Below are 86,300 nucleotides of genomic sequence, written 5' to 3'. Positions count from 1 at the left end.
ATCAACGGGGACAGTGATACCAGCACGGATATTCTATACAGGAGCAGGCAATAATGACATCTCTCGTACTTACAGTGATCGCCCCGGATAAGCCCGGTCTGGTTGAGCAACTGTCCCAAACAATCGTTAGCCACGGCGGTAACTGGCTGGAAAGCAGCATGTCACGCCTGGCAGGTAAATTTGCCGGTATACTGATTGTCTCAGTACCGACAAACAAAACTGAAGCATTACAGGACGCCCTGCAGGCACTCGAATCTCAAGGTCTTAAGGTCGTGGTTGAGCGTAGCCAGGAGCTGGCCGACGAGCCTGTAGGCAGCAGCATCTCCCTGGAACTAATCGGCCACGATAAGCCAGGCATCGTGCGGGATATTTCCCACGCACTGAATCGCTTCAACATCAATGTAGAGCGACTATCAACTGAACTGGTCAGCGGATCAATGTCAGCAGAAGAGTTGTTCAAAGCTGAAGCGGACCTTACCGTGCCAGCCAATGTCGATCTGGATGACCTACAACAATCCCTGGAAGATATTGCCAGTGATCTGATGGTTGATATCACCCTTAATTGATTGAGGGTTAAAAAGAACAAATACAAAAAAACCCGCATATTGCGGGTTTTTTTCTTTCTGAATGCTCTACGGTATTAACTGGTTGAGAACTTCGAGAGCAACTCCTGCTGCCGACGAGCCACTTCAAGCAGCTCATGACTACTGGACGCGGCACTCTGCGCCCCCTTCGATGTTTCAGCAGCCGCGGTGCTAATAGACACCAGCGTCTGGCTCACCTCAGCTACGGCATCAGTCTGTTCACTGGCAGCCGTTTCGATAAAGGTATTCAGATCCCGGATATGGGCTACCGCATCATTCATCGCGCCTAGAACCTCCTGAGAGCGTCCCGCCTGCTCAACGCAGTTCTGGGTTTGCTGATAACTCTGATCCATGACCTCCGATACCCGAGTAATAGCATTCTGCATATTTCCCACCATGCTCTGAATATCCTGCACCGAATCCCGGGTACGCCCGGCAAGCGCCCTCACCTCGTCAGCAACCACGGCAAATCCGCGTCCCTGCTCTCCGGCACGGGCTGCTTCGATTGCGGCATTCAGAGCCAACAGGTTGGTTTTATCAGCGATATCCTGAATCGTTGTCAGTATCATAACGATCTGCTTGCCAAACGCCGACATCTCCTGACTTACCCCCATCGCCTGATCAATCCCCTGCGCCTGGGTTTCAATGCTGGTGACCGTTTCCAGCATCTGCTGACTAACATCGGAGCTCAACGACTCAAATTCATGTACGGCGTTCAGGGTGGTTTTACTATGCCCGGCCACCTCAGCCACGCTGTGCTCCATTTCAACAGCGGCCGAAGAGGTCTGCTCCAATTGCATACTCTGCATACTCATCGACAGGGTAGTCTGCTCACTAATGGCAGCATTTGTATTGGCAACATTGGACAACCGTTCAGCACCCTCTGCAACCTGCTGGAGAATATCTTTAAGGCCGCTCACCACTTCATTCAGATAGGTACTCAGATCGCCAAATTCATCCTGCCGACTCACTTCAAAGGTCACATTAAGATCACCCTGACGAACCGCACTCAAACGTTGATGAATATGCGCCAGCGGGATTCGAATGGTTTGCACCAACAGAGCAGCAACGAGCAATGCAAAGATTACGGCACCTATCGACAACCCAACAATCAACCAGCGACCGAGAGACACTTCCTGTCGAGCCTGGTCCTGTGCCTGATTAAGAATCTCATTATTCTCATCAACAAAACTTTCGACCGCAGAACGAGTCTCAGCAATCAACTTGTAAGTCTGCTGCAGACGCAAAGCCTGAGCGCTCTCAGCGACACTCATCGCACGCAGATGAGCTATCAGCCCTTCATCTCCGTAAAACTGCTGTTCAATAGCATTGATATCATCCTCATAGGTACGGAACGAACCTCCTAATCGAATAATATCCTCATACCCTTTGCGAATATCTCCCTGCTTGGTTTTCAGGAGCTTCTCCAGTCGAGAGAGGCTTTTAGTACGACTGAAATTCATCAGACGAGAACGGAAGATACCCAGCGTTTTAGCTAACTTTTTACCCGCCTTTGCAACCGGTGTACCGGCATGATCAACCTGCAATTTACTCAACGCGCCTGAGAGTGTGTTATCCAACTTTCGAACTTTAATATCCGCATCAATAATATACCGCTCATTGTCGAGTATATTTTTTCGTTCCGTCAGCACCGCATCTGCCTGAGAAAAATACTGGTCGACTAACGAGCTAATTTTATTCAAGGAGGTCATCAGCACAGGATTATCAGAGACCCGTTTCGCTAATAGCTGCTGATCCGCCTTGAACTGTTCAAGCTGCTGGTCAAAGGACTTACGTTGCAGGTTCAATTCTCTAACCTGTCGTTGTGACAAGGCAGCAAACAGCTCCTGATTAGCGCCCTCCAATCGGACTAACTGCCCCAGACCATCGGTCAACGAAGGCACAACATTCTGGGTAACATTCTCAAATTTCTGGGAAATCAGTTGGATGACACTAAAGCCGCCCGCACCCACTACGATGATAAAAACCACCATCAGGGCGAAACCAACGATCATTTTGTGGGTGATATTCAGTCTCATCAGTACTCCAAAAGTCCGTTTCTAATCAAAAACTTGCTACTAGGTCATCGCTTTGGGCCATCGCCCTTTACCCGACCAAGTTACTCCGTTATTCAACTAAGGTCTCACCCACGCCCCTCAACTTGGGTAATAAAATTACAAAAAAACCCGCCTGGGTAATCCCAGGCGGGTTTCAATAAATCGTTTAGAGCCTTAGCCGCGCTGTAACAGCATCTGCTCAGCACGGTCACAGGCTTTACGCACCTGATTCGGAGCAGTACCACCGATATGATCACGGGCACTAACGGAACCATCCAGGGTCAGTACATCAAATACATCACCGGTGATCTGATCAGAGAATTGTTGCAACTCTTCTAATGTCATCTCACCCAGGTCTTTACCCTGCTCGATGCCATAAGCAACCGCTTTACCCACGATCTCATGTGCATCACGGAATGGAATCCCTTTGCGCACCACATAGTCAGCCAGATCGGTTGCCGTTGAGAAACCACGCAGAGCGGCTTCACGCATATTCTCACGCTTAGCTTCAATAGCCGGCACCATATCGGCAAACGCCCGCAGGCAACCTTTTATCGTGTCGATCGCATCAAACAGCGGCTCTTTATCTTCCTGATTGTCTTTGTTGTAAGCCAGCGGCTGAGACTTCATCAGCGTCAGCAGTGACATCAGATGGCCATAGACCCGGCCACTTTTGCCTCGCACCAGTTCAGGCACATCCGGGTTTTTCTTCTGCGGCATAATAGAAGAGCCGGTGCAGAAACGGTCTGGCAGGTTGATAAAGTTAAACTGCGCTGATGCCCACATTACCAACTCTTCAGAGTAACGGGTCATATGCATCATCATAATGCTGGAAGCCGCACAAAACTCAATGGCGAAATCCCGGTCGGAGACAGAGTCCAGTGAGTTTTCGGTCGGTGCCGTAAAGCCCAACAGCTCGGTGGTCATATGACGGTCAATCGGATAGGTCGTTCCAGCCAGAGCCGCAGCGCCTAAAGGCAGAATATTCACCCGCTTGCGACAATCAACAAAACGTTCGTAATCCCGGCTCAGCATCTCAAACCAGGCCATCAGGTGATGCCCGAAAGTAACCGGTTGTGCCGTTTGCAGGTGAGTAAAGCCCGGCATCACTGTCTCAGCTTCAAGACGGGCAAGGCCCATAATACCCTGCTGAAGGCGAGTAATCTCGGCCAGAACATAGTCGATCTCTTCGCGAACATAGAGACGAATATCGGTTGCTACCTGATCATTACGTGAACGGCCGGTATGCAGTTTTTTACCGGTGATACCTATCTTTTTGGTCAGTGCTGCCTCGATATTCATATGAACATCTTCCAGTTCAATCGACCATTCAAAGTTACCACTTTCGATATCTGACTGAATTTCACTCAGCCCCTGCAAAATATCGCTACACTCAGACTCAGTCAGAACGCCAATTTTAGTCAGCATCTTCGCATGAGCAACGGAGCCCTCGATGTCCTGCTTATACATCCGCTGATCAAATTGTACTGATGCGGTAAAACGAGCAACGAAGGCATCTGTGGGCTCATTAAAACGGCCGCCCCATTGCTGGTTGGTTTGTTCTTCACTCATGCTGAAACCTCAAATCTTTCATCCGGGCATTTTGCTGCCGGATCTTGTCCTGAATCAATGGCGGGCATTATACAGCAACCCACCCCCCTACCGCATGTCCGATCAGCTGTTCCCAGCCTACTTATCTGCTAAAATCGATAATTATTTTGCATAGTTGACCGGGCAACCGCCCTCCAGGATCCTGTATGACCGATAAAGTAGTCCGTATTGCCACCCGTCAAAGCCCTCTCGCCCTTTGGCAGGCCGAGTATGTTAAAGCTGAGTTAGAAAAGTTTCATCCAGGCATAAAAGTCGAACTGTTGGGCATGACCACCAAAGGCGACGTATTGCTGGACTCCCCACTCTCGAAAATTGGCGGCAAGGGCCTTTTTGTAAAAGAGCTAGAAGTCGCCATGCTGGCAAACGAAGCGGATATCGCCGTGCACTCAATGAAAGATGTGCCGATGGATTTCCCGGAAGGTCTCGGACTGGCGGTTATCTGCCCACGGGAAAAGCCCACCGATGCCTTTGTCTCAAACAACTATAAAACATTAGATGAACTCCCCCAGGGCGCGGTCGTTGGCACCTCATCCCTGCGCCGAGAAGCTCAAATACGCGCAAAACGCCCCGATCTACAGGTCAGGACCCTGCGCGGTAACGTCAATACCCGACTGCGCAAGCTGGATGAAGGTCAGTACGACGCCATCATTCTCGCTACCGCTGGCCTGGTACGCCTTAAAATGGCTGATCGAATCGCCAGCGAGATCACCCCGGAAGAGAGCCTACCCGCCGGTGGACAGGGCGCTGTGGGTATCGAATGCCGCCTGGATGACGCAACCACACTTGAATTGCTGAAGCCGTTACACGATCCGCAAACCGCTTACCGGGTAGTTGCAGAACGCGCCATGAATCGCCGTTTAGAAGGCGGCTGTCAGGTGCCTATCGCCTGCTTCGCCACCCTCAATGAGGCCGGCGATGAACTCTACTTACGCGGGCTGGTTGCCAGCACCGATGGCACCGAAATTCTGCGGGATGAGCTGCGCAACAGCCCGGATAATGCTGAAGCGATGGGTATCGAACTGGCTGAACGTCTGCTGGATGCCGGCGCTGCTAAAATATTGGCGGCAGTTTATCAGCAGAATGCCTAAACCGCGGATACTGGTCACCCGGCCCTCTCACCAGGCCGCCGGGCAAGCCGCATTACTGGAAAGCCTCGGTGCCGAGCCGGTGTTATTGCCACTACTGGAAATTAAGCCGGTAGAGGCATCTGATGAGGGCTTTAACCTGTTAAAAAGTCGGGTGATGGATCTCGACCTTTATCACAAGGTCATTTTCATCAGCGGCAACGCCGTCACCTACGGCATAGACCTGATTGATCAGTACTGGCCGCAACTACCGGTCGGCGTCGAATGGCTGGCGATTGGTCGTCAAACCGCGGCTCAACTGGACAGCCTTGGCATCACCGCCACGCAATCTCCGAATGGCTACGATTCTGAAGCGCTACTCGCCCTGCCTCAATTGCAGCAGATTACGACGGATAGAATCCTTATCATGCGCGGCGTGGGCGGGCGGGAAACTCTCGCAGAGCAGCTGAGTCAACGCGGTGCCAGAGTCGATTACGCCGACCTTTATCGACGTACCGCACCCCACTATACCTCTGAACAGATCAGCAGTATTATCAGTAATACAAGCATCAACAGCGCTGGCACTAGAGCCGAACCACTTTCCGCGGTGTTAATTACCAGCGGAGAAGCGCTCAACAACCTGACGCAACTGATTACAGAGCACAATTTTAAGCAGTTTCTGCATACAACATTGGTTGTACCCAGTGAGCGAGTGGCACGAATCGCAGCCGAGTTAGGCTATACTCGAGTTATTACCGCCAGCGGACCAGACAATCAGGCAATGGCAGAAACAGTTTTATCGACTATCGATATGGATGACAGAACATGAAAAAAAGCGGGAATAACAATCCAGCCACTTCCGACAAACAAGACGAAGTGATTGAGGGAGAGCTGATCGAAAAGGAGAGCGCCCCCGCCGATACCGAAGATAAATCGGCCAAAAAACCCGTTGAAAAGCCGGTAGAGAAGCCGGCCGAAAAAGAAAAAGCCGCTAATAAGTCAAAAAAAGCGCCGCCTAAAGAGCCACCGGCGAAGCAAGAGCCTGCCCAGAAACCAAGCTGGGCCGGTAGAATCGCGCTATTACTGGCGTTGATCGCACTGCTAGGCGTTGGGTATCTGTATTGGTTACAGCTTCAGGCAGGCTCCGTCATGGAACAGCGCCAGCAAGCCGCGGCAACTAAACTGAATAGCTCGATGGCAAGCGGTCAGCAGCAGCTAAAACAGCAACTCAGCGCACTGAATCAGAAACTCGCTACGCTGCAAGGCAACGCGACAAAAGAGCAGAGCAACATCGCCGAACTGCAAAATCGTTTGACCCGCAGCATCCAGCAGGTCACCGCAGAGCAGAAAAATACCCGTGAAGACTGGCTACTGGCTGAGGTTGAATACCTGCTGCGACTCGCCAATCAACGAGTACTGATGGAACAAACCCCTAAAGGCGCGCTGCAGCTGCTGCGCTCTGCCGATAAAATCCTCAGCGAAACCGACGATGTCACCCTCTACGAAATTCGTAAAGCGGTAGCCGCCGATATCGCTGCCCTTGAAGCGGTACCCGAGTTAGATACCGAGGGTGTCTTCCTACGACTGGGTGCACTTAACGCCCAGGTCGATCAGCTTCAGGTTGTGCCTCTGACCGAGCAACATAAACTGCCGGAACTGGTTAGCGAAGTCACCAGCGACGAGTTCGCCTCCACCTGGGGTGCGGATATGAAGCAGGCCTGGGCTACCGTCGCCAGCAAATTCGATCAGCTGGTCGTGATTCAGGATCGCAGCGAGCCGGTAGAGCCTCTGCTCTCCCCTCAGCAAAGCTACTACCTGCAGCAGAACCTGCACCTGATGCTGGAACAGGCGCAACTTTCTCTGCTGCAGCATAAGCCAAAGAGCTACCTTAACAGCCTGACTAAAGCGCAGCAGTGGGTCGCTACTTACTTCGAGCAGAACCACAACAATACCCAGGCTCTACTAAAAGCACTTAAGAATCTGGAACAGGTTCAGGTTGCACCCCAGATGCCGGATATCTCCGGTTCACTGGGCACCCTGAAAAACCACCTCAAACAGATGCGTAAGCTGAAAGAGGGGGCTGCCTGATGAAACGCATATTTATCCTGCTGCTGGTCCTCATGTTTGCCGGCACCTGGCTCGGCCAGAAGATGATCCAGGACTCAGGCTACACCCTGCTTGCCTACGGTCAGACCACGATTGAAATGAGCCTCTGGGTATTTATGGTAATGGCCGTCGTGCTGTTCTTTGCCCTTCACTGGGGCTTAAACCTGCTCAGCCGCTCGCTCAAGTCCGGTGCTAAACTGAGACTTTGGAGTGGCAGCCGCAAAAGCCGGATCGCCCATAATAAAACCCTCAAAGGTTTAATCGCGCTGTCTGAAGGCAATTGGTGGAAAGCCCAGCGCCTGCTGACCCTGTCAGCCGACAACGCCGATCTACCACTGATCAACTACCTGGCCGCCGCTCGTGCAGCACAGGAACAGGGTGAAGACGACGTCTGCGATGAACTATTGCAGAAAGCCAGAGCCTCAGCCCCTGAAGCCGAGATCGCTATCGGTATTTTTCAGGCAGAGACCCAACTCTCCCGGGGACAACTGGAACCTTGTCTGGCAACCCTGCTGAATCTGCGCAAGCGCTCGCCTAAACATAGCTATGTGTTGAAATTACTGCGTGAGGCTTATATCCAGCTGGAAGACTGGCAAGCACTGAAGACACTGATTCCGGAACTGCGTAAGCAGAAAGCGCTGAAGCCTGAAAAACTGACCCAGACCGAACAACTCTGCTTCCAGAAGTTACTGGAACATAGTATCGCCCTGCCCGAAGGCACTGCGATTGAAGACAAACGCAAAGCGCTGGGTGAAACCTGGCACAACATGCCATCCCAGCTAACCAGCGATGACGTACTGGCCCGCCACTACACCACACTGCTGGTCGGCATCGGCGCTGAAGCCAAAGCCGAACCGGTACTCAAAGGCCTGATTAAAAGCCACTGGGATGACGAACTGGTTAATCTGTATGGCCGCATCGAAGGCGACAACCTGAAGAAGCAGCTCGATACCGCCCGCAGCTGGCTGAAAGACTACCCACTCAACCCCGACCTGCTGCTCACTCTGGGCCGCCTGTCACAGCGCAACGAGCACTGGGGTAAAGCGATCACCTACTTCGAACAAAGCCTGGAACTAAGCCCCAGGGCAGAGACGCTAAGCGAATTAGCGCGACTATTAAACAACCTCGGTGAAACAGACAAAATGCGCGCCCTGATGGAAAGGCACCTCGGCGTAATCGGAGGGGGCTTGCCAGCTCTACCGTTGCCACAAAAAGGCACACGCTTGGCTTCGCCAACCGCTTAGCCTTTTTGAGTGGCTCGACGTCGCTTCGCGACTTGCTCGTAGCTCGTTGTTCGAAAAAGCGGAAAGAAAAAGCATGAAGAGAAGAGAGCCTAAGGCTCTCTTTTTTGTTTTAGAGCGTTATTTTCAGGGAAAGAATTAACCCTTTGATTTAATTGAACCTGAGACTTATGCTGAAGGAAGATCAAGGCAGGGAAGCGACCTCTACAGCTCACTCTTACTCTGTAAAACACTTCGCCTTTGGACTGCCTACGCTTCGTAGCCGCTTAACCCAGTGTTAGTTTTACTTAGCATCGACAAGGATAGATTATGGCAATTAATACACAAAAAACATTCTTAGAATTAGTAACTTCCTATCATGCTAATCAGGGAAAGTTTGTGTTCTTTGTCGGTGCCGGACTTTCACAACCGCTTTTCCCATCATGGGAGAGCTTACTAAAAGACTTCCTTGAACAAGCAAAAGAAGGTGAGTTCCCTCATGAAGAAGACGAAATTATAGATTTTATTCAAAACGGGGAAAATTATTTAGATATCGCTGAGGCTTGTGTCAATGCAATGGGGCCGTCTCGGTACAGAGATATCATGGAGAAAATTTTTGATAAGGATTTTTCTGAAAGCGAAGTACCCGAAAGCTACAAGGCTCTAATGAAGCTGTGCCCAAAAACAATAATTACAACAAACTATGATAGGCTTCCTGAAGTAGCCGGAAGGGGAAAATATAGAATAAACACGCATAAAAATGCCCCCGAAGCCTCCCGTTTTTTTGCAGATGGAAAAAGTTCTGTTTATAAAATGCACGGGGATATAACTGACCAGTCTAGTATTGTGCTAACTACTAGTGATTACCAAGAAATAATCAATAACAACTCTAGTGCCAGAACGCTGCTTACCAGCATGCTATCGACAAAGATTCTTATTTTTGTAGGTTTTTCCCTTTCCGATCCTCATGTAGATGTCATTCTAGACAATATAAAATCAATAAATAACGGGATGCCTTTGTCTCATTACGTATTACTTAATGAAGACTCAAGTTTTAAAATCTCATCATTCGAAAGAAAATATGGAGTGAAGGTTATTTCCTATACACCTTCAGACCCTAGTCATCCTGAAGTTGTTGAGTTTCTCAGAGCGTTGTATCACGAAGTTGGAAATCAGCGCGAACAAATACACAATTCGGAACAAGTACAAATAACCTCACCTGAAAAACTTATTAGTCATATTAGTGATGCTGCTGAGAAAATAATACTAGGGTCTGGGTTTTCAGCATTCTACTCTAATAGCGATATCTATTTGTCCTTCACTACATCCGGTGAAACTAAGAGTGAAACGCAAAAAGAAATATTATCCATAATTAAACTAATGAACTTCAACAGCTCAATTATTCAGAACATACATGTATATGTAATGGCACAAACACCACCAAGCGCTAATTTTGATGAATCACAACCAATTTTAATAAAGGCCGAAACTAGTTTTTTGAATGCACGAAAATATGCGGTAAAAGAAATATCAACATCCACTATCTGGGAACTAATGAGTTTCTTTACGCCTGCTGGATTATCCAATGTTTTTCAACAAGAAGAGAAAGTCGTGTTTCCAATGAGCACAGGAATTATAGGAGAGCAGTCGTGAGTGAAGTTAAGCATAAGACTCGCTTTGAGCTAATTCGCAGCGGCACCATCATATGTACAGTTGAGCCAAAAATGGATTTCGGCACTAATAACCTAAAGATATCGACAAGCAGCTCAATTAATACATTTCCAACGTTGTCACTTCAGTCATTTGATTCTGAGTTAAATCATGCCTTTATAAGTTACTCAGAGAGAGATGTTGTTCGTTTGTCTGTATCCAATGAAGTTGACGAGAAATATTTTACGATGTTCGAAGGCGTATTTCATCGAATGAATACCAAATTCACTTCTGATCCACCTAGCTTAACTCTGGATATTGAAGCTATCCACTCATTCTTCATGCTTTCATTATTTGAGCTTTCAGCAACAAAAGAATTTAACAGTATTTCTTTTGAAGAATTTGTTCAGGACCTTATGAAAGTGGCTGAAATTAACGTTGAGGTCGTCATAGAACCTAAAATCGCAGCGTTTATCGTGAAAGGAATGTCTAGAAACACAAATGCATTCAGACTCTTCAAGGAAGTTTGTATGCTAGCTGATGCATCAGTATCTTTTAATTCAAATAATACTGTAAATATCGAATCACGATCGTCGAAGATATGTAGCATTAACGCCCGCGAAATGACGACTCTCACAGATAAAGATATAATTTCTCTTGAGACTAAGGACAAAATTTAATAATCAACAACGATAAATCAACTCTACACCTTAGATTAAATCTAAAGTGTAGAGTTTGGATCAATGATGTCAGAGTCATTGATTTTCTAGCAGTGTAGCGACAGATTTTTCTAGCAAGGGCGTAGCCCGTCGAGCAAGTCGCGAAGCGACGTTCTAGCGAGCAACGTGCTCTTCGTTGCGGTCTGCTCTAAATCCCTTTCTGTGCAGCCGAGCATTGGAGTTTTTCAATGAAAAGCATGGGGAACTGTCTGAGGGCGCGAAGCAACCGAGTTTTTCCCATGTCATTGGAAAACGAAACGCGCAGGGCAGTCGGCGAAGCCGACCAAACAGTGGGCGCGGTTTTAGATTGTTAAGACTTTTGGCCGCCCAAAAGTCTTGGCCCGCTCAGCAGAGCGGAACAAATGAAACGAATCACTGCGGCAATCTTATAAACTAAGACACCCGCAGGCGAAGCGAACAAAAAGCAGTGCTCCACTGCGGCAAGCAAATATGTAATCATAACTACAATCGCCGTGAAGGCACGCCTCCTACACAAACGGCTGTTCTAGCTAAGCTAAAAACTCCTATTCAGGATAAAACTACATGAAACCCACCGATATCGGCAAAGCCTACAACCAGATCACCCATCTTTGGGAACGCGAGGAGTTCAACCGAGAAAACGGAATTGAGCAGCATCGCCGTGCGATCGCTTTTGTTAAAAACAGAGGGGCTGCACTGGATGTGGGTTGCGGTTGTACCGGGCGGTTTATGGATTTGCTACAGGCAGAGGGGTTTGAGCCTGAGGGTGTAGATGTATCGGATGAGATGGTCCGACTGGCGAAGCTAAAGCATCCACAGATCAACTTTTATCAACAGGATATCTGCCAGTGGGAACTACCCCGCACCTATGACTTTATCACCGCCTGGGACAGTATCTGGCATATACCGCTGGACCAGCAGAAGGCTGTTTTAACCAAGCTGATAGAGGGCCTTAACAGCGGTGGAGTGTTGATTTTCTCCTTCGGCGGGACCGATGAAGTGGGCGATCATACCGATGACACGATGGGGCCTGAGGTGTATTACTCAACCTTAGGCGTGGCAGGATTTCTTGAGCTTTTTGCCGGATTAAACTGCAACGTCAGGCATCTGGAATATGATCAATACCCCGAGCTACACACCTACTTTATTGTGCAGAAGAATTAACCTCTGAGTGACTCATGCTACATCGCCGTGAGGGCACGGCTCCTACAGCAAAAAAGAGAGCCAACGGCTCTCTTTCTTTTTCTATGCTTTTTCTAACAAGGGCGCAGCCCGTCGAGCAAGTCGCGCAGCGACGTTCTAGCGAGCAACGCGCTTTTATTTGCGTGGCGCGTAAGCAAAAACATCGGCATGCATCTGTACTTCGTTAAGCCCTTTAAGTTCGCAGGCATCGAGTAACGCATAAACCATTCCCGGTGAACCACTGGTAAAGATCTCAACATTCTCAAAGTGGTCAAAATCAGCAACGATGGCATCCGGCAATAGTGCGCTGCGACCGGACCAACCGGGGCTGTTACCCGGCTCGCTGACAACCAGATGAACATGGACGTTGGTGTGTTCGCTGGCCCATTGCAGAGGCAGTTTTTCCAGATAGAAATCTGCTTCTACCCGTGCGCCCCAATAGATGTGAATCGGATTGGAGACCTGATTCGCCAGCAGATGTTCTGCGATACTCTTAATCTGCGAAAATCCGGTACTGGCAGCCGCCAGAACGATTACTTTATCAGAGGCCAGCTGACTGGCTTCCAGATAGCATTCGCCTTTGGGCAGTTCAATTTTCACGCTGGGACTGTTCTTCAGGTGATCCATAATCGCCACTGAAAGCTCGCCTTCAGGCGTACAGCGGATATGCAGTTCGATATCGCTGCTGAAGTCCGGTGCACTACCGATCGAAAATGCGGCACGACGCTCATCAGGAAGTATCAGTTCCAGGTACTGTCCCGCATGAAACTCTGTGGCCTGACGGCCGGTTACCGGCAGATGCAGACGCACCCGGTAAACCTCTTCATTCAGTTGTTCTACCGACGCAATATCACAAACCAGTTCTTTCACTTGTATCTCTCCAGGGCGTAACAACCCTTTAATTCTCACCTGAATATCACTGCAGGGTACGGCTGTACACGCAAATATCTGCGAGGACGGCTGCCCCGCCTCTAACTGTAGCGCCAATTCAGGGTAGCGCTGCCGAATACTGCCAGCTAGCAGTGTTGTTTTACAAATTTCACACACCCCGTTACGACAACTGAAACGCATCGTAAATCCGGCATTTCGCAGACTGTCCAGAATCGGCAAACCCGGTTCTGCACTGACTTCATGGGTATCGTTAACGGTGATGGTAAAACGATCACTCAAGCGGTATACCTAATTGATCCCAGATGTCGTCCACCCGCTGTTTCACTTCAGGGGACATCACAATCGGCTCACCCCACTCTCGGGTTGTCTCACCGGGCCACTTATTGGTGGCATCCATACCCATCTTGGAGCCCAGACCGGAGACCGGTGAGGCAAAATCCAGGTAGTCGATCGGTGTGTTGTCGATCATGGTGGTATCGCGAATCGGGTCCATCCGGGTGGTAATCGCCCAGATAACATCGTTCCAGTCCCGGGCATTGATATCATCATCACAGACGATAACAAATTTGGTGTACATAAACTGTCGCAGGAAGGACCAGACACCCAACATCACCCGCTTAGCGTGACCCGGATACTGCTTCTTCATCGTCACTATTGCCATCCGGTAGGAGCAACCTTCCGGTGGCAGATAGAAATCGGTAATTTCTGGAAACTGCTTCTGCAGAATCGGTACAAAAACCTCATTCAGCGCGACACCCAACACAGCAGGTTCATCCGGTGGCCGGCCCGTATAGGTGCTGTGATAGATAGGGTCGGGACGATGGGTGATACGCTCGACGGTAAACACCGGGAAGCTATCCACCTCGTTGTAGTAACCTGTATGGTCTCCAAAAGGCCCTTCATCCGCCATCTCTTCAGGGGCGATATAGCCTTCGAGGATAAACTCTGCACTGGCAGGCACTTGCAGGTCGCTGCCGATGCATTTAGTGATTTCGGTCTTGCCGCCGCGCAACAACCCAGCAAATGCATACTCTGACAGGCTATCGGGTACCGGCGTCACCGCCCCTAAAATAGTCGCGGGATCAGCCCCCAGTGCCACGGCTACCGGGAAGTTTTCCCCTGGATGCTGCTCTTTCCACTCACGGAAATCCAGCGCGCCACCACGGTGGGACAGCCAACGCATAATCAGCTTATTCTTACCGATTACCTGCTGCCGATAGATACCCAGATTTTGGCGCTCTTTGTAAGGCCCTTTAGTAATAACCAGAGGCCAGGTTACCAGAGGCCCCGCATCACCGGGCCAGCAACGCTGTACCGGAAGAGTACCCAGATCAACATCATCACCCTCAATCACATGGGTCTGGCAGGCGGCATTACGGACCTTTTTTGGCCCCATATTCAGCACCTGCTTAAAGATCGGTAGCTTCTCCCAGGCATCTTTCATCCCTTTGGGCGGCTCGGGTTCTTTCAGCATCGCCAGCAACTTACCGACCTTTCGCAGGCTGGCGACATCTTCCTGGCCCATTCCCAAGGCAACACGTTTAGGCGTGCCGAACAGGTTCGCCAGTACCGGGTAATCGTAGCCTTTGGGATTTTCAAACAGCAGTGCCGGACCACCGGCACGCAAGGTACGGTCGCAGATCTCGGTCATTTCCAGATCGGGGTCAACTTCCGCTGTAATACGTACCAACTCACCCTTTTGTTCCAGGCTGTTGATAAAGTCGCGCAGGTCTTTGTATTTTAGATTTGACATAGTTTTCAGCAATAAAAAAGGGCAAGCCGTAAGCTTACCCTTTCAGAACAGAGATATGAATCAGGAACGTCGCATGGAGAGGAAGAATTCGTCGTTCGTTTTGAAGTCTTTCAGCTTATCCAGTACAAACTCGATCGCAGAAGAATCTTCCATCGGATCCAGCAACTTACGCAGAATCCACATCCGCTGCAGCTCTTCTTCAGAGGTCAGCAGATCTTCACGACGCGTACCTGATCGACGGATATTGAAAGCAGGATAAACCCGCTTCTCAGCCACTTTACGATCCAGATGTACTTCAGAGTTACCCGTACCTTTGAATTCCTCAAAGATAACTTCATCCATCTTCGAACCGGTATCAACCAGTGCCGTCGCGATGATTGTCAGGCTGCCACCCTCTTCGATATTACGAGCTGCACCGAAGAAACGCTTAGGACGTTCCAGCGCGTGGGCATCCACACCACCGGTCAGTACTTTACCGGATGATGGAATCACAGTGTTGTAAGCACGGGCCAGACGAGTGATAGAGTCCAGCAGAATCACAACATCTTTCTTATGCTCAGTCAGACGCTTAGCCTTCTCAAGCACCATTTCAGCAACCTGTACGTGGCGGGAAGGCGGTTCATCGAAGGTCGATGCTACCACTTCACCACGGACAGTCCGCTGCATTTCGGTTACTTCCTCAGGACGCTCATCAATCAGTAGTACGATCAGGTGAACTTCTGGGTTATTACGGGTAATCGAGTTAGCGATGTTCTGCAGCATCAGCGTCTTACCCGCTTTAGGCGGAGACACCAGCAATGCACGCTGGCCTTTACCCATAGGGCAAACCAGATCGATAACACGAGCAGTCAGATCTTCTGTACTGCCGTTACCCAGTTCCATCTTCAACCGCTCCTGCGCAAACAGCGGAGTCAGGTTTTCAAACAGAATCTTATTCTTGGCATTTTCCGGCTTATCAAAGTTGATCTGATCAACTTTCAACAGGGCGAAGTAGCGCTCGCTGTCTTTCGGCGGACGAATCTTGCCGGAGATAGTGTCACCGGTACGCAGGTTAAACCGGCGAATCTGGCTCGGCGATACGTAAATATCATCTGGACCAGCAAGGTATGAACCTTCGGCAGACCGCAGGAAGCCAAAGCCATCCTGCAAAATTTCCAATACGCCATCACCAGAAATATCTTCACCACCTTTAGCATGACGCTTAAGAATAGAGAAAATTGCATCTTGTTTGCGGGAGCGACCGAGGTTATCAAGTCCCATTTCTTTCGCTATCTCTAGCAATTCAGGAACGCTTTTCTTTTTAAGTTCAGTAAGATTCATAGGTATATGTGTAGGGAGACGGGTCAATGCCTTGAGCGAAATAGCTAAAGCCATTCAGGTCAGATTGATTTGAATAAGGAAGCCAGAGTTCTGGCACAGAAATAAATATTTGGAAAAGACACTATAATGCGTTGATCAAAAAGAGTCCAGTAAATCAGGGAGCAAACCATGATCTCGGTCACTCCCTACTATTTTAGTACCTTTTAGATACTATCTTCGATAAATGCAGCCAGTTGAGACTTAGACAACGCCCCTACTTTAGTTGCTTCAACTGCGCCATCTTTAAACAGCATCAGCGTTGGAATACCACGGATACCAAATTTTGGCGGAGTTTCATTGTTCTCGTCGATATTCAGCTTACAGACTTTCAGCTTACCATCGTAATCTTTAGCGATCTCTTCCAGAACCGGCGCAATCATTTTGCACGGACCACACCATTCTGCCCAGTAATCAACCAGTACTGGCCCTTCCGCTTTCAATACATCCTCTTCGAAGGAGCTATCAGTCACGTTAACGATATTTTCACTCATATAAAGCCTCTGCCGTGAGATTCACTCAAATTTAATAACCACCGATCATACCACTGTCTCTAAACGCTTGTGAATACCGGGGAACCCTTCTCAAGTAAAAGCTTGTTATAACAAGGCTATACTCTAAACAGTCACCGTTATCTGATAAGCTAAACCCAACATCATCTCGAAGTTAATTCTATATGAACCAAGAAACCGCCAGTATTAGTCCTCCAGAGTCATCCCTACTAGCCGCGATCGATCTGGGCTCTAACAGCTTCCATATCGTCGTTGCTAAGCTGGTTCAGGGCGAACTTCAGCCCATCGATCTGCTGTCAGACAAAGTTCAGCTGGCCGCTGGCCTCGATGAAAACCGCATGCTGACCCCCGAAGCACGACAACGAGGGCTGGATTGTCTGGAGCGATTCGCTCAAAGAGTCCGCGATATTCCAAGCCAACAGATCCGGATCGTAGGCACTAACGCACTACGGGAAGCGGCCAACAGTCATGAGTTTATCCGTGACGCTGAAAAGCTTATGGGCTGCTCGATAGAAGTCATTGCAGGCATAGAGGAAGCCCGGCTGATCTATCTTGGTGTGTCCCATACAATGGCCGGTGAGAATGGCCGTCGACTAGTTATCGACATTGGCGGTGGTAGTACTGAGTTCATTATCGGAGATCGCTTCGAACCCCTTGAACTGGAAAGCCTTGAGATGGGCTGCGTTAGTTTCAATAAGCGCTATTTCGCCGATGGCGTTATCAGTGAAAAGAGATTCCAACTAGCCGTATTTGGTGCCCTGCGGGAACTGCTCAGCATTAAACGTAAATATCGTCGGCTTGGCTGGGAAGATTGCGTCGGCTCTTCTGGCACCATAAAAGCGGTCCGCCAGGCCTGTATAGCACTGGGCTATTCCACTGACAAAATCACCACCGCTGCGCTGCGGCAACTGAAAGAGAAAATTCTCAGCTACAACCACGTCGACGAGATCGATATAGACGGTCTGAAAGAGCAACGCCGCGCGGTCTTTCCAGCGGGTCTCGCTATTGTATCTGCGGTGTTTGAATCCCTGGGCATCAAGGAGATGAGCATCTCTGAAGGCGCCCTGCGAGAGGGCCTACTTTACGATATGGCAGGCCGTCTGCGCCATGAAGATGTGCGCGAGCGCAGTATCAACGCGATGATGCAGCGCTACCATGTTGATCAGGAACAGGCGATGCGGATCGAACAAACCGCACTGATCGCACTGACCCAGGTACGGGAGAGCTGGCACCTGGATAATAACGAGTACCATAATATGCTCAGCTGGGCGGCACGCTGCTGCGAATGCGGCCTGACCATCGCCCACAGCCAATACCATAAACATAGCGCTTACCTGCTACTGAATTCAGACCTGCCCGGCTTTACCAAGCAGCAACAGATTCAGCTCGCAGCGATGGTTCAGGATCACCGACGTAAATTTTCTCAATCGGGCTTTGAGCGGATGCAACCCCGGGAGAGCAAGCACTTTAGTCGCCTGACCATACTCCTCAGACTCGCCTTCGTCCTGCACCGAAACCGAAGCCGCGAGCGCCTGCCGGCATTCCATCTGACCGCCGAGAAAAACGCGCTTTCACTCAGCTTCCCGGATAACTGGCTCAGCCACCAACCCCTGACCCAAACAGATCTGGAACATGAAGCGGTGTATCTCGCGAATGCAGGGTATGAATTAAGTTTTAAGTAGCTAGACGCGGCTACGCCGCTTGTTAGAACGGCGCTACGCGCCTGCTAGTTACTAGGAAGAGCAAATGCAGAGTGATTCGGGCCTTTGGTTTTTTGAACTTATGCTTTTGAAACAATCGCTTACGAAGTTTAAACCAAGGCCAAAGCAATCAAATGATTAAGGGCGTTTTTTCTAGCCACTAGCAAGTCATGCTTTTTGTGACGACTAGCGACTACATTAATGCAAAAAGGCTCCCGAAGGAGCCTTTTTTTATGCGAATCGCGTTTAGGCTTGTGGGCCTGCGGCGATGATAGTTTCTGCGACACCTTCAAACTTTGTGAAGTTGGCGGTGAACTGACCGACTAGGTCTTTAGCAGTGGTATCGTACGCACCTTTGTCTGCCCAGGTATCACGCGGATTCAGCAGTGCAGAATCAACACCCGGTACAGAGGTAGGAACTGTCAGGTTGATACCTTCCAGATACTGAGTCGGAACATCGATCAATGCACCGCTCTGAATGGCTGCGATGATGCCACGAGTCGTTGGAATATTGAAACGCGAGCCAGTACCGTAAGAACCGCCTGTCCAGCCGGTGTTAACCAGATATACCTGGCTATCAAACTCTTCAATCCGCTTGATCAGTAGGTCAGCGTATTCGCTAGCAGGACGCGGGAAGAAAGGCGCACCGAAACAAGTTGAGAAGGTAGACTTAATGCCACCACCAGAACCCATCTCTGTAGAACCCACCAACGCGGTGTAACCGGACAAGAAGTGATATGCCGCTGCTTCTTTAGACAGAATAGAAACAGGAGGCAGAACACCGGTCAGGTCACAGGTAAGGAATACAATCGCCTTAGGCTCGCCACCTTTGTTCTCCTCGGTACGCTTTTCAACGTGCTCCAGAGGGTATGCGCAACGACCATTTTCGGTCAGCGTAGTATCGCAGTAATCAGCCGTACGGGTTTCGTTCAGGGTAACGTTCTCTACGATCGCACCGAAACGGATAGCATCCCAGATAATCGGCTCGTTCTTCTGACTCAGGTCGATGGTCTTAGCGTAGCAACCACCTTCCAGGTTAAAGACTACACCTTTACCCCAACCGTGCTCGTCATCACCGATCAGGTAACGATCCGGGTCAGCTGACAGCGTCGTTTTACCGGTACCAGACAGACCAAAGAACAACGTAGTATCGCCATCCTCGCCAACGTTAGCCGAGCAATGCATCGGCAGAACATCTTTCTCAGGCAGCAGGAAGTTCTGAACAGAGAACATCGCTTTTTTCATTTCACCGGCATAACGCATGCCTGCCAGCAGTACTTTGCGCTTAGCAAAGTTGATGATCACACAGCCATCGCTGTTAGTACCATCACGCTCAGGCTCGCATTCAAAGCCTGCAGCGTTAATAATCTGCCACTCTTCTTTCGCCTTCGGATTAAACTCTTCCGGGCGGATAAACAGGTTCTGACCAAACAGGTTCTGCCATGCAGTTTCTGTCGTCATCTCTACCGGCAGGTATTGATTAGTATCAGAACCAACGTGAACATTAGATACAAAGTGCTCGCGAGCAGCCAAATATTCTTCAACCCGTCCCCAGAGCGCATCAAACTTATCTGCGTCGAATGGGCGGTTGATAGGACCCCAATGAATGGCATCAGAGGTGCTGGCTTCATCAACGATGTAACGATCCATCGGAGAACGACCTGTACGCTTACCGGTTATAACAACCAGTGCACCAGTATCAGCCAGAGTTCCTTCACCACGCTGAATGGCTTTTTCAACTAGTTGAGCCGGGCTCAAATTTACGTGTACAGAGTTCACGGTTTCTTTGCTCATTGCTTGATTCCCTTGGCTTCTGCCAAAAAAAAATTATTTACCTGATTTATGCAGCATGACCCCTGTTTTTTTTTGACTTTCCTGCCGGAGAGTCAACGGGGCCGTTATTATAAGGAGGCGTATTATGTCAAAAAATCGTGCAAAACACCATCAATTGAGAACGTTTCCTAACTAGCCTGAAAACGCACAAAAAACGTTCTAATATTAATGACTTAAATCAGTTTTCGTACTCAACCTGATTTTCATTGATTGATTTTAGTGGGCGTCAATGTAGCTGATCTGACCCGGCAATATTGGCACTATCAGAGAACATCAGGGTGATATCAGCCTGGTCAAAGCTATATTTTTCATTGCAGAACTGGCAATTAACATCGATGCTGCCCTCTTCCTGAATAATCTCTTCCAACTCCTGTTGAGTCAGGTAGCGCAGAGCATCGGCGGTTCGTTTACGGGAACAATCACAGTTGAACTGTAATGCATCAGCATCATACAAACGGCAATCTTCTTCATGAAACAAACGACGCAAAATAGTGGCATTATCCAGTTCCAGTAACTCTTCATCGGTCAGTGTGGACGCGAGAAAGCTGAAATGTTCCCAGTCCGTCTGAGAATCACCTTTAGCCGGCATCACCTGCAATAGAAAACCCGCTGCACGCTGCTCATCGGCAACCAGATGAATCTGCGTGGGCAACTGCTCAGAGAGACTGAAATAAGCTTCCAGACAGTTACTCAGGCGCTCACCTTCAAGGGGAACAACTCCCTGATACCGTTTACCCTGATCCGGTTCAATCGTAATAACCAATTGGCCGCCGCGTAACAGTTCGCAGAATTCAGCCTGCTCAGGCAGTTCACCTTCAAAACGGGCAATCGCTCGCAGGTCCCGCTGATGGTTACACTCGGCCATCAGCACTTTCACCTGATTTTCACTCTGGGCCTGAAGCAGTAAACGGCCATCAAACTTAAGCGTGGCACTCAGCAAACTAACAGCCGCCATCATCTCACCCAGTAACTTATTAATCAGTGCGGGGTAATTATGCTGTTCTATCGCTTGTTGATAGCTCTGTTCCAATCCGGTCAGGACACTGCGGATGTCCGCATGTTCGAAAAGAACCCTTTGAAGCTTGTCGGAACTGCTCATATCGATCTCTGAAACTCTATCTTAAAGTGGCTTACCGAAGCGATAACTCGAGGTTATAAACGCGCCTTCGGAAAACTGAAATTTTATCACAACGCCTATTCGGCTAGCGATCCTTAAACTGCATAATCTTACGCCGTTCTTTCTTATTGGGCCGATGATCTGGCCCAACGTTTCCACGCATCGCTTTACGCTGCGCAGCCCCTTCTTCCCGCAACTTTATACTCTCTTCAGTTTCCTGATACAGCAACTGCGCCTCCGGTGCTCCGCGTCGCTGATCCGATATCGCCCTGATCACCACTTTTTTCTCTTCGTAACCCTGCCGAATAATCAGCTGCGCACCGATTTCAACATTACGACTACATTTGCCCCGCTGGCCTTCATAATGGACCTTGCCACCCTCAACCGCCTGCTTAGCAGCTCCACGGGTTTTGAAGAAACGGGCCGCCCATAACCATTTATCCAGGCGAACTTTCTTATCCTGCTGCGATTCTTTCTGATGCTGAGTATTCATCTATTTTTTAATAATCTCATCAAAGTGCTCTATCGCGTTGAAATCAGTGATCTCCCGCCCCGGTTTTTCGCTGTCGGGCTGAATAATGCTCAACAGATAAGCGATGCCATACTCCTGAGCTGAACCCAGTACCGCCAGACTATCATCTACCAGCAATGTTCGCGCCGGATCAAAAGGTTCCTCTTCCTGAAGTCGGTGCCAAAAGCCCTGATGTTCCTTCGCTACCTGATAATCATGGGAGCTGATAATTCGGTCGACCAGCTGATCCAACCCGGTCTCTTCCAACTTCAAGGTCAGACTATCCCGGTGAGCATTAGTGACAATTACCCGCCGAACACCTTCCCCTTTCAGGTGTTCAAGAAAATCGTGAACATGCGGACGAAAGGCTATACGCTCACGAATTTCGGTTTTCAAGGCTTTAATATCAACATTAAGCTCCCGGGACCAATAATCCAGGCAGTACCAGTTCAGAGTACCCTGTTCCTGCATGATTCGTTCATGTAGCCATCGGGTCGCCTCTTCTCTGTCAATGCTGTGTAGCTCGGCATAACGAACCGGCAGATGCTCCAGCCAGAAGAAAGTATCAAAATGAAGATCAAGCAGGGTGCCATCCATATCCAGAAGCACCGTATCGATATTTTGCCAATCCATATAAAAAGTCAGCGCCTCAGGTTAAGATTAAGAAACCTGCTCGCAGGCTCTTTAACGACATTGAATGCCGAGGAACGGTCCAGTATGCCTGTAAAACCGGATATTTTGAAGACAACACCCGCCGCTAAAAGCCGACTGTTTCATGTTGAAGAGATAGAGCTGCGCTTTTCTAACGGTGTAGAACGTACTTACGAGCGCCTGGCTAATCGGGGACGAGGGGCGGTAATGATCGCCGCCATCGATGATGAACAAAACGTACTGTTGATAAAAGAGTACGCCGTTGGCCTCGAAGACTATCTGATAACCCTGCCTAAAGGACTGATCGACCCGGGTGAAGATGCTTTTGAAGCCGCCAACAGAGAACTCAAAGAGGAAGCAGGGTTCGGTGCCGAGCAGCTAACCTTTATCAAAGAGATGACCTCAGCACCCAATTACATGGGCCATAAAATCACCGCAGTGATGGCACAGGGCTTATTTCCCTGTCGTTTACAAGGCGATGAACCGGAAGAGATGGAGGTAATTCGCTGGCCCCTGAGCCAACTGGATGAACTATTCCTCCGCGACGACTTTTCTGAAGCCAGAGCCATTGCCGCCCTTTTCATGGTGAGAGAGCTACTACAGAAAGCAGAGTAAGAAACTGTGCAATCCAATCAGAAAATAATGATTTCATTGCTTCTGAGATTCGTCCAGCGCCGGCCAATTAAATTAGCGTTATAGTGTCGGCCTCAGGGAAAGCCTGCAAATCAGTATTCAGATAAGCAGACTCAGGCACAACGGCCAGTCTCATTACTATGGCGCTTTACACGCCTTGGCACCAACACGAACCGTTTCTTCAACTTTTCGCCGTATCGCAGGGTCTGTGATTGTACCCTGCATAATTTTCTCGACTTCGTTATCACTGAAGTTCTTATGCACATAATTAGACAGACAAACGCATTGCGCCTCTGTAGCCGTTCCACCAGCCATACATCCCTCTTTAAAGGGCGTCCAGGTTTTTGATGTCAGATATTGGGTCTTCACTGTAAAAACTATCAGCAACACCGCTGCAATCCAAAGAAAAACTTTACCCATAGCCAGTATTCGCCTGCATTGTAGTTATGATCGGGAGATCGATTCTAACAGCTCTTTTCTCTCTGTCAGCTAACTTTAGTCTGATAATGCTCTACCGGGAAAACCCTTTCCCACTTGAAAAGAGGGGTTTTACAGGCAATGAAAAGCTCTATTAAGGATGCTATGATTCTGCACAAACAGGCGAGGGAAGGTCTCCAGCGCTTGAAATATTGCTATACAGACCCTATCTATACTACAGATTCACTATCTATGCTGAACCTGACACTAAAAGGTAACTATTTATGAGCTTTGAACTACCAGCACTGCCATTCGCCAAAGATGCACTGGAACCTCACATCTCTGCGGAAACTCTGGACTTTCACCACGGCAAACACCACAACACTTATGTTGTGAAGCTGAATGGACTAGTACCAGGTACTGAATACGAAGGTAAGTCTCTTGAAGAGATCATCGTGTCAGCTCCAGCTGGCGGCGTATTCAACAACGCAGCTCAAATTTGGAACCACACTTTCTACTGGAACTGCCTGTCTCCAAACGGTGGCGGTGAGCCAACTGGCGCGGTTGCTGATGCAATCAACGCTAAATGGGGCTCTTTCGCAGCTTTCCAGGAAGAACTAAACGACAAAGCGGTTAACAACTTTGGAGCTAGCTGGACCTGGTTGGTTAAAAACGCTGACGGTTCTCTGGAAATCGTTAACACCAGCAATGCTGGCACTCCGATGACCAATGGCCAGACAGCTATGCTGACTGTCGACCTGTGGGAACACGCTTACTACATCGATTATCGCAACGTTCGCCCTGACTACCTGAAAGGTTTCTGGGCACTGGTTAACTGGGACTTTGTTAACCAGAACCTTGCTGCATAATAACTGAGATATCAGACTAAAAAGACACCTTAGGGTGTCTTTTTTTTTGCTCTGGGGGAAAATGGTTTACACTAGACGGATGATAAGGATTTCATAAGACAGGTTAGGGAACGTAAAACAGGTTATGCAACGAAATTTCTTCCCGTTTATTACCACCGGCTGGCTGCTGCTTACCTTGATTATGGTTGGGCTGAGCTTCTACGCCGATTACAACCATCTAAAGAAAAATCTCACTAGTGATGCGCAATTCGTTTATGCCTCTGTCTATGAAAAGGCTTATATAAATGAAGTACTGTTACAAAGCTTTACCGTATTAGTCTCTTCATCGCCAAACGACCACGAAGCGATCCGCAGCTTTGCCAACGAAATGCGCAAAAGATACCCACATATAGAGCGGTTGCAGATTCAACAACAGCAGAAATCCATCACCACCAATTACGGCAAAGCCTCAGATTATAATTTAGATCCGACCAACGATGATTTCAGTGCACGCTTTCCGATTATCTTTATTGAACCTTTAAACCCCGATACCCGATACCTGCTCAATAAAGATCTGTTTTCCGATCCGATTTTCTCAAGCACGATAGGTTTTGCTCGCAAATACCATCAACCAATTACCTCTCCCCCATTCAGACTGGACGAGAAGCAGAACGGTTTTGGACTCTTTTTAGCCTTCTTTGAGCGCAATACCGCACCCACAAACGACAACCTGTATATCGCGTCACTCGTAATCAATATTGAAGGTATGTTACCCAATACCAGCTTTCTCTCGGATAACACCAGTATTAAGTTGATGGATGAAAAAGGCTCTCTGCTCGACGAACACCTTTCAGAGCAAGAGATGCAGCCACCTTCATGGTTACCCATACTAGAAGAGACGCGCACAATTAATCGTTTCGGCCAGTCCTTCCAATTGCAGATAACGCACCAGTTTGGTTTAAAGAATATCAACGTTGGCATGCTGCTGATTCTGCTCTGCTGCTCGTTAAGCGCCTATAGCCTGTTAATGGCTTACCTGCGGCAGAAAGTTCAGTCCGCGATAGAGCATTCCACTATCTACGCCACCCTCAATAATGAACGACAGCAGCTTGAAACCCGTATCCACACCCGTACCCGCGAGCTCAGAGAGCAGTTGATTGAGAACCGCCGCCTAACTCACCAGGTACTCGCGGTGCAGGAACGCGAGCGAAGAAACCTGTCGAGGGAACTACATGACGAACTGGGCCAATCGTTAACTGCAATCCGTACCGATGCAAAAATACTTAAGCGAATCCATCCGCAAGAGAGCAGTATCGTTAATCAAACAGCTGAATCAATCGATGCCATCGCACAGAATATATACGATGTGACCTACGGTATGATGCGCACACTACGCCCCTCGGCTTTAGATGATCTGGGACTGGTTGATGCACTTCAGGAGTGTATTGTCTCTTCCCGTTTTGAAGAGCACGGTATATCGCTGCATAAAGATTTTCGTGGTGCATTGAATGAGATGTCAGAAGACTACAATATCACCCTGTTCCGTCTGGCTCAGGAAGCCTTTAGCAATATTATTAAATACGCCAGGGCGCGTAATGTCTGGATCGATATTCACAGGGTTTCTCAAGGCTCTCGTAAAGAGATCAGTGGCGATCGCCTAGAAATAATGATCAGTGACGATGGTATCGGCTTCGATATAGCAGGAGAGGCATTTAAGAAGGGCTTTGGTCTGATCGGTATGCGCGAACGGGTCAGCGCTCTGGAAGGCGTCTTTCAGATTCGCCATAACCACAACCGCGGCACTCGGATCATTGCCATCATCCCCCTTCATTTTTCTGAGGCTGATAAGGAGACTGGAGCAAAGAGATCAGAGGTTGCCATAGCTGATCCAGTAGCACCGGCTGCGCTTGTTCATTAGGGTGTAAGCCATCGTCCTGCATCAGTTCAGGCTGTAACACTACCGGCGCCATAAAAAACGGCACCATCAATACATCCTGCATCTGCGCTACTTTCTCAAACAACGCGGTAAAGCCATCACTGTAGCGGGGCCCATAATTGGGCGGAATCCGCATCTCCAGCAGTAACACCTGAGCCCCCGCAGCACGGGCCTGTGCGATCAAGCGGGTCAGATTCCGCTCGATCAGCGCCAGGGGCGCACCACGCAAGCCATCATTAGCGCCTAGCTCGAGCACCACCAGCTCCGGTTTATACTGATCCAAAGCCCCGGGCAAACGCGTAAGACCTCCGTGTGTGGTTTCCCCGCTAATACTGGCGTTGATAACTTCGTAACTAAAACCATTTTTTTCTAACTTCTGATCAAGTAACGCAACCCAGCCCTGCTGCTGAGGCATTCCATAAGCAGCAGAAAGGCTGTCGCCCATCACTAAAATGGAACTACTCCATGCTAAGCTAGACAGAAGTAATAACCAGACCCCAAGTATATTCGACATGCAGACTCCTGAATCCAATGCTGTTCTTATCGCCACCGGACTAAATAAAACCTTCCCCGGCGATCACGGCGGACTGAATATCTTTAATAATATCAGCATCCACGCCGATGCGGGCGAGAGTATCGCGATCATTGGCCCTTCCGGTGCGGGTAAATCAACCCTGCTGAGTATATTGGCCGGTCTGGATGAACCGAGTCAGGGCAGCATCGAACTGTTAGGCCAGTCACTGACCGGGCTGGATGAGGAGTCACGGGCAGAGCTGCGTTCAAATCACATCAGCTTTGTATTTCAGTCATTCCAGCTATTGCCCGAGCTAACAGCGCTGGATAATGTCCAGCTTGCACTGGAAATCCAGGGGCATCCTGAACCGCTAAAGCAAGCAGGATACTGGCTTAATCGCGTTGGATTAGAACAGCGCCACCAGCATACGCCAGCACAGATGTCTGGCGGAGAGCAGCAACGAGTCGCTATCGCACGGGCCTTTGCCACTGAACCCAGCTTACTATTCGCTGACGAACCGACCGGCAATCTCGATGATAAGACCGGCACAGAGATCATTGATCAACTCTTTGAGCTCAATCAGCAGCTCAATACCACCTTGATTCTGATCACTCACGATGCCTCTCTGGCACAGCGGTGTCAGCGCCGTCTGCAGCTACATAACGGTCAATTACTGGAGCTTTAAGATGAGACCGAAGCAACTCATCAATTTGGCGCTGAAGCAGAGTCGATCAGATCTGCGAACCTTCGAGTGGCGCGCATTATTGCTAGCCCTGCTACTGGCGACCACACTCGCGACTTTCCTCACGTTACTGGGTAATCAGTTAGAAAATGGACTTAGCCGCCAAAGCGCTTCTGTGCTGGGAGCCGACCTGACCCTCAGCGACAGTAAACCGGTTTCTCAAGACGACATCGCTACGGCGGATGCACTCAAACTGCAGCACACTAAGGTAGTTCAATTTTCCTCTATGTTGAGTACTGAGGAACAGATATTACTCAGTTCAATCAGAGCGGTAGAAGCCCCCTACCCTCTACGCGGAGAGCTGCGAACCGACCCCCCACAATCAACCCCGATTCCCCGTCCAGGTACCGCCTGGGCTGAGCAACAGCTATTACAACGCATGGGCGTGGAGGTTGGCACAACCATCAGCCTGGGTTATTCCAGCTTCAAAATTACCGCTGCCATTATTAGTTCACCGGATCGAGGTAACGGATTTCGAAGCTTTAGTCCGCAACTGCTGATCAATCGTCAGGATTTGGAGGCAACCCGGGTGGTTCAACCCGGCAGCCGAATAGGCTATCGCACCCTATTCAGCGGAACTGAGCCACAGATAAGAGAGTATGCAGCTCAGCTCAGTGAAGACTTGACGCCTCAGCAACGCCTTTGGTCAGTTTATGCGGATCAGCCGATGGCGGCGGGCGCGCTAACAAATGCTTCAAGCTTCCTACGAATGACCTCTCTGTTTGGGTTACTTTTATGTGGCCTGCTGATCACCCTGAGTCTGCGCCGTTACAGCAGTGCTCAATACCGTCGAAGCGCGCTGTTAAAGTGCTTGGGGCTAAAGCCTAAACAGGTACTGCATCTCTATCTGATCAAACTAATATTCGGCTGGAGCCTGGCGGCAATACTAGGCTCACTCATCAGTATCATCCTATTACAGCTTACAGGCTCACTACTGCAAACTATCCTGCCTGCAGGCCTGCCTGCTCCGGATTACCGCCTGTCTGCCGTCGGCCCATTACTCAGCCTGGCGCTGCTATTAGTGATCGGCTTTTCACCATTACTGCAGATCAGCCGAATACCGGTTATGGGGCTACTGCGCCGAGACCAACTCAGCCACCAGGGACTGAGCTGGCCTGCCCGGCTGACCATCTTGCTTCTGACCGGCGTGGTCATCGCGTTTTATCTCGGATCTGCAATCAATGCGCTGGTTGCTATTCTATTAACCGTTGGCACTATTCTGGTGGCCGGTGTCTTTGCCAGTCTTTTTCTGCCACCGGCAGGGCGCTTCTTAGCCCGCTATTCACGTCTGGGGCGTTTACTGGGTTTCCGGATACGCCAGCAACGCCAGTGGCACCGCATTCAACTGGGAATTATGAGCCTGTTACTGGCGCTGTTAAGCAGCCTTCTACTCAGCCAGACAGAACTGGTAAACCGCTGGCGCGAGCAGATACCTCAAGACACCCCGAACCAGTTTGTTATCAACATTCAACCTTGGGAACTTGAGCCTTTGAGCGAGTTCCTCCAGCAAGCCGGTCTGTCACCCAATCTTTACCCCATGATTCGTGGTCGTATCACCTTGATTAACGACCAGCTACCCGCCGATGTTCTGACCCCAGAACAGCTGCAACATAACTCACTGAGACGAGAACTGAATCTTAGCTGGGCAGCTCAGGCACCGAAGCATAACCAGGTAATAGCAGGAAAGTGGTGGCCAACGGACACCCCGGATAACCTGATCTCAGTTGAACAGGAGTTGGCTGAAAGCTTAGGGCTAAAACTGGGTGATACCGTCGGTTTTGAAATAGCAGGACAAAAACTCAGTGCAACCGTGAGTAATATACGGCAGGTAGAGTGGCGCTCATTCCGACCCAATTTCTATCTGATTTTCAGCCCTAAAGCGATGGAGCAGTACCCACAAACCTATATCACCAGCTTCAAACTTTCCGGCGAACAAGCTGAACTAAGCCGTGAACTACTTAAACAGTTCCCCGCTCTCACCCTGATCGATGTCAGTCAGTGGATAGATCAAGCCAGCGAACTCATTACTCGCCTGATTCAAGCATCAACACTGATTCTGGGGCTCACACTCTGCGCCGGCTTACTCTTAGTGCAACTACTGCTATATCAGGAACTGGAACAACGGCGTCACGAAAATGCATTGTTACAAGTATTAGGCAGCACGCCAGGACAGACACGACGGTTAGATCTGTTGGAATTTGCCCTGCTAGGTTTTACCAGTGGAGCGATGGCGGCGGTCCTGGCAGAGATAGTGACCGGGCTGATCAGTTATCGGTTGCTTAACTTACCGCTCATCCTGCACCCATCCATTTGGGTGCTTCTCCCTCTGACCGGCTGCGCAGTATTTACACTGGGCACCCTGATCAGCCGTCGACGCAGTGGTTACCAACAGCTACGACAAACTTGAGGAAGGCGCGAAAAGTTCCTTCCTCATAACTATAAGCCAAGCGTTACGCTCGGTAGAGCCTTAGGGTCTTCCAGCGCAGGCACTGGAAAGCAGGTGAATAGGCGCTCACCCTTTATTTTCTTTATCAGCTGCTGCTTCACCCGATCAGAACGCTGCTGTGCAAGTTCGATCAAACTCGCTTTTTCCTGCTCCATCAATTTGTCAGCGGTCAGTGGTTTTTCTCGTTTCTTATTTTGTGCTTCCAGTTCCGCTCTGAGCAGCAGCTGATCTTGCTGTACCACCTGCCCACAAATATTCAGACGCATCCCTTTTCGCTCACTCAGCATTGACTCGATTTTAGTCAGATATCCCTGCCCATGGATGTCAAGCTCAGTGCTACCTGGAGCAAAAGCGATCGGATCTAATCGGATGAAACTACCGTCGGTAGCGGCACCTATCACCAGACTAATCAGCGTACTGTAGGGCTCCAGCGATTTTGTCAGGATACTGAATGCCGCTTTTTTAAGCCCTTTTCCTGCCAATCGCTGCACAACACTCTGCAAACCAAAATTAGGATCTTCTAAAGAACCGCTAATCGGCACATCCAGATCGATATTATCATCGCCATCCTGTAGAACTGAGATAGCAGTACCCAGAGGCATTGACAGCTTTTTACTGAATTTTGCCATCTGCTCCTGATCAGCCGGTTCAACCTCCAGTCGATGTATCTTAATCTCGTTTTTACCCTTAATTTTGCCAGCATTCAGCTCACCTGAGCTATTCAACTCCATCTGCCCGTTCTGCAAATAATAACCGGTGTACTGGATGCTATAGGGGCTCAAACGAGGCATCTCAAGCTGTTTAAGCTGGCCCTTCCAGCTGGCTTTCTCTCCACCACCGGCCAGATTAGTATCACCCGTCAGATCAAGCGTCGTAAAACCATTCAATTTGAGACCCAGCCCAAATTTTGCGGGGGTCTTGCTTGCGCTATCCAGCCCTAATAACTGAGCTTTATTAATTTGAATTTCGCTATTAAAGGCCGGCTCGGTACTGTTATCGGTAAACATTACTTTACTCTCGCCATTCACCACCAGCTCATTCACCTGAATCCGCAGGGCGGGTTCGGATGCCGGCGCGTCACCGGACGATGCAACGACCTCAGCTTGCGTTTCACTCAAGCTGTTTAATCCAGCCTGCAAACGCTCGACATTGACCGGCTTCTTATCCCCGCTCAGTTGCTCCTGAACTAGCAGATTCTGTAGCTCGACCCGTTCAATCGTCAGCGCTTTACCAAATTGAAAACGGGTATTCGTGATATCCAGATTCAACTGCGCCAGAGTATTATCCACCGCAGGAGCGACCATCAGACCGTTCCCCTTCAGCCCACCAACACTGACCTCTTGTGGCAGTGCGAGCTTGATAGCTTTCAGATGGGCAGCGGCCAGCGTCAGCAGTACCTGATCATTCTGTAATGCCTTAACTTCCACCTGCGAGAGAGAGAGTTGACCTTCGTCGCTGTTAATGACCAGCGGTTGTTGCTGTAACAGCAGGGTGACCGCGCCTTGCCAATCGGTACTCGCAATAATTGCCTGCATCCGTTCAGGTTGCTGATAGGTCAATCCATCCGCAGTCAGCTGACCCTTAACATCGACCTTATCCAGACCTGATTCATTAAAAGCTAATCCAGTAGCGCCCTGCCAATTGCCCGCTTTCATATTCACCGACATCGCCTCGGCAGAAAGCTCGAGCCCTGCCATATTCAACACCCCATCCAAAGCCACTGATTCAGGCTTTCCTGAGCGCAGAGTCACATCAGTCTTACCTTTCCATGTAAGTGATTGCTGACCCACATTAAGGTCGGACTGTTTCCAGCTAAAATCATCTATCCGAAACTCACCACCTTGAGTAATGGTGATTTTCTCTCCCATCATCGCCGTAAATTTCAAATCGGTGGTAAGCGTCGCTCGCAACTCAGGTACAAAGGGAGCGGTAAAGGAATGAATAGGCAGATGATCGAGTTTAATATGTAACTCAGAGCGCTTCGCTTCTGTCAGCGGCTGAGCCTGTGTGTCTAAACTAAAGGGAGCTCCGTTAATCGCACCGTTTAAGGTGAGATTAGTGATCGCCTCCTCTTGCCACATATAGAAGGTATCCAGATTACCCTGGTCGATAGTCAGCTGATAATCGCCCTCTTTCAGCCGGGCCTGCCAGCTAAAGTCGGCAATGCTAAGGCGATTCAAACCAAATAACAGAGTAGAAGGCTCATCCGGCTCTGAGGGCTCTTCAGCGGTTGCTTCAGGCAGCGCGATCGGACCTATATAGAAGCGACTGGATTCTGCGAGTACCTCTTCACGCAGATCAATAGCCCCCTCTTCAAGTATCAGGTCACTGATCAGAATGCGTTGTTCCAGCAATGATGAGTAATCCAAATCCACTATCAACCTGCCCAGCTTTAGCTCGGGTTGATCTGGAGTGATGACCGATACACCCAATAGGGTTATCCGGCCGGTAAACCAATTTATTGATAATGAGTGAATTTGGGCGTTACTCGCACCCTGATCAAGCAACCATTGAACCGCAAAGTCTCTGCCCAGTTGGATTGCCGTATGCAGTAACAAAAAAACCGTCAGCATGGCGATGATACTGCCACGTAAAAAACCTTTTACACTCATAATCAGTCCATCTACTTATCTATCATCGTCTTATGATATTAGCAGCTTGTTTATGGAGAGAGGAAATCTGTCATTACCGCGTCTGGCTTTGGGACCACAACTTACCGGCACCGGCATCCACTAAGCCAAACAAACTAAGACCAAGTAATAGCTACCCAGCAACCTCGCATACTGTTAAAATCGCCGCCGAATCGCTTATAAAAGATGCCTTAAGGTACATAGCAGTTCGATTCAAAACAGTTCTATCAACGACTTACGGGTGACACATCATGGCAAACCATGACGAAAGTTTCCGTGACAGCTCAGGTCCAATCTGGATTCTTATCAATGCTGGTGCATTGGCATGGATATGCATGCCAGCAATCATCGGCTGGAGTAATGTTCTCCAGATGTAAGCTGCTACGGTTAAACATAAAAAAGGCCTTCATCTGAAGGCCTTTTTTATTATCTGCACACTACCCCGGGTTAGCGGGTTAGCGTCACAACACCCTCGGGCGTGCCCATCAAAACAACATTAGCGCCTCGTCGGGCAAACAATCCATTAGTCACGACACCAACGATGTTATTAATCTGAGTTTCTAACGCTTCTGGTTGCTCAATCTCAAGCCCGTGCAGATCCAGAATAACGTTACCGTTATCGGTTACAACACCGTCCCGATATACCGGTATACAATCCAGCTTCACCAGCTCCCGCGCTACCTGTGAACGCGCCATTGGAATCACTTCAACCGGCAGAGGGAAAACGCCTAGCAGATCAACTTTTTTCGTTGCATCAACAATGCAAACAAACTCTTTGGCCACATCGGCTACGATCTTCTCACGGGTCAATGCAGCGCCGCCGCCTTTAATCAGGTTCAGTCGGCCATCGAATTCATCAGCGCCATCAACATAGACCTCCATCTGGTCAACGGAGTTCATATCATAAACTTCGATACCGTGACTCCGAAGACGTTCAGCCGTTGCCTCTGAACTAGCCACAGCCGCTTCAAAAAGTTGTTTGATCTTCGCCAGCTCATCGATAAAGAAGTTCGCTGTGGAACCAGTACCAACGCCAACGATCGAGTCGCGGCTTAGCTTTGGCTGGATATAGGCAACTGCAGCCTGAGCAACTGCCAGTTTCATCTCATCCTGTGTCATATCGTGGGAAACCCCGTATAAATGTCGGTAACTGGCCGAGATTATACGCGGATTGAACGATATCTTATAGACGAAAACCGCCCCAGAGATTACCATTTAGTGCATTATTCATACTGCGTTCTATTTCGGACCGCGACAACCAACTGAAAGCACCCGATGGCTCACCGATATATAAAGAAAATTCTTGATGCCCGCGTCTATGATGCCGCAATCGAAACCCCACTGGACGAGGCGATGAGCCTCAGTAACCGGCTGGGCAACCGAGTGCTGCTGAAACGGGAAGATCTGCAACCGGTATTCTCCTTCAAGCTCCGTGGCGCCTATAACAAAATGGCCCAGCTGTCTGAAGAAGAACGCCAGCGTGGTGTGATTGCAGCATCCGCAGGCAACCACGCTCAGGGATTGGCAATGTCAGCCAAAATTCTAGGCGTCGACGCGACTATCGTGATGCCAAAAACCACCCCTGACATTAAGATTAATAATGTTCTGGCGCTGGGAGCCAAAGTAATACTGCACGGTGCTGCCTTTGACGAAGCGGCCGCTCACTCCAGGAAGTTGGTTGAAGAACAGGGCCTGACCTACGTTCACCCTTATGATGACGTCGATGTTATTGCTGGCCAGGGCACCATTGCGATGGAACTTCTACGCCAGGAAAGTGGACATATCGATGCGGTCTTTGTACCGGTCGGTGGTGGAGGCCTGATCGCTGGGATCTCTGTTTATATTAAATATCTGCGTCCAGAAACCAAGGTCATCGGGGTTGAGTCCGAAGATTCTGCTTGCCTTAAAGCAGCCCTTGAAGCCGGCGAGCGGGTCATTCTGCCGCAAGTCGGCATCTTTGCTGACGGTGTCGCTGTCGCTCAGATCGGAGAGCACACTTTCGATCTCTGTCGCCAATATGTTGATGAAGTGATCACGGTAAATACCGATGAAATCTGCGCAGCAATCAAAGATATTTTTGAAGATACCCGATCAATCACTGAACCTGCTGGAGCATTAGCCGTAGCCGGCATGAAAAAGTATGTCGCTCGGGATCAGGTTAAAGATACGACTCTGATCGCGATCGATAGCGGAGCAAACGTTAACTTTGATCGTTTACGACATATTGCAGAACGCGCAGACCTGGGTGAAAACCGCGAAGCAATTATTGCCGTTAAGATTCCGGAAAAGCCCGGTAGTTTTAAGCAGTTCTGTAACGACCTGGGCAACCGCAACATCACCGAGTTTAATTACCGGTATGCCGATGATACTGATGCTCAGATCTTTGTCGGTGTTCAGCTGCGCAAAGGTGGAGACGGCCGTAAAGAGCTGATCGAAGACCTGAAACATGAGTCCTATAAGGTTATCGATCTGTCCGATAACGAGATGGCTAAACTCCATGTCCGCTATATGGTGGGAGGCCGTGCACCGGAATCGGTAACCAACGAGATACTCTACCGCTTTGAGTTCCCGGAACGCCCAGGCGCGCTGATGAATTTCCTCAAGAAGCTGGGAGGGCGCTGGAACATCTCTATGTTCCACTATCGTAATCACGGGGCGGCGTATGGTCGGGTACTAGTCGGACTACAGGTGCCTGAAGAGGAACACCCACAAGTAACGGACTTCCTTGATGATATCGGTTACAACTATTGGGAAGAGACTGAGAACCCGGCTTATAAGCTGTTTCTTGGCTGAACACTCCGTTACCCAAACAAACAAAACGCACCCTAAGGTGCGTTTTTTTGTAGCCTCTATTTTTAAGGCATCTCAGGCGAGTGCTCAAAGCGGTCGGTAAAGAACGCTTTCAGAGTAAATAGAATGATTGAGGTACTGCCCCAAGTCAGGCCTACCACCACCCCTAGGTCAACAATCCCTCGCCAGGGTTGCTCCAACATATGCACCAGCTGCACTAGCATCAGAATCCCCAACAACAGACAGTAACTGACAATCATCCTTTTACGCTGTATATCGAAAAACCCCATACAAAATAGAGGCGCAAGAATAAAGCGCAGAGGGGTCACATTATCTCGAAGAAACAATAATCGAGCAGCAACTCGGGGCGAGTAACCTCTCTGAAACCCTTTATAACCTTCGGCAAACCCCATAAACACAACACTGACGGCTAAAGCCACCCAGTGATACCAGCTAAGCGAGAAGAGGAAGGTATCGAACCCGATAGCCCCCAGACGCACAATCGCATTGCCAAAAACAAAGGCAATGCCGGCAAAACCCCATAAAACTGCAATACGACCCAACACAGGCAAACCATCAATGATTCCAGAGAAGCCGCCATTATAGTGGATACTTACTCAGTAAAGAATATCCGGGCCATCTCTGGCCCGGGAATTTTATAATTTTAAAAGCGGTAGGGGAATTTTATTCCGAGAGAGAAGTCAGGCGCATCGGGAGTGAGACCAATACCAAGAGTGGTTGACATTGATAGCTTATCACTCAAAGCATAAGTAATGCCGGTATTAAAGGTCGCCGCATTACCATCACTACCAAAGATATCTTGCCAATCACTTCCCTCCAACCGCGTCTCACTTTTCTGACTGATTCTCTGTGATAATGACACACTCATACTCATGCGCTCATTCATCGCAAACGCCATTCCCAGACCATAGAAAATAGAGTCACCTAAACGAACATCCCCAGGCTGATCCCCCGAAGTAGAACTAATATCATCAAAACTCCCATCCAGGTTATGGGTATAACCCACATTGGCAAAAAGAATGGCGGGATCCGTCGTTTTTACAAAAGACAGACTATTGCTGATACTCCATAAACCACTTCCGGTAGGCAGCTCCTTGGGATAAGTAACGGTATCAGTACCACTAGCGTTGGTTACTGACTTGGTGACCGTTGGTGTTCCATAGGGGTGACTGCCGGTAGGCGCTTTAATACTCAGGTTCCAGACTATATCTGGCCTGCTACCCGTTTCATTAAAGAGTTTGTACGCAGACGTTAGAGTGATGTCGCCTAAATCAGCTTCATCCACAGTCGCTTCAGCGCCAACACCATTTACATTACGTTGAAACGATGTGTTCCTGTAAACAAAGGGCAAATTGGCACCAACCTGCCAGCGATCGTTGACGTTATAACGCCCCGTTGCATCGAAGGTATAAATATCTGCTGAGATATCATCAACCGAGATGTCACCCAAGAAGATAGCATCCAGCGCCAGAAAACCTTCCAACACGAGTTCCTTACGGTCGTAATGGCTATAATTCATGCCCAGCTCTACCGTAAAGTTATTACTGAAAAGTGCATGCTCCTCTTGCATTATATTATCAACACTGGAGCTGGGCGCGGCTGATTTCACTACTTTATTCTGAGCCGTTTGCTGCTGAGGTTTAGCTTGTATAGATTGCCCGCCATTCTCCAGTGAATAGAGCCGCTGTTCCATCTCTCTAAGCGTTTGCGCCTGTCGTTCATTAATTAGTTTTAATTGTTGAATTTCGAATTTTAACTGCTCTCCATCACTTACCATCGCAGCTTCTTCAGCCAAGACGACCTGACATACCGCCAGACTTAACAGGCTCACAGCCATCCCTGACCGGCCCCAATGTGATCTGTAAATCATTTTACTTCCCCCTTTCCCTGAAAATGCAAAGCGATCCGACGGATCACTTTGCACATACCCATAGTTAAAAGTAGCAGGTATTCAGCCTGCCGCTCTATAAACCTCTGAGATGATTCAAAGATCGGAGGACTCCATTAGGACGAAACTCCGATAGCGACGAGCTTAGCTCGACAGTCAAACCAATACGGTTAAGCACCTGATTTAAATCGCTATTTAGCTGAGTACTCTGGAGTATATTCCCGCCGGAAAACTGTGAGCGGGTAATTTGCTGAGACACCGAACCAAAATCAGGAATATCAACCTGATAACCAACACCTTCAGCATCAACAGAGACCTGGGTATTAACACCTTCATCGCTCAGATGACTGCGGGTACCCGTATCATCTACCTCTATCAGCCCTTCAGTATCAGGAACAATCTCAGAATCAGTCACCGTCCAATCGACAGCATTGTGGACACTATTACGATCTCCAGCGACCTGAATGCTCTGCACTACCCCGGAGATATTTTCCAGAGCGCCATTGTCCGACACATTATCTAAAGATGACTGTTGCACCTCTTCCGACGGCACTGACAAGCCAATATTTCGGCTACGGTACATCGTCATATGCGGACGGTAGCGATCGCGGCCAAAATCAAAATTGACACGCATCTCCATATTAAAGTCGCGCCCCCCCTGGCGTTGCCAGTCCGTACGCATACGTATACCAAAAAATGCTACTTTGCGCCCATCGACAAAACGCCCTCGCATTGCGGCAAGCTCAACATCACTTACTACTCCTCCCTGTAAACCAAATGGGCCTGTTTGTTGGGCCGCATTTGAACTATTTGGCAACAATAAAAACAAACTTAAAATTGCCGGCCCTGCTGTTACTCCTATTCTTTTATTCCATTGACAGCTGTTCATGACTTACTCCTCCCTTTCGGGAAGTTAAAACAGTTCGGCATGGCGAAAACCATGTTCCAGTAACTGCGCGTCACTCAGAGGTGCGAATGTATTGCTTAAGCTCCGGGCGGTTAGTTGACGCTGTGGATTAATCAAAACAGATGATTTATTAAATCCACGCCCAATGACAGCAAAGACAATACCGTTCCAACTCGATAAAAAATCATCTATTGGCATGATTTTATTACCCAAAGCTGGATCCGCCAGATAGACAAGATTCTCTTCGGTCTTCTTTAATACAACGAAGTGCTTATAACCTTTGAGATCCAGCAGAACAATGGTTGGTATCTTTATTCCTTGCAGAGTATCAGGCTCAACTTTATAACCCCGGCCACGCATACCCACGCGCTCCAGATAGTGTTTAATATTTAGTAGCGAAAACCCCCGTGCCCGAACTTGTTCAATATCACTAACGGCAAACAGACCATCCAGCATATCTTCTTCTGTGACTCGCAGGCCGTAGCCATACCTGAGCACAGTAGCCAATGCCGCGGCGCCACAACTAAAGTCAGTCTGCTGTTTTATAAGATGCTGATAGCGTTGCTCACGCATACTGATCACCGGCTTACTCAGGTTTGAGCTACCGGGAAGAACGTTAGCCAACTCAATCTGAGCGGCATATACAGGGGAGTTAATAAATAGCACCAGAACCAGAGCCAAAACGGCATCTGGAATCCTGGCGCAACTAATAGTAATCTTGCTAATCATCATAATAAGCCCGCTTATAACAGTCTGAAGCCAGGCTGATTTAACAGCCCGGCTCAGATCATCTCAGCAAAAGTTTATATATTAGAACTTTCACTCACCCGAAGGTGTTGTAATAGCCGTACTGTCTACCTTAGTCATAGCCAGACTATTATTTTGCAGATTACTAGTACCGGCAGTAATGTTCACGCCGATATTACCCTTCGCACCACGTAATACATTGTCACCCATTGCTGCGTTGTTCTCATGACGCACATAACGGCTAACCAGGTGCTCAACACTACCAGTGAAGGTGCCGCTGAGGGATTGCGTACCTGCTTCAGAGAAACCTACACGACCTCTCTCTCTGCTCGGACCAACACGGCCTCTTTCACCATGAGCGGAAACGACACCATTTTCTCTTGAACCTGAGATAGTGCCGCTTTCAGTAAATTCAAAGCGACCTGGATCGTCATTATCACCACCAGGTGAAACGTTATCGTTATCAAAATCAATATGCCCCCAATAAGAGGTGCCGCCTCCCTGTTCATGGCCATCACCATTAATCCAGACTTCTGGATAAACATCGTTACTTTGACTTGAAGTGCCTGAATACGTTGCAGGACCATTACTGCCACTATAGCGAGCAGCGCTATTAACACCACTATAGCTAGCACCGGAGTTCGTACCGCTATAACTTCCGCTACCAGAACCGTTATAACTACCACCCATAGCACCATTCATAGAAACCTGAGTGGTAATTATTTCATGGGTTTCTTCAGGCAAGTTATGAACCTGATTATTTTCGGTTTCCTGAGCAACCGATACAGTCGCTTCACCCATAGAGCCAGAAGCAACAGAGCCAGCAAAAGAGTTTGCCTGGACGTTACTACTACCCGCCGCAATATTTACACCGATATTACCCCGGGCATTCTCTAGCGCATTACCACTAAAGTCAGCGGTATTGATTGTCCCCCAGTTGAACGCGACATTATCTTCCGCATTCTGATCCATAAAGATCTCAGCATCGGCGGAGCCAAACACAAACCCGGCATCGGCAGCAGCCAGCGCTGCAGCATTACTCTGCACGTTATGATCACCGGCACTGATGTTCACGCCAATATTACCTTTAGCACCTTTGAGGGCGTTACCGTCAAGTGTGGCAGAGTTATCCACGCGGTCATTTATGGTCAGGTTATTATCACTATCCTGTTCTTGATCAACCACAGCCATACCCAAAGAATCGACACGAATACGACCTGTGATTGCAACATCACCTGAGTACTCAACACTTTTTTTAACATGGACATGCTTACTTAAATGGGCCCCAGAGTCGCCATGAGAGTTACCTTCTGCGAGGGCGAAACCTGAAAAGCTAAGTGCAGCTACTGCGACGGCCAACGGCGCCATTTTAAATACCTGTTTCATGGTCCTTCTCCTTTTTATTCTTCAAGCACCGGGGTATATTCCCGATTATTTTTTTGTTCCCAACGAAACACTGAGACCAAAACTGTTACTTGTTGCATTTCCTGAACCTGCCAATTGGTTGATCTGTACTACGCCACTGGCTCCATTAAAGGCACCCTCACCGATCGATACTTGCCGATGTTGTCCATTACTATCACTGGTAAGCTGGCTGGCAGATTGACCGGTTACCGTGAGACTTAACTCACTTTCAGAAACCGCAACCCCGCCTAAAGCAAAACCGATAGCAACGTCATTGAGTTGTGCATTACCGGAACCACTTGCATGGTTAATAGAGATAAGGCCAGAAGCATTGGAAAATGCATTGCCCTCAATCAGACTGACAGCTGAATAAAGCCCCCCCCCGGGAAGGCCAACATGTTGTGAAGCTTTGATCTGTGCCGTTGCACCCAAACCCTGACCGATACTTACAGCAAGAGCACGAGCATTAAGCTGAGCATTAGAATCCCCTGCGACAACATTGACGCCGATAATTCCGCGACTACTTTCCAAAGCAAAATCACCAATCACTGCCTGATTACTGTATTCAAATTGTTCAACCGCCAGTGGCGTTTCGGCAGCAGCACTAGCAGCCATCAGCAGCATCAATAAACAATTAACAGGTTGAGTAGAGAGAGAGCCTTTCATAATCAGCGCCCCTCCAGATAGACTTTGACGGTTACAACTGAATTGCCATAACCTTGAATATTTCGATTCCCTTTTTTAATACTCCCTTCATCCCAGAGAATAATGCCCAGTTCCATCTGAGCCGACGGAATCGCGTGATCTATTCCTTGTCCGCGAACAGCTCCAAGTTGACCCTCATCCAACATTGCTACTGCAATGCCTGAATCAGACGCAAATAACTGATCCCCCACCCGTTGATCAGCCATCAGCGCAGGCGCCCACCACAATCCAGCAAGCGATAGCAAAGTAACTGCTAAAACTTTTTCAATACTGATTGGGGTTAACCTATTGATCATTCTGATCACCTGATAAGTGGACTAAGTTCACTTACTACAAAGCAAAAACAGAACCAAAAAAACTATCTATATGATTTACATAAGATTAATCATCTACAGAGCCCTCTTCTAAGCGAGAGAGAGGCTGTAACTGTTTCAGGAGGTTAACAACAATTTAAGAATCGAAACTAAAATAGTTTAATATCAGACAGTTAGATATTCATCGATAAGTGTAAAGGCAGCATTACAATCGTCATACGAGGGGTCTTATCGGTATCGATAAGACGAAAAAAAACCGCCATTGGCGGTTTTTTTACTTAAAATTCAAAATATTAAGAAACAATTACTATGAAACAGACAATTGATACTTTTCGATGATCCGATACAAAGTCACTCTGGACACACCCAACACCTTAGCAGTCTGAGTCATATTGTTATGGCAGTACCTTATCGCACTGATAACAGCCTCTTTCTCCGCCTTTTCTCTGGCCTCTTCCAATGAGATAACCGGGCGGGCATCATCAGCACTGCAGCTCTGCAGGTCCAGATCGTCCGGTTTAATCAACCGGCCATCGCACATAACAATTGCCCGGCGTATTCGATTAATCAGTTCCCTGACATTACCCGGCCAGGTATATCGCTCCATCACCTGTAGAGATGCCTGAGAGAACCCTTTAAGTTTTGCCTGTCCATCTGAAACAAAGCGATCGAAGAAAAATTTCGCCATCAGCTGAGTGTCTCCTTCCCTTTCTCGCAATGGGGGCGGCTGCAGCTGCAAAACATTCAACCGATAAAGTAAATCTTCACGAAACCTACCACATTTAACGGCGGCATCAAGATCAACATTCGTCGCCGCAACGACTCTGACATCCACCGGAATTTCTGTATTGCCACCCAATCGCTGAATCACTTTTTCCTGCAAGAAACGCAGTAGGTTGACTTGCATATCAAAAGGTAGGTCGCCAATCTCATCCAGAAAGAGAGTCCCTCCGGCTGCAGCCTCGATCTGCCCACACTTCTGGGTATTAGCACCGGTAAATGCACCCTTTTCATAGCCAAATAACTCAGATTGAATGAGGCTTTCAGGAATAGCGCCGCAGTTCACAGCAATGAATGGCATCTCTGCACGGGCAGAACGCTCATGGACAGCCCTAGCGATCAACTCCTTTCCTGTTCCACTTTCACCGTATATCAAAACCGGTGCATCGACACTGGCCACCTTACGAATCGAGCCAAACAGTTTAAGCATCGGCGGGCTACTCCCCACCATCTCATAGTCATCGTAACCTTGCTCTAAGTCATCTAAGCAGAGACTTGCCATTCCATGAGCATGACCCAACGTCGACAGCAGCCGCATATAATCTACATCCGACAAAGGCAAAGTGTAATAGTCATGGCAGGTTTCACGAATAAGCTTACAAAAAGTTCGCTGCTGCAAACATTCAGTGCTCGTTATAATCACCCACTCGATGGTGCGATGATCAGTTAACAGAGCTTCTACTGCGCGAAGCTGTTCTGGCTCAACACTTACAAGCTGAATTAAGCCGACACTATACTTCTGACTACCAATGCTATTCCTTGCTTCCTGCAGCCCGTCTACTTCTTTAATATCCCAGCCCTGGGTAGAAATAACGGCTTTGCTAATAGAATCACTCTTATTATTTGTCCGTACATATAAAACTGGACGACGACATTCCACAATTGGAATATTCACACACACCCCCCCTATTCCCTTATTCAGCACCATTTATCCATGTGATACTGCACCTAAGGATTCGTTCTCCATTTAGCGACAAACCTGTGTCGCAGATTAAGAGGATAGTTGATAAAAACAGTTGGGGTTATTAAATCACCCCAAAACAGGGACATTTAACTTGACAATATTTCATTAAGGAAATAAGGCAGCAAGTGACTTTTGATACATTCCCCCCTAATTACCTATAGGGCAAATGTCCTAAAGCATCGGTTTTTAAAGATCCTTTCAACCCCTCTCTATAGCAATAATAAAATCAGCGGAGTCAATATAATTCACGCAGGTCAGAGAAATAAAATAACTCATATAAACAAGATGTTATTTCATAAATAACAAGTTTCCAGTTATACCCTCTACACAAGTATATTTAGCTAATCGGAGGTATCATCATGCCTATATTCAAGCGCCCTTATAGGATCATACATAAGTGAACAGGTCGATTCCTAGCTGAGGGGCATTAAGAACAGCACCAAAGCCATTATGAGAGAAATTACTGATAGTTCTGCAACACCAGCCTCAATCAACCGTCAAATATTGGCACAACTAAAAACGGTCACCCGGCTGAATAATAGTTCCGATATTTACCGAGAACGCCACTCTGTGGTGAGAACATGCGCAAGTAACATCGTGATAGCCTGCTAAGAGAAGCTTTGAAGCACCCCGTACAACCTTAGGGACCTCAGGTGGCGAAACAATTTAGACTAGCCCATAGCATCTGAAAAACTCCCAGACAGAAGTAGAACATTCTGATCCTCCCACCGTCACTAGCAGTAGACACTCCTTTTATTAACGATAAAAAAAGGGCCGCAGATTCATTAAGAAAATGCGGCCCTAAACAGATACTCATCCGGATTGGGTGGATGAACGACTGATTACAAATTAATAACCGTTCAACTGATCAATATATTCAGGCAAGAACAGCGATATCTGTGGAATATAAGTTATCAGCATCAGGAACATCAGCAGTAAACTTAACCAGGGCAAACAAGCCTTTATCACCCAGATCATGTTCTTACCGGTGATCCCCGCCGTGACAAAGAGGTTAAGCCCCACAGGCGGCGTCAGCATCCCGATCTCCATATTGACCACCATGATAATACCCAGGTGAACCGGATCGATTCCCAGCTGTGTTGCGATTGGAAACAGAATAGGCGCCATGATAAGTATGATTGCAGATGGCTCCATAAAGTTACCGGCTATCAGCAACAGGATATTCACCACAATCAGGAAGCCCCATGCTGGCAGTCCCCATTGAATAATCGTTTCTGCTATCTGATGTGGAATCCGTTCGGTAGTCAGTACGTGGGCAAACAGCATCGCATTAGCGATGATGAACAGCAACATCAGAGACACCTTAGTGGCATCCAGAATAACCTTACGCACTTCAGGGTGACGGATAGACTTAGGAATCGCCCACAACATCTGCAGAACATTACGTACCGCAGCCGTAGCTAGAGCCTCGTCTGCGTTACGCCATGAGACACCTTTCATCGGACCGATATCCCGATACCCCAGCACCGATACCAGATAAGCATATACCGCTGCAACCGCCGCCGCTTCTGTAGGGCTGGCAATACCACCGTAGATAGAGCCCAGCACAATGATAATCAGCATCAGGCCGCCCAAAGCAATCAGGAATGATTTACCCAGATGCATCACACCTGGGAAAGGCTCTGCTGGCAATTTCATAATACGCGCGGCGATGTAGATGGCGATCATCAGAATACCGCCCATCATCAGGCCAGGAAGGAAACCAGCCATAAACATGCGCGAGGCCGATACCTCAGTAGCCGCTGAATACACCAGCATTACAATGGAAGGCGGAATCAGAATACCCAGAGTACCCGCATTTGCGATAACACCCGCAGCAAAGGATTCCGGATAGCCGGAACGCACCATACCGGCGATAACGATCGTACCGATAGCCGCTACCGTCGCAGGGGAAGAACCCGATACAGCAGCAAACAGCATACAAGCCATTACCGAAGCCATTGCCAGACCACCACGAACATGGCCTACACTATCAACGGCAAAGTTGATCAGTCGCTTAGCCACACCACCCGTGGAAAGAAATGCAGACGACAAAATAAAGAAGGGAATCGCTAACAGAGTGTAATGTTCCGACGTCGCTTCAAACAACTTCAGCGAAATAGAAGCCAGGGAGTCGTTTGAGAACATCAAAATCGTTGCGACACTGGACAAGCCCAACGCAATCGCAATTGGCATGCCCATGAACATACAGCCAAATAAAAGAATAAATAGCGCAGCAATAGTCATGATCGGCTCCCCTTATCACTATTTGCAGTTTTTTCGGCTTGCTCTTTCGCTTCCATCTCCTGCAGTTCTCTAGCAATCTCCATACTATCTTCCGCTTCATCCGTGAAGTGAAAACCATCCGCCTGATGGGTGATTACTTTCCAACCCAATTGAAGGAAACGAAACATAAGCATGGCAAAACCGATCAGCAGAATGCTCATCGCTATCCATTTCTCTACTGGCATATCTTCCAGCTCGATACCGATCATTTTCATCTTGCTTAGGTAGACCCATGAGCCGTATAAGAACAGGCCGCAATAGATCAGGCAGAGAGCCACCGCCACAAGGGTAAAGAAGCGTTGAGCTTTGTTAGGTAAGAGTTTTACAAACACATCAACACCGATGTGAGCACCCACTTTTACCCCATAGGATGCGCCATAAAGGACAAACCAAGCAGCCAGCAGCAGAGTCATCTCCTGCGCCCAGTGGATACCGGTATTAAACCCGAAGCGCATAACCACTTCGACAAAAACCAGTAACGTCATCGCTACCAGCAGAAGGGAGAGGAAAGCCTCTTCCAATTGGTTGAACAGATTACGAACCATAACGGCCCCCTTATAACAACAGAGTGATCATTCAGTTGAAAATAGATTCTCTGTGATTATTATTTTTGTATTTGCCACACAGGACAGCCTTGCAGCTATAGAGCATCGCCAGTATTAGCTGGCATGACTCTCCTGTGCAGCCTTACATACAACTTAGAATATAGAGGGAGCTGCAGTGGGACCTATACTCCCACCACAGCAACAGGGATGGCACTCCATTAAGGAGCACCAGAAACCAATTTTACTGGTTAGAGGCTTCAGCAGCTTTGATCAGATCAGCACCGATATCATCGGAGAACTGAGCCCAAACCGGCTTCATAGCCGCAACCCATAGGGCACGATCTTCAGCAGATATTTCGATTACTTCAGAACGCTTAGAATCGATGATCGCCTGCTTATCGCTGTTCGCTTTTTCAGCTGCGATACCGTTACCAAAGGCAATCGCTTCATCCAGTGCCGCTTTGATTTCAGTGCGCAGATCAGCATCCAGATCACCCCAGAACTCAGCCGAAGTTACGACCATGTAGTCCAGTACACCGTGGTTAGACTCAGTGATGAAAGGCTGTACTTCGAAGAATTTCTTAGAATAAATGTTAGACCAGGTATTTTCCTGACCATCAATCGCTCTGGTTTGCAGCAGAGTAAACACTTCAGAAAAAGGCTTCTTCAGAGGCACCGCGTCAATCGCTTCAAACTGTGCCTGAAGCACATCGGAAGTCATGATACGGAATTTTTTACCGCTCGCGTCAGCAGGCACTTTCAATGGATCACTTGCAGACAGCTGCTTCATACCGTTGTGCAGGTAACCCAGACCTACCAGACCTTTAGACTCAAGAGAGGTCAGCATCTTCTGACCATCAGCGCTACCCTGGAAACGCTCAACGGCTGCCATATCCTTGAACAGGAACGGCAGATCAAACAGTTGCAGGGTTGGTGTGTATTTCTGGAACTTAGACAAAGATGGAGCCGCCATCTGCACATCGCCCAGCAGCATCGCCTCCAGAACTTTGTTATCACCGAAAAGCTGTGAGCTAGGGAATACATTAACTTTAACTTTACCAGCCAGGCGCTCAGCGACCAGCTCAGCGAACTTATTGGCCATCTGACCTTTAGGCGTATTTTCTGCCACTACGTGAGAGAACTTAATTTCGATCGGGGCAGCCATTGCTGATGTTGCACCAAGAGTCAGAGCCATTGCCGTAACGGCTGCAGTAAGTAAACGCATATGCTTCTCCAATATTTTAATTATTCAGGCGCTTTTTTGGGGCCTAACAGCAGAACCCACGCTCAATTTTTATTTGCACCCTGTAATCAAAGCAAAAGATAGGCCAAGGCAAATAAAACAGTGAAATTAAAACACTAAGCACTTATAAATCAATAAATTAAACAGCAAGCATACTTTCAACCTGCTCATCACAGTTAATTCAAAATGAGTGGAGAACCACTCATTAGCAACGAGAACAACGGGGGATTTCCACACAAAGCAAAAAAAACTGTTCTTAATAATTACCCAAAATGCTGACATAGACAGTCGCACCGGGCGTTACAGACGGGTATATTAGTGGCAAATTCAAAAAGCCTGATAATTCATCCGGATATCTAATTATGGCGATTCAAACTAAAGTAAATTTAAGCTTAGCCTTTGTCTTCTTAATCGTACTGATCACCTCCGTCACTGCGATCTATAAAAGCGAAACCGGTCTTTCATCCGATATTGCTTTGCAAAACACGAAGAGCACAGCTGATGCGTACTTTGACAGTATCAATATCATGATGCTGAGCGGCGCTATGGCGAACCGACAGGCTCTCCAGTCAAAAATTCTGGCCAACCCTGATCTGACTGAAGCTCGTATTATTCGAGCTGAAGCGGTTAGCAGTATGTACGGCGAAGGCACTCCGGATTCATATATCCAGGATGATTTGGATAAACGGGCAATGAATGGCGAGGACATCGCGATCGAGCTGGATGACGATAAAGGCCATAGGCTAACTATCATCCACCCGATGCGCGCCAAATCTGATTACAAAGGCACTAACTGTCTTAGCTGTCACCCGGTTGAAGAGGGCACCATCCTGGGTGCTGTACGGGTCACTTATAGCTTTGATAAAGTTGATCAGCACATATTCACTAACATCAGGAATATAGCGCTTATCGAATTGGCCATGTTCGTTATCGCTTTATTTCTGGTCGGTTGGATGATTCATCGAATCATTATAAAACCGATCAACAAGATGAACGATACCATTCGAGATATTGAGCAGAATGCAGATCTGACACAACAACTGGAGATTCAATCTAATGATGAGATTGGTCAGATGTCAGCGTCATTCAACAGCATGCTGCGAACCTTCCATAACAGTATCGAGCATGTAGTCCAGTCAATCGAGATGTTGGGACAGTGCAGCCATCATATCAATGAGATTTCTGAAATGGCCAACACCGGTACTGCAAAGCAGATTAGCCGGGCAGAAGCTGTTACCAACGCGATGATCGCAATGGATGGGGCAACTCAGAATGTTTCCGCTACCGCCGACGTCACTATCAAAGCATCCGATAAAGCTCTACAGGAAACCCGCAGCGGTGTTGAGATCACATCCGGAACCGTGAAGAAGATCGAATCACTGCAACAACAGATCCAACACGCAACTGAGGTGATCGTTCAGCTAGAGCAGCAAAGCTATAACATCGACGCTGTACTGAGTGTTATTCAGGACATTGCCGAACAAACCAATCTGCTGGCGCTTAACGCTGCGATTGAGGCCGCCCGCGCAGGCGAGCAAGGTCGCGGCTTTGCCGTAGTGGCGGATGAAGTTCGTACGCTCTCCCAGCGAACTCAGAACGCTACCGTCGAAATCAACGGCATCATCGGCTCGCTACAACAAAACGCAAAAGGCGCTGCTCAGGTAATGGGGCAGGCGAGCAAAGAAACAGAATCGAACGTTAAAGAGGTTCAGGAAACATCCGCCGTTCTCTTTAATATTCAAAAAGAGATGGAAGCGATTACTGAAACTAACCACAGCATATCCGAATCAGTGAAGCAGAGCGGTGCTGCAACTCTGGAGATCGAAGGGGCGGTTAACGAGATCAATGAGGGCAGTGAGCACGCCAAAGACAGAGTGGTACGTTTATCATCAATCGCTGTGCAGTTGAATAATCTGGCTACTGAGCTAAACAAGAAAGCTAAGCAGTTTAAGCTCTGATCCAGAATCAAAGCATAAAAACGGCGGCCTATGGCCGCCGTTTTTATATCTGCTACTGAGGTTACTTGTAGTCTTTCTTATCCAGTTCATACTTTTGCATTTTGTCATACAGCGTTTTGCGGGGAAGCCCTAAGGTCTCCTGAGTAAGCTTGAGTGAACCATTGTTACGGGAGAGTTCCTCTTCCAGCACTAACTTCTCAAACTGCTCAACCTGCTCTGGTAACGTCATGCATTTGCCCGGCGACTGCTCACTCTGCACCCCTACTGAAAAATCATAGTTCGCACCTAACAACACATAACGCTCTGCAATATTGCGTAGCTCTCTAACATTACCCGGCCAATGATGCGCTACCAGCGCTCTCAGCTTTTCAGCACTCAGCTGCGGCACCTCTTTCTGATACTGGGCCGATGCAATTAGCGCAAAGTGCTGAAACAGCATCGGAATATCTTCACGGCGCTCTCTCAACGGGGGCACTTCAAGACTCACGACATTGAGTCGATAGTATAGATCTTCCCGATACTCACCCTGCTCACTGAGTTCTCTCAGGTTCACTTTGGTGGCGGCCACTACCCGAATATCCAAAGCAATTAGCTCATTGGAGCCCAACCGCTCAATCGTTCTCTCCTCGAGCACCCGCAATAACTTAACTTGTAACGACGGCGACATGCTCTCAATTTCATCGAGAAACAGAGTGCCACCATTGGCATGTTCAAACTTTCCTATCCGGCGACTTTTAGCGTCGGTAAATGCCCCTTTTTCGTGGCCAAACAACTCGCTTTCAATCAGATGTTCCGGCACCGCACCACAGTTTATCGCCACAAAATTCTTATCACGTCGATTACTATGCTCGTGAATATAACGCGCAACCAGATCTTTACCCGAACCCGTTTCAGCCTGAACCAAAATATCAGCCGGAGTATCAGCAATTTGCTGAATCATTCCCCGAAGTTGTTGGATGCGTTGCGAATTACCAATAATCCGGGGACCAATTCCCCCCTGAGCTTCAAGTGCTTTACGTAAGCTTCTGTTCTCAAGGGTCAGGCGACGCTTCTCTGCCGCCCGGCGCACGACATCATTCAGCAGTTCAGAAGAAAAGGGCTTTTCAATAAAGTCGTAAGCACCATCACGCATGGCGCTCACGGCCATAGATATATCGCCATGTCCGGTAATCAGGATAACCGGCAGGTCCGCATCGATTTTTATGATCCGTTGCATCAACTCAAGACCATCGATGCCTGGCATATTAATATCGCTGACTACGACCCCTGGCCAGTCACTGTCGAGAAGGCTCAACGCCTTCTCTGCACTATCTGCTGCCACGACTTCATAACCAGCAAGCTCCAGAGTCTGCCCGACGGCGATCCGGATATGCTTTTCATCATCAACTAACAATATCTGATGCGGGGATTTCTCTTCAGCCGGAATTTCAGCACTCATCGACAGCTCTTCTTCCATAACGGTTTCAAATTATTCTAACCCGACTAGTGACGCCGACGCATCAGTCGTCGGTAAATTGATGGTAAACATCGCACCACCCAGCGGGTGGTTACCCACACTCAACTGACCATCCATAGACTCTATAATACGATGGGAAATGGACAAACCCAGCCCTAAGCCCTGACCTGCTTTTTTGGTTGTGTAAAAAGGTTCGAAGACTTTCCCCAATTCCGATACAGGAATACCGGGGCCATGATCACGAAATGAGATAAGTAGCCGGTTTTTCTCTCGTGCTATCGCAATCTCGATCCACTTTTCAGATTGGCCTTCCATCGCCTGCAGCGCATTACTGATCAAATTAACGACCACTTGCTCGAGACGCAACATATCCCCTAGCACGAAGACCTGATCGAGCTTATCCGGCCACTCAATCTTAGCGTTGGCCTTATCAAGCCTGCCATACATGATCGACATCGCGCCATCACGGACCGCTTTCAGGCTAACTAAGGTCGACTGACCGGTCGTTTTACGGGAAAACTCTTTCAGCGGCGCAATTATTTTCGCCATCCGCTGGGTCAGACCGCTAATTTCACGCAGATTAGAATTAACCGGTTCTGTTTTACCCATTTTAAGAAAAGAGAGCGCATTATCGGTGTAACTTCGAATGGCAGTCAGCGGCTGATTAAGTTCATGATTTATCCCCGCCGACATCTGCCCTATTGCGGCTAGCTTGGCGGTCTGAATCAGCTCATTCTGAGTATGCTTGTGCTCTTCAACTTCCTGCAGAAGTCGGGCATTCGCCCGGGTTAGATCCTGGGTACGCTCAGACACCCGGTATTCAAGCTGATCCCGTGCTTCTCGCAGCTGCTCCTCATTCTCTTTACGCTCGGTGACATCATGAATGGTAACGACAAAACGACTGGCATTGCTGTCGGACATCCTGCCGATAATCAATTCAATAGGAAACATCGAACCATTAGCCCGTACCCCTGAGGCTTCAATCATCAGCTCAGCTGGCTGGCTGACCTCATTCTGATGGGAGATATGCTGCCAACAGACGGCCCGATCCTCCTGTCCGATTAGCTTACTAAAGTACTCTCCCGCAATCAGGTCAGCATTGTAACCAAACAGCTTTTCAGCCGTTGGATTGAATGATTCGATCAAACCATGAGTATCCAGCGTAATCAGGCCGGCATGCGTGTTATCGATTATCGCCCTAACCCTTGCTTCACTTCGCTCTAACGACAGCGTTTGCTGACGCTTGAACCGGGCTCGCTCATGGGAAATTCTTCTCCGGGCCATCAGAAACAGTACAAGGAATACTAGGGCGCTATAGATAAAACCTGCCAACAGAGCATTATTAATAACCCGTCGATCTACCGATTTAAGATCTGCAAGGATAGAAACATTAAATCCCGCGTCGGGCACCATTCGGATCTGCTGGAGGTATTTACGGGTCTCGACCCCATCCAGGGCTTGGTTATCAATTCTATCTCCCTCGATGAGGGTCACCACCTCACTGTCAAGAAGACGCTTACGCTCCAAAATCGGCAGTGAAGTTAATTCATGATCTCCGTACCGCAGACTGGAAATAATCCTCTTCAAATCGGACTGAGGTAGTGGCTCCAATGTGCGGAACTTCCATTCCGAGCGGGTACTAATAAAAATAACCCCATCTTCATCGGTTACCAAAATATCGGTCTGAGGGTCATTCCAGTCGGTTTCAATATCATTGAGATCGATCTTAACCACGATCACCCCGAGAATATTGCCCCGATACTCCACCGGATAAGAGAAAAAGTATCCTCGCTTCTTAGAAGTAGAGCCCAGAGCAAAATAACGCCCTTCTTCGCCCCCTATTGCATCCTTAAAATAAGGCCTGAAAGAAAAATTACGCCCCACGAAAGTTCCTTCCTGAGACCAGTTACTCGCCGCCAGGGTATTTCCTTCAGTATCCATCAGATAAGAATCCGAAGCACCGATGGTTTTATTCACTTTTTCAAGATAGAGGTTTGCTCTGAATATCCCATCGCTTTCAGGCAAAAGAAGGAGGTTCACCAGTTCAGAATGTGAGGACAGCAGTTTTGGCAGATCTTTGTAGCGATCAAGCTCCTGCTGCAGGCTCAGTACGTATCGATTAAGATCTGCAGATGCACTTTGCTGAAGGTCGCCAATCGCCCGGGTGCGACTCATAGAAACCGTCTGATAAATAACCAGAGTAAACAGCGCTAATAACAGCAGAACCAGCAGCGGGCGTAACCGTGTTTTAATCACTTAATAACCTGTAGTACAATTACAAAAAATAAAATACTTATAGCTGATTAAGCCTATAACTCATTTTAAATCGACTAAACAAAGATAATTCCTGTAATATATTTACAAGAATGTTGATATAAGCTTAACAAATAGAGCCTAACGGCTTTAAATACTATTGCTATATCCATATGTTGTAATAGAAACAGCTTATAAAGTCTAACAGGTAAAACTGTACCACCGTCCACCGGATAAACTAATCATGCAAAAACGCACTAAAATCGTTGCTACTCTCGGCCCTTCCACTGATAAGCCAGGCATTCTCGATCAACTGATACGCGCTGGCGTGAATGTTGTACGACTCAACTTTTCTCACGGCAGTGCCGACGATCACCGTCAGCGTGCCGCAGAAGTGCGCAACCTATCTCAGCAGCTGGCAATACCTGTAGCGGTTCTCGGCGATCTCCAAGGCCCGAAAATCCGCATCGCCCGCTTTAAAAATGATATGAAAATCAAACTGGCCCTCGGTGACCATTTTGCCCTTGATTCGGCTTTGGACACCTATGCAGGTGATCAAACACAGGTCGGTATCGACTACAAAGCACTCCCAGGAGACAGTCGCCCCGGCGATATATTGTTGCTTGATGACGGTCGCGTACAGTTCAAAGTTCTTGATGTGCAAGGTACCCGGATCAACTGCGAAGTCATCATTGGTGGTCCGCTGTCCAACAACAAAGGGATCAACCGTCAAGGCGGCGGTCTTTCCGCAGCAGCACTGACTGATAAAGATAAACAAGACATTCTGGTCGCCGCTGATATTGATGTGGACTATATCGCGGTCTCCTTCCCACGCAGCTCGGCAGATCTGATCGAAGCACGTCAGCTACTCGACCAGGCAGGCAGCAAAGCAGAGATTATTGCTAAAGTAGAACGGGCAGAGACTGTCAGCTCTAACGAAGCACTGGACGATATCATTCTCGCCTCCGATGGCGTTATGGTTGCCCGTGGAGACCTGGGAGTTGAGATAGGCGATGCTGAGCTGATCGGCGTGCAGAAACATATGATTCGTCGCGCACGTGAGTTGAACCGATTCATCATCACCGCAACGCAGATGATGGAAACCATGGTTCAAAACCCGATGCCTACTCGTGCAGAGGTATTCGATGTAGCCAACGCGGTCCTCGATGGTACCGATGCGGTCATGCTTTCCGCAGAAACTGCCGCTGGCGACTATCCCGTTGAAGTAGTGCAGGCTATGACGAAGATCTGCCTGGGAGCAGAAAAACACCAGCTGTCGCGGCCTGCTCCTACAGGTATCACCCAGCGTTGTGAACATATCGATGAAACCATTGCCCGCTCAGCGATGTATACCGCAAACCACCTGGTCGGCGTAAAAGCAATTATCTGTCTCACCGAGTCAGGATCAACGCCCCGCTGGATGTCCCGCATTCGATCTGGTCTCCCTATCATCGCCCTCACGCGAAATGAACGCGCTATGCGCCGTATGGCACTATACCGTGGAGTCGAGCCTATGATGTTCGACGCTACCGGGCTGGAGATAGAAGAGCTCAACACTCAGGTACTTGAGAACCTGAAAGCAAAAGGGCACCTCAGTAGTGGCGACCTGGTTCTTCTGACCCGCGGTGCTGTCATCGGAAGTGGACATGGCACCAACTCCATGCAGGTTCTTCAGGTACCCTGATACCTTCTCATAGAGCAGCAGTCCGATAAAACTCTCTATCGGGCTGCTCTACCCTTTCTGTCAAAAAGCATAATTCCCTGTACCTGTAGATATCACAGGGTTATGTTTAGCAAATGCTGCGCTATAATAGCGCTCTTTTTCTCTGGTAAAGGTATCCCGACGTGTCTGAGGCACTGAAACAGAATCTGAAATTACTTACTGAGAATGGCCAGATTCTGGCGCTCGACGGCATCCTTCACGGTATAGAGAAGGAAGGCCTGCGGGTCGACACTCAGTGTTCCATCAGTCAGACCGGCCATCCTACCACTCTGGGCTCTGCGCTGACTCATAGCCACATCACAACCGACTACTCGGAAGCGTTGCTAGAATTCATTACCCCCGCATTCAAAGAATCCGGAGATGCGCTGGACTTTCTCCAACAACTTCACTGCTATACCTACCAGCAGCTAGGAGAAGAGGAGCTTTGGGCCGCCAGCATGCCTTGTAGAATTAAGGATGAAGACGCGATCCAGATCGCTCGTTTTGGCAGCTCCAATGTCGGCCGACTAAAATATATTTATCGCATTGGTCTAGAGCATCGTTACGGCAAAATGATGCAGGCAATCGCAGGCATTCACTACAACTTTTCGCTGCCAGAAGCCCTCTGGCCAGTCCTGCGTGAACTGCAAGGCAGTCAGGATAGCCTGCAACAGTTCCGTTCGTCCGGCTATTTCACACTCATCCGCAACTTCCGTCGCTCGTCATGGTTACTACTTTACCTGTTTGGCGCGTCTCCAGCGCTCTCCTCCAGTTTTATGTGCGGCCAGAGCCACGACCTGGAGTCCTGGGATGAAAAGACACTCTATCGCCCTTATGCAACTTCGCTGCGTATGAGCGACTTAGGATATTCCAACAAAGCTCAAGCCGATCTGAATATCTGTTTCAATCATCTGGACACCTATATCCACACCCTGACGCTTGCAATCAACACCCCTTACCCAGCTTACGAGCAGCTCGGGGTCAAGACAGACCAGGGCTATAAACAGCTGAATAACTGCGTGCTGCAGATCGAAAACGAATACTACAGCGATATTCGCCCTAAGCGGGTAGCGCTATCGGGAGAAAAACCGATACATGCACTCAGTGAGCGGGGCGTGGAGTATATAGAAGTACGTAATACCGATATCAATCCACTGCTACCGCTGGGTATCGATCAGCAACAGTCTAACTTCCTCGATGCATTCCTGGTGACATGCTTGCTATCAGACCCTGGCGAAGTCTCCGATAAGGAATGCGATCTGATTGATAAGAACAATAACCTGGTCGTAAACAGAGGGCGCGAGCCCGGCCTTACGCTGACTCGAAATGATCAGCAATTAAGTGTTTCTGAATGGGGCGGGCAAATTCTTAATGATATTCGTAAAACAGCGGTGGTTCTGGATGAGATAGCCGGCGACACCCGCTACTCAGAAGCCGTTACAGCACAACAAGCGAAACTTGATAACCCGCAACTAACGCCCTCGGCACAGATTCTGGAGGCGATGAAGACATCTGGGTTGGGCTATGAAGCATTCACCTTGCAACAAAGTCGAAAGCATCGGGAGAGCATCACCGACATAGGCTTAAGTACAGAGCAGCAGGATTATCTGGACAAGCTAACCGTTAGTTCTAAGGATGAGCAGACTCAGATAGAGATGAGTGATACACAGGGATTTGATGATTATCTGGCGGACTATCTCGCCCAATAAGTCATTCATGAAAAACAACGCAAAAAAAAAGCCCGCTATGCGGGCTTTTTTTACTTCAACTTACTGCAGTACGAAACTGGTAAAAAACAGATCTGCTACAAAAGCCTCGCCTTCCTCCGCTAGCAGCACCTTCTGCACCTTTTCAAGCGCTTCCTGAGCCAGAACATGCTGGGCATCAACCGTCTTGAGCTGATCTTCCTCTTTTGAGCTCAGCAGCATCAAAATTTCATGCCGCACTTCGGGCTTATGATAGTTCACCGCATGGTGCGCTGCCGGACTGGTCACCTCAATGGTAATCTCACATTTCAAAAACCGCAGCTTACCCGGGCTGACAAAATTGGACACAAAGGGCTTCAGTTCAATATAGTTTACATAGTCATCTTCAGCGCCTTCTACAGGCTCATCTGCTGCCCAGGCAGGCTGTAACAGCGCTCCCAGAAACACCATCAGCAATAAACGTTTCAACATATTAAGCTTCCTAACCGGGTTAAAGAGACCCATTCAATCTCAAAACAACGAATTAATCATAGAGTTAGCTCTATTTGTACCATTTCTGACAAAAAATATCAGCGTCCCTCATCTAACTTTGAGTAACCTCAAAGGAAAGTACTTCTGCTATTGCCTAGTTCACAACGATAGGATTAGTATTGAGAACAAGTAGTCGCGAGTACTGTTTTTATAATAAGGAGGCCAGCTATGCTAGAAAAATGCCGAAACGCCCAGGAACGCTGGGGAGGTGTCAGCGATATAATAGATAGCTGGCTTGAAGAACGTCAGAAACTAATTAGCACCTTTGTCGCGCTGCCACAAAAGAATGCCGATGAAGCTCTGAAAGAACACATCCTGGAATTCTCTCAGCTAATGATGGACTATATATCATCCGGCCACTTTGAAGTGTATGAACAACTGTTGAAAGAAGGCAGTGAATTCAACGATGGTAGCCTGGAAAAAGCGCAGGAACTATTCCCCCGCATTCAGACCAGTACCGATGCCGCGCTGGATTTCAATGACCTCTACTCGACCTTTGATGGCCAGACATTGCAGGAGATGCATGAACTCACCTGCCAGCTCTCCACATTAGGCGAGTCTCTGGAAGAGCGCTTTGCTCTCGAAGATAAGATGATCGAAGTTCTGCATACCGCCCATCGTGAGCAGGTGTTCACTGAAGCCCAGGTCTAATACAAAGCTTTTACCAAATCGCCTATAGAGATTGCAGGGAAACGTTATGAACAACAGGCTGGGCGCTTTTGGTTGCGCACTTTTAGCCACCGCAGTCCTCACTGGCTGTAGCGGAGGTGATAAACCGGCTAAGCATGTAGAGTATGCCCTGCAAGGCGCATATTCGGCATCCATTTCCCCCACAGCCCGTTACGCCACTATCGGCTCCTTTAACCATGGCGGCAGCCTGTGGAGCCTGGCTGATCATGAAAGACTGTATAACTGGAACCATCGGGCCGGAGACTTCAGCCTTATCGCCGCCAGTGCGTTCTCTCCTGACGAACTCTACGCCGCAACTGCCAATCAGCAAGATCTGGTACTTTGGAACCTGAGCAATGGCCAGCCAGAAGGGTTCTGGAGTTCACCGGCCGAAATTCTGGCAATGGATCTCTCTCCGAATGGTAGTTATGCACTTCTGGGACTGGCAGACCATACCGCCGTATACTTCGACGTCAAACAAGGTGGTGTTAAGCAAACCTTCCGCCACAGTGCCCGGGTAAAGTCTGTCGACCTAAGCGAAGATGCACTTCTGGCCCTCACCGGAGATGATGACTACAACGCACAACTCTGGGACGTTCAAAGCAATAAAGTTATCCACAGCCTGAAACTTGGCAATATCGTCGATACCGTCGCACTCTCACCCAACAAACAGCTTGCGTTTAGTTCAGGAAGCCTTGATCGAGCGCTCATCTGGAGCACTCAGGACGGTCAAGTGTTGCATACCCTATCAGACAACCGTGATCTATTCGGAAGACGCCTGAGCTTCCTCTCAGCCCGCTTTTCGCCGGATAGCACTCAACTCCTCACTGGCACAGCCTCAGGCTCAGTTCAGCTATGGGATACCAGCAGCGGTGCTATGTTGCGCAACTGGGAAATTCATAAACGCGATCCATATGGTCCCACCAGCACCGGTGTTTATTCGGTAGGCTTTGGCAATGGGATTTATTATGCGATTGGCTCAAACGGAATCATTAACGAGCTGAAGTGAGTGATTCTGACGCCTTAGTCTTTGATAGACCAAAACGCCGAAAAGAGTGCAGTTTGCTAAAAACTAGGCGCTTCGCTTGCTCGAGAAAGCGGCGAGGCGGAACTTATTTGTCGTGACTTTTATAGTCCTGCGTTCGACTGTGGGCTCAGTGAATCGTTGCAACACAGCATATAGCAGACATCAGAATATCCTAAAGCAATGAAGAACTACCTTTCGATCTAACTAACTGTAAACGCCCCATTCCTGCAAACAGCATTACTCGCTATATAGCCTTATATAAGTCTTCATATTGGGCCTCTTTTAGCCAAAAATAGATAAAAGCTATAATAAACATAATTATAATTAATTTTATATATACATATATTCTCCTAAGCTAAAGAAGTAGACATCTAGCAGGAGAACAACATGACTAAGAAATTAACTACGGCATCCGGCTGTCCCGTGGCCGATAACCAGAACACGACAACCGCAGGCCCCCGTGGACCACAATTACTCCAGGACGTTTGGTTTCTGGAAAAACTGGCACATTTTGACCGCGAAGTTATACCGGAACGACGCATGCACGCTAAGGGCTCAGGTGCTTATGGTACCTTCACCGTTACCAACGATATTAGAAAATATTCCCGCGCAAAGATTTTTTCGGAGGTCGGTAAACAAACAGAAATGTTCGCACGCTTTACGACCGTCGCAGGTGAACGTGGCGCTGCCGATGCAGAACGAGACATTCGTGGTTTTGCGTTAAAATTCTACACAGAAGAGGGAAATTGGGACCTGGTGGGTAACAATACACCGGTATTCTTCTTGCGTGATCCGCTTAAATTCCCCGATTTGAACCACGCCGTCAAGCGCGACCCGCGTACGAACATGCGCAGTGCCCAAAACAATTGGGACTTCTGGACGCTGCTTCCTGAAGCCTTACATCAGGTCACTATAGTCATGAGTGACCGGGGCATACCAGCCTCCTATCGACAGATGCACGGATTTGGCAGTCATACTTTCAGTATGATTAACGCTAACAATGAGCGCACATGGGTCAAATTTCATTTCAAATCCAATCAAGGAATTAAAAACCTTACCGATGGAGAATCTGAACAACTGATCGGCCGAGATAGAGAAAGCCACCAGCGTGATTTATATGAGTCCATTGAAAATGGCGATTACCCTTCCTGGACCATGAGCATTCAGGTGATGACGGAAGAACAAGCGGAAAGCAGCTTATTCAATCCATTCGACTTAACCAAAATCTGGCCAAAAGCTGATTACCCCCTACTTGAAGTCGGCACGATGGAGCTTAATAGCAATCCTTCAAATTATTTTGCTGAAGTCGAACAGTCTGCATTCAATCCAGCTAGCGTAGTGCCGGGAATTAGTTTCTCACCGGACAAAATGCTGCAAGGGCGTCTGTTCTCATACGGAGATGCGCAACGCTATCGTCTGGGCGTAAACCATCATCAGATTCCGGTTAATGCACCCCGCTGTCCGGTACATAGCTATCATCGAGATGGGGCTATGCGGGTTGATGATAACTACGGTGGCACTATTGGTTATGAACCCAATAGCCAGCGCGAGTGGCAAGAGCAGCCGGAGTACGCTGAACCACCGCTGTCATTATCAGGGGCAGCCTCACGCTGGGATCACCGAGAAGATGATGACTACTATTCACAACCCGGTACACTGTTCCGCCTGATGAGCCCAGAACAACAGCAACTGCTGTTCGAGAATACGGCCCGGTCCGTGGGTGGAGCATCTGTTGAAATCCAAAGGAGACATATCGGCAACTGTCTAAAAGCTGATCAGGCTTACGGCGCCGGAGTCGCTAAGGCGCTGGGTATATCACTGGATTAGACTGAGCAGCCAACAAGAGTGTTAATGCAGAACTTCGTTGTGCTGCATTAACACTCACCTTTAATTCTAATCGACGAGGTCTATCATGAAACTATTCTATAAGACCGCAGGGTTTATCTCACTAGGTTTAGGCACACTTGGGATTTTCTTACCACTGATGCCTACAACATGTTTTGTATTACTGTCCGCATGGTGTTTCGCAAAATCATCGCCGAAACTGCACGCAAGGCTCGTTAGCAATAAGCTGTTTGGGGCCATAATCAGGCAATGGGAGTGCCAGCGTTACATCCCAGTAAAAGCTAAATATATTGCTATAAGTTCTATGATGTTTGCTGGCTGCTATTCCTTTGTTGTTGCCAACGACCTCATTTTCAAGTTAATTTCAGTCAGTACTATCGCTATTAGTATCGTCATAGTGAAGTCCATTAAAAGCTGCAAAATAGAAAGTAATTAACTAAACACTCCTTGTACAACTCGCAATACAGTTATTCACAGGCTAGGACGAAAGAGCGTGAGCAACTAGCGCATCCCAGAAGTTCTAGGCTAGGTCCGTTAGTCCGCTTTTGGCATATATATAGAACCTCTGAAAGCAGCACAGAGCCACCTTTCGACCTGAAGGCGACAATTACGTTCGAACCGCTAGATCACAACTCTATCTATCCAATTCCTCGAAAGCGGACACTACGTTTATCTTTCTTTAGAGGCAATACTACGACTAATCGTGGCAAATCCACTAGCTGATGCCACTTGACTATTATCATTGTATAAATTGTGGGTATGATGAATACTTGTTTGTTTAGCCCGCTTCATAAATAGGCAAAGGTTTGCAAAATCAAGCAACGGTTGAGGTATGAGATATGAGATATGAGATATCGTTCAGCCCATACCCGCTGGTTAGTATAGTGAAGCATTAAAGTTGGTGATCATTTGTTAAGGCACTGGATGCTAAGGACGACTGTTGTATGATCAATTCAGTTTTTTTGGTTCTATCTCAAAATGTAGCATTATTAATAGCAATGCTATTTATTTATGACTTTATATCTCGCCAATGGGATACAGAAAAGCCGCATCTTAAAGACTTGGTTACAGGCATTACCGTTGGCTTGATTGTCACTGTCACTATGTTGACATCATGGCACTATGAAGAGGGCATCATCTTTGATGCTCGCTCTATCCTATTAGGCGTATCAGGCTTATGCCTGGGTGTAACACCGACTTCGATTGCGATATTGATTGCCGCCGTTGTACGGATCTCTCTGGGGGGAGATGGTGTTATCCCAGGTGTTGCCGGTATTATTTCGTCTGGAATTATTGGCGTACTATGGCGTACATATAGACTCCCCAAAGGCTTAATCGAACTATCACTGAAAGAGTTATGGTGCTTTGGGCTTATTATTCATCTAGCCTACTTAGCTTCACTGTTTTTATTCCCTATTGATAAGGCACTACAAATACTATGGGTTATTGCATTGCCTGTTTTAGTCGTGTATCCACTTGCAATAGTTATGCTCAGTTTTTTGTTTATAGATCGTCTAAAACAAGTGCGCTTATCTAAAGCTTTAGTGTTCAGTGAAGAGCGCATGAAGGGTCTTTATTATCATGCCCCTGCGGCCATCTGGGAGGAAGATTGGTCAGCAGTAAGCTCCGCTCTGAAAGTTATACGACGTGACTACCCTGATATTTCTGTATCCGATTACTTCCTAAAACATCGAGAGAAAGCTTGGGGTCTTGTTAACTCAATTAAAATAGTTGATGTAAATGATGCGGCACTGAGGGTTTCGGGGGCTGTCTCGAAAGATCAGTTAACCGAAGGCATTACTCAATTTTTTGATCAATCCAGTATCGAGCAGTTTATAGAAGTACTTGATGCATTTATGCAGGGTAAAAAAGTCTATGAGTGTGAGTCAATTTTTATTGATTTGAACGGTGAGCAGCGATGGGTTGAAGTACGACATGCCATTATGCCTGGCTATGAAGATTCGATGGACATCGTGTTAATTACAACGCTGGATATTACTATTCAAAAAAAGAAAGAAGAAGCACTGAGATTGTCATCTTCCGTTTATGAAAATAGCCAAGAGGCCATAAGTGTAACGGATGAAGCCGGCATTATATTAAGTGTCAACGCAGCTTTTTCAAAAATCACAGGCTATTCTCAACCGGAAGTCGTCGGTAAAACCCACAGCATTTTGAAATCAGGCAAACAAGATCGCTCCTTTCATCAAAAAATGTGGAATAAACTTAATTCAACAGGACAATGGGAAGGAGAGATATGGAACCAGCGTAAGAATGGTGAAATATATGCTGAGTGGCTATCGATTAACACGATTTATGATGAAAGCAATCAGCCCTATCGACGAATCGGTCTCTTCAGTGATATCTCTCAGCGTAAAGCGTCTGAAGACTTAATCAAACGGCAAGCAAATTTTGATAGCCTGACTGGCCTACCTAATCGTCACATGTTTATCGAACATTTGAACCATGAAATAGACCTTGCCACCGTACAAGAATATCCAATCCATTTATTGCTGATTGATTTAGATCGCTTAACTGAAATTAATGATAGCCTCGGCTATCTGGTTGGTGATGAGCTTATAAAACAATCAGCGGAAAAAATTCTAAATTGCCTGCAAGCCTCCCATCTGGTGGCACGAATTGCGGGGGATGTATTTGCTGTTATATTGCCCGATGAAAGCTCTCAGAACGATGTAGAAAGTATTGTTAAACGTATTCAGGCGATACTGGCAACCGCATTCGATATTGAAAATCATAATGTCTATCTGACTAGCAGTATCGGCATCGCGTCTTTTCCGACCCATGCATCAACGTCTGAAGTATTGATTCAATGCTCTAATCTAGCGTTGGAGAGCGCAAAACAACAAGGTCGTAACCAACGTAGTTATTACGTGCCGATGATGAAGCAGTCAACGCAATATAAATATGCGGTTAGCGCCGACTTAAGAAAGGCTTTAGCCTGCAATCAGTTTCAACTGTTCTATCAACCGATTGTAGATTTGAAAACGCGTTCTATTCATAAAGCAGAGGCATTAATTCGATGGCATCATCCACAGCAGGGTATCATTAGTCCTGCTGACTTCATTCCTGTGGCAGAAGCAACGGGAGCAATTATTGAGATAGGTAATTGGGTATTTAAAGAGGCCGTGAACCAGGTCGAATCTTGGCGCGAAACGATCGCTTCTAATTTTCAAATAAGCATTAACAAATCACCGATTCAATTCAAGAGTGAGGACGTTCATATATATGACTGGTTTGACTACTTAAGCCAACACGGACTGACAGGCGAGGCCATCGTGGTTGAAATGACAGAAGGGCTGTTGATGGATTCAGGCCCTATTGTCGCGAGTAAATTATTCGCCATGAGTGATGCCGGGATGCAAATTGCTTTGGATGACTTTGGTACAGGGTATTCCTCGCTTTCTTACATCAAAAAATACGACGTAGATTATCTCAAGATTGACCAGACTTTTGTCAGCAACTTAACAGCGGATAGCGATGATTCAGCCATCTGTGAATCGGTTATCGCAATGGCTCATAAATTAGGTATCAAAGTTATTGCTGAAGGTATCGAAACTAAAGAGCAACTTGAGTTGCTGGCTCAGTGGGGTTGCGACTATGGTCAGGGATATTACTTCTGCAAACCGATACCTGCCGATCAGTTTGAGCGAAAATATGCTGTTGTAAACGCTGGCGACAGTTCGTAACGAATCAGCATAAGGGCTTTATAACTCCTATTACCTTCAAGCAACCTCCATGCACCTCGACCCTTGCCTTCAGATACATAAACAGCCCAGATAAATCGTTTACATGCATTTAGCCCAGTCTCTGGGCGAAGACAGTTAAAATGCTTATAAATCAATTACTTATTAAAGAGCCTTAATATCCCGATGCTCTATAGAGACAGTTATCTTCTGAACAAATAAAACTTCCTCGCTTAAGCTGTTGATATATATATATATAAATCTACGTTGGCACAAAGACTGCTATACAGAGGTTATCAATAAACACTTTGTTAACTTAAATCTAGGAGCTTTAAATATGAACATCAAAACCCTATGCGCCATCGCCCTGACAACCGTTTCAGCCACAGCTTTTGCCGTAGAGATGCCAGACTTTCAAACCGTTGATATCAACGCTGATGGTGTTATCAATCTGGAAGAGGCTAAAAGTGTTAATGGTCTTGAAGCGGCGTTTATAGGCGCTGACATCGATAAAGATGGTAAATTGAGCGAAGCCGAATACGAAGAACTTACCCACGGCTAATAGCTAGATCTGGATCCAAGCAGAACCTTAGATCCCTTTATGCTATTGCTAGAAAACAAAAAAACCGCCCAGATAGGCGGTTTTTTTTGTGCTTTTATAGCAGCGAGTAAGTCGCGAAGCGACGTCTATCAAGCGACAAAGCCGCGCCTAACAACTACACGGCGTTAGTGCTGAAGTATCTGACTCAGAAACAGCTGGGTTCGTTCATGCTGCGGATTGTTAAAGAACTCATGAGGCTCATTTTCTTCAACAATCTGTCCGCCATCCATGAAGATAACCCTATCAGCTACGGTCTTCGCGAAGCCCATCTCATGGGTTACACAAAGCATGGTCATACCTTCTGTGGCCAGCTCAATCATTACATCCAATACCTCTTTAATCATCTCAGGGTCGAGTGCAGAGGTCGGCTCGTCGAATAGCATTACATCAGGATTCATACAGAGTGATCGGGCGATCGCTACCCGTTGCTGCTGCCCTCCTGACAACTGGCCCGGATACTTAAGCGCCTGGTCGGGAATTTTAACCCGCTCAAGCAGCTCCATCGCTTGGGCTTCAGCTTCCTTGCGAGGCATTTTCTTTACCCAAATAGGCGCCAGTACACAGTTTTCCAGTACAGTCAGATGCGGGAATAAATTAAAGTGCTGAAACACCATTCCCACTTCCTTACGGATCGCTTCGATATTCTTAATATCTTCATTAAGGGGGATACCACTGACAACGATATCTCCCTTCTGATGCTCTTCCAAATGGTTAATGCAACGGATCATAGTTGATTTACCGGACCCCGATGGGCCACAGATAACAATCTTCTCGCCTTGCTTCACTTCCAGATTAATATTCTTCAAAACATGAAACTCGCCGTACCATTTATTCAGGTCGCGCAGTTCCACCATCAATTTGTCACTAGCTTGTGAATGACTCATCTCTAAATCTCTCTGTTATCAGGCTCAGTGCCCGGTGTGAAGTTGTCTCTCCAGCTGCTGCGAATAGCGCGACATACTGAAACAGAAGACCCAGAACAACAGGGCAACAAACAAATAGCTTTCGGTGGAGTAACCGATCCATTTCGGATCCTGATTCGCCGCCTGGCCAATCGCCAGTACGTCAAACAGACCGATAATCAGTACCAGACTGGTATCCTTAAAGAGGGCAATAAAGGTATTCACTATGCCTGGGATCATCAGCTTCAACGCCTGTGGCATGATGATCAGAATCATCTTCTGCCAGTAACCCAGACCCAAAGCATCCGCCGCTTCATACTGTCCCTTAGGGATCGCCTGCAGACCACCCCTGATAACTTCCGCCATATAGGCAGACTGGAACAGGGTAATACCGATCAACGCCCTGAGCAGCTTGTCAAAGCTCATCCCTTCCGGGAAAAACAGTGGCAACATAACCGAAGCCATAAACAGCACTGTAATCAAAGGCACGCCACGCCAGATCTCAATGAAGATAACACAGACCGATTTCACGATCGGCATCTCCGACTGACGCCCCAGCGCCAACAGAATACCGAGCGGCAGCGAAGCGACAATACCAACCACCGCCAACACTAACGTCAGGCTAAGACCTCCCCACAGGTGAGTTTCGACAGTCTCCAAGCCGAAGATATCCCCATACAGCAGGAAGAAGGCAACGACTGGATAAACCACTAACAGTAACGCAGCCACCAGCCCTTTCTTCGGCGTCTGCGGCATCACTAGCCAGATAATCGAACCGATTAGTAGAATAAAGGCTGTCTGCACTCGCCAATGTTCCGCTTCCGGATAGAAACCATACAGAAACTGGTCAAGTCGATTGTTAATAAAGACCCAACAGGCACCGCCACTGGTGCAAGCATCGCGGCTATCGCCGACCCAATCAGCATCGATAAAGATCCACTGAATAGTAGGAACCAGAAAGCTGATCAGAAAATACCCGACAACAATAGTCGCTACCGAGTTAATTGGCCCATTAAACAGATGCTTACGCATCCAACCAATCACTCCGACCATACTCGCAGGTGGGGGCAGCGTGGGTTGTATTTCATATTTCATAGCATCCCCTTCTATCGTTCGGTCAGCTGAATTCTGGAGTTATACCAGTTCATAAATGTCGATGTCAGCAGACTCAGCGTCAGATAAACAGCCATCGTCATCGCAATTACCTCAATCGCCTGTCCCGTCTGATTCAAAGTAGTACCTGCAAATACGTTAACCAAATCCGGATAACCGATCGCGGTTGCCAGAGATGAGTTCTTAGTCAGATTCAGATACTGGCTGGTCAACGGTGGGATAACCACACGCAGCGCCTGAGGAATAACGATTAACCGCAGCGTTTTTGCTTTCGACATACCCAGTGCCGTTGCAGCCTCAGTCTGACCATGGGACACCGCCAGAATACCTGCCCGGACAGTTTCAGCAATGAAAGCCGCTGTATAGATACTCAACGCAAACCAGAGCGCAATCAGCTCAGGTATAACCGTGATGCCACCCTTAAAGTTAAAACCTTTCAACTCAGGATGATCAAGGCCTAGAGGCATTCCACTCAGCATAAAGAGTACTAATGGTATGCCGACAATCAATCCAAGGCTGGCCCAGAAGACGGGGAATTGCTGACCGGTAAGTTCCTGGCGCTTCTTCGACCAACGAGAAATCAACCAGCTTCCAATCAAAGCGGCAAAGAAGCCAAATACCACCACCCCGAAACCATCTTCAGCGACCGGCGCTGGCACAATAAACCCACGATTGTTAAGAAAGGTCCCGAAAAACTCCATGCTCTGGCGTGGATGAGGAAGTGTTCGCAGTACCGCGTAATACCAGAAAAAGATCTGCAGCAGTAATGGAATATTACGGAACGTTTCGATGTAGATAGTAGAGGCTTTAGAGATCAGCCAGTTATCTGACAATCTCGCTACACCCAACAGGAAACCCAGTATGGTCGCCGCAAAGATACCCATTAATGCGATCAAAATGGTGTTCATCAGGCCGACGATAAAGGTCATACCATAACTTGATGCTTCGGTGTAATCGATCAGACTCATCGCGATACCGAAACCCGCTTCCTCGGTCAGGAAGTCGAAACCTGTGGTGATACCACGCTGTTCTAGGTTGGTCAGGGTATTATCAATGATGGAATAGAAAACAAATCCTAGTGCCGACAACAATAGCACCTGGAATAGTAACGACCTTTTCTTCGGGTCGTTCCAGAATTTTGGTTTGTTCTGCGGAGGCGCCTTTGGCTTAGCCGGGCCGCCTTCAGGGTTGTGACCCGAATTCGAAATGTCTGAGGACATTGTTTACTCCAGAAGTCAGTACACAGATCTATTTGCCCCCTCTATAAATTTTGGAAGCAGATACAAAAACGGCCAGCCTTTCGGCCAGCCGCTAATCAGCGTATTAACGCATAGGTGGTGCGTACTGCAAGCCACCCTGGTTCCATAGCGCATTCAGTCCGCGCTCCAGTCCCAGTGGTGAACCTTTACCTACGTTTCGCTCATAAGCTTCACCGTAGTTACCCACCTGCTTAACGATCTGGTATGCCCAGTCATCAGGCAGATCCATGCCTTTGCCTTTTGGCCCATCAAGACCAACCAGACGCTTAACGTTTGGATTAGTGCTTTCCGCTTTCATTTTATCAACGTTCGCAGAAGTGATGCCCAGCTCTTCAGCGTTCAGCATCGCATTGTGGCTCCACTTAACAATGTTAAACCAAGTGTCGTCACCCTGACGTACAACAGGTCCCAGAGGTTCTTTAGAGATAACTTCTGGTAGTGCGCCAACGGAAGATGGATCTTGCATTCGAGTACGCAGACCTGCTGCCTGTGACAAGTCAGTCGTGAAGGAATCACAACGACCACTGTCAAACGCCTGGGCTGCCTGATCATTCGTATCGAAGACTACTGGCGTGTACGAAATACCCTGTGCGCGGAAATAATCCGCCATATTCAATTCGGTAGTGGTACCAGACTGTACACATACTGTCGCACCATCAAGCTCTTTAACGCTTTTCAGGCCCAGCTCGTTCTTAACCAAGAAACCCTGGCCATCATAGTAGTTAACGCCAGCAAAGTTGATACCGAGCTGTGTATCACGAGTCTGAGTCCAGGTAGTTACCCGGGACAGCACATCAATTTCACCAGAAACCAACGCGGTAAAACGCTCTTTCGCATTCAGTGGAATAAATTTAACTTTTGTCGCATCGCCAAATACTGCTGCGGCAACCGCACGACACAAGTCGACATCAAGACCTTTCCAATTACCTTTATCGTCAGGTACGGAGAAGCCTGGTACACCACTGGTTACGCCGCACTGTATAGCACCACGTTCTTGAACGTTTTCCAAAGTGCCAGCCATTGCAGTACCCGCCATTGCAGCCATAAGCGCGGTAGCGGAGATAAGGGTTTTCTTCATCGGATACTTCCTCTCTTTGAACGTATTAATGAATAATAAAAAGCAGGGTCGTATTGAGTAACATTGCTATACGTTTAGGCTCTGCAAAGAGCATTCCACTTCTTTATTCTTTTAATCCATATAGTTAACTTTCAGTCTTTAAGTGTAGCAACTGTTTTACTTCTGTACAGAAACGACTGATTGCCCGTTATATTACGCCCTAATAATGTTGTAATATTTTTACAAATGAACTGTCAAAAACGCTTGATATTAGTGACATTTTCGATCAGAGCTGTTTTTGATGCACCAAAAAAAACCACCCATAAGGGTGGTTTTAACTTTATGACCAATGTTGGCGCTTTACTCAGTAGGATTGATATCTAGCAATTCAACTTCAAATACTAGAGTTTCATTCGGCCCGATAGCCTCGCCCATACCTCCAGGACCATAAGCTAGTTCAGCAGGAAGCACTAAACGCGACTTTTCACCCACTTTCATCAGCTGCAGGCCTTCAGTCCAACCAGGAATTACCCCGTTAAGTGGGAAAGAAACAGGCTCTCCTCGACTATAAGAGCTATCAAAATCAGTACCGCTGATCAGGGAGCCACGGTAATGTACCTTAACGGTATCCTCAGCTTTTGGCGATGCGCCTTCACCGGCGGTCAATACTTCGTATTGAAGTCCAGATTCTGTGGTAACTACACCTTCTTTCTTTCCATTTTCAGCCATGTACGCCTGGCCTTTAGCTAAGTTACCCTCAGCCATTTTAGTTACAGCCGCCTGCTGCTCCTCAATCTTTTTCTTTTGGAAGGCCATCATAGTCGCTTCAACTTCTTCCGGCTTCAGCAATGGCTCTGCACCGGAGTAAACAGTCTCGACAGCGCGACGCAGAGCGTCTACATCCAGCTCTTCTACATCTGATTTAAGGCGTTCACCCAGCATCAGGCCCAGGCTGTAGCCCAGCTTCTGCTGGTCAGTTTCCAGGGTATAAGGTTTCTCAACCGGTGCAGCCGGCTCTTTATCAGCGCTACATCCCACCAATACAATACTTGCTACGGCCACAGCCACCAGCGTCTTTTTCATTGTCATTCCTTTAATCCAAGAGTCAGTTATCAGCGATTAGTAAGCCATTAAACTGAAAAGTTCCATTAAATACTACCGTTCACAGCGGCTTTATCGCTTAATTGAGTTAATAAAACTTGTAACTCTCCTGCCCCGTCTGTTCCTGTATCCGCCGCGACACAAAGGTTCTGATACCTAAGCCCTGATAGCTTAGCTGTTGTAGAGCAATGATCTTTTAGCTTAAACAACAATCCAATCTCCACCTTTTCCGCTGATAATTCGGCTATTTTTAATTGCTGATAACAATTTTCCTCTTCAACTGACCGCTTTGATTTCCGCAGTTTATAGCGAAGCGATCTTAGGGGTTCAAGCAGTGTCAAACGCCACTCTCGGCTATCGGCCTCGTCCAAATCCATAGGTAAAACACGCCCCTGTTCAGCAAGCCAAAGCGCAAATAGCAGGCGGTTTACGCTCAGCTGAAAGCGATTTTGCAACGCCTGGCAAACCTCGGCTATTTCCGGATCTGAATAAACCTTGATTGCATAGCTCCAAAACTCATTATCTTCATTCATCTATGCTAAAATCCGCCGCCATGATTCAGTTAAACCAGCTTAGCTTACAACGTGGACACATGCGCCTGCTAGATAGAGCGCAATTAACTATTCACGCCAATCAAAAAGTCGGTATTGTCGGCGCCAATGGCGTAGGTAAATCCTCCCTTTTCAAACTTATTCTCGGCCAGCTTCAGCCCGATGAAGGCGATCTTCAGCTACCAGCAAACCTGACCATTGCACATATGGCTCAAGAGGTTGGCGACAGCGTTCAACGCGCTATTGATTACGTCCTGGACGGTGACAAGCGATTACGTAGCGTTCAGCAAGCCCTGGCAGATGCTGAACAGTCCGGAGATCATCACCGTATTGGTGAACTGCATGCGCAGCTAGATGCGGTCGATGGCTACACTGCCGAATCCCGGGCCCATCAACTGCTGAACGGGCTTAGTTTTACCACTGCAGATGCAGAACGACCGGTTAATACTTTTTCCGGCGGCTGGCGCATTCGCCTTAATCTGGCTCAGGCACTCATGAGCTATTCTGATATTTTGCTACTTGATGAGCCTACCAACCACCTGGATCTGGATGCAACTATCTGGCTGGAACAGTGGCTGCGAAACTATCAGGGCACCCTGCTGCTGATCTCCCATGACCGGGATTTTCTGGATGCGGTCAGCACCCATATCGTACATATGTACAATCAGAAAACTGAGCTGTACAAAGGCGGCTACAGCGATTTTGAGCTGCGCAGAGCGGAACGGCTAGCTCAGCAGCAGTCTCAATTTGAAAAACAACAGGTCAGAATTGCCGAAATAGAGAGTTTTGTTACCCGCTTTAAAGCCAAAGCGACTAAGGCAAAGCAAGCTCAAAGCCGAGTTAAAGAACTGGAACGGATGGAGCGCATCGCTCCGGCCCATGTGGACAGTCCGTTCAGCTTCACGTTTCAGTCTTCTGACAAAATATCTTTTCCTCTGTTAAGCCTGGATAATTGTGCTTTAGGTTATCAACAGCCGGTGTTGAATAATGTAAAACTGACGTTATCCCCTGGTGACCGTATCGGTCTCCTTGGGCCCAATGGGGCGGGTAAGTCGACCCTGATTAAAACGCTGACTCAAGACCTGCCTCAGATTAACGGTCTATATAAAGCGGGTGAACACCTTAAAATCGGTTATTTTGCACAGCATCAGCTTGAAGCTTTGGATCTTGAGGCATCACCCTCGCTACATATCCAGCGCATCTCTCCCAAAGCTAGTGATCAGGAGATCAGAAACTATCTGGGTAGTTTTGATTTCAATGGTGATCGGGCGCTAGAACCCGTCAAATTATTCTCCGGCGGAGAAAAGGCCCGGGTTGCCTTAGCACTTATCGCCTGGCAGCGTCCTAACCTGCTGCTATTAGATGAGCCTACCAACCACCTGGATCTCGAAGTCAGACACGCTCTGACACTGGCGTTACAAAGCTTTGAAGGCGCGCTGATCCTGGTGTCCCACGACCGTCACCTGCTACGCAACACTGTTGACCAGTTTATGCTGGTCGCCAATGGCAGCGTAACCCCTTTTGACGGTGATATGGATGACTACCAACAATGGCTGGCCACGCAACGCCGGACACAGACTCAAACGACTGATACACCGAGGGAAAATCGTTCAGTAAGTGCCGCTGAAAAGAAAGAGCAAAAACGTCTTGAAGCTGAGCGCCGTAAAGCCCTTCGGCCATTACGCAACGCTGTTGATAAGCTCGAAACAGAACTGGACAAGACCACAGCTAAGCTACAGCAACTGGAAAGCCAGCTTGCAGATAACAGTCTTTACGAAGAGGCTAACAAAGAGAACTTGAAACAACTGTTGCAACAACAGGGCGAGCTACAGCAAAAATCTGAAAAGATCGAAGCTGACTGGCTGGATAAACTCGAGGAACTGGAGCAGCTGGAAAGCGAAACAACGATCTGAGCGACCGTTGTTTCAACACTGACTCTAACAGGTGAACCCGGATAAAGTCAGTGTGCATGCATTATGGTATGTACCAGAGAATCGAGCTCTGCCCGGCTTTCCGTGACTTGCTCCAATACATTATCAATATCCGTCTGAGTCAGTTTCAGCTCAGCAAGAATCGTCTTCGGAACTGATTCAACTGGCCCATCTGCCATCTCCAGTGCACGCAAACCACGACTCACAATATGTAGCAACTTCGCTTCGTGACTGGCAAGCCCCTCATAAGCCAAATCATTATGATGACGCACCGCTTCAACAACGACATCTGGCAGCCCCCAGTTTTCCAAAAGCCAGCTTCCGACCTGCTCCCGGGTAACATTGAGCACCTGCTTTTCGACAAACTCCAGGGGCATATGTGGATTCGCTTCGATATAACGTGATAACAGAGAAAAATGAGGCGGAAATAGGTGTGCAAGTATCAGGTATCCGAAGTTTTGCAGTAAACCGGCTAGATAAACCAGACCGGGTTTGGGCCTGATCTCTGCAGGTATTTTTTTGCACAGAAGTTCTGCGGCGGCGGCGGTATATACCGACTGTTGCCAGTATGGAACACCATCACGGGGAGTATCTTCCGGTACTGACAACGCTTTACCCATAGCCACACCTAGTGCCAGATTAACCACCAGATCAAAGCCTAAAACACGAATCACCGCATCCTCAACGGAATGTACGTCACCAGGCGCCGCATAGTAAGGAGAGGCAGCCCAGCTCATAACTTGAGCTGCAAGACTGGCATCACCGCGGACAAGAGGGACCAGGTCATCAATTCCCGCGGCCGGATCAGAACGCAGCTCAACCAGCCGTTTCATCGAAGGCGGTAATGAGGGCAACCCTAAAGTATCTTCTAGACGCTGCTGAATTCTCAACGTTGTAAAACGTTCAACAGCACGAGTAATGACCTGTTCATCGTTACCATCGGGCTGCTGCTGATTGATTCCGTTAACCGTCAATCCTAAGGCACAAAGCGATACATGATCCTGAAACCACTGTTTTTGAGCCACGAAGGCTAAACCGGTATAAGGCTCGATAACCTCAAGCTTATCGTAGTCAGCAATTGACTGATCTATATATACAGGCAATTGAAAAAGCTTCTTCTGCCCGGCATTGACCTGTAAAGCTGGCTGACCAAAAAATTTCATAGCATCCTGCCCTCTGACAGGTTGCAGATGTCGGCCTGAGTGTTTCCAAATGCTAACCAGATTTAACAGCATATTGGCTGGCAAAATAACAAGCGCTTTGCCTTCATGGTCATTCAGTAACACTACGCGTGTCTCTTTGGCGTCACTGCCTGCGTTGTAGATAGGTTTGACTGCTATAGACAAAGGGGAATCTCCATTATCACTGTCCGTCGGAATGCTATCGGCCCGAGCGGTTTGATCTTTAACTAACTCCAGTATAGATAAAGCAATGCTTGCCAGCACCACAGATGCTACCCATTTCGAGCGACGGCTATCACCCTCCGATAATGATTAAACATAGACATTACCGATGGCCCGCCAGTTCTCTCAAGCGCCCATTCAACCCTATGACTTTAAAGATAAATTTAATACAGTGACAACAATTTGATTAAATTTCTGCTTTAATAATAACGGTTCCAATAATCGGCAATCGACCAATTTTCCTCAGGAATAAAGCTATGCGCAGGCCTACTCTCTCTGTCATTTTGGGTACACTCACCCTCCTTCCGACACTTTTATTCGCGGTCAATGAAGATTTAGCGCCGGAATCCGCTACCGGAACTCTGGTTAAGCAAAGTGTCGAAGCCCGGCATCAACTGGTTGTTACCGCCCATCCCTTAGCCACCCGAGCCGGGTATCGGATATTACAACAGGGAGGTAGCGCCGCTGATGCAGCGGTTGCTGTTCAGGCAATGCTTACCCTGGTCGAGCCCCAGTCATCCGGCATCGGCGGTGGCGCATTCATGCTTTACTGGGATAACGCCAACAAACAATTAAAGGCATTCGACGGCAGGGAAACAGCCCCCGCATCCGCTGATGAAAATCTATTTATGACTGACGAGGGAAAACCGATGCGGTGGTGGGACGCGATGGTTGGCGGCCGTTCAGTTGGCACCCCTGGCGTTCTGGCGATGCTGGAATTGAGCCAGAAACAATACGGGAAGGTGCCATGGGCCTCGCTATTCGACGATGCAATTAAAACCTCAGAAAGCGGTTTTAAGGTGAGCCCAAGACTCAATCAACTGCTCACATCTAAAATAAATCCGGGCTTGGGAAAATACCCTCAGGCCCGTGACTATTTCTTTACGCCAGAGGGGGAGGCTTTACCGGTAGGGCACCAACTAACCAATCCAGAATTGGCAAACTCATTGCGTCAGATTGCTGGAAAAGGCGCAACTGCATTTTATCAAGGGGAGCTGGCAGAGAATATTATCGACGCGGTAAAGCAAGCGACTGATAACCCCGGCAAGCTTCAGTTGAATGACCTGAAAAACTATCAGGCAGTTGAACGTCAGGCCGTTTGTCGCCCATTCAGAGATTATCGAGTCTGTGGTTTCCCGCCCCCCACGTCCGGCGGCATAACAACACTGCAGATCATTAAACTTATGGAGCTGGCCGAGCCGAAACAGCTACAACCGAACTCTATAGAATTCTATCAACTCTTCACTCAGGCAAGTCGTTTAGCCTATGCCGACCGGGCACGTTATCTGGCTGACAGTGATTTTGTCGATGTCCCGATGGATCAGCTCCTGGACGAAAGCTATCTACGACAGCGCAGTATGCTGATCTCCCCATTGACGGATATGGGCAGAGCCAACCCCGGTGAATTACCTAACAGGCTCAGCCGGGCTGATGACCAGTCTCCAGAACTCCCCTCCACCAGCCACTTTGTTATTGTCGATCGCTGGGGTAACGCCGTTTCTATTACCAGCAGCATCGAGATGGCCTTTGGCTCCACTCTGATGGCTGGGGGTTTTCTTCTAAACAACCAACTCACTGATTTTTCCTTCGTCGCCGAACAGGATGGAAAACCCGTTGCCAATCGGGTTCAGCCAGGCAAGCGTCCCCGCAGTTCAATGTCTCCCATAATGGTGTTTGATAAAAATAATCACCTGGTCGCTGCACTCGGCTCCCCTGGAGGCAGCCGGATCATTAGCTATGTCGCAAAAAACCTCTACCTCAAACTCAGTTCTGATCTATCCCTGCAACAGGCCTTCAATACCCCTCACGTGGTTAATCGCAACGGCGTGACTGAACTGGAAGCAGGTACTTCCGCAGAGCAACTTGCCGAACCACTCAAGACGTTGGGCCACGAGATAAAAATCAGAGACCTTAATAGTGGTCTGCATGGTTTTTTCCGCCAGTCTGATGGCTCCTGGAAAAGCGCCGTTGACCCCCGCAGAGAGGGCACCGCTCTAGGCGATTAAATTGCGACCCCGATACAAGCATCTGCCCTCTTCTCAAAGCAGGCCAGATGCTTTCCCCCTATAACCACTCCCTCTTTTTATAACTTCCCAGACACATCAAGAAACCCATACCCATTTTGGGACTTAATTTGTAAACATTCGTCGACTTTAGTCGATATACTTAACATAGAAATTGTGCAGAGCACAAAAGAGTTATAGCGATACCGATTGAGCCTATAAAAACAGCCTTTCATAATTCTGAAATCAGTTTCGTTTATATTTAACCTATTGATTTATAAATATATGGTGTATCGAAATGTCTAACTTATTAATGGCTGGAAAAAAAGTTCTTATTGTCGGAATTGCCAACGATAAAAGCATCGCTTACGGCGTTGCAAAAAAACTGCACGAACAAGGTGCAGAACTCGCAATTACTTATCTTAATGATAAAGCTGAACGCTTTGTTCGCCCCCTTGCTGAAGAGGTCGGCGCCTCAATCATCATGCCTCTGGATGTTACCCAGGAGCAGCAGATGGTTGATCTGTTTAAAGCGATAGAAGAAGCCTGGGGTTCTCTGGACGGATTGGTCCACTCGCTGGCCTTCTGTCCCCTTGAAGATCTCCACGCCCCTATCTCAGAATGTTCCAGAGAGGGCTTTGTCCAGGCGATGGATGTCTCATGTTTCTCTTTCATCCACATGGCCTCTTTTGCAAAAGATCTGATGAAAGATGGTGGTTCGATGATCAACTTCTCATATCTTGGTAGCGCTCTGGCAACCGGCGATTACAACGTCATGGGCTGCGCTAAAGCAGCACTTGAAGCCGCAACTCGCTATCTGGCCCGTGATCTTGGTCCACGTCACATCCGCGTTAATTCGATCTCTCCGGGTACTATTGCAACTCGTGCGGCTGGCGGTATTAAAGATTTTGCCACCATGTTGGAGTACAACCAGCAAAGAGCGGTCGACCAACAGCTTCCAACTATCGAAGAGGTGGGCGATGCAGCGATGTTCTACCTAAGCGACCTATCCAAAGGAACCTCCGGTAGTATCCACTATGTGGACCATGGTGTAGGTATCGTTGGTTAACAAGTACCCTCTAAAGCACTAAGAAGAACACCGCTATGCGGTGTTTTTTTTATTTAACCGCTCTACTTTCCCCACCAGGCCTACTGACCTTAGTCGTATCTGAGGCGGCAATAAAGCACTACGTTTTATAGGGCTTTATCTGCTAGAATAAAAAAAAGCTGGAAATCGGAACTCCGCTTCAACATAACAATAAAACTCCGCAGGCAGGACGCAGGCAAAAAACGTAGCCCTTTAATGAATACATACCCCAATCTCGATTTCTTTGAAGCTTTCCCCTGGAATAAAGGGTTTGAACTGGGAATACCCGCCATTGATGATCAGCATAAGCGGCTGATCGTACTCATCAACCGACTCGTTAACACGCTGATTCATAACGAACCGATGGAGATCAACGAAGCCTTTAATGAACTGGCGGAGTACGCTGATTTCCATTTTGTTACTGAAGAAGCAATCTGGGCCGAACACCTACAAGATGATGACTGGGTAGCCTCGCATAGTCATAACCACGCCTCCTTTCTTCCCGCGGTTAAAGCAATTCAGGAAAAAGAAGCTGGGCAGCCACTACACGAAGTCATTGAAAAGATTCTTCGTTTTCTGACCCGCTGGCTGGCATTTCACATCATTGATGACGACAAACGACTAGCGATTGCCGTCAAAGCCATCGAATCTGGCGTTGATATCGATGAAGCAAAAAAGCGTGCAGAACTTGAGATGGATAGCTCGATCAACATACTGATTGATATCGTGCTCACCATGTATGACGGTCTTTCCTCCCGCACCCTGAACCTAATGCGAGAACGTCAGGCACGAATTGCGGCAGAAACAGAACTTAAGCAAGCCAACCAAAAATTAGCCCGGCTATCAGTTACCGACCAACTCACCAGCTTGTTTAACCGCAGACATTTTGATGACATATTGGATAAAGCGCTTAGAAGCTCTATCCAAGAACAGAAGCAGCTTAACTTCTTCCTACTAGACATCGATTATTTCAAACGCCTTAATGACCGCTACGGCCACCAACAGGGTGACATAGCGTTACAACAGGTTGCTCAACAATTACTGGCCCTTTGCCAACGCCCCACTGATTACGCGTTCCGATTAGGGGGGGAAGAGTTCGCAATACTCTCTATCACCGCCCCTGAAAGCGATGAACGAGGTTTTGCTGAAGCTATTTGTGATTCGATCGCCGCGTTATGCATTGAAAACGCTGATAGCAATCCTGCTGAAGTTCTCACCGTGTCGGTAGGCTATATAAGCCGACTGCCACAACCGACTGATAACAAAGATAAACTCATGCAACAGGCAGACAAGTGCCTTTACTTCGCAAAACGAAACGGGCGAAACCGAGTAATAAGCCAGGAGGACCTGAACGACCAGCCCCTCCTCTCACCGGCCTGATCAATAGGATTTATAGGGTAGAAACTTACCAGAAAGCACCACATTTACCCGATCACCATTAAGATTCGCTTCGCGCTGAACATTCATAGAAAAGTCGAAGGCACTCATTGCTGTTCTACAATTATCGCGTACGTACCCAAGACTGATTAATAATCAGTTTTCATAATGAGATTGACTAGAAACCGAGAGGGCTTGATCTTAAATGATAAACGACGCTGAAACCGCGCGGTATAGATAGACTTTACAGCAGTAGACTGCTTTGACTGCCTGAACTTAATTGCTGATCAAACCAAAGAGATACCAGACTCCAGAAACAACAAAGCCCTGCATTTGACTGCAAGGCTTGAAGTAAGTGGTGCCAGGACTCGGAGCAATGCCGAAGGCCATTACAACATCGCTGATCTTTGGCGATGGCCCGTAGGGGGAGGAGCGTAGCGACGAATAATCGAACCCGGTTCGTGTTCCGAGCTGCGATAGCCCAGACACAAAAAAGCCCCACTACAAAGTGAGGCTCTTTCAAAACAAATTAGTGGTGCCCGGACTCGGAATCGAACCAAGGACACGAGGATTTTCAATCCTCTGCTCTACCGACTGAGCTATCCGGGCAACGGGCGCTTATTAAACACGCCTGATCGGCAAAAATCAACTAAATTACCCGGGTGTCTGATAAAACATTAGGTTACTGATTAATAAGTAACCGATCAGATGCCATATTGAGCGCGATACGCCGAAATCGCTTCGATCTGAGCATCCATCCCACCCTTCTCACCTAGGTAAGTCAGCAGGTCATTTAGAGAAACGATGCTTGCCACCGGCATATTATAATCACGCTCAACTTCCTGAATCGCTGATAGCTCTCCTTTGCCCTTTTCCTGTCGATTCAAGGCAATGACAGTCCCTGCCGGAGTCGCCCCAGCCTGATCAATGATATCCATCACTTCACGGATCGCAGTCCCTGCGGTAATCACATCATCAATGATCAACACTCGACCTTCCAATGGTGCACCTACCAGTTTTCCACCCTCACCATGGGTTTTAGCTTCCTTACGATTAAACACGTAGGGAACATCCTGGCCAAATTCGGTCGCCAATGCGACACACGTCGCCGCTGCCAGCGGTATACCTTTGTATGCAGGGCCCAGCATCACATCGTACTCGATACCTGATTCCTGAATGGCTGCCGCATAACACTTTCCTAACCGCGCCAACGCTGCGCCTGTATTGAAGAGGCCGGCATTGAAAAAATAAGGACTAGTACGACCAGACTTCAGTGTGAACTCGCCGAATCGCAACACCTCTTTATCAATCGCGAACTCGATAAACTCTCTCTGATAATCTTGCATCTGGGCTCTCCACAAGCTGTGTAAAAAAGATGCGCGTATAATACAGGGTTTCTTCCTGCCCCTCTATATCAGGACAGGACATACCCATTGAATTTCCCGTCGTTACACTAATTGTCATCGCTTTAGATTCAAATTTGCTTAAACACCCAGTACAATGCGGCTCTCGTATCAAATTCCGTTTCTTATGGATTTATAGCTATGCGCGTCATCACATTCAATACTCAGGGTATTGAACAGGCAGCAGACAATGGGTTTTTCCAGTGGATGGTTAAACAAGATGCAGATGTTGTGTGTCTGCAGGATCTGCGTGCCAAAGAGTATCAGCTGGATGATGAACGTTATCATCCCGAAGGCTATCAAGCGTACTTCTTTGACGCATTTGAAGATGGCTATAGTGGCGTAGCCATCTATACCCGTATATTGCCAAAAGCAATTATGACCGGACTTGGGTTTGAACAGTGCGACTTCAATGGCCGTTTTATTCAAGCAGACTTTGATAACGTCAGCGTCGCCGCACTCAGTGTACCCTCAGGCCTGAAGGACGACGAATGCCAGGTAGCCAAAGAGGAATACCTGCGGCTGCTCAAAGGGCACTTCACAAAGACCCTGCGTAAACGTCGTGAGTTTATCTTTTGCGGACCATTACAGATCGCTCATAAGCCTCAGGATCTGAGCAACTGGTATGTAAACCAGAAAGTTTCAGGATTCCTTCCTCAGGAAAGAGAGTGGATGGAAGATCTGTTCGGAGAGATGGGCTACGTAGACGCCTTCCGCCAGGTTAACCATACTGATCAGCAATACACCTGGTGGCCTGAATACAATAAAGCCCGTGATCTGAACGAAGGCGCGCGACTGGATTACCAGGTCACTACAGCCAATCTGCGTAAAACAGTTAAGTCTGCGTCTATCTATCGGGATGAATGCTTCTCGGCTCATGCCCCGGTCATTGTTGATTACGACCTTTAAGTCGAAATTCGGACATTAAAAAAGGGAGCATCAGCTCCCTTTTTTATAACTTATCCGAAGATCAATCCGCGAGAGCTTGCTTCTGCAGCTCGGATATTTCACCAATCCCCTTCTTAGCCAACGCCAACATCGCGTTTAGTTCATCCTGAGAGTACGGCTCACCCTCTGCAGTGCCTTGAACTTCTACAAAACCGCCCTTATCGGTCATGATAACGTTCATATCGGTTTCCGCTTCAGAATCTTCCGCATAGTCCAGATCCAATACAGCCTCACCTTTATAAATGCCCACCGAGACAGCCGCCAGACCAAATTTGATCGGGTCACCTTTCATTGCGCCATGCTTATCTTTTTTCAGAAAGTTGATCGCATCTCTCAAAGCCACATAAGCACCGGAAATAGACGCTGTACGGGTTCCACCGTCCGCCTGAATCACATCACAATCAATAGTAATGGTATTCTCACCCAGTTTTTTCAGATCCAGACAGGCACGTAAAGAGCGCCCAATCAAACGCTGAATCTCTACCGTGCGACCGCCCTGCTTACCTCTTGACGCCTCACGACCGTTACGACTACCCGTAGCGCGAGGCAACATACCGTATTCCGCGGTCACCCAACCCGTACCAGAACCACGCAGGAAGCGAGGCACACCCCGTTCAACCGATGCGGTACAGATCACTTTGGTATCACCAAACTCCACCAACACAGAACCTTCAGCGTGCTTAGTGAAATTACGCGTAATACGCACCTCACGCATCTGATCGACATTTCGATTACTCGGTCGTAAAGAGGTAACCCCCAGGTTTTGCAACTGGTCTGAAATTGTTGAGCTCATGTACTTAAGAATCCTGTTCGACAACCCGACCGGACACATAGAGTAAGCGGTCGAGGGCTGTTAGAATAAAGGGTAAATCCGCCGACACTCGTCTCAGTGCCAACAACGAAAACAGCATTCTAATCGAGAACAGACGATATGACACGTAGTATGACCGCTTTTGCCCGTCAGGAAGTGCAACATGAGTGGGGTAGCCTGATCTGGGAAGTACGTTCCGTAAACCACCGCTATCTGGAACCTCACCTGCGCCTGCCGGAGAGCCTGCGTGACCTGGAAGGCTCATTAAGGGAGTCGCTGCGTAAAAAACTCAGCCGGGGAAAAATCGAGTGCACCCTGCGCTTTGTAGCAGAGGCCCAAGCCCAGACCCTCACTGTCGATGAATCCTTCGCCCGCGAGCTATTAGACGCGGCACAGCAGGTAGAAAATCTGTTACCAGTGTCGACACCGATTGATACTCTGGAGCTGTTGCGCTGGCCGGGTGTTCTGCAAGACACCAAACTAGATATGGACAAGGTCAAGAAAGCAGCCTTGGAGCTATTCCACAAAGCCCTCGATGACCTGATTGAAAGCCGAGGCCGTGAAGGTGTGGAACTTGCTACGCTGATCAATCAGCGACTCGATGCCATCAGCGCTGTTGTGGCTGACGTCCGCAGCAAACTACCGGGCATACTGCAGGCTCAGCGGGATAACTTAAAAGCCCGACTGGAAGAACTGAAAGCAGACCTGGACCAAGGCCGACTGGAACAGGAGATGGTGATTCTTGCGCAAAAAGCTGACGTCGATGAAGAGATGGACCGCCTGAACACCCATGTTCAGGAAGTAAAACGGGTTCTTAAATCCAAGGGCCCGGTTGGCCGCAGACTGGATTTCCTGATGCAGGAACTGAACCGGGAAGCAAATACGCTTTCCTCCAAGTCGATTGTTTCAGATACCACACAGGATGCGGTTGAACTAAAAGTTCTGATCGAGCAGATGCGCGAGCAGATCCAAAATATTGAATAAGTGAAAATGACAATGAATGATATTGGAACGCTTTACGTAATATCCGCCCCTTCCGGCGCTGGAAAAACTAGCCTGGTTAAAGCGCTGTTAGATAACGATGAGCAGGTGTGTGTATCCGTATCACACACGACCCGCGATATGCGCCCTGGCGAAGTCGATGGTAAAGACTATAACTTTGTTCCTATGGACCAGTTCAATAACATGATTGAACAGGGGCAGTTTCTGGAATTCGCTGAAGTATTCACCAATAAATATGGCACCTCCCGCCCCTGGGTTGAAGAACAGCTTGAACAGGGTATGGACGTAATTCTTGAAATAGACTGGCAAGGCGCTCAACAGGTCCGGCAACAAATGCCCGATTGTATCTCTCTGTTTATCCTTCCCCCGTCCACTGAAGAACTGCGTAAACGTCTGACCGGACGCGGGACCGATTCTGACGAGGTAATCAATCACCGAATGTCGGAATCTATGAGTGAGATGAGCCATTATCCTGAGTTCCAGTATTTAGTATTCAACGACGACTTTGATACCGCCTTAAACGATTTACAAACCGTGTTTTCTGCCCGTCGATTAGAACTGAGCCGCCAGCAACTTAAACAGGCCCAAATCCTCGCCGAACTCTTGTCAGAATAGAATCTCTCAGGTAGACTGGCCGGCTCTCCGAATCAGGTCTGAATACCGGCCTGAGTGATTGAACCCAATAACCGAGGTCGCCAATGGCTCGCGTAACTGTTGAAGATTGTCTGGAAAATGTAGACAACCGTTTTGAACTGGTAATGATCGCCTCTAAGCGTGCTCGTCAGATCGCAACTGGTGGTAAAGAACCTAAAGTTGAGTGGGAAAATGACAAGCCTACTGTTGTTGCTCTGCGTGAAATAGCAGAAAAACATATCGATGTATCAATTCTTGATGAACGCGAAGAAGATTAACTCTTTTTCAATCCGTTCTAATAAGGCATCATCTCTATAGTTTCTGTTGTTTTGTAGTCGCCTTTAAATATGGCTACTCTTGAGGCATAGGAGTAATTGATGCCAACTGTTGATGCGCTTTCTGATCGCCTGACTGAATACCTTGATCTGCAACAGATCAAGTTGGTTAGGCGTGCGTATTACTATGCTGAACAAGCACACGATGGGCAACGCCGCAAAAGCGGTGAACCCTATGTCACCCATCCTCTTTCGGTCGCTTCGATCCTTGCTGGCATGCATATGGACCACCAAAGCCTCATGGCTGCGATGCTTCACGATGTCATCGAAGATACTGCGGTGTCGCGGGATGGTCTTGAAGGGCAATTCGGACAAACAGTTGCCGACATTGTCGATGGGGTGAGTAAGTTAACCCATCTGGAATTTGAAACCCGTGCGGAAGCGCAGGCGGAGAATTTTCAGAAGATGGTGCTGGCGATGGCCGTTGATATCAGAGTTATTCTGGTAAAACTGGCAGACCGTCTACACAACATGCGTACCCTCGGCGCTATGCCGCCTGAAAAACAACGTCGCATTGCCCGTGAAACCCTGGATATCTATGCACCCGTCGCTGCGCGTTTAGGCATGCGGGATCTGCAACTAGAACTCGAAGATCTGGCGTTCCAGTCCTACCATCCAATGCGGGCGAAATATATTCGCAGAGCGGTAGTTCAAGCCAGAGGCCAGCGAAAAGACGTCATCACCTCGATTGAGGACGCTATTCGCAGCAGGCTTAACCAGGAAGGTCTCCCCGGCGCCGTTTCTGGCCGTGAAAAACACCTCTACAGTATCTACAGCAAGATGAAAACGAAGGGGAAATCCTTCGCCGAGATCATGGATGTCTTTGCCTTTCGCATCGTCACTGAATCTGTTGATGATTGCTACCGGGCTTTAGGTATTGTGCATAATTTATACAAACCGGTACCGGGTCGCTTCAAAGACTATATAGCGATCCCTAAGGCTAACGGTTATCAATCTCTGCACACCGATCTTTTCGGGGCTCGGGATATAACCATCGAAGTTCAGATACGCACAAAAGAGATGGATGCGGTAGCCGGCCAGGGAATTGCAGAGCACAGCCACTATAAAATCTATGGCGACTCCAGTTCAGCCATTGATGGCTATAACCGTGCACGCAAATGGGTGCAGGGCTTGCTGGAAATGCAGCAACGCGCCGGCAACTCCATGGAGTTTATCGAGACCGTTAAGACCGACCTCTTTCCTGATGAAGTTTATGTCTTCTCACCACAGGGACGAATATTTGAGTTGCCACAAAGGGCGACTGCGGTCGACTTTGCCTATGCGGTTCATACCGACATCGGCAACTCATGCGTATCATGTCGTATCAATCGTCGCTTAGCACCACTCTCACAGCCGCTACAGAGCGGTCAGACCGTTGAGATCATCACAACACCAAGCGCCCAGCCAAATATGGCCTGGCTGAACTTTGTTGTTACCGGTAAGGCCCGTTCTGCAATACGTCACTTTATTAAAGTCCAGCACCGTGGCGAGTCTATTGAGCTGGGCCGACGCCTGTTAACCCAATTTCTTTCAAACTATGGATCTAGCCTGGAAGAGATCGATCCAGCCTCTCTCACAACCCTACTAGAAGAAACCGAGTTAAGCTCCCTTGATGAACTGCTTGAAGATATAGGCATGGGAAACCGAATGGCCTATGTGGTTGCTCGGCGCCTGCGCCCGGCAGAGCATCAGGAGGAAGAGCTGCAGGAAAGCCCTCAGCCCGGAAAAGCCACCCTGGCTATTCAGGGAACCGAAGGAATGGTTATCCACTACGCTCGGTGCTGCGGCCCGATACCTGGGGATGGCATTACCGGTCATATCAGTACCGGCAGAGGACTGGTGATTCACCGCACCGACTGTCGCAACATCGCCTTCATGAAAGACGATGCAGAGAAATGTGTATACCTCGAATGGTCCAATAGCATTGATGACGAATTTATCGTTAATCTGGATCTCAAAGTCGAGTCCAAGCGAGGCCTGATAGCATCGCTTGCGACCACTGCGGCAGCTACGGGCGCCAACCTTTTGAAAGTAGACATTACTGAGACGGATGACGCCCTCAATACCGTTCACATGGACCTTACCGTCAAAGACCGAGTTCATCTAGCCTCGGTGATGCGTAAACTAAAAGCCCTCAAGTCCGTATATAAACTCACACGGGTATAAATAAAAAAACGCGCCATCGGCGCGTTTTTTATTTAGCTGCTAGATCGAGACTTGCCAGATCAGAGCGATCTGCTCTACCTGCTTACGAAGAACCTCACCACAAACAACACACCAAAGCCCATACGTTTTTCCTAGCCACTCCTGGTACGTAGCGCTTGTACATACGGGATCGTTAAGTGGCTCGCTAGGTTGCGTCTGAGGGCCATCTCTTCACTTGTCCGAAGCCCGGAAAACAGAGACACCGAAAGCATTTGTTTAACTTCCACATTGTAGGAGCCGTGCCTTCACGGCGAAAGAATCACCTTACGAAGCACCTACTCTACAACTATCACACCCAACTCAATTAAGAACGACTTGGCTCTTACGCTTATTCTAGCTACGATAGGTGTGCAGTACCGTCCGAGCCAGCCGCGTAGCGGCGGTCTAGCCCCTTCTTTTTGTTTCTAAATCCCAGACACGAAAAAGCCCCGACCAAACTAATGATCGGGGCTGTCTCTTATTTGAAGCTTGGCG

The 86,300-nt window shown here is 48.1% G+C and carries 72 protein-coding genes, 1 tRNA gene and 1 pseudogene; 34 read left to right on the top strand and 40 right to left on the bottom strand.

Translation table 11 applies throughout. From position 1 onward, the window contains the following. Positions 1-53: 53 nt before the first annotated feature. Positions 54-566 (top strand): ACT domain-containing protein, encoded by a 513-nt coding sequence (locus QZZ54_RS14345; RefSeq protein ID WP_290703383.1) that lies wholly within the window; start codon positions 54-56, stop codon positions 564-566. 74 nt (positions 567-640) lie between these two features. Here the strand turns inward: QZZ54_RS14345 and QZZ54_RS14340 are convergent, their stop codons facing one another. Next, positions 641-2,623, bottom strand: coding sequence for a methyl-accepting chemotaxis protein (locus QZZ54_RS14340; RefSeq protein ID WP_290703382.1), 1,983 nt, complete (start codon positions 2,621-2,623; stop codon positions 641-643). Between the two features lie 192 nt (positions 2,624-2,815). After that, positions 2,816-4,213, bottom strand: a complete 1,398-nt coding sequence (gene argH, locus QZZ54_RS14335; RefSeq protein WP_290703381.1) for an argininosuccinate lyase — start codon at positions 4,211-4,213, stop codon at positions 2,816-2,818. Between the two features lie 185 nt (positions 4,214-4,398). On the opposite strand from argH, the gene hemC reads away from it, so the two are divergent. The 7 genes from hemC (at position 4,399) to QZZ54_RS14300 (ending at position 12,154) form a co-directional block, all read left to right on the top strand. Further along, positions 4,399-5,340, top strand: coding sequence for a hydroxymethylbilane synthase (gene hemC / locus QZZ54_RS14330; RefSeq protein WP_290703380.1), 942 nt, complete (start codon positions 4,399-4,401; stop codon positions 5,338-5,340). Next, positions 5,333-6,145, top strand: a complete 813-nt coding sequence (locus QZZ54_RS14325; RefSeq protein WP_290703379.1) for a uroporphyrinogen-III synthase — start codon at positions 5,333-5,335, stop codon at positions 6,143-6,145. Before hemC ends, QZZ54_RS14325 begins: the two co-directional genes overlap by 8 nt. Next, entirely contained in the window at positions 6,142-7,404 is a 1,263-nt protein-coding gene (locus QZZ54_RS14320) for a uroporphyrinogen-III C-methyltransferase (RefSeq protein ID WP_290703378.1), read from the top strand. Before QZZ54_RS14325 ends, QZZ54_RS14320 begins: the two co-directional genes overlap by 4 nt. Continuing rightward, on the top strand, positions 7,404-8,666 hold the full coding sequence (locus QZZ54_RS14315) for a heme biosynthesis HemY N-terminal domain-containing protein (RefSeq protein WP_290703377.1): 1,263 nt from the start codon (positions 7,404-7,406) through the stop codon (positions 8,664-8,666). Before QZZ54_RS14320 ends, QZZ54_RS14315 begins: the two co-directional genes overlap by 1 nt. 306 nt (positions 8,667-8,972) lie before the next feature. Beyond that, the gene (locus QZZ54_RS14310) at positions 8,973-10,295 is read left to right on the top strand and encodes an SIR2 family protein (protein ID WP_290703376.1); all 1,323 of its coding nucleotides are present in this window, start codon (positions 8,973-8,975) and stop codon (positions 10,293-10,295) included. Then, positions 10,292-10,972: a hypothetical protein gene (locus QZZ54_RS14305; RefSeq protein WP_290703375.1), complete on the top strand. Its 681-nt coding sequence runs from the start codon at positions 10,292-10,294 to the stop codon at positions 10,970-10,972. Before QZZ54_RS14310 ends, QZZ54_RS14305 begins: the two co-directional genes overlap by 4 nt. 582 nt (positions 10,973-11,554) lie before the next feature. Next, on the top strand, positions 11,555-12,154 hold the full coding sequence (locus QZZ54_RS14300) for a class I SAM-dependent methyltransferase (RefSeq protein ID WP_290703374.1): 600 nt from the start codon (positions 11,555-11,557) through the stop codon (positions 12,152-12,154). A gap of 153 nt (positions 12,155-12,307) precedes the next feature. Here the strand turns inward: QZZ54_RS14300 and QZZ54_RS14295 are convergent, their stop codons facing one another. The 4 genes from QZZ54_RS14295 to trxA all read right to left on the bottom strand — a co-directional run bounded on the left by QZZ54_RS14295 (position 12,308) and on the right by trxA (position 16,666). Further along, positions 12,308-13,342 (bottom strand): 2Fe-2S iron-sulfur cluster-binding protein, encoded by a 1,035-nt coding sequence (locus QZZ54_RS14295; RefSeq protein ID WP_290703373.1) that lies wholly within the window; start codon positions 13,340-13,342, stop codon positions 12,308-12,310. After that, positions 13,335-14,816, bottom strand: coding sequence for a 4-hydroxy-3-polyprenylbenzoate decarboxylase (ubiD, locus tag QZZ54_RS14290; RefSeq protein ID WP_290703372.1), 1,482 nt, complete (start codon positions 14,814-14,816; stop codon positions 13,335-13,337). The genes QZZ54_RS14295 and ubiD overlap by 8 nt, the downstream gene beginning before the upstream one ends. A gap of 60 nt (positions 14,817-14,876) precedes the next feature. Further along, positions 14,877-16,136, bottom strand: a complete 1,260-nt coding sequence (gene rho / locus QZZ54_RS14285) for a transcription termination factor Rho (protein ID WP_290703371.1) — start codon at positions 16,134-16,136, stop codon at positions 14,877-14,879. 203 nt (positions 16,137-16,339) lie between these two features. Then, positions 16,340-16,666 carry a thioredoxin TrxA gene (gene trxA / locus QZZ54_RS14280; RefSeq protein ID WP_290703370.1) on the bottom strand — a complete coding sequence of 109 codons (327 nt, stop codon included), beginning with the start codon at positions 16,664-16,666 and terminating at the stop codon, positions 16,340-16,342. A gap of 182 nt (positions 16,667-16,848) precedes the next feature. Between trxA and ppx the strand changes: the two genes are divergently transcribed. Continuing rightward, the gene (ppx, locus tag QZZ54_RS14275) at positions 16,849-18,366 is read left to right on the top strand and encodes an exopolyphosphatase (RefSeq protein ID WP_290703369.1); all 1,518 of its coding nucleotides are present in this window, start codon (positions 16,849-16,851) and stop codon (positions 18,364-18,366) included. 264 nt (positions 18,367-18,630) lie between these two features. Here ppx and QZZ54_RS14270 read toward each other — a convergent pair whose 3' ends face one another. The 4 genes from QZZ54_RS14270 to yrfG all read right to left on the bottom strand — a co-directional run bounded on the left by QZZ54_RS14270 (position 18,631) and on the right by yrfG (position 22,478). After that, on the bottom strand, positions 18,631-20,178 hold the full coding sequence (locus QZZ54_RS14270; protein ID WP_290703368.1) for a phosphoenolpyruvate carboxykinase: 1,548 nt from the start codon (positions 20,176-20,178) through the stop codon (positions 18,631-18,633). A gap of 265 nt (positions 20,179-20,443) precedes the next feature. After that, positions 20,444-21,316, bottom strand: coding sequence for an Hsp33 family molecular chaperone HslO (gene hslO, locus QZZ54_RS14265; RefSeq protein ID WP_290703367.1), 873 nt, complete (start codon positions 21,314-21,316; stop codon positions 20,444-20,446). 103 nt (positions 21,317-21,419) lie between these two features. After that, entirely contained in the window at positions 21,420-21,827 is a 408-nt protein-coding gene (hslR, locus tag QZZ54_RS14260) for a ribosome-associated heat shock protein Hsp15 (protein WP_290703366.1), read from the bottom strand. Continuing rightward, positions 21,828-22,478 carry a GMP/IMP nucleotidase gene (yrfG, locus tag QZZ54_RS14255; RefSeq protein WP_290703365.1) on the bottom strand — a complete coding sequence of 217 codons (651 nt, stop codon included), beginning with the start codon at positions 22,476-22,478 and terminating at the stop codon, positions 21,828-21,830. It abuts the gene before it with no gap. Positions 22,479-22,562: 84 nt separating this feature from the next. On the opposite strand from yrfG, the gene nudE reads away from it, so the two are divergent. Continuing rightward, entirely contained in the window at positions 22,563-23,111 is a 549-nt protein-coding gene (gene nudE, locus QZZ54_RS14250) for an ADP compounds hydrolase NudE (protein WP_290703364.1), read from the top strand. Between the two features lie 156 nt (positions 23,112-23,267). Here the strand turns inward: nudE and QZZ54_RS14245 are convergent, their stop codons facing one another. After that, positions 23,268-23,549 carry a hypothetical protein gene (locus QZZ54_RS14245; protein ID WP_290703363.1) on the bottom strand — a complete coding sequence of 94 codons (282 nt, stop codon included), beginning with the start codon at positions 23,547-23,549 and terminating at the stop codon, positions 23,268-23,270. Positions 23,550-23,830: 281 nt separating this feature from the next. On the opposite strand from QZZ54_RS14245, the gene QZZ54_RS14240 reads away from it, so the two are divergent. Beyond that, a complete protein-coding gene (locus QZZ54_RS14240) occupies positions 23,831-24,415 on the top strand; it encodes a Fe-Mn family superoxide dismutase (protein ID WP_290703362.1) in 585 nt (194 codons plus the stop codon). 124 nt (positions 24,416-24,539) lie between these two features. Then, complete coding sequence (locus QZZ54_RS14235; RefSeq protein WP_290703361.1) at positions 24,540-26,312, top strand: ATP-binding protein; 1,773 nt, start codon at positions 24,540-24,542, stop codon at positions 26,310-26,312. Here QZZ54_RS14235 and QZZ54_RS14230 read toward each other — a convergent pair. Continuing rightward, positions 26,212-26,844, bottom strand: coding sequence for an arylesterase (locus QZZ54_RS14230; protein ID WP_290703360.1), 633 nt, complete (start codon positions 26,842-26,844; stop codon positions 26,212-26,214). The two genes, QZZ54_RS14235 and QZZ54_RS14230, sit on opposite strands and share 101 nt — an antisense overlap. Between QZZ54_RS14230 and QZZ54_RS14225 the strand changes: the two genes are divergently transcribed. Continuing rightward, the gene (locus tag QZZ54_RS14225) at positions 26,843-27,529 is read left to right on the top strand and encodes an ATP-binding cassette domain-containing protein (RefSeq protein ID WP_290703359.1); all 687 of its coding nucleotides are present in this window, start codon (positions 26,843-26,845) and stop codon (positions 27,527-27,529) included. The two genes, QZZ54_RS14230 and QZZ54_RS14225, sit on opposite strands and share 2 nt — an antisense overlap. 1 nt (position 27,530) lies before the next feature. Continuing rightward, positions 27,531-29,993 (top strand): FtsX-like permease family protein, encoded by a 2,463-nt coding sequence (locus tag QZZ54_RS14220; protein ID WP_290703358.1) that lies wholly within the window; start codon positions 27,531-27,533, stop codon positions 29,991-29,993. Between the two features lie 29 nt (positions 29,994-30,022). Here QZZ54_RS14220 and QZZ54_RS14215 read toward each other — a convergent pair whose 3' ends face one another. Then, positions 30,023-32,644 carry a DUF748 domain-containing protein gene (locus QZZ54_RS14215; protein ID WP_290703357.1) on the bottom strand — a complete coding sequence of 874 codons (2,622 nt, stop codon included), beginning with the start codon at positions 32,642-32,644 and terminating at the stop codon, positions 30,023-30,025. A gap of 269 nt (positions 32,645-32,913) precedes the next feature. Between QZZ54_RS14215 and QZZ54_RS14210 the strand changes: the two genes are divergently transcribed. Beyond that, positions 32,914-33,039, top strand: a complete 126-nt coding sequence (locus tag QZZ54_RS14210) for a hypothetical protein (protein ID WP_290703356.1) — start codon at positions 32,914-32,916, stop codon at positions 33,037-33,039. 70 nt (positions 33,040-33,109) lie between these two features. Here the strand turns inward: QZZ54_RS14210 and rpiA are convergent, their stop codons facing one another. Continuing rightward, a complete protein-coding gene (rpiA, locus tag QZZ54_RS14205) occupies positions 33,110-33,781 on the bottom strand; it encodes a ribose-5-phosphate isomerase RpiA (protein WP_290703355.1) in 672 nt (223 codons plus the stop codon). A 156-nt stretch (positions 33,782-33,937) separates the two neighbouring features. On the opposite strand from rpiA, the gene ilvA reads away from it, so the two are divergent. Next, a complete protein-coding gene (gene ilvA / locus QZZ54_RS14200) occupies positions 33,938-35,455 on the top strand; it encodes a threonine ammonia-lyase, biosynthetic (RefSeq protein WP_290703354.1) in 1,518 nt (505 codons plus the stop codon). A gap of 62 nt (positions 35,456-35,517) precedes the next feature. Here the strand turns inward: ilvA and QZZ54_RS14195 are convergent, their stop codons facing one another. From QZZ54_RS14195 to QZZ54_RS14145, 11 genes are all read right to left on the bottom strand, one after another. Beyond that, a complete protein-coding gene (locus QZZ54_RS14195) occupies positions 35,518-36,018 on the bottom strand; it encodes a hypothetical protein (RefSeq protein ID WP_290703353.1) in 501 nt (166 codons plus the stop codon). 98 nt (positions 36,019-36,116) lie between these two features. Beyond that, positions 36,117-37,343, bottom strand: coding sequence for a transporter (locus QZZ54_RS14190; RefSeq protein ID WP_290703352.1), 1,227 nt, complete (start codon positions 37,341-37,343; stop codon positions 36,117-36,119). Positions 37,344-37,437: 94 nt separating this feature from the next. Continuing rightward, entirely contained in the window at positions 37,438-38,250 is an 813-nt protein-coding gene (locus QZZ54_RS14185; protein WP_290703351.1) for a hypothetical protein, read from the bottom strand. Positions 38,251-38,274: 24 nt separating this feature from the next. Further along, positions 38,275-39,000 (bottom strand): C39 family peptidase, encoded by a 726-nt coding sequence (locus QZZ54_RS14180; RefSeq protein ID WP_290703350.1) that lies wholly within the window; start codon positions 38,998-39,000, stop codon positions 38,275-38,277. An 87-nt stretch (positions 39,001-39,087) separates the two neighbouring features. Further along, positions 39,088-40,401, bottom strand: a complete 1,314-nt coding sequence (locus QZZ54_RS14175) for a hypothetical protein (protein WP_290703349.1) — start codon at positions 40,399-40,401, stop codon at positions 39,088-39,090. Between the two features lie 45 nt (positions 40,402-40,446). Further along, entirely contained in the window at positions 40,447-41,085 is a 639-nt protein-coding gene (locus QZZ54_RS14170) for a hypothetical protein (RefSeq protein ID WP_290703348.1), read from the bottom strand. A 2-nt stretch (positions 41,086-41,087) separates the two neighbouring features. Further along, on the bottom strand, positions 41,088-41,420 hold the full coding sequence (locus QZZ54_RS14165; RefSeq protein ID WP_290703347.1) for a hypothetical protein: 333 nt from the start codon (positions 41,418-41,420) through the stop codon (positions 41,088-41,090). 325 nt (positions 41,421-41,745) lie between these two features. Continuing rightward, a complete protein-coding gene (locus tag QZZ54_RS14160; RefSeq protein ID WP_290703346.1) occupies positions 41,746-43,113 on the bottom strand; it encodes a sigma-54 dependent transcriptional regulator in 1,368 nt (455 codons plus the stop codon). A gap of 918 nt (positions 43,114-44,031) precedes the next feature. After that, positions 44,032-45,429: a TRAP transporter large permease subunit gene (locus QZZ54_RS14155; protein WP_290703345.1), complete on the bottom strand. Its 1,398-nt coding sequence runs from the start codon at positions 45,427-45,429 to the stop codon at positions 44,032-44,034. Beyond that, complete coding sequence (locus QZZ54_RS14150) at positions 45,426-46,013, bottom strand: TRAP transporter small permease (RefSeq protein ID WP_290703344.1); 588 nt, start codon at positions 46,011-46,013, stop codon at positions 45,426-45,428. Before QZZ54_RS14150 ends, QZZ54_RS14155 begins: the two co-directional genes overlap by 4 nt. Before the next feature lie 241 nt (positions 46,014-46,254). Continuing rightward, positions 46,255-47,238, bottom strand: coding sequence for a TRAP transporter substrate-binding protein (locus QZZ54_RS14145; protein ID WP_290703343.1), 984 nt, complete (start codon positions 47,236-47,238; stop codon positions 46,255-46,257). 380 nt (positions 47,239-47,618) lie between these two features. On the opposite strand from QZZ54_RS14145, the gene QZZ54_RS14140 reads away from it, so the two are divergent. Further along, the gene (locus QZZ54_RS14140) at positions 47,619-49,214 is read left to right on the top strand and encodes a methyl-accepting chemotaxis protein (protein ID WP_290703342.1); all 1,596 of its coding nucleotides are present in this window, start codon (positions 47,619-47,621) and stop codon (positions 49,212-49,214) included. A gap of 61 nt (positions 49,215-49,275) precedes the next feature. On the opposite strand, the gene QZZ54_RS14135 is transcribed toward QZZ54_RS14140, so the two are convergent. Next, a complete protein-coding gene (locus tag QZZ54_RS14135; protein ID WP_290703341.1) occupies positions 49,276-50,652 on the bottom strand; it encodes a sigma-54 dependent transcriptional regulator in 1,377 nt (458 codons plus the stop codon). 30 nt (positions 50,653-50,682) lie between these two features. Continuing rightward, positions 50,683-52,926 carry an ATP-binding protein gene (locus QZZ54_RS14130; protein ID WP_290703340.1) on the bottom strand — a complete coding sequence of 748 codons (2,244 nt, stop codon included), beginning with the start codon at positions 52,924-52,926 and terminating at the stop codon, positions 50,683-50,685. Between the two features lie 241 nt (positions 52,927-53,167). On the opposite strand from QZZ54_RS14130, the gene pyk reads away from it, so the two are divergent. Next, positions 53,168-54,607, top strand: a complete 1,440-nt coding sequence (gene pyk, locus QZZ54_RS14125; RefSeq protein WP_290703339.1) for a pyruvate kinase — start codon at positions 53,168-53,170, stop codon at positions 54,605-54,607. 161 nt (positions 54,608-54,768) lie between these two features. Then, entirely contained in the window at positions 54,769-56,334 is a 1,566-nt protein-coding gene (gshA, locus tag QZZ54_RS14120) for a glutamate--cysteine ligase (RefSeq protein WP_290703338.1), read from the top strand. A gap of 60 nt (positions 56,335-56,394) precedes the next feature. Here gshA and QZZ54_RS14115 read toward each other — a convergent pair whose 3' ends face one another. Continuing rightward, positions 56,395-56,802, bottom strand: a complete 408-nt coding sequence (locus tag QZZ54_RS14115; protein ID WP_290703337.1) for a flagellar basal body-associated FliL family protein — start codon at positions 56,800-56,802, stop codon at positions 56,395-56,397. A 228-nt stretch (positions 56,803-57,030) separates the two neighbouring features. On the opposite strand from QZZ54_RS14115, the gene rsd reads away from it, so the two are divergent. The 6 genes from rsd to QZZ54_RS14090 all read left to right on the top strand — a co-directional run bounded on the left by rsd (position 57,031) and on the right by QZZ54_RS14090 (position 64,666). Next, entirely contained in the window at positions 57,031-57,513 is a 483-nt protein-coding gene (gene rsd, locus QZZ54_RS14110) for a sigma D regulator (RefSeq protein ID WP_290703336.1), read from the top strand. A 46-nt stretch (positions 57,514-57,559) separates the two neighbouring features. Then, the gene (locus QZZ54_RS14105; protein ID WP_290703335.1) at positions 57,560-58,540 is read left to right on the top strand and encodes a hypothetical protein; all 981 of its coding nucleotides are present in this window, start codon (positions 57,560-57,562) and stop codon (positions 58,538-58,540) included. 405 nt (positions 58,541-58,945) lie between these two features. Beyond that, positions 58,946-60,385, top strand: coding sequence for a catalase (locus QZZ54_RS14100; protein WP_290703334.1), 1,440 nt, complete (start codon positions 58,946-58,948; stop codon positions 60,383-60,385). Between the two features lie 85 nt (positions 60,386-60,470). Then, positions 60,471-60,839, top strand: coding sequence for a YbaN family protein (locus tag QZZ54_RS19200; protein WP_366645642.1), 369 nt, complete (start codon positions 60,471-60,473; stop codon positions 60,837-60,839). Positions 60,840-61,347: 508 nt separating this feature from the next. Continuing rightward, entirely contained in the window at positions 61,348-64,107 is a 2,760-nt protein-coding gene (locus QZZ54_RS14095; protein WP_290703333.1) for an EAL domain-containing protein, read from the top strand. A gap of 334 nt (positions 64,108-64,441) precedes the next feature. Beyond that, complete coding sequence (locus tag QZZ54_RS14090) at positions 64,442-64,666, top strand: hypothetical protein (RefSeq protein ID WP_290703332.1); 225 nt, start codon at positions 64,442-64,444, stop codon at positions 64,664-64,666. 164 nt (positions 64,667-64,830) lie between these two features. Here QZZ54_RS14090 and QZZ54_RS14085 read toward each other — a convergent pair whose 3' ends face one another. The 6 genes from QZZ54_RS14085 to QZZ54_RS14060 form a co-directional block, all read right to left on the bottom strand. Beyond that, complete coding sequence (locus QZZ54_RS14085) at positions 64,831-65,589, bottom strand: amino acid ABC transporter ATP-binding protein (RefSeq protein ID WP_290703331.1); 759 nt, start codon at positions 65,587-65,589, stop codon at positions 64,831-64,833. A 24-nt stretch (positions 65,590-65,613) separates the two neighbouring features. Beyond that, complete coding sequence (locus QZZ54_RS14080; RefSeq protein ID WP_290703330.1) at positions 65,614-66,702, bottom strand: amino acid ABC transporter permease; 1,089 nt, start codon at positions 66,700-66,702, stop codon at positions 65,614-65,616. A gap of 11 nt (positions 66,703-66,713) precedes the next feature. Beyond that, positions 66,714-67,940 carry an amino acid ABC transporter permease gene (locus QZZ54_RS14075; RefSeq protein WP_290703329.1) on the bottom strand — a complete coding sequence of 409 codons (1,227 nt, stop codon included), beginning with the start codon at positions 67,938-67,940 and terminating at the stop codon, positions 66,714-66,716. Between the two features lie 103 nt (positions 67,941-68,043). Next, positions 68,044-69,057: an amino acid ABC transporter substrate-binding protein gene (locus QZZ54_RS14070; RefSeq protein WP_290703328.1), complete on the bottom strand. Its 1,014-nt coding sequence runs from the start codon at positions 69,055-69,057 to the stop codon at positions 68,044-68,046. Positions 69,058-69,396: 339 nt separating this feature from the next. After that, positions 69,397-70,119, bottom strand: a complete 723-nt coding sequence (locus QZZ54_RS14065; RefSeq protein WP_290703327.1) for an FKBP-type peptidyl-prolyl cis-trans isomerase — start codon at positions 70,117-70,119, stop codon at positions 69,397-69,399. 65 nt (positions 70,120-70,184) lie between these two features. Then, positions 70,185-70,670, bottom strand: coding sequence for a TIGR02444 family protein (locus tag QZZ54_RS14060; protein WP_290703326.1), 486 nt, complete (start codon positions 70,668-70,670; stop codon positions 70,185-70,187). A 20-nt stretch (positions 70,671-70,690) separates the two neighbouring features. Between QZZ54_RS14060 and QZZ54_RS14055 the strand changes: the two genes are divergently transcribed. Further along, entirely contained in the window at positions 70,691-72,601 is a 1,911-nt protein-coding gene (locus QZZ54_RS14055) for an ATP-binding cassette domain-containing protein (protein WP_290703325.1), read from the top strand. 47 nt (positions 72,602-72,648) lie between these two features. On the opposite strand, the gene QZZ54_RS14050 is transcribed toward QZZ54_RS14055, so the two are convergent. Continuing rightward, positions 72,649-74,067: an HDOD domain-containing protein gene (locus QZZ54_RS14050; protein ID WP_290703324.1), complete on the bottom strand. Its 1,419-nt coding sequence runs from the start codon at positions 74,065-74,067 to the stop codon at positions 72,649-72,651. A 212-nt stretch (positions 74,068-74,279) separates the two neighbouring features. Between QZZ54_RS14050 and ggt the strand changes: the two genes are divergently transcribed. The 3 genes from ggt (at position 74,280) to QZZ54_RS14035 (ending at position 78,492) form a co-directional block, all read left to right on the top strand. Next, positions 74,280-76,028: a gamma-glutamyltransferase gene (ggt, locus tag QZZ54_RS14045; RefSeq protein ID WP_290703323.1), complete on the top strand. Its 1,749-nt coding sequence runs from the start codon at positions 74,280-74,282 to the stop codon at positions 76,026-76,028. 295 nt (positions 76,029-76,323) lie between these two features. Next, the gene (gene fabI, locus QZZ54_RS14040) at positions 76,324-77,094 is read left to right on the top strand and encodes an enoyl-ACP reductase FabI (protein ID WP_290703322.1); all 771 of its coding nucleotides are present in this window, start codon (positions 76,324-76,326) and stop codon (positions 77,092-77,094) included. Between the two features lie 234 nt (positions 77,095-77,328). Then, entirely contained in the window at positions 77,329-78,492 is a 1,164-nt protein-coding gene (locus QZZ54_RS14035; protein ID WP_290703321.1) for a GGDEF domain-containing protein, read from the top strand. Here QZZ54_RS14035 and QZZ54_RS14030 read toward each other — a convergent pair. From QZZ54_RS14030 to pyrE, 4 genes and pseudogenes are all read right to left on the bottom strand, one after another. Next, positions 78,493-78,600, bottom strand: a pseudogene (locus QZZ54_RS14030) (cyanate hydratase); the annotation flags it as partial. It lies immediately after the preceding gene. Between the two features lie 165 nt (positions 78,601-78,765). Further along, entirely contained in the window at positions 78,766-78,978 is a 213-nt protein-coding gene (locus QZZ54_RS14025) for a hypothetical protein (RefSeq protein WP_290703320.1), read from the bottom strand. 44 nt (positions 78,979-79,022) lie between these two features. Further along, a tRNA-Phe gene (locus QZZ54_RS14020) sits at positions 79,023-79,098 on the bottom strand. A 95-nt stretch (positions 79,099-79,193) separates the two neighbouring features. Further along, on the bottom strand, positions 79,194-79,835 hold the full coding sequence (pyrE, locus tag QZZ54_RS14015) for an orotate phosphoribosyltransferase (protein WP_290703319.1): 642 nt from the start codon (positions 79,833-79,835) through the stop codon (positions 79,194-79,196). Positions 79,836-80,033: 198 nt separating this feature from the next. Here pyrE and QZZ54_RS14010 point away from each other — a divergent pair, with 198 nt between their 5' ends. After that, complete coding sequence (locus QZZ54_RS14010; RefSeq protein WP_290703318.1) at positions 80,034-80,801, top strand: exodeoxyribonuclease III; 768 nt, start codon at positions 80,034-80,036, stop codon at positions 80,799-80,801. Positions 80,802-80,862: 61 nt separating this feature from the next. Here QZZ54_RS14010 and rph read toward each other — a convergent pair whose 3' ends face one another. Then, positions 80,863-81,633, bottom strand: coding sequence for a ribonuclease PH (gene rph / locus QZZ54_RS14005; RefSeq protein ID WP_290703317.1), 771 nt, complete (start codon positions 81,631-81,633; stop codon positions 80,863-80,865). 138 nt (positions 81,634-81,771) lie between these two features. Between rph and QZZ54_RS14000 the strand changes: the two genes are divergently transcribed. From QZZ54_RS14000 to QZZ54_RS13985, 4 genes are all read left to right on the top strand, one after another. Continuing rightward, a complete protein-coding gene (locus QZZ54_RS14000) occupies positions 81,772-82,635 on the top strand; it encodes a YicC/YloC family endoribonuclease (RefSeq protein ID WP_290703316.1) in 864 nt (287 codons plus the stop codon). 6 nt (positions 82,636-82,641) lie between these two features. After that, positions 82,642-83,268 carry a guanylate kinase gene (gmk, locus tag QZZ54_RS13995; RefSeq protein ID WP_366645632.1) on the top strand — a complete coding sequence of 209 codons (627 nt, stop codon included), beginning with the start codon at positions 82,642-82,644 and terminating at the stop codon, positions 83,266-83,268. 83 nt (positions 83,269-83,351) lie between these two features. Further along, positions 83,352-83,564 carry a DNA-directed RNA polymerase subunit omega gene (gene rpoZ / locus QZZ54_RS13990; protein WP_019622718.1) on the top strand — a complete coding sequence of 71 codons (213 nt, stop codon included), beginning with the start codon at positions 83,352-83,354 and terminating at the stop codon, positions 83,562-83,564. A gap of 99 nt (positions 83,565-83,663) precedes the next feature. Then, a complete protein-coding gene (locus QZZ54_RS13985; RefSeq protein ID WP_290703314.1) occupies positions 83,664-85,787 on the top strand; it encodes a RelA/SpoT family protein in 2,124 nt (707 codons plus the stop codon). Positions 85,788-86,300: the final 513 nt, after the last annotated feature.

It is taken from the genome of Amphritea sp., assembly GCF_016744155.1.
Classification (GTDB): Bacteria; Pseudomonadota; Gammaproteobacteria; order Pseudomonadales; family Balneatricaceae; genus Amphritea.
Note: the sequence above shows the minus strand (reverse complement) of the source record. Positions and strands in the feature narration are given on the sequence as shown.

Coding starts and splice junctions, on each gene's coding strand:
- QZZ54_RS14345 (WP_290703383.1), top strand. CDS start 54: ATGACATCTCTCGTACTTACAGTGATCGCCCCGGATAAGCCCGGTCTG.
- QZZ54_RS14340 (WP_290703382.1), bottom strand. CDS start 2,623: ATGAGACTGAATATCACCCACAAAATGATCGTTGGTTTCGCCCTGATG.
- argH (WP_290703381.1), bottom strand. CDS start 4,213: ATGAGTGAAGAACAAACCAACCAGCAATGGGGCGGCCGTTTTAATGAG.
- hemC (WP_290703380.1), top strand. CDS start 4,399: ATGACCGATAAAGTAGTCCGTATTGCCACCCGTCAAAGCCCTCTCGCC.
- QZZ54_RS14325 (WP_290703379.1), top strand. CDS start 5,333: ATGCCTAAACCGCGGATACTGGTCACCCGGCCCTCTCACCAGGCCGCC.
- QZZ54_RS14320 (WP_290703378.1), top strand. CDS start 6,142: ATGAAAAAAAGCGGGAATAACAATCCAGCCACTTCCGACAAACAAGAC.
- QZZ54_RS14315 (WP_290703377.1), top strand. CDS start 7,404: ATGAAACGCATATTTATCCTGCTGCTGGTCCTCATGTTTGCCGGCACC.
- QZZ54_RS14310 (WP_290703376.1), top strand. CDS start 8,973: ATGGCAATTAATACACAAAAAACATTCTTAGAATTAGTAACTTCCTAT.
- QZZ54_RS14300 (WP_290703374.1), top strand. CDS start 11,555: ATGAAACCCACCGATATCGGCAAAGCCTACAACCAGATCACCCATCTT.
- ubiD (WP_290703372.1), bottom strand. CDS start 14,816: ATGTCAAATCTAAAATACAAAGACCTGCGCGACTTTATCAACAGCCTG.
- rho (WP_290703371.1), bottom strand. CDS start 16,136: ATGAATCTTACTGAACTTAAAAAGAAAAGCGTTCCTGAATTGCTAGAG.
- trxA (WP_290703370.1), bottom strand. CDS start 16,666: ATGAGTGAAAATATCGTTAACGTGACTGATAGCTCCTTCGAAGAGGAT.
- ppx (WP_290703369.1), top strand. CDS start 16,849: ATGAACCAAGAAACCGCCAGTATTAGTCCTCCAGAGTCATCCCTACTA.
- QZZ54_RS14270 (WP_290703368.1), bottom strand. CDS start 20,178: ATGAGCAAAGAAACCGTGAACTCTGTACACGTAAATTTGAGCCCGGCT.
- hslO (WP_290703367.1), bottom strand. CDS start 21,316: ATGAGCAGTTCCGACAAGCTTCAAAGGGTTCTTTTCGAACATGCGGAC.
- hslR (WP_290703366.1), bottom strand. CDS start 21,827: ATGAATACTCAGCATCAGAAAGAATCGCAGCAGGATAAGAAAGTTCGC.
- yrfG (WP_290703365.1), bottom strand. CDS start 22,478: ATGGATTGGCAAAATATCGATACGGTGCTTCTGGATATGGATGGCACC.
- nudE (WP_290703364.1), top strand. CDS start 22,563: ATGCCTGTAAAACCGGATATTTTGAAGACAACACCCGCCGCTAAAAGC.
- QZZ54_RS14245 (WP_290703363.1), bottom strand. CDS start 23,549: ATGGGTAAAGTTTTTCTTTGGATTGCAGCGGTGTTGCTGATAGTTTTT.
- QZZ54_RS14240 (WP_290703362.1), top strand. CDS start 23,831: ATGAGCTTTGAACTACCAGCACTGCCATTCGCCAAAGATGCACTGGAA.
- QZZ54_RS14235 (WP_290703361.1), top strand. CDS start 24,540: ATGCAACGAAATTTCTTCCCGTTTATTACCACCGGCTGGCTGCTGCTT.
- QZZ54_RS14225 (WP_290703359.1), top strand. CDS start 26,843: ATGCAGACTCCTGAATCCAATGCTGTTCTTATCGCCACCGGACTAAAT.
- QZZ54_RS14230 (WP_290703360.1), bottom strand. CDS start 26,844: ATGTCGAATATACTTGGGGTCTGGTTATTACTTCTGTCTAGCTTAGCA.
- QZZ54_RS14220 (WP_290703358.1), top strand. CDS start 27,531: ATGAGACCGAAGCAACTCATCAATTTGGCGCTGAAGCAGAGTCGATCA.
- QZZ54_RS14215 (WP_290703357.1), bottom strand. CDS start 32,644: ATGAGTGTAAAAGGTTTTTTACGTGGCAGTATCATCGCCATGCTGACG.
- QZZ54_RS14210 (WP_290703356.1), top strand. CDS start 32,914: ATGGCAAACCATGACGAAAGTTTCCGTGACAGCTCAGGTCCAATCTGG.
- rpiA (WP_290703355.1), bottom strand. CDS start 33,781: ATGACACAGGATGAGATGAAACTGGCAGTTGCTCAGGCTGCAGTTGCC.
- ilvA (WP_290703354.1), top strand. CDS start 33,938: ATGGCTCACCGATATATAAAGAAAATTCTTGATGCCCGCGTCTATGAT.
- QZZ54_RS14190 (WP_290703352.1), bottom strand. CDS start 37,343: ATGATTTACAGATCACATTGGGGCCGGTCAGGGATGGCTGTGAGCCTG.
- QZZ54_RS14185 (WP_290703351.1), bottom strand. CDS start 38,250: ATGAACAGCTGTCAATGGAATAAAAGAATAGGAGTAACAGCAGGGCCG.
- QZZ54_RS14180 (WP_290703350.1), bottom strand. CDS start 39,000: ATGATGATTAGCAAGATTACTATTAGTTGCGCCAGGATTCCAGATGCC.
- QZZ54_RS14175 (WP_290703349.1), bottom strand. CDS start 40,401: ATGAAACAGGTATTTAAAATGGCGCCGTTGGCCGTCGCAGTAGCTGCA.
- QZZ54_RS14170 (WP_290703348.1), bottom strand. CDS start 41,085: ATGAAAGGCTCTCTCTCTACTCAACCTGTTAATTGTTTATTGATGCTG.
- QZZ54_RS14165 (WP_290703347.1), bottom strand. CDS start 41,420: ATGATCAATAGGTTAACCCCAATCAGTATTGAAAAAGTTTTAGCAGTT.
- QZZ54_RS14155 (WP_290703345.1), bottom strand. CDS start 45,429: ATGACTATTGCTGCGCTATTTATTCTTTTATTTGGCTGTATGTTCATG.
- QZZ54_RS14150 (WP_290703344.1), bottom strand. CDS start 46,013: ATGGTTCGTAATCTGTTCAACCAATTGGAAGAGGCTTTCCTCTCCCTT.
- QZZ54_RS14145 (WP_290703343.1), bottom strand. CDS start 47,238: ATGCGTTTACTTACTGCAGCCGTTACGGCAATGGCTCTGACTCTTGGT.
- QZZ54_RS14140 (WP_290703342.1), top strand. CDS start 47,619: ATGGCGATTCAAACTAAAGTAAATTTAAGCTTAGCCTTTGTCTTCTTA.
- QZZ54_RS14135 (WP_290703341.1), bottom strand. CDS start 50,652: ATGAGTGCTGAAATTCCGGCTGAAGAGAAATCCCCGCATCAGATATTG.
- pyk (WP_290703339.1), top strand. CDS start 53,168: ATGCAAAAACGCACTAAAATCGTTGCTACTCTCGGCCCTTCCACTGAT.
- QZZ54_RS14115 (WP_290703337.1), bottom strand. CDS start 56,802: ATGTTGAAACGTTTATTGCTGATGGTGTTTCTGGGAGCGCTGTTACAG.
- rsd (WP_290703336.1), top strand. CDS start 57,031: ATGCTAGAAAAATGCCGAAACGCCCAGGAACGCTGGGGAGGTGTCAGC.
- QZZ54_RS14105 (WP_290703335.1), top strand. CDS start 57,560: ATGAACAACAGGCTGGGCGCTTTTGGTTGCGCACTTTTAGCCACCGCA.
- QZZ54_RS14100 (WP_290703334.1), top strand. CDS start 58,946: ATGACTAAGAAATTAACTACGGCATCCGGCTGTCCCGTGGCCGATAAC.
- QZZ54_RS19200 (WP_366645642.1), top strand. CDS start 60,471: ATGAAACTATTCTATAAGACCGCAGGGTTTATCTCACTAGGTTTAGGC.
- QZZ54_RS14095 (WP_290703333.1), top strand. CDS start 61,348: ATGATCAATTCAGTTTTTTTGGTTCTATCTCAAAATGTAGCATTATTA.
- QZZ54_RS14090 (WP_290703332.1), top strand. CDS start 64,442: ATGAACATCAAAACCCTATGCGCCATCGCCCTGACAACCGTTTCAGCC.
- QZZ54_RS14085 (WP_290703331.1), bottom strand. CDS start 65,589: ATGAGTCATTCACAAGCTAGTGACAAATTGATGGTGGAACTGCGCGAC.
- QZZ54_RS14080 (WP_290703330.1), bottom strand. CDS start 66,702: ATGAAATATGAAATACAACCCACGCTGCCCCCACCTGCGAGTATGGTC.
- QZZ54_RS14075 (WP_290703329.1), bottom strand. CDS start 67,940: ATGTCCTCAGACATTTCGAATTCGGGTCACAACCCTGAAGGCGGCCCG.
- QZZ54_RS14070 (WP_290703328.1), bottom strand. CDS start 69,057: ATGAAGAAAACCCTTATCTCCGCTACCGCGCTTATGGCTGCAATGGCG.
- QZZ54_RS14065 (WP_290703327.1), bottom strand. CDS start 70,119: ATGAAAAAGACGCTGGTGGCTGTGGCCGTAGCAAGTATTGTATTGGTG.
- QZZ54_RS14060 (WP_290703326.1), bottom strand. CDS start 70,670: ATGAATGAAGATAATGAGTTTTGGAGCTATGCAATCAAGGTTTATTCA.
- QZZ54_RS14055 (WP_290703325.1), top strand. CDS start 70,691: ATGATTCAGTTAAACCAGCTTAGCTTACAACGTGGACACATGCGCCTG.
- ggt (WP_290703323.1), top strand. CDS start 74,280: ATGCGCAGGCCTACTCTCTCTGTCATTTTGGGTACACTCACCCTCCTT.
- fabI (WP_290703322.1), top strand. CDS start 76,324: ATGTCTAACTTATTAATGGCTGGAAAAAAAGTTCTTATTGTCGGAATT.
- QZZ54_RS14035 (WP_290703321.1), top strand. CDS start 77,329: ATGAATACATACCCCAATCTCGATTTCTTTGAAGCTTTCCCCTGGAAT.
- pyrE (WP_290703319.1), bottom strand. CDS start 79,835: ATGCAAGATTATCAGAGAGAGTTTATCGAGTTCGCGATTGATAAAGAG.
- QZZ54_RS14010 (WP_290703318.1), top strand. CDS start 80,034: ATGCGCGTCATCACATTCAATACTCAGGGTATTGAACAGGCAGCAGAC.
- rph (WP_290703317.1), bottom strand. CDS start 81,633: ATGAGCTCAACAATTTCAGACCAGTTGCAAAACCTGGGGGTTACCTCT.
- QZZ54_RS14000 (WP_290703316.1), top strand. CDS start 81,772: ATGACACGTAGTATGACCGCTTTTGCCCGTCAGGAAGTGCAACATGAG.
- gmk (WP_366645632.1), top strand. CDS start 82,642: ATGACAATGAATGATATTGGAACGCTTTACGTAATATCCGCCCCTTCC.
- rpoZ (WP_019622718.1), top strand. CDS start 83,352: ATGGCTCGCGTAACTGTTGAAGATTGTCTGGAAAATGTAGACAACCGT.
- QZZ54_RS13985 (WP_290703314.1), top strand. CDS start 83,664: ATGCCAACTGTTGATGCGCTTTCTGATCGCCTGACTGAATACCTTGAT.